General features: G+C 51.9%; 83 protein-coding genes and 4 riboswitches. Of the genes, 80 read left to right on the forward strand and 3 right to left on the reverse strand.

Features of this window, described 5'->3' with window-relative positions:
- Window positions 1-700: 700 nt before the first annotated feature.
- Window positions 701-1,231, reverse strand: coding sequence for a transposase (locus ACFVTB_RS25780; protein ID WP_387755926.1), 531 nt, complete (start codon window positions 1,229-1,231; stop codon window positions 701-703).
- A gap of 226 nt (window positions 1,232-1,457) precedes the next feature.
- On the opposite strand from ACFVTB_RS25780, the gene ACFVTB_RS25785 reads away from it, so the two are divergent.
- The 10 genes from ACFVTB_RS25785 (at window position 1,458) to rsmI (ending at window position 8,925) form a co-directional block, all read left to right on the forward strand.
- Window positions 1,458-1,649, forward strand: a complete 192-nt coding sequence (locus ACFVTB_RS25785; RefSeq protein WP_387755928.1) for a sigma factor G inhibitor Gin — start codon at window positions 1,458-1,460, stop codon at window positions 1,647-1,649.
- Window positions 1,650-1,740: 91 nt separating this feature from the next.
- The gene (locus tag ACFVTB_RS25790; protein WP_387755930.1) at window positions 1,741-3,252 is read left to right on the forward strand and encodes an aminotransferase class I/II-fold pyridoxal phosphate-dependent enzyme; all 1,512 of its coding nucleotides are present in this window, start codon (window positions 1,741-1,743) and stop codon (window positions 3,250-3,252) included.
- Window positions 3,253-3,399: 147 nt separating this feature from the next.
- Complete coding sequence (tmk, locus tag ACFVTB_RS25795) at window positions 3,400-4,050, forward strand: dTMP kinase (RefSeq protein WP_387755932.1); 651 nt, start codon at window positions 3,400-3,402, stop codon at window positions 4,048-4,050.
- 75 nt (window positions 4,051-4,125) lie between these two features.
- On the forward strand, window positions 4,126-4,455 hold the full coding sequence (locus ACFVTB_RS25800; RefSeq protein WP_387755934.1) for a cyclic-di-AMP receptor: 330 nt from the start codon (window positions 4,126-4,128) through the stop codon (window positions 4,453-4,455).
- Window positions 4,456-4,472: 17 nt separating this feature from the next.
- Window positions 4,473-4,916 carry a YaaR family protein gene (locus tag ACFVTB_RS25805; protein WP_387755936.1) on the forward strand — a complete coding sequence of 148 codons (444 nt, stop codon included), beginning with the start codon at window positions 4,473-4,475 and terminating at the stop codon, window positions 4,914-4,916.
- A gap of 33 nt (window positions 4,917-4,949) precedes the next feature.
- Entirely contained in the window at window positions 4,950-5,927 is a 978-nt protein-coding gene (gene holB / locus ACFVTB_RS25810; protein WP_387755938.1) for a DNA polymerase III subunit delta', read from the forward strand.
- 4 nt (window positions 5,928-5,931) lie between these two features.
- A complete protein-coding gene (locus ACFVTB_RS25815; RefSeq protein WP_387755940.1) occupies window positions 5,932-6,735 on the forward strand; it encodes a PSP1 domain-containing protein in 804 nt (267 codons plus the stop codon).
- Between the two features lie 72 nt (window positions 6,736-6,807).
- Complete coding sequence (locus ACFVTB_RS25820) at window positions 6,808-7,242, forward strand: initiation-control protein YabA (RefSeq protein ID WP_387755942.1); 435 nt, start codon at window positions 6,808-6,810, stop codon at window positions 7,240-7,242.
- Between the two features lie 118 nt (window positions 7,243-7,360).
- Window positions 7,361-8,011, forward strand: coding sequence for a tRNA1(Val) (adenine(37)-N6)-methyltransferase (locus tag ACFVTB_RS25825; protein WP_387756074.1), 651 nt, complete (start codon window positions 7,361-7,363; stop codon window positions 8,009-8,011).
- 14 nt (window positions 8,012-8,025) lie between these two features.
- Complete coding sequence (gene rsmI, locus ACFVTB_RS25830; RefSeq protein ID WP_387755944.1) at window positions 8,026-8,925, forward strand: 16S rRNA (cytidine(1402)-2'-O)-methyltransferase; 900 nt, start codon at window positions 8,026-8,028, stop codon at window positions 8,923-8,925.
- Between the two features lie 144 nt (window positions 8,926-9,069).
- On the opposite strand, the gene ACFVTB_RS25835 is transcribed toward rsmI, so the two are convergent.
- Complete coding sequence (locus tag ACFVTB_RS25835; RefSeq protein ID WP_028609554.1) at window positions 9,070-9,324, reverse strand: AbrB/MazE/SpoVT family DNA-binding domain-containing protein; 255 nt, start codon at window positions 9,322-9,324, stop codon at window positions 9,070-9,072.
- Between the two features lie 274 nt (window positions 9,325-9,598).
- Here ACFVTB_RS25835 and ACFVTB_RS25840 point away from each other — a divergent pair, with 274 nt between their 5' ends.
- From ACFVTB_RS25840 to ACFVTB_RS25980, 29 genes are all read left to right on the forward strand, one after another.
- Window positions 9,599-10,894 carry an HD domain-containing protein gene (locus ACFVTB_RS25840; RefSeq protein ID WP_387755946.1) on the forward strand — a complete coding sequence of 432 codons (1,296 nt, stop codon included), beginning with the start codon at window positions 9,599-9,601 and terminating at the stop codon, window positions 10,892-10,894.
- 64 nt (window positions 10,895-10,958) lie between these two features.
- Complete coding sequence (locus tag ACFVTB_RS25845) at window positions 10,959-11,732, forward strand: TatD family hydrolase (protein WP_387755947.1); 774 nt, start codon at window positions 10,959-10,961, stop codon at window positions 11,730-11,732.
- Window positions 11,733-11,916: 184 nt separating this feature from the next.
- Window positions 11,917-12,169: riboswitch (cyclic di-AMP (ydaO/yuaA leader) on the forward strand.
- 246 nt (window positions 12,170-12,415) lie between these two features.
- Window positions 12,416-13,564 (forward strand): resuscitation-promoting factor, encoded by a 1,149-nt coding sequence (locus ACFVTB_RS25850; RefSeq protein WP_387755949.1) that lies wholly within the window; start codon window positions 12,416-12,418, stop codon window positions 13,562-13,564.
- A 371-nt stretch (window positions 13,565-13,935) separates the two neighbouring features.
- Complete coding sequence (rnmV, locus tag ACFVTB_RS25855) at window positions 13,936-14,496, forward strand: ribonuclease M5 (protein WP_387755951.1); 561 nt, start codon at window positions 13,936-13,938, stop codon at window positions 14,494-14,496.
- Window positions 14,493-15,407, forward strand: coding sequence for a 16S rRNA (adenine(1518)-N(6)/adenine(1519)-N(6))-dimethyltransferase RsmA (rsmA, locus tag ACFVTB_RS25860; RefSeq protein ID WP_387755953.1), 915 nt, complete (start codon window positions 14,493-14,495; stop codon window positions 15,405-15,407). The genes rnmV and rsmA overlap by 4 nt, the downstream gene beginning before the upstream one ends.
- Window positions 15,408-15,576: 169 nt before the next feature.
- Window positions 15,577-16,464, forward strand: a complete 888-nt coding sequence (gene yabG / locus ACFVTB_RS25865) for a sporulation peptidase YabG (protein WP_387755955.1) — start codon at window positions 15,577-15,579, stop codon at window positions 16,462-16,464.
- 177 nt (window positions 16,465-16,641) lie between these two features.
- Window positions 16,642-16,917 carry a biofilm formation stimulator Veg gene (gene veg, locus ACFVTB_RS25870; protein ID WP_387755957.1) on the forward strand — a complete coding sequence of 92 codons (276 nt, stop codon included), beginning with the start codon at window positions 16,642-16,644 and terminating at the stop codon, window positions 16,915-16,917.
- 169 nt (window positions 16,918-17,086) lie between these two features.
- On the forward strand, window positions 17,087-17,275 hold the full coding sequence (locus ACFVTB_RS25875; RefSeq protein WP_387756076.1) for a small, acid-soluble spore protein, alpha/beta type: 189 nt from the start codon (window positions 17,087-17,089) through the stop codon (window positions 17,273-17,275).
- A gap of 130 nt (window positions 17,276-17,405) precedes the next feature.
- On the forward strand, window positions 17,406-18,260 hold the full coding sequence (gene ispE / locus ACFVTB_RS25880) for a 4-(cytidine 5'-diphospho)-2-C-methyl-D-erythritol kinase (RefSeq protein WP_387755959.1): 855 nt from the start codon (window positions 17,406-17,408) through the stop codon (window positions 18,258-18,260).
- Window positions 18,261-18,343: 83 nt separating this feature from the next.
- The gene (gene purR / locus ACFVTB_RS25885) at window positions 18,344-19,168 is read left to right on the forward strand and encodes a pur operon repressor (RefSeq protein ID WP_387755961.1); all 825 of its coding nucleotides are present in this window, start codon (window positions 18,344-18,346) and stop codon (window positions 19,166-19,168) included.
- A gap of 47 nt (window positions 19,169-19,215) precedes the next feature.
- Complete coding sequence (locus ACFVTB_RS25890) at window positions 19,216-19,614, forward strand: RidA family protein (RefSeq protein ID WP_387755963.1); 399 nt, start codon at window positions 19,216-19,218, stop codon at window positions 19,612-19,614.
- A gap of 129 nt (window positions 19,615-19,743) precedes the next feature.
- Window positions 19,744-20,031 carry a septation regulator SpoVG gene (gene spoVG / locus ACFVTB_RS25895; RefSeq protein ID WP_379181508.1) on the forward strand — a complete coding sequence of 96 codons (288 nt, stop codon included), beginning with the start codon at window positions 19,744-19,746 and terminating at the stop codon, window positions 20,029-20,031.
- 237 nt (window positions 20,032-20,268) lie between these two features.
- The gene (glmU, locus tag ACFVTB_RS25900; protein WP_387755965.1) at window positions 20,269-21,666 is read left to right on the forward strand and encodes a bifunctional UDP-N-acetylglucosamine diphosphorylase/glucosamine-1-phosphate N-acetyltransferase GlmU; all 1,398 of its coding nucleotides are present in this window, start codon (window positions 20,269-20,271) and stop codon (window positions 21,664-21,666) included.
- A 163-nt stretch (window positions 21,667-21,829) separates the two neighbouring features.
- Complete coding sequence (locus ACFVTB_RS25905; protein ID WP_387755967.1) at window positions 21,830-22,480, forward strand: 50S ribosomal protein L25; 651 nt, start codon at window positions 21,830-21,832, stop codon at window positions 22,478-22,480.
- A 162-nt stretch (window positions 22,481-22,642) separates the two neighbouring features.
- Window positions 22,643-23,203: an aminoacyl-tRNA hydrolase gene (pth, locus tag ACFVTB_RS25910; protein WP_387756078.1), complete on the forward strand. Its 561-nt coding sequence runs from the start codon at window positions 22,643-22,645 to the stop codon at window positions 23,201-23,203.
- A gap of 66 nt (window positions 23,204-23,269) precedes the next feature.
- Window positions 23,270-23,500, forward strand: a complete 231-nt coding sequence (gene fin, locus ACFVTB_RS25915) for an anti-sigma-F factor Fin (protein ID WP_387755969.1) — start codon at window positions 23,270-23,272, stop codon at window positions 23,498-23,500.
- Between the two features lie 230 nt (window positions 23,501-23,730).
- On the forward strand, window positions 23,731-27,258 hold the full coding sequence (gene mfd, locus ACFVTB_RS25920; protein ID WP_387755971.1) for a transcription-repair coupling factor: 3,528 nt from the start codon (window positions 23,731-23,733) through the stop codon (window positions 27,256-27,258).
- Window positions 27,259-27,344: 86 nt separating this feature from the next.
- Complete coding sequence (locus ACFVTB_RS25925; RefSeq protein ID WP_387755973.1) at window positions 27,345-28,427, forward strand: peptidylprolyl isomerase; 1,083 nt, start codon at window positions 27,345-27,347, stop codon at window positions 28,425-28,427.
- Between the two features lie 381 nt (window positions 28,428-28,808).
- The gene (gene urtA / locus ACFVTB_RS25930) at window positions 28,809-30,062 is read left to right on the forward strand and encodes an urea ABC transporter substrate-binding protein (protein WP_387755975.1); all 1,254 of its coding nucleotides are present in this window, start codon (window positions 28,809-28,811) and stop codon (window positions 30,060-30,062) included.
- Between the two features lie 189 nt (window positions 30,063-30,251).
- Complete coding sequence (urtB, locus tag ACFVTB_RS25935) at window positions 30,252-31,157, forward strand: urea ABC transporter permease subunit UrtB (RefSeq protein WP_387755977.1); 906 nt, start codon at window positions 30,252-30,254, stop codon at window positions 31,155-31,157.
- A gap of 21 nt (window positions 31,158-31,178) precedes the next feature.
- The gene (gene urtC / locus ACFVTB_RS25940; protein ID WP_387755979.1) at window positions 31,179-32,264 is read left to right on the forward strand and encodes an urea ABC transporter permease subunit UrtC; all 1,086 of its coding nucleotides are present in this window, start codon (window positions 31,179-31,181) and stop codon (window positions 32,262-32,264) included.
- Complete coding sequence (gene urtD, locus ACFVTB_RS25945) at window positions 32,236-33,012, forward strand: urea ABC transporter ATP-binding protein UrtD (RefSeq protein WP_387755981.1); 777 nt, start codon at window positions 32,236-32,238, stop codon at window positions 33,010-33,012. The genes urtC and urtD overlap by 29 nt, the downstream gene beginning before the upstream one ends.
- Window positions 32,990-33,685 carry an urea ABC transporter ATP-binding subunit UrtE gene (gene urtE, locus ACFVTB_RS25950; RefSeq protein ID WP_387755983.1) on the forward strand — a complete coding sequence of 232 codons (696 nt, stop codon included), beginning with the start codon at window positions 32,990-32,992 and terminating at the stop codon, window positions 33,683-33,685. Before urtD ends, urtE begins: the two co-directional genes overlap by 23 nt.
- A 249-nt stretch (window positions 33,686-33,934) precedes the next feature.
- Window positions 33,935-34,210 (forward strand): alpha/beta-type small acid-soluble spore protein, encoded by a 276-nt coding sequence (locus ACFVTB_RS25955; protein ID WP_387755985.1) that lies wholly within the window; start codon window positions 33,935-33,937, stop codon window positions 34,208-34,210.
- Between the two features lie 331 nt (window positions 34,211-34,541).
- Window positions 34,542-35,255: an SIMPL domain-containing protein gene (locus ACFVTB_RS25960; protein WP_387755987.1), complete on the forward strand. Its 714-nt coding sequence runs from the start codon at window positions 34,542-34,544 to the stop codon at window positions 35,253-35,255.
- A 259-nt stretch (window positions 35,256-35,514) separates the two neighbouring features.
- Window positions 35,515-36,387 carry an SPFH domain-containing protein gene (locus ACFVTB_RS25965; RefSeq protein WP_387755989.1) on the forward strand — a complete coding sequence of 291 codons (873 nt, stop codon included), beginning with the start codon at window positions 35,515-35,517 and terminating at the stop codon, window positions 36,385-36,387.
- Between the two features lie 12 nt (window positions 36,388-36,399).
- Window positions 36,400-36,573, forward strand: coding sequence for a type II toxin-antitoxin system antitoxin (locus ACFVTB_RS25970; protein ID WP_387755991.1), 174 nt, complete (start codon window positions 36,400-36,402; stop codon window positions 36,571-36,573).
- A 430-nt stretch (window positions 36,574-37,003) separates the two neighbouring features.
- Window positions 37,004-37,543 carry a stage V sporulation protein T gene (spoVT, locus tag ACFVTB_RS25975; protein ID WP_387755993.1) on the forward strand — a complete coding sequence of 180 codons (540 nt, stop codon included), beginning with the start codon at window positions 37,004-37,006 and terminating at the stop codon, window positions 37,541-37,543.
- 174 nt (window positions 37,544-37,717) lie between these two features.
- Window positions 37,718-39,001, forward strand: coding sequence for a PdaC/SigV domain-containing protein (locus tag ACFVTB_RS25980; RefSeq protein WP_387755995.1), 1,284 nt, complete (start codon window positions 37,718-37,720; stop codon window positions 38,999-39,001).
- 954 nt (window positions 39,002-39,955) lie between these two features.
- Here ACFVTB_RS25980 and ACFVTB_RS25985 read toward each other — a convergent pair.
- Window positions 39,956-40,822, reverse strand: a complete 867-nt coding sequence (locus ACFVTB_RS25985; protein WP_387755997.1) for an AraC family ligand binding domain-containing protein — start codon at window positions 40,820-40,822, stop codon at window positions 39,956-39,958.
- 204 nt (window positions 40,823-41,026) lie between these two features.
- On the opposite strand from ACFVTB_RS25985, the gene melA reads away from it, so the two are divergent.
- From melA to ACFVTB_RS26190, 41 genes are all read left to right on the forward strand, one after another.
- Window positions 41,027-42,325, forward strand: coding sequence for an alpha-glucosidase/alpha-galactosidase (melA, locus tag ACFVTB_RS25990; protein WP_387755999.1), 1,299 nt, complete (start codon window positions 41,027-41,029; stop codon window positions 42,323-42,325).
- Window positions 42,326-42,738: 413 nt separating this feature from the next.
- Window positions 42,739-44,217 (forward strand): bifunctional methyltransferase/pyrophosphohydrolase YabN, encoded by a 1,479-nt coding sequence (yabN, locus tag ACFVTB_RS25995; protein WP_387756001.1) that lies wholly within the window; start codon window positions 42,739-42,741, stop codon window positions 44,215-44,217.
- Between the two features lie 194 nt (window positions 44,218-44,411).
- The gene (locus tag ACFVTB_RS26000; protein WP_387756003.1) at window positions 44,412-44,684 is read left to right on the forward strand and encodes an HU family DNA-binding protein; all 273 of its coding nucleotides are present in this window, start codon (window positions 44,412-44,414) and stop codon (window positions 44,682-44,684) included.
- A 4-nt stretch (window positions 44,685-44,688) separates the two neighbouring features.
- Window positions 44,689-44,961 carry an RNA-binding S4 domain-containing protein gene (locus tag ACFVTB_RS26005; RefSeq protein ID WP_387756005.1) on the forward strand — a complete coding sequence of 91 codons (273 nt, stop codon included), beginning with the start codon at window positions 44,689-44,691 and terminating at the stop codon, window positions 44,959-44,961.
- A 219-nt stretch (window positions 44,962-45,180) separates the two neighbouring features.
- On the forward strand, window positions 45,181-45,957 hold the full coding sequence (locus ACFVTB_RS26010) for a YciC family protein (RefSeq protein WP_387756007.1): 777 nt from the start codon (window positions 45,181-45,183) through the stop codon (window positions 45,955-45,957).
- A 137-nt stretch (window positions 45,958-46,094) separates the two neighbouring features.
- Window positions 46,095-46,379, forward strand: coding sequence for a sporulation protein YabP (gene yabP, locus ACFVTB_RS26015; protein WP_387756009.1), 285 nt, complete (start codon window positions 46,095-46,097; stop codon window positions 46,377-46,379).
- Entirely contained in the window at window positions 46,376-47,008 is a 633-nt protein-coding gene (gene yabQ, locus ACFVTB_RS26020) for a spore cortex biosynthesis protein YabQ (RefSeq protein ID WP_387756011.1), read from the forward strand. The genes yabP and yabQ overlap by 4 nt, the downstream gene beginning before the upstream one ends.
- Window positions 47,009-47,067: 59 nt before the next feature.
- Complete coding sequence (locus ACFVTB_RS26025; RefSeq protein WP_387756013.1) at window positions 47,068-47,373, forward strand: FtsB family cell division protein; 306 nt, start codon at window positions 47,068-47,070, stop codon at window positions 47,371-47,373.
- A 105-nt stretch (window positions 47,374-47,478) separates the two neighbouring features.
- On the forward strand, window positions 47,479-47,979 hold the full coding sequence (locus ACFVTB_RS26030) for a S1 domain-containing RNA-binding protein (protein WP_387756015.1): 501 nt from the start codon (window positions 47,479-47,481) through the stop codon (window positions 47,977-47,979).
- A 611-nt stretch (window positions 47,980-48,590) separates the two neighbouring features.
- Window positions 48,591-51,020: a stage II sporulation protein E gene (spoIIE, locus tag ACFVTB_RS26035; protein WP_387756080.1), complete on the forward strand. Its 2,430-nt coding sequence runs from the start codon at window positions 48,591-48,593 to the stop codon at window positions 51,018-51,020.
- A gap of 284 nt (window positions 51,021-51,304) precedes the next feature.
- Entirely contained in the window at window positions 51,305-52,030 is a 726-nt protein-coding gene (locus ACFVTB_RS26040; protein WP_387756017.1) for a hypothetical protein, read from the forward strand.
- Window positions 52,014-52,928: a protein kinase domain-containing protein gene (locus ACFVTB_RS26045; RefSeq protein ID WP_387756019.1), complete on the forward strand. Its 915-nt coding sequence runs from the start codon at window positions 52,014-52,016 to the stop codon at window positions 52,926-52,928. Before ACFVTB_RS26040 ends, ACFVTB_RS26045 begins: the two co-directional genes overlap by 17 nt.
- Before the next feature lie 81 nt (window positions 52,929-53,009).
- Complete coding sequence (gene tilS / locus ACFVTB_RS26050) at window positions 53,010-54,440, forward strand: tRNA lysidine(34) synthetase TilS (protein WP_387756021.1); 1,431 nt, start codon at window positions 53,010-53,012, stop codon at window positions 54,438-54,440.
- Between the two features lie 52 nt (window positions 54,441-54,492).
- Window positions 54,493-55,032 (forward strand): hypoxanthine phosphoribosyltransferase, encoded by a 540-nt coding sequence (gene hpt, locus ACFVTB_RS26055; protein ID WP_387756023.1) that lies wholly within the window; start codon window positions 54,493-54,495, stop codon window positions 55,030-55,032.
- Between the two features lie 122 nt (window positions 55,033-55,154).
- The gene (ftsH, locus tag ACFVTB_RS26060; RefSeq protein WP_387756025.1) at window positions 55,155-57,161 is read left to right on the forward strand and encodes an ATP-dependent zinc metalloprotease FtsH; all 2,007 of its coding nucleotides are present in this window, start codon (window positions 55,155-55,157) and stop codon (window positions 57,159-57,161) included.
- Window positions 57,162-57,537: 376 nt separating this feature from the next.
- The gene (locus tag ACFVTB_RS26065) at window positions 57,538-58,548 is read left to right on the forward strand and encodes a BMP family lipoprotein (RefSeq protein WP_483875124.1); all 1,011 of its coding nucleotides are present in this window, start codon (window positions 57,538-57,540) and stop codon (window positions 58,546-58,548) included.
- Between the two features lie 149 nt (window positions 58,549-58,697).
- On the forward strand, window positions 58,698-60,269 hold the full coding sequence (locus ACFVTB_RS26070) for an ABC transporter ATP-binding protein (RefSeq protein WP_387756029.1): 1,572 nt from the start codon (window positions 58,698-58,700) through the stop codon (window positions 60,267-60,269).
- Window positions 60,241-61,329, forward strand: a complete 1,089-nt coding sequence (locus ACFVTB_RS26075; protein ID WP_387756031.1) for an ABC transporter permease — start codon at window positions 60,241-60,243, stop codon at window positions 61,327-61,329. Before ACFVTB_RS26070 ends, ACFVTB_RS26075 begins: the two co-directional genes overlap by 29 nt.
- Window positions 61,326-62,285 carry an ABC transporter permease gene (locus ACFVTB_RS26080; RefSeq protein ID WP_387756033.1) on the forward strand — a complete coding sequence of 320 codons (960 nt, stop codon included), beginning with the start codon at window positions 61,326-61,328 and terminating at the stop codon, window positions 62,283-62,285. Before ACFVTB_RS26075 ends, ACFVTB_RS26080 begins: the two co-directional genes overlap by 4 nt.
- 554 nt (window positions 62,286-62,839) lie before the next feature.
- Complete coding sequence (gene nadA / locus ACFVTB_RS26085; RefSeq protein WP_387756035.1) at window positions 62,840-63,778, forward strand: quinolinate synthase NadA; 939 nt, start codon at window positions 62,840-62,842, stop codon at window positions 63,776-63,778.
- 42 nt (window positions 63,779-63,820) lie between these two features.
- Window positions 63,821-65,437, forward strand: coding sequence for an L-aspartate oxidase (nadB, locus tag ACFVTB_RS26090; protein ID WP_387756037.1), 1,617 nt, complete (start codon window positions 63,821-63,823; stop codon window positions 65,435-65,437).
- Complete coding sequence (gene nadC / locus ACFVTB_RS26095) at window positions 65,430-66,317, forward strand: carboxylating nicotinate-nucleotide diphosphorylase (RefSeq protein WP_387756039.1); 888 nt, start codon at window positions 65,430-65,432, stop codon at window positions 66,315-66,317. The genes nadB and nadC overlap by 8 nt, the downstream gene beginning before the upstream one ends.
- The gene (locus ACFVTB_RS26100) at window positions 66,314-67,084 is read left to right on the forward strand and encodes a type III pantothenate kinase (RefSeq protein WP_387756041.1); all 771 of its coding nucleotides are present in this window, start codon (window positions 66,314-66,316) and stop codon (window positions 67,082-67,084) included. Before nadC ends, ACFVTB_RS26100 begins: the two co-directional genes overlap by 4 nt.
- A 6-nt stretch (window positions 67,085-67,090) precedes the next feature.
- The gene (hslO, locus tag ACFVTB_RS26105) at window positions 67,091-67,990 is read left to right on the forward strand and encodes an Hsp33 family molecular chaperone HslO (RefSeq protein ID WP_387756043.1); all 900 of its coding nucleotides are present in this window, start codon (window positions 67,091-67,093) and stop codon (window positions 67,988-67,990) included.
- A gap of 18 nt (window positions 67,991-68,008) precedes the next feature.
- The gene (locus ACFVTB_RS26110; RefSeq protein WP_387756045.1) at window positions 68,009-68,974 is read left to right on the forward strand and encodes a peptidylprolyl isomerase; all 966 of its coding nucleotides are present in this window, start codon (window positions 68,009-68,011) and stop codon (window positions 68,972-68,974) included.
- Between the two features lie 119 nt (window positions 68,975-69,093).
- A complete protein-coding gene (cysK, locus tag ACFVTB_RS26115; RefSeq protein WP_387756047.1) occupies window positions 69,094-70,032 on the forward strand; it encodes a cysteine synthase A in 939 nt (312 codons plus the stop codon).
- A gap of 200 nt (window positions 70,033-70,232) precedes the next feature.
- Entirely contained in the window at window positions 70,233-71,804 is a 1,572-nt protein-coding gene (locus ACFVTB_RS26120; protein ID WP_387756049.1) for an anthranilate synthase component I family protein, read from the forward strand.
- A gap of 113 nt (window positions 71,805-71,917) precedes the next feature.
- Window positions 71,918-72,499, forward strand: coding sequence for an aminodeoxychorismate/anthranilate synthase component II (pabA, locus tag ACFVTB_RS26125; RefSeq protein WP_387756051.1), 582 nt, complete (start codon window positions 71,918-71,920; stop codon window positions 72,497-72,499).
- Window positions 72,496-73,374 carry an aminotransferase class IV gene (locus tag ACFVTB_RS26130; RefSeq protein WP_387756053.1) on the forward strand — a complete coding sequence of 293 codons (879 nt, stop codon included), beginning with the start codon at window positions 72,496-72,498 and terminating at the stop codon, window positions 73,372-73,374. The genes pabA and ACFVTB_RS26130 overlap by 4 nt, the downstream gene beginning before the upstream one ends.
- 44 nt (window positions 73,375-73,418) lie before the next feature.
- Window positions 73,419-74,315 carry a dihydropteroate synthase gene (gene folP, locus ACFVTB_RS26135; RefSeq protein WP_387756055.1) on the forward strand — a complete coding sequence of 299 codons (897 nt, stop codon included), beginning with the start codon at window positions 73,419-73,421 and terminating at the stop codon, window positions 74,313-74,315.
- A 34-nt stretch (window positions 74,316-74,349) separates the two neighbouring features.
- On the forward strand, window positions 74,350-74,736 hold the full coding sequence (folB, locus tag ACFVTB_RS26140; protein ID WP_387756057.1) for a dihydroneopterin aldolase: 387 nt from the start codon (window positions 74,350-74,352) through the stop codon (window positions 74,734-74,736).
- Window positions 74,714-75,265: a 2-amino-4-hydroxy-6-hydroxymethyldihydropteridine diphosphokinase gene (gene folK, locus ACFVTB_RS26145; RefSeq protein ID WP_387756059.1), complete on the forward strand. Its 552-nt coding sequence runs from the start codon at window positions 74,714-74,716 to the stop codon at window positions 75,263-75,265. The genes folB and folK overlap by 23 nt, the downstream gene beginning before the upstream one ends.
- Window positions 75,217-75,429, forward strand: coding sequence for a helix-turn-helix domain-containing protein (locus ACFVTB_RS26150; protein ID WP_387756060.1), 213 nt, complete (start codon window positions 75,217-75,219; stop codon window positions 75,427-75,429). Before folK ends, ACFVTB_RS26150 begins: the two co-directional genes overlap by 49 nt.
- A gap of 25 nt (window positions 75,430-75,454) precedes the next feature.
- Window positions 75,455-76,483, forward strand: coding sequence for a tRNA dihydrouridine synthase DusB (gene dusB, locus ACFVTB_RS26155; protein WP_387756062.1), 1,029 nt, complete (start codon window positions 75,455-75,457; stop codon window positions 76,481-76,483).
- 383 nt (window positions 76,484-76,866) lie between these two features.
- Complete coding sequence (gene greA / locus ACFVTB_RS26160; protein ID WP_387756064.1) at window positions 76,867-77,343, forward strand: transcription elongation factor GreA; 477 nt, start codon at window positions 76,867-76,869, stop codon at window positions 77,341-77,343.
- A gap of 255 nt (window positions 77,344-77,598) precedes the next feature.
- The gene (gene lysS, locus ACFVTB_RS26165) at window positions 77,599-79,125 is read left to right on the forward strand and encodes a lysine--tRNA ligase (protein ID WP_387756066.1); all 1,527 of its coding nucleotides are present in this window, start codon (window positions 77,599-77,601) and stop codon (window positions 79,123-79,125) included.
- 169 nt (window positions 79,126-79,294) lie between these two features.
- Window positions 79,295-83,137: a glycosyltransferase family 39 protein gene (locus tag ACFVTB_RS26170; RefSeq protein WP_387756068.1), complete on the forward strand. Its 3,843-nt coding sequence runs from the start codon at window positions 79,295-79,297 to the stop codon at window positions 83,135-83,137.
- 50 nt (window positions 83,138-83,187) lie between these two features.
- A complete protein-coding gene (locus ACFVTB_RS26175) occupies window positions 83,188-84,195 on the forward strand; it encodes a glycosyltransferase family 2 protein (protein WP_387756082.1) in 1,008 nt (335 codons plus the stop codon).
- Complete coding sequence (locus ACFVTB_RS26180) at window positions 84,182-84,628, forward strand: GtrA family protein (protein WP_387756084.1); 447 nt, start codon at window positions 84,182-84,184, stop codon at window positions 84,626-84,628. The genes ACFVTB_RS26175 and ACFVTB_RS26180 overlap by 14 nt, the downstream gene beginning before the upstream one ends.
- Before the next feature lie 104 nt (window positions 84,629-84,732).
- Window positions 84,733-84,830: riboswitch (cyclic di-GMP riboswitch) on the forward strand.
- Between the two features lie 74 nt (window positions 84,831-84,904).
- Window positions 84,905-86,293, forward strand: a complete 1,389-nt coding sequence (locus ACFVTB_RS26185; RefSeq protein WP_387756070.1) for an LPXTG cell wall anchor domain-containing protein — start codon at window positions 84,905-84,907, stop codon at window positions 86,291-86,293.
- A 136-nt stretch (window positions 86,294-86,429) separates the two neighbouring features.
- Window positions 86,430-86,514: riboswitch (cyclic di-GMP riboswitch) on the forward strand.
- Between the two features lie 52 nt (window positions 86,515-86,566).
- A riboswitch (cyclic di-GMP riboswitch) is annotated at window positions 86,567-86,651 on the forward strand.
- Between the two features lie 13 nt (window positions 86,652-86,664).
- The gene (locus ACFVTB_RS26190; protein ID WP_387756072.1) at window positions 86,665-87,471 is read left to right on the forward strand and encodes a transglutaminase domain-containing protein; all 807 of its coding nucleotides are present in this window, start codon (window positions 86,665-86,667) and stop codon (window positions 87,469-87,471) included.
- Window positions 87,472-87,640: the final 169 nt, after the last annotated feature.

Raw genomic sequence — 87,640 nt, forward strand, 5'->3', positions numbered from 1 at the left:
CTTGGACCGCAGGGTCCTGGGAGAGTAGGACGTCGCCAAGCTACGAGAGACCTACCGCATTATTGCGGTAGGTTTTTTGTTGTGTTCGAAGAAGTGTGTTTGAATAGACGAAATAGCGGTCGATCTCGCGAGCAGAGGAGCTGATGCTTTCATTGAAGACACTCTTGAAAGCCGCGAGTAGTCTACTGCCAACAAGTAATGGGCTATCATAAGGTGAGAGTTGAATAGATTAAGTGAGAGTTGAATAGATTAAGGAAGCAGTAGGCATTGGGTGGTCACTAATACTGTTCAAGCAAGCAGATTCATTCTATCCGGATGGACATCGTCAATCATGGGAGGCTTGCCACAGCAATTGTGGTAGTCTTCTTTGCTATGAACGGAAAAGTTGGTGACCTATTTGCCATGAAGTAGAGCTGCACAATCGATTTATTTGATACGAGATTAACGGCCAAAACGGCCATTAGAGAGAAGAAAAGTGAGCGGATAGCGAAATAGCGGCCATTTTGGCCGTTGGAAGGTGCGTTAGAGTTGTGGAGAGGTCACAAAAGTAATATTTTAATGCTGCAACGGCCAAAACGGCCGTTAGAGAGAAGAAAAGTGAGCGAATATGCGAAATAGCGGCCATTTTGGCCGTTGGAAGGTGCGTTAGTGCTATGAAGAGGAAAAATAAAGCCCGCCAACTTTGGCGAGCTTGTACAATTCAACTATGGTAATAGGAGGCTTCATACTTTTGCAGCCGAAGCAGTCCTTCCTTCATCTGCTTGCGGAACGAGAAGGATAGCAGCAGCCGGGGAGCGAGCAGCCAGAAGTGCCAAAAAACGATGCTGATCATCATCGATTCTGTAACCCAAGGGTATAGTATGGCTTCCAAGCAAAGACCGATCCAAAACAGGTGGCGGTGAACGCGGCGGAACAGCCCCAGGCGAATATCGTTGGCCGGCTTGAAACCGAACCATGGCGGCTTGATCCCCCATACCCATTTGCGGTCCGCAGCTTCCTCTACCCGGATAAATGTAAGCAGCAAAATAAGGCTGTGTACCAGTTGAACGATCGCAAAGCCGATAAGCCAGCTAAACAATCCATCCATTCCGAACATCAACAGCAGGAAGCCAAGCAGAATCGCAACGGTCATTATATGACTGGACATCAGCTCTGGCCGAATCACTTTTCGTTTAACAAGCTTATATTGATATATGGTAGCCCCGTGTTGTTCCTGTAAAGACTGCTTCATGGCATAACTTCCCTTCGATTAAAACCGGTTCTCCTTATCTTTATCGGCACTTTCGCTTTTTTCGTCCATACTTTTTCCAAAAAACAGCGGCGGTTTCCAATCACCATTTGGGCGGATGCCGCATACGATATAGAAATATTTGAAATCAGCTATGAAACAAGTATAAACAGCTAGAATATATGGCATAATAATAGCTATATAGGAATGCAGGAAGGCGGGAGCAACAATGTCGGAAGATCGCCAATTACACTGTATTATATGCGGAGAGCAGAAGGCCGAGGGAGAAGGCATCCGCATTGTCACGGAATTTATTTGCGAAACATGCGAAACTGAGATGGTTCATACGGATGTACAGGATGCCAAATATCCTTTTTTCATTCATCAAATGAAGCAAATTTTTATCGAAAAAAACGCATGAGCGGGTCTGGAAACAGAAACCGCTCTTTTTTTGTACACAAAATCCGATACAATAGAAAAGAAGAGACGAAGAAAGGATATCGATCATTGATATGACGACCAACCAAGGGAAAGCCCCTTTGTTTGATGCTTTATATACGCTGGCCAAGCAGCAGCCAACCAGCTTTCATGTACCGGGACATCGTTACGGACAAGCACTTATAGATTATGAGCCTGAGGAGAAAGAAGTTTTAGAAGCCGTACATGCAATAGATACGACTGAGCTTTCCGTAACCGATGATCTCCATCATCCGGAGGCGGCAATAGCGGAGGCGCAGCGCCTTGCAGCGGTATGCTTTGGAGCTGACGAAACGTATTTTCTTGTTGGAGGAAGCACATCCGGCAATATTGCGCTTCTGCTTGCCGTATGCGAGCCGGGCGATACGATCATCGTCCAGCGCAACGTGCATAAATCGATTATTAACGGATTGACGCTTGCCGGGGCTAGAGCGGTATTCATTTCTCCACTGATTGATTCGGCCACTGGACTTGCTACCGGCCCGGAGGAGGCTGTTATCGATGACGCGCTTATGCGTTACCCGGAAGCGAAAGCAGTCTTTCTCTCCAACCCGAACTATTACGGGATGAGCCGGGACTTGCGGGAAATCGCGGAAATCGTTCACCGTCATGGCAAGCCGCTTCTAGTCGATGAGGCGCATGGCGCACATTTCGGTTTTCACAAGGATCTGCCCACTTCCGCGCTTCAGGCGGGAGCCGATGCGGTTGTACAATCAACGCATAAAACGTTAACGGCGCTGACAATGGGGGCTATGCTCCATGTGCAAGGAGACAGATTGCCGAGGGAAGCGCTGCGTTATTCAATCAGCGTCATTCAAAGCTCCAGCCCTTCCTTCCCGATCATGGCCTCGCTCGATATTTCCCGAGCAATGATCGAACGCCGCCGCGCCGATTGGTTCCAACCAGGCATTGATGCGGTTACTGCTTTTCGTCGCTGGGTGGCGGTGGACAGAGAGCATCGTTATCTTTTTGCTGTCAGTCTTGAAGAAGAATCTAACGCCTACGACCGGATCGATCCGTTGCGCGTCACTCTCGGGGATGCAAGCGGGATACTGTCGGGCTTCGAGCTTCAGCGTCTTCTCGAGGAACGGGGTTGCTATGCCGAGATGGCCGATCCTCGCTATGCTCTGCTTATTTTTGGCATACGCAGCCGGTCCGACGATGTGCGAAAACTAATTCAGGCCTGCGAGGACATAGAGAGACATATCGGCACTGCACTGGCCTCACTCTCGACATCGACAGATCGAGCTGAAAAGGTCGGCTATCCCTTCCGGAGCAGCGAGCAAGCGATAAGCCAACTGGTCGTCTTCGTCAGAGGCCGGTACAGCGGACAAGAGAAAAGCGTCATCGAGCTTGCGGATGCCGAAGGAAAGCTTGCGGCGGAAATGATCGTTCCGTATCCCCCCGGCATTCCGGTCGTTTATCCCGGCGAACGGTTAACCGCCAACATGATCGCCTACTTAACCGAATTGGCCAGACAAAATGCGAAGTTTCAAGGAGCATCCGATCCAACGATGAGAACGATCAGCGTGTACCGCCAATCTTAATCTGCAATCAACCTATTTTACGGCTTCGGAGGGCGGCATTCGCAGCTACTTATGTAAATCTTCATTGTACAAGGGTTAACGCTTTGATAATATAGAGGAAAGCCAAGTTTAGGTTTGAAATGGAAATCAGGTTAGGAGTTATCCGTATTGAATAAAGGTATTTTTATTACGATAGAAGGCGGAGAAGGTTCCGGCAAAACTACACTGATCGAACGGCTAGCGCATACGATGCAGGATAGAGGCAGAACGGTTCTGACAACCCGCGAGCCGGGTGGCATACCGATTGCGGAGAAAATCCGTTCCGTTATTTTGGATCGCGAGCATACTGAAATGGACGGGAGAACGGAAGCGCTGCTATACGCCGCTGCGAGAAGACAGCATTTGACGGAAAAGGTTATTCCGGCGCTGGATTCCGGTCAGATCGTCATCTGCGACCGATTCGTCGACAGCAGCCTCGCCTATCAGGGTCATGCCCGCGGTTTAGGGATGGACGCGGTATGGGAGATTAATCGTTTCGCGATTGAGGACCGGATGCCGCAGTTGACCATTTATATGGATATCGATCCGCAAGCTGGTCTTGATCGTATCAATCAAGCGGCGAATCGGGAAGTAAATCGTCTGGATCTGGAGTCGCTGGCTTTCCATGAGCGTGTACGCGAAGGATACGGGCTGCTGCTGGAACGATACCCGGAACGAATCGTAAAGGTTGATGCCGGGCGGGAAGCCGAAGAGGTTTTTCAAACGGTTCTTTCCTTAATGGATGACCGATTTAAAGGTTTTTTCGCATCTCGTGTTTAATTTCTATAATAGACGATCTTGTCGGTTCAAGCGGCGAAAGCCTATTCTATGAAAGTGAAACGGGAGGTTATTCGGATGAAGTTAGTTATTGCGATCATTCAGGATAAAGACAGCAACCGGTTGTCCAACGCATTGGTGAAGGAAGGCTTTCGCGCAACCAAGCTTGCCAGTACCGGAGGATTTCTGCGCGCCGGCAATACGACGTTCATGATCGGTATCGAGGATGAGCGGGTACATGAAGTGTTTCAAGTCATCAGCTCCAATTGCAAGGTAAGAGACCAGTTGGTTACACCGGTATCCCCGATCGGAGGCTCAACGGATTCCTATATTCCTTTTCCGGTCGAAGTACAGGTTGGCGGCGCCGCGGTATTCGTCGTTCCGGTTGAACGGTTCGAACATTTCTGATTGGGCGTGAGTGAGCGATGAAGATAGATCCGGGTTATCGTCCATTAGGACAGAACAGAGCCAGCAACGATATGGCAGCGCGGCCTGTACAGATGAAAAGCTTCGCGGACGCGATGATACAGCAGGATGCGCAGCGTACGCATGAGGAACTGCAGCAGAAGCTGCAGGACATTCACAATCAAGGCGATAAGCTCGCGAGAATGATGACCGTTCGCGAGCTTAAGCTGTATAGGCAAATGGTCAAGCGCTTTCTTGAAGATACGGTTCGGCGAGGCGTCGGAATAAAGGATATTCGCGGCTTTGATCGCAGAGGCCGGATCAAACGGTACAAGCTGCTTGATGAGCTTGATGAAGCGTTGATCGCCATGGCTGAGGAATTGCTGGAAACGGAGCAGGGCAGACTGGAACTGCTGGGCAAGCTTGGAGAAATACGCGGCATGCTTATCAACATGTTCTACTAAGGAGCCGCCGCATAGAAAGGTATTGAGTTTGGAATGAGTATGGAACAAGTGGCCGGACAGCCGAAGGCAAAGCAATTATTGCAGCATGCGCTGAGGAGCGGCAAAGTGTCGCATGCGTATTTGTTTGACGGACCGACCGGGACAGGCAGGCTGGCGCTAGCTAAAGAATTCGCTAAAGCGTTGTTTTGTACAGAAGGCGGAGACGATGCCTGCGACCAATGCCTAGAGTGCCGGAAATTCGATCATGGCAACCAGCCCGATCTAACGATGATCGCCCCCGACGGGCAATCGATTAAGATCGATCAAATACGCGGCTTGAAGAGTGAGCTTTCTTATCGCGGCAGCGCGGCCAAACGGAAAGTTTACATCGTGGAAAACGCGGAAAAGATGACGCTGCAAGCGGCAAACAGCTTGTTGAAGTTTTTGGAGGAGCCGGTATCGCCGATTGTTGCCATCCTCATTACCGATAATGGACAAGCCGTTCTGCCGACAATTCGTTCGCGGTCGCAGCGAGTACCCTTTCTGCCCTTCTCGCCGAATGAAATGATGCAGACGCTAACCGGTGAAGGATTTTCTCCGACGCTCGTCCGAGCAGCTGTTCAGCTCAGCTCCGGACTAGATGGCGCTAGAGATATTCTCCAGCAGAATCAGTTTGCAGAAATCAGAAACGTAGTGATACAATTAGGGAAGGAGAGTCTGACCCGATTCACCGCGGCAATGATCTCTGTCCAGCAACAGTTTTTCAAGACCGATATGGCGGACCAACCGCAGCTGTTGTTGTCTTTATGGGCAATATGGTATAAAGATATGATTCAGTTTCAAGCTGGAAGACAAGAAAGCATCGTTTATATAGATCAGTTAGATTGGATAAGCAAGCATGCATTCAGCCGCTCGATTGAAGGTTGGATCGCATGCATCGAACATACGCTCGAAGCAAGCAAGCGCATTCGCTCTAATGTAGCGCCGCAACTGGCGATAGAGCAATTATTGGTAAACTTACAGGAGGGCTAAATCCTTGTATAACGTCGTTGGCGTTCGCTTCAAGAAAGCGGGCAAGATCTATTACTTCGATCCAGCCCAGCACCCGGTGGACAAGGACCAGCATGTCATTGTCGAAACGGCACGGGGAATCGAATATGGCAAAGTGGTAGTAGGACAGAAAGAAGTCGGTGAATCGGATGTCGTCCTCCCGCTTAAGAAAGTCATTCGTATCGCGAGCGAAGTTGATGCCAAGGTTGTCGAGGAGAATCGAGCGGCGGCGAAGAATGCCTTTGCCACTTGCCTGGATAAGATTCGGGACCATCAGCTCAAAATGAAGCTTGTGGATGTCGAGTTTACGTTTGACCGCAATAAAATCATTTTTTACTTTACAGCCGAAGGACGCGTCGATTTCCGTGAGCTGGTGAAAGATTTGGCCAGCGTGTTTCGTACCCGGATCGAGCTTCGCCAGATTGGCGTAAGGGATGAGGCGAAGATGCTTGGCGGAATCGGCCCTTGCGGACGGGTACTATGCTGCTCGTCATGGCTAGGCGATTTCGAACCGGTCTCGATTAAGATGGCCAAAGACCAAAATCTATCTCTTAATCCGACTAAAATATCGGGACTCTGCGGCCGTCTCATGTGCTGCTTGAAATACGAGCATGACAATTACGAGCATATGCGGGAAGAGCTTCCTGCCATAGGCAAAGTCGTCGTCACTTCTATGGGTGAGGGCAAAGTAACGGGCATTAACGCTACCTCAAAATCGGTATATGTCCAGCTGTTTGAAGTTGGAGGCAAACCGAAGGAGCTTTCGCTCGACGAAGTAGTTGTGAAATAAACGGCTGACTTGCCGCATAAGAATCGGCCGGCGCAGCCTTGCGATAACTACGTAACGCTCTGGGGTGGAAACTTGGAGAAAAAAGAAATTTTCGAAAAAATGAATGAGCTTGATGTCCAAATGGGTGATTTCCACAAACAGCTTGGCCAATTGAAACAGCGGGTGAAAGAGCTGCTGGAAGAAAATAAGAAGCTGAGCTTGGAAAACAGCCAATTGCGCAAATTTTTGAAGCAGGAAGCGACCCATCAGCCTGCACTCGTGAGACAGCCGGCCAATTCAAGAGCTGCATCAGCCAGTCAACAGACAGCGGTCACTGCAGACACCGGTCAATCTCATTCCGGCGGAGAGGATTCGGCGGTTTACGAGACGTCACATCCTGCCATCGGACAGGGCTACGATAATTTGGCGAAGCTGTATCATGAAGGCTTTCATATTTGCAATGTCTATTACGGGCATTTGAGGACAGAAGGCGACTGCTTGTTTTGCTTATCCTTTCTAAATAAATAAAGATGCATGTGCATACCGTCCTTTCCTCAAGAAAAGGACGGTATCTTTATGTCAGAGGAGCAACGTGAACGTGAACGAATCTTTTCCGTTAGAACCAGATGAACGAATCGATGATTTAATGACCGATACAGGTCTCAAAATTATACAAAGCAGACAGGTTTTCAGCTTCTCGTTGGATGCTGTACTGCTGTCCAAGTTCGCGACAGTGCCTAAGCGAGGGCGTATCATCGATCTTTGTTCCGGCAACGGCGTTATTCCTCTGCTGCTGACGACGAGGACCGAGGCGGCGATCGACGCTGTCGAGATTCAGCCGAGGCTTGCCGATATGGCACGCCGAAGCGTCAGAATGAACGGACTTGAGGAGCGGATTCACATTATTGAATCGGATCTGCGTGTTTATATGAAGGAAGCGGGCAATGGTATTTATGATGCCGTAACCGTCAATCCTCCTTATATGGCCTCACAGGCGGGCGATGCCAACGAGAACGAACATTATGCAATCGCGAGGCATGAAATGATGTGCACACTGGACGATGTCGTCCATGCCAGCGCCCGACTCGTTCGTTCCGGCGGAAAAGTAGCGATGGTCCATCGTCCATCCCGTTTTATCGAAATTGTGGAGACGATGCGCAAATACCGGATGGAGCCGAAGCGGGTGCAATTTATTCATCCGAATGCGGACGGTGAAGCGAACATGGTCTTAATTGAAGCGATACGAGACGGCAAGCCTGAGCTAAGGGTGCTGCCGTCGATAACGGTTTACCCATAAAGGAGCGATAGCTTTTGAATATTCAGCAAAGCTTTAAAACGATGGCGGGAGATCGCGGAGAGGGAACGCTGTATTTAGTTGCAACGCCGATCGGCAATTTGGAGGATATGACGTTTCGGGCGATACGGACGTTAAAGGAAGTCCAACTGATAGCGGCGGAAGATACGAGGCAGACGCGAAAGCTGCTGACGCATTTCGAGATTTCGACGAGACTGGTCAGCTATCACGAGCATAATAAGCAGGCAAGCGGAAGCGAGCTTATCCGTTTGCTGCTGGACGGACAATCCGTTGCGCTTGTCAGCGACGCCGGTCTGCCGGCTATATCTGATCCAGGAGCCGAACTGGTAGCCGAAGCGGTCGAGAATGGTATTAAGGTCGTACCCATTCCCGGCGCTAACGCCGCCCTGTCGGCATTAATTATTTCCGGCCTGAAAACGGACAAGTTCACCTTCGCAGGGTTCCCTCCCCGGGAAAAGAAGCAATTGACCAAATGGCTGGAGCCGTTAAGCCGCCAGGAGGGTACTCTTATTTTCTACGAATCGCCGCATCGTTTGCGCCGTACGCTGGACGCGCTGCTTGCCGCTTTCGGCGACCGCCGCATGGCGATGATCAGGGAACTGACGAAGAAGCATGAGGAAGCAGCCAGGGGCTCGATCTCCGAATGTGCGGCATGGCTGGACGAAAATTCGCCTATTGGGGAATATTGCCTTATAATAGAGGGAATAGATGCGGCAGTGGAATCCGGCAGCGTCCAAGCGGAAGCGGGACAGTCGGAGCAATGGTGGGATAATCTTGATCTGGAAGCTCATGTCGCTCATTACGAGGAACAGTATGATCGCAAAGAAGCGATTAAACGGACTGCGCTCGACAGAGGTCTGCCGAAGCGTGAAGTCTATAACGAGGTAAATCGCTAGACGGTTCAAACAGTGAGCTAAAACGAGTATCGGCCGGGAGACAAAAAAAGACCTTCCTGGCCGGGTTCTAGCGCAGGAAGGCATCAAGGAGTATAAAAAGGTTAGAATTAACAAGTGAAGTAATTTTATTATAACCTATTTTTTTTATTTTGTCACAGGAGTCGGCATTTCTGAGAGACAAATATGACAAACAATTTTGCCTTTAAAATAGGAGACGTTTTCTGCGTTGCCACAGAAGATGCAAGCTGGCTCATATTTCTTCAACATGATGCGTTCGCCGTCCACATAAATTTCGAGAGCATCCTTTTCTCCGATGCCCAGCGTGCGGCGAAGTTCGATAGGAATGACGACACGGCCCAACTCATCGACTTTACGAACAATACCAGTGGATTTCATCATTTTTTTGTTTCCCCTCTCAAATAAGTGAGTTTCGTCACTATTCGACATATTTTTTCTATTTGTGTCTACTATAATACCAACCATTCCCAAAATAGTCAACAGCCTAAATCATGGCTGTTACTAACTTCAAGGAATTTGACTATATAGCAAGGTCATATTAATCTAACAATAGAATACAACAGCTTCGACATTTTGGAAACTAAATTACGACACTATTCGACATTTATTTGTGGTTATGTGTCGAAAATTTGAACAAAGGGGTTGAAATTAGCGAATGGCTCAGCCGATAACAGAGGAAAAAGTTTTTAAAGACCCTGTCCACAAGTATATCTATGTGCAGGATCAAACGATTTGGGATCTGATCAACACGAGTGAATTTCAAAGGCTGAGGCGGATTCGCCAATTGGGAACCTCTTATTTGACCTTCCATGGCGCGGAGCACAGCCGTTTTTCTCATTCCCTAGGCGTTTACGAAATTACAAGAAAGATTATTTCTCAATTTGAACGGAACGACTATCCGGGTTGGCCTCGGGAAGAGAGGCTGCTAGCTTTATGCGCGGCTCTACTTCACGACGTAGGACACGGGCCTTTCTCGCATTCATTGGAAGAGGTATTCGATACGCATCACGAGCAGTGGACGGTACGGATCTTGCTTGAAGATACGGAAGTGAACGCTGTCTTACGCCGCGTGTCAGATGACTTTCCAGAAAAGGTGGCTGCGGTTATCAGCAAGACGTATCCGAACCCGATCGTCGTCAGCTTAATCTCCAGTCAGATGGATGCCGACCGGATGGACTATTTGCTGCGTGACGCCTATTTTACTGGGGTCAATTACGGCAATTTCGATCTGGAGCGCATTTTGCGCGTTCTGCGGCCCGTTCAAGGGAAAATCGTCGTGAAGGAAAGCGGCATGCATGCGATCGAGCATTATTTGATGTCTCGCTATCAAATGTATTGGCAAATTTATTTTCACCCGGTTACCAGGAGTTCCGAGATCATCCTTCGCCAAATTTTCCGCAGAGCGAAGGAACTGTATGAGAGCGGCTATGCGTTTCAAATGATGCCGAGCTCGATCGCGCGGCTGTTGGATCAAACGATCGATGTAAAAGCATACTTAAAGCTGGACGAAGCTTACGCACAGGCTGCGTTTATTCAATGGGAGGACGAATCCGACGAGCTGCTCTCCGAGCTGTGTCGACGGTTTCTAAATCGCAGATTATACAAGTACATTACGGTCAGTGATCCTGCAGACACTTTAATAGAAGAAGCGCATCGCCAATTCGTTCAAATCGGCCTTAATCCGGACTATCATATGGAGATTGATTTTCCGTTTGATCAGCCCTACGATGTCTACCGGCCAGACTCGAAAAAAGGCGGTAAGGAAGAAAAAACGCCGATTTTGCTGCTGGAAGATGAGGAGAGGCTCATCGAGATCTCCGCTAAATCCGACATTGTTCGTTCTATAACGGGATTGCATCAGGGCGAGTACCATTTGTACTATCCAGAAGAGCCCCTGCTTGCGGCTGCCGACAGGCTAAGCCCGGAGGTTCGCGAATTGTTCAAACTATAGGGCTCGAAAGGTTTTTCCTTAGACGTAAGCATGCACACATATAATAGAAGGAGAACGTACAAACATGATTGGTTTATTCGACACACACACCCATTTGGACTCCACGAAATTCGACGATGATCGCACGGAAACCATCGAAAGAGCGCGTGCTGCCGGCGTCGAATTAATGGTGAATATCGGCTTTAATCGGGAGACAATTCCGACAACGATAGCGCTTGCAGAACAGTATGATTTTATCTATGCGGCAGTTGGTTGGCATCCGGTTGACAGCATAGAGATGAAGCCCGAGGATCTGGACTGGATCGAACGGCTCTGCTCGCATGAGAAGGTAGTGGCAATCGGTGAAATCGGACTGGATTATCACTGGGATACGTCGCCGAAAGAGGTTCAACATCACGTATTCCGCGAGCAAATCCGGTTGGCGAGGAAAGTTAACAAGCCGATCATCATTCACAATCGCGATGCTCACGAGGATGTTGTTAAAATTTTACAAGAAGAGCAAGCTTCCGAAGTCGGAGGGGTTATGCATTGCTTCTCCGGCAGCTGGGAAACGGCGAAAAAATGTCTCGATATGGGCTTCTATATTTCGTTCGGAGGGCCGGTCACGTTCAAAAATGCAAGGGTGCCTAAAGAGGTTTTGGAAAGGGTTCCAATTGACCGTTTATTAATCGAAACAGACTCCCCTTATTTGTCACCGCATCCATTTAGAGGGAAGAGGAATGAGTCCGCTTATGTATCCTATGTAGCCGACGCTGCAGCTGAAATAACAGGAAAAAGTAAGGAGGAAATAGCAATAATTACAATGGAAAACGGTAAAAAATGTTTTGGAATTGTTTAAAAGCAGCCAAAAAAGAGAGTATGGATGACCTTTCAAGCGAAAAAACTGTTTTTTATCGCTGAAATCGGTTCTCTTTTCCCTCATAATCCAGAAATTTAGCTTAAATCGTCTTTTATCGGTTCTTTACAACTTGCCGCTCGTGAAGGTATGATTCATTTCAGAGCTTTAATTTATTGTATTGGATTTCCAGTTCACGCTTAATTTCCGAATGGAAAACGGGGGAACCAAGCATCCGGTTTGCGGCCTCAATATGGCCCGAGCATCCCGGACGCTTTGATCAATGCGAAACGCAGCGGAGCCGATTACAGAATCCGTTAGTCGTATAGCTTGATGGGGTGAATTTGGCGGCGATTGCCATGAGCATTCGTTCCGTCGATAGGGCAACTCTCTTGCCCGAACCCGACAGCTAACCTCGTAAGCGAATATAGAGAGCGATCAATCTCGTGCATGTATCATTTCCTGATGTCTATTTGACTTTCCGGGAAGCCACGATCCAGATCCTCTGTCGACGGCTTCTTTTTGTTTACCTGAATTTCGGGTGACGGTCGGCTTAGGACGAATCGAGGGATAGCGCGAGTGATACTGGAGCGTGTGTAAGGCACGCCAATATACTCAAATAGTCGCGTCAAAAGATGTCATGCGTCACTCAAGGGCGGCGGGGCTATGTAAGGAGGACCGATGAAGTGGGCATTATCCAAGCTAAGGAAACCCATGGGAAGCGATCATCCAGCATCTCTTTCGCATTGCGATGGAAGCGTGAAAACTTGCGTTTGATTTTACTAAGTGCCATTATCTCAATCGCTATGACTTTCATGTTTTTGATGTTGTTGTACGGTACAGCTGAGAAAAGCGTATCGGTAGTTGTGAATGGACAAGAAACCGTTGTGAAAACAAAGGAATGGGTCCTGCAACATTTACTGGATGAACAAGCCATTACGATTGGCGAGTACGATGAGGTGTCGATCCCTCTTGGCTCGACGATTAAGGACGGAGACCGTATCGAGATTAATCAGGCGGTTCCGATCGTTGTAAAGGCCGACGGCAAGGTATCAACGGTGTACACGACGAAAAAGACGGTACAGGCGGCGATTGGTGAATTAGATATTCAACTTCGCAAGCAAGATCGGGTCACGCCTTCGCTGAATACGGCAGTGGCTGATTCGATGGCGGTAACAGTCACTCGCGTCGACAAGCAGGTATCGGAGAGCGAGCGGGCTATGCCGTTTGCGATCGTGAAGAAGAAAGACCCGAGTCTCGAAGAAGGCAAGGAAAAGCTGGTGCAAACCGGCAAAGAAGGCGTTGTCGTTGAACGAGTGGAGCGGCAGTATGAGAATGGCGTTCTCGTTTCTTCGAAGGTCGTCGGCAAAGTGGTGGAAGCGAAAGCGGTCAATCAGGTTGTCGCGATCGGCACGAAGAAAGAGGAGCCGAAGGTTCACACGCTCTCGAACAACAGCCCAAGCGTAACGACGCAAACAAAAGGCGGCGTAACGTTTAAAGCGAAGAAGGTCATTAAGAACGTAACGCTCACCGCGTATACGGCGGACGTGGAATCGACCGGCAAAGATGAGGATCACCCGGATTACGGGATTACCGCATCGGGCACGAAGGTGCGCGAAGGCAGAACGATTGCCGTCGATCCGAAGATCATTCCGATCGGTTGGTGGGTGTATATCGAAGGCATCGGCTTCCGCAGAGCGGAAGATACGGGCAGTGCCATTAAAGGCAATAAGATCGACGTATACTTCGACAACTCCAACATTGCCAATAAGTTCGGCAGAAAGAAAGGCTACACCGTATACGTACTTGGTCCGAACAAGCCTTCTTCGACGTAGTCGAAAAGCAGGCGAATACGGGTCAATGCGAGCTGCGGGCCGTTAAGGGCACTATAAGTGTTTGGCATGCAGAGGTGTGGACACCGATATTTCGTTCGCGTCATGCGATGCTAGATGAGGATCGCATGACGCTGTGCGTTGCGTCTGAGGCGTACGTACGCGTTTCAAAGCGAGCGAGGGCGTTCACAAGGTACCTTACTTTACGGCGCGCAGTCGTGCAAATATGCTATGATAAGAAGGGGCTATGCCTCTTCTTTTTGCTTTTATCGCCCTTCAATGTTATAAACGGCTGTTCGCGTAGGAAGGTTGCGCGTCGCCGAATGATATAGCGATGCAATTATTTACAGTTAGCAAGAAAGGAATGTTTATCCTTGATTAAGGAAATTATCGTGGTGGAAGGAAAGAGCGATACGGCGGCGATTAGGCGAGCCGTCGAAGCCGATACGATCGAGACGAGAGGGTCAGCAATCGGCGAGGACGTGCTGCATCGTATCGAGCTTGCTCAGCAGCGGCGGGGCGTCATTATTTTCACCGATCCCGATCACGCCGGCGAGCGGATTCGCAAGATCGTCGCAAGGCGAGTGCCGGGCTGTAAGCATGCTTTCCTTCCCCAGGAGAAAGCTACGCATAAAGGCGATATCGGCATCGAGAACGCCAGTCCTGATGCGATCCGCGAGGCGCTTGCCGATTTGCGGACGGAGTCGCTGGAAGGCGGAGAGAGCGATATTACTTGGGAAGACTTGATGGCGGCCGGATTGATCGTACATTCCGATGCGTCCGCAAGACGGCTTGCGATGGGCAAGCTGCTTGGCATCGGGTACGCCAACGGCAAAACGTTTTATAAGCGCTGCGCCAGCTTCCGCATCACGCGGGAGGAGTTCGCGGAGGCGCTCCGGGAAATGGAACAGAACGAGGAGGAAGGTCGCCAATGAGCGCGAATAACGGGCAAAACGCCGGCATGCCGGCTGCAGCGCTAGTCGCTACACCGAAACGAACGAAAGAAATCATCGCCAAATACGGATTTTCATTCAAGAAAAGTCTTGGACAAAATTTTCTGATCGATCAAAATATATTGCATAAAATTGTGGAGGCCGCTGGCCTTGACGAGACGAAGGGGGCGCTGGAGATCGGTCCGGGCATCGGCGCGCTGACCCAGCATCTAGCAGCTCAAGCCGCCAAAGTTACGGCGGTTGAAATCGACAATCGGCTTATTCCGATTCTGGGCGATCTGTTCGAAGGAGAGCCGCATGTCGAGGTTGTGCACGGAGACGTATTGAAGCTCGACTTGAAGCAGCTGTTTGCGGAAAAGTTTGCGGATGTTGCGAAGGTTAGCGTAGTCGCCAACCTTCCTTACTACGTGACGACCCCGATCTTGATGAAGCTGCTGGAGGAGAAGCTGCCGCTTGAGAACATCGTCGTCATGATTCAGAAGGAAGTAGCCGAACGAATGGCGGCTAAGCCGGGCGGCAAAGAATATGGCAGCTTAAGCGTAGCGGTCCAGTATTACTGCGTTCCCGAAATCGTATGCGCCGTTCCGCATACCGTCTTCATTCCACAGCCGAACGTCGATTCTGCGGTTATCAAGCTGGCGCTGCGGGATAAGCCGCCGGTCGACGTAACGGACGAGGACCATTATTTCCGCATTGTGCAGGCGAGCTTCGTTCAGCGCCGCAAGACGCTGTCGAACAACCTGACCGCCTTCGTCGGCAAGGAGAACCGTGAGCGGCTGTCAGAGCTGCTGAACGGCCTCGGCATCGATCCGGTCCGTCGCGGCGAGACGCTGTCCCTGGACGAATTTGCGGCCATTAGCCGAGCTTTCCTGACGGAAGGCTGGAGAGGCTAAAACAGAGGCCAAAAACAGAGGCTTCTTCAGGCATTCGCCTGAAGGGGCCTTTTGCTTTTTGTATCCGGTTTGAGCTCAGCTTGCTCAGAACCCCAGTAAGCCCAATAACAAAGACATTCGCACATTCCGGAGCCCGCACCCATACGATAGACGAAGAGGTGATTAACCCATGAAACAAGGGGACCTGGTCGTCCGCAAATCGTACGGCGGTGACGTGCTGTTCCGAGTTGAAGATATACGTTCCGAAAGAGCCCTGTTAAAAGGCACGGACTACCGTTTGCTTGCGGATGCGCCGATTCCCGATTTGTCGGTTGTCCGCGACCCCGAATCGACGAAGGCGACGCAGCAAGTAAGAGTGAAGGTTAACGATTCGCTGAGACGGATGCGCCAGCAGCGCGAGCAGCAGTCGGTTCAAATTCAAAGCGATGTCCGGCTGGCGTCGCAGCTTCAAAATCAGCCTTATTTCGAGATGCCCGGAAAAGTGCTTCATCTCGACGGCGACGGCAATTACTTGCGCAAAAGCATGCAGCTCTATCAGACGATGCAGGTTCCCGCACATGGCGTACACGCTCACGAGTCGCAAATGGCCGACTTGCTGTATGGCCTGCTGCCGCAAGTGAAGCCTGACATTGTCGTTATTACCGGTCACGACGGCGTGCTGAAGAAGCAAGATGATCTGCACAGCCTTAACAGCTATAAAAACTCGCAAAACTTCGTAAATGCCGTTCGTGTCGCGCGGCAATATGAGAAAAATCGGGACGGTCTAGTCGTCGTTGCAGGCGCGTGCCAGTCCCATTTCGAGGCGCTGCTGCAAAACGGGTCCAACTTCGCCAGTTCCCCAGGCCGAATTCTCATTCATGCCCTCGATCCTGTTTATATTGCGATAAAAGCCAGCTTCACATCCATTCGCGAGACGATCGACCTGTCAGACGTCATTCACGGGACGATAAGCGGCATTGACGGCGTCGGCGGCATCGAGACGATAGGTTGCTGCCGAATTGGGCTTCCAAGGCCGAAAGCGGTCAGCGCGGCCGGGTTTATTAAGAATATAGGGTAGAAACGATTGGATAACGGCTTAATATGCCCCTCATTCAACAAATTATTCATCAAAAACGAAAAAATGAGAGAAATCACCGTTGACAAAGAAATAACTTGACTGCTATAATATTTTGCCCTGTTTGACAACCTCCCTCTTTTTGGTTATAATGGACAAGGAAAGAGGTGGTAGTGAACAATGGAAAAAAATGCGCTATTGGAAATAAAACGAAGTTTGGAAGCTCATGTTGGCTCCAAAATCCGTCTTCGCGCGAATGGTGGACGTCGAAAGACCATCGAGCGGACCGGTACGTTGGAAGAAATCTACCCTTCTGTTTTCATTGTTAAACTGGATCAAGAGTCCCATGCCTTTAAGCGTGTCTCTTACAGTTATGCGGATATACTGACGGAGTCGGTGGAAGTGACCGTGTGCAATGATGAAGGTCAAGTCCGAATTACCCATCTTCAACCTTAGAATAATAGATGTACGTCACGTACGTTAAACGCGGTTAGAGCGCGAGCTTGCAGGCCGCGTTCTTTTTTTTGCCGCCTAACGGCGGGAATAAAGGCGGAGGCAGTCAGCCATACTAATGTCAGCACCGGATTGCTGCGCGTTTTGCGCCAATTCGCTCGAAGGAGGAAGGATCATGAGCCGTAGAAGATCTGTCATGTCCGAGCAATTGAAGTACGAGCTGGCCAAGGACCTCGGTTTTGCAGGCAAGGTGGATAAGGAAGGCTGGAGAGGCATTACGACCAAAGAGGCCGGAAACATGGTAAAGCGAGCGATTCAGCTTGCCGAGCAAGCGGCCGCGGCAAAGACAAATCGGCCGTAAACGGCCATTCTATAAGCATTTCACAAGCTAAGAGCGCAGCGGGCCGATTTAGCCCGAAGCCTCTTAGCTTTTCTTCTGTCCGTTTGTTATAATATTGCTTAAGCTAACGACAGGAACGGGAGAGCTTAGGATGAAAATTTATGAGAAGGCTCCGGCAAAAATCAACTTGCTGCTGGACGTAATCCGCAAGCGGGAAGACGGCTTCCACGAGGTCGAAATGATTATGACAATGGTCGATCTGGCAGACCGCCTAGAGATGGAGGAGCTGCCGCGCGATACAATCATCATTTCCAGCCAAGCGGGCTATATTCCGTTGGACGAGAAGAACTTGGCTTTTCAAGCGGCTAAGCTAATCAAAGAACGTTATCACGTGCGCAAGGGCGTATACATACATTTAGATAAAAAAATACCGGTAGCAGCCGGACTCGCCGGTGGCAGCAGCGATGCCGCCGCCGCGTTGCGCGGGCTGAACCGGCTGTGGGGGCTTAATATTCCACAGGACGAGCTGTGCAGGCTCGGAGCTGAGCTAGGCTCCGACGTGCCGTTCTGCGTGACTGGCGGCACAGCACTCGCCACTGGACGCGGCGAGCAGCTGACGCCAATCGCTAACCCGCCGCAATGCTGGGTCGTATTGGCCAAGCCTCCGATCAACGTCTCGACAGCCGACGTTTACGGAAAGCTGCGGGCGAACGAGCTGACAGCGCATCCTTCGGCCAGCGCGATGATCTCGGCGATTGAACGCGGCTCGTTCCACGATATTTGCGACGGACTGGGCAATGTGCTGGAGAATGTCACGCTCGATTTGTACCCGGAGGTAAGGCAGCTCAAAGAAAGCATGCAGCGTCTTGGCGCGGATGGCGTGCTGATGTCGGGAAGCGGGCCGACCGTTTTCGGACTCGTGACGAAGGAAGCTAAGCTGGCGAGAATCTACAATGGGCTAAGAGGATTTTGCAAGGAAGTGTATGTGGTAAGAATGCTCACATAATGCTTACGTTTTTCTTGATTAAATCCGTATAAAAATGTTATATTGACTTTATAATATTCGGATTTAAGTGGGGGGAGATGGCTTTGAAGAAGCTGAAACGAAGCGCAAGACTGGTAGAAATGACGCAATACCTGCTTAGTCGTCCTCACACGTTAATATCATTGACAGCATTTGCTGACCGATATCAGTCTGCGAAATCATCCATTAGTGAAGATCTGGCAATCATCAAGGAAGTGTTCGAGGAAGAGGGATTTGGCGAATTGAACACGCTTGCGGGAGCCGCAGGCGGCGTTAAATTTACGCCGAAGATGCATAAATCGACCGCTTTAACAATCATGACGAACATTTGCCGCCAGCTGGAGCAGCCAGAACGGGTTCTTCCGGGCGGTTATTTGTATATGACGGATATGCTGGGTCAGCCGGAGCTGCTCGCCGATGTTGGACGAATGTTCGCCACGGCCTTCGCCGGTGCCCAAATCGATGTCATTATGACAGTCGAAACGAAAGGGATTCCGCTTGCTTATGCAACGGCGGCTTGCCTCAATCTGCCTGTCGTTATCGTGCGGAGGGACAACAAAGTAACGGAGGGTTCGGCCGTTAGCATCAATTACGTATCGGGCTCGAACAAGCGGATTCAGACGATGTCGCTCGCAAGACGCGCGCTCAAGGAGCAATCCCGCGTCTTGATCATTGACGACTTCATGAAGGCAGGCGGCACGATTCAAGGCATGATGGATTTGCTTTACGAATTCAAAGCGACGGTCGCCGGGGTTGGCGTATTTGTTGAGTCGGGAGAAGTCGAGCTGGAGGAGCGTCTGCTGGAGGATTATGTATCGCTGGCGAAGCTGACGGCGGTCGACATGAAGACGAAGCAAGCGACAATTGTACCAGGCAATTATTTCAAATAGACCGATAGAAGAAACGGACCGAAGACATCGAAAGGTTGGGAATTCACGTGGCAGAGAACAAACGGATTGAAGTTGTTTCGACAGATAAGGCGCCGGCAGCAATCGGTCCTTATTCGCAAGCAATTAAATTGGGAAATTTGTTATTTACTTCCGGACAAATTCCACTGGATGCTTCTGGGCAGCTGGTAGAAGGCGGAATCGAGGAGCAAACGCATCAAGTATTCCGCAATTTGCAGGCGGTGCTGGCTGAAGCGGGAGCTTCATTCCAGGATGTTGTGAAGGCGACTGTATTCCTGAAAGATATGAATCAGTTTGCGACGATCAACGGCATCTATGCTTCCTACTTTGGCGACCATAAACCGGCTCGTTCGGCCGTTGAAGTGGCAAGGCTGCCGAAGGATGTCCTTGTCGAAATTGAGGTCATTGCATCGACAATTGTCGAATAGATTCGAAAAAAATATGTTTTAAAAAATTTTTTAAAAACAAGTATTTTTTTTCCAAAAAAATAGAAGGATTTTGCACGAAAACGTGGAATTATACACCAAGTCTCAGATAGGCAAAGGTGGTGAACACAAGTGCAAATTACCGATGTTAGACTCCGCCGTGTAAATTCGGAAGGTCGCATGAAGGCTATTGCTTCTATTACCATTGATAATGAATTCGTCGTTCACGATATTCGTGTAATCGACGGCAACAATGGAATGTTCGTGGCAATGCCAAGCAAGCGTACCCCTGATGGAGAATTCCGGGATATCGCCCATCCGATTTCTTCGACTACTCGCGAGAAGATCCAAGCAGCTGTTCTCGCTGAGTACGAGCGTGCAGCGACGGAAGAAGTTGTGGCAATCGAAGAAGGGGCGTAGCCTATCGCAATTGGAAACGTGAATCGTCCCGGACGGGGACGTTAGGTCGTTTCTGCCTGGGAGTCATAAGAGAAGAGAGCCATTAGGCTCTCTTTTCTTTTTGTCTGTAATGGGATATATTCAAAAGATAAGATTGAGAAGCCGCGGATAATGATTAAAGACTTTGATAGGGCGCATGAAGCATGATGTGTGGAGCGACTTGCGTTACTAACGGAGCGGCATGAGGAGGAATACCGGTTGAAAGTATTGGCGATTGTGCTTGCCGGCGGACAAGGCAAGCGGATGAAATCGAAGCGATATAAAGTGCTGCACGAGGTTGCGGGCAAACCGATGGTGGGTCATGTGCTGCGCACGGTACAGGAAGCGAACAGCGAGCGGACGGTTGTTATTGTCGGCCATGGCGCGGAAGCGGTAAAAACGTATTTGGGCGATCAAGCCGAATACGCACTGCAGGAACAGCAGCTCGGTACGGGGCATGCCGTTCAGCAGGCGGAGGCGCTGCTCGCCGGAGAAGAAGGCTCGACGATCGTTATTTGCGGCGACACGCCGCTTGTGCGCTCCGAGACGATTAACGCCGTGCTAGAGCTGCATCGCAGCAGCGGAGCGGCGGCAACGATCCTTACCGCATCCTTCGATGATCCGACCGGCTACGGCCGCGTCATTCGCGGGGAAGACGGCGCTGTCGTGCGCATCGTCGAGCAGAAGGATTGCTCGCCGGAGGAAGCGCGAGTACAAGAAATCAACACGGGAACTTATATTTTTGATAACCGCAAGCTGTTTGCGGCGCTGGCTAAAGTAACGAATGAGAATTCGCAAGGCGAATACTACTTAACCGACGTGGTAGGTATTTTCCGCAATGACGGCGAGACGGTGCAGGCGTATTGCACGTCCGATCTAGCGGAGGCGATCGGCGTGAATGACCGTGTGGCGCTTGCTGAGGCAGAGGCGCTTATGCGCGCTCGCATTAACCGCAAGCATTTGCTGGAAGGCGTAACGCTAATCGATGCGGCTTCGACCTATATCGAAGCGGACGTACGGATCGGGGCCGATACAGTCATTTATCCGGGAACGGTGCTTCGCGGTTCGACCGTCATTGGCGAGGATTGCGTCATTGGTCCTAACGCAGATATTCAGAATGCGGAGATCGGCAATGGCGTAACGATCAAATATTCGGTTATTGCAGAATCGGTTGTTGGCGACGATAGCTCGGTTGGTCCATACGCGAACCTGCGTCCTGGCTCCAAGCTTGGGGTAGGCTGCAAGATCGGCGACTTCGTCGAGCTCAAGAACGCTTCTCTGGACGACGGCAGCAAGGTGTCTCACCTCAGCTATGTCGGAGACGCGATCGTCGGCAAGGACGTCAACATCGGTTGCGGCGCTATTACAGTCAATTACGACGGTTTTAATAAATTCGTTACGGAAATCGGCGACAATGCGTTTGTTGGCAGCAACGTCAATTTGATTGCGCCGGTGAAGCTGGGCGACGGTGCATATGTAGTGGCGGGCTCGACTATTACGCATGACGTGCCTTCAGGCGATCTCGCTATTGCCCGTGAGCGGCAAGTGAACAAGCCGGGCTACGCTGATAAGATTCGAGCTAGAGCCAAGGCGAAGAAAGCGAACAACAAGAAATAATTCTAAAATGATAAGGCCACAATTGCGGCAGCAAGCCGGCAAAGGCGGTGCGGGAGATCCAGAGCGCTGCTTTTGCCGGCTTTCTTTCTCGTAAAACCTGTTTAATTATTGGCCGGGATGGGCAAAGTGAAAGGGAAATTGACTTTACTGGGAGGTTTCCGACATGTCCATAGCTTTGACGGCTGAACGCCGGGAGACGCGCACGAAAGGCGAGCTTCGCCTGCTTCGGGCGAGCGGGAAGGTGCCGGCGGTGGTATACGGCAAGCAATTGAGCGAACCGGCTCTCCTCGCTTTGGAAGAGAAGGAGCTGCTGCATTTGCTGCGCTCTCATCCGAATGCGGTGCTGGAGTTGAATACGCCTGAAACCGGCAAGCAGCCGGTGATGATTGCCGACGTGCAGCGAGAGCCGCTCTCGCGCCGGGTGCGGCATGTCGATCTGCTGCAGATCGATATGAACGAAGAGGTGCGCGCTCATGTTCGCATCGAAATCGTCGGCGAAGCGAACGGTGTGACGGTGGGCGGCATTTTGCAGTCGATTGTTCATGAGCTGGAGGTCGAGTGTCTGCCTGCTGCGATCCCCGAGCATATCGAGATCAATGTAGCTGATCTGGAAATGGGCGACAGCCTGCTCGTTCGGGACATTCGCCCGCCTGCTGGCATTACCATTACGACGGACCCGGAGTTAGTCGTCGTTACGGTGCTCGTTCCACAGAAAGATTTGACCGCAGAGGAAGCCGAAGCGCAGGAAGTAGAACTTCACGAGGCGCAATCGCGGTCGACGGAAGCTCATATGCATGAGATTGAAAAGGCCTGACGGGCCGTATAGCGAATGAATGCCGAGGAGGCTGTCCCTGCGACGGGCAGCCTCTTTCTTTTGCTCCTTCATGAGGATGGGTGCCAGTTGCCGCCGCCAGTGGTAATATGGTAAAAGAGAAGAATAAGACATGCCGGAAGAGCAGGAATGGGGACGAATACAATGAAGTGGATCGTAGGACTGGGCAATCCCGGGACCGCTTACCAAGGAACGAGGCACAATGTCGGCTTCATGGTGATCGATGAGCTGGCCAAACGCTGGAATATTCAAGTGACGCAAAATAAATGCCGTGCATTAATTGGTGAAGGTCATGTGCAAGGAGAAAAAGTATTTCTTATCAAGCCGATGACGTATATGAACTTGTCGGGAGAGTCGGTGCGCGCCTTTATGGATTATTTCAAGGCCGACCTAGCCGACGGAATGATCGTCTACGACGATATGGATACCGAGACCGGCCGTATCCGTCTGCGCTACCAGGGCAGCGCCGGCGGACATAACGGTATCAAATCGCTTATTCAACATCTGGACACGCAATCCTTTAACCGGATTCGGATGGGCGTATCCCGTCCGCTGCCAGGGCGCAATATCGCTGATTATGTGCTGGACAACTTCCCGAAGAGCGAGCAGGAGAAGCTTCGGGAGATGATTGAGCAGGCTTGTGATGCGTTTGAATTTTCGATCAAGAACTCGTTTGACAAAACGATGGCAAAGTTTAATGGGTAAAACCGCCTAAGCAGCGACAAACCCGGGCATACTGAAGGGTATAACTACTCTTCAGGAGGCATACATATGGCTGTAAACTATATTTGCAGGCACTGCCGCACCGAAATGGGGTCCATTCATAGGGACGGCATCACGGAGCAGCAGCTCGGTTTCCATTTCTTGACCCCCGAAGAACGCAGCGATATAATAGCGTATAACCCAAACGGCGACGTGACCGTGAAAGTTATATGCGATTATTGCCGCGAAGCGTTGGAGGCCAATCCGGAGCTGCTGCTGGTTGCAAATCCGCTGCAGTGACGATTCCTCGCGCCCAAATGCGCGGGGTGTAAAAGCGCTTGCCTATGCTGCGGCATGGCAGAGCCTTAGCAAACGGCTGAGGCTTATTTTTGGTGGAAGACTTGGTTGTAGTGAGAACATGCTGACCCGCCTCAGGCGGCGTCAGCCGTTTATGTTTGCCGAATACCGCTATTGTTGTGCAAAGGCGGTATTCGGCTGTTTACGTATGTAGAAACGAGGTGCCTTTTCGATTGAAAGCATTAGTACAGGCTTTTGCTGCGGACCCCGACGTTCAGTCTATTATCGCCGGCGTTCGCAAAGGAATGCGAGAGCAGATGGTATCCGGTCTTGCCGGCTCCTCCAGACAGGTGCTCGTTGCCGCTGTAAAGACGGATTTGGATCGCCCGCTGCTCGTTGTCACGCATAACATGTACGCCGCGCAAAAAATTGCCGAGGATTTGCAGGAATGTCTTTCCCCGGATGAAGTATTGCTCTATCCCGCGAATGAGCTGGTAGCTGCCGAAGCCGCAATCTCGAGTCCCGAGACGCTGGCGCAGCGAATGGATGTGCTGATCAAGCTGTCCGAAGGCTTTCGCGGGATCGTTGTCGTGCCGTTTTCCGGCGTCCGCCGATATTTGCCTGTCAGCGGCGTAATGGCGGAAGCGAAAATTGAAGTCGCTGTTGGCGACGTTATTCCTTTGGATACGTTCTTGCGGCAGATGACTGCATTAGGTTATGTGCGGGCAGACCGCGTTGAATCAAAGGGCGAGATGAGCGTTCGCGGCGGTATCGTCGATTTTTATCCGCTGACGTCTTCGGTTGCATACCGGATCGAATGGTTCGGCGACGATGTCGACTCGATTCGCACCTTCGACCCGGCCGATCAGCGCTCGCTGGACAATTTGCAGCAATTTACTGTGACGCCGTGCCAAGAGCTGCTCGCGGACGAACGCCGCTTTAAAGCGGCTGCCGACCATGCGGCTTCGCTGCTCGAACAGCAGCTGGACAAGATGACCGACCGAATTGCCAAGGAACGGCTGCGTTCGGAGATCGGCGGCGAAATTGAAAAGCTGCGGGAACATGTATATTTTACTGAAATCTATAAATATATATCGCTGCTTTACCCGGAAAGACAAACGATTCTCGATTATTTGCCGCAGGATACGCTGCTTATTCTCGACGAGCCAACCCGTTTGATTGAAACGGCCCGTCAATTGGAGCGGGACGAAGCGGAATGGGCGACGCATCTGCTGTCGAACGGCAAGTCGCTGCCGGGCTTCGTGCTCGCGCGGGCGTCGGAGGAGATTCTACACCACCGGCCGTTCCCGACGCTGTTTCTCAGCCTGTTCCTACGTCAAATTCCGCACTCGCAGCCGCAAAACATATTGAATATGTCGAGCCGTGCGATGCAGAACTTCCATGGCCAAATGAACGTGCTGAAAGCGGAAATGGACCGTTGGAAAAAAACCGGCGCCACCATTATGATGCTTGCGGGCAACGCCGAACGAATGGATCGGATGCGGCGCGTGCTGCAAGACTACCATATCGAGCCGCCGCAGCTGCTGGAAGGCAACCTGCAGTCGGGCTTCGAGCTGCCGTCTTCACATCTGGTCGTTATTACCGAGGGCGAAATGTTCTCGCAAAAACAGCGCAAGGCGCGCCGTATCGACAAGAAGATGGACAACGCCGAGCGGATCAAGAGCTACACCGAGCTCAAGGTCGGCGACTATGTCGTCCATCAAAACCACGGCATCGGCAAATACGTCGGCATCGGCACGCTGGAGATTGCCGGTATTCATAAGGACTACCTGCATATTTTGTATGCGGGCGGCGATAAGCTGTCCGTGCCGATCGAGCAGGTCGATCTGATTCAGAAATACGTCGGCTCGGAAGAGAAGGAACCGAAGGTCAACAAGCTTGGCGGCAGCGAATGGACGAGAGCGAAGAACAAGGTGCGCTCCTCCGTTCAGGACATTGCCGACGATCTCATCAAGCTGTATGCGGAGAGGCAATCGGCTCCGGGCTTCGCGTTCGGCAAAGACACCGCTTATCAGAACGAGTTCGAGGCTATGTTCCCTTACGATGAGACGCGCGATCAGCTTCGCGCCATTGAAGAGATTAAGAAGGATATGGAGAAGACGCAGCCGATGGATCGTCTGCTGTGCGGAGACGTCGGCTACGGCAAGACGGAGGTAGCGATTCGCGCCGCCTTCAAATCGGCGATCGAAGGCAAGCAGGTGGCCATACTCGTGCCAACGACCATTCTCGCGCAGCAGCATTATGAGACGTTCCGCGAGCGTTTCTCCGGTTATCCGTTTAACATTCAAGTGTTGAGCCGCTTCCGTTCGCGCAAGGAGCAGAACGAGACGATGAAAGGACTCAAGGCCGGTTCGGTCGATGTTGTTATCGGCACGCACCGTCTTTTGTCGCAGGATGTTATTTTCAAAGATCTGGGTCTGCTTATCGTCGACGAGGAGCAGCGGTTCGGCGTGTCTCACAAAGAAAAGCTGAAACGGCTGAAGACCAATGTCGACGTTCTGACGCTGACGGCGACGCCGATTCCGAGAACGCTGCATATGTCGATGCTGGGCGTGCGGGATTTGTCTGTTATTGAGACACCGCCGGAAAATCGTTTCCCTGTACAGACGTATGTCGTTGAATACAATACCTCGCTTATTCGCGAAGCAATCGAGCGTGAGATTGCGCGCGGCGGGCAAGTCTACTACTTGTACAATCGAGTACAGGGCATTTATCAAATGGCCGAGTTAATCAATTCGCTTGTTCCAGACGCCAAGGTTGCGGTCGGACACGGGCAGATGTCGGAGCAGGAGCTGGAGAAGACGATCCTCGATTTCCTGGACGGCGAATCCGATGTGCTCGTCAGCACGAGTATTATCGAGACGGGCGTCGATATCCCGAACGTTAATACGCTCATTGTGCATGATGCCGATAAGATGGGTCTGTCTCAGTTGTATCAGCTGAGAGGTCGGGTCGGGCGATCCAATCGAATCGCTTACGCGTACTTCACCTACCAACGGGACAAGGTGCTTACCGAAGTGGCGGAGAAGCGTCTGCAATCGATCAAAGAGTTTACCGAGCTGGGCTCGGGCTTCAAAATCGCTATGCGCGACTTGGCGATCCGCGGCGCCGGCAACCTGCTTGGTCCGGAGCAGCACGGCTTTATCGCTTCGGTCGGTTTCGATCTGTATTCGCAAATGCTGGCTGACGAAATCAGCAAGCGCAAAGCGGAAATGGAAGGGGTAGTCGTGAAAGAGGAGCGGGCGGTTACGACGCTGATCGACGTAAGTATCGACGCCTATCTGCCGTCAGATTATATTTACGACAGTATCCAGAAGATCGAAATCTACAAGAAGGTGGCTTCCGTCCGCTCGTTCGAGGAAACCGACGACCTGGCTGAGGAGCTAATCGACCGGTTCGGCAATTTGCCGCAGGCTGTCGATAATTTGCTGTCGGTGGCGCGTCTAAAAGTGCACGGTACGATGTACGGCATTGAACAGATCAGCCAAAAGGGCGACGATATAACAGTCCGTTTCGCCGAACAGGAAAAGAAAAAGATTGTTTCCAAGCAGGTCGACCGGCTGTGCCTGCAGTTTGAGAACCGGTTCCGCCAAGGCAGTCATCAGGATGCAAATCCTACGCTGCTGTTACGCGGAAAAGGGTTGGAAATGGATCAGAAGCTGCAGCTGCTGGAACGGTTTCTTAAGCTATTTCAAGAAGCGCGAGTTCCGGAGGAAGCGCTGCAGGATGCGGCCCCGTAAAGCGGCCGAAGGATAGAAAATTCGCATTGCAGACCTGATTTCTGCTACAATAATGAAAAACTTCGTATTTTGAAAGGGGATTCTACATGTTGCACGGTACACGCAGATCGGCATGGCGCAGAAGCGCGCTGCTTATTGTTGCGGCAGTGCTCGTCATGACGGTTTTGGCGGCTTGCGGCAGCAAGAAGGAAGAAGGCTCGGGAACAACATTCGCGGGAGCGGGCACGGGAACGGCGGTTGCTACGTATAAAGAAGGCAGCGTTACAGAGCCAGAATTCAACAAATATTTGGGCGTATTCAATATTTTGCAGCCCGGCTATGAGCAAATCATAGAAATTCCGCAATTCAAAGAGCAATTGCTGCAGCAATTTGTGGCTTACAAAATTTTGTCCGAACGCGCATCTGAAGCTACGTTGAAGAAAGCTTCGGAAGAAGCGGACAAGCAGATGGAGCAATTCCAGACGACAATCAAGTCGAATGAAGAATTGAAAAAGACGCTGGAAGATAAGAAAATTACCGAAAATGATATCAAAGCATACATTACGCTTATGCTCGTTGTTGTAGAGCACATGAACTCCGAAGTGAAGGATGAAGAGGTCAAAGCGGAATACGAGAAAAATCCGGGCTTGTACAACAAAGCATCGGTTCGCCATATTCTCGTAGCGACGACGGACAGAGCGTCCGGCAAGGAGCTGCGTACGGCGGAAGAAGCTCTGAAGCTCGCGAAAGAAGTGAAAGCGAAGCTGGAGGCGAATGGGGACTGGAATGCTCTTGCTAAACAGTATTCCGATGACCCGGGCTCCAAAGAAAACGGCGGTTTGTACGAGGATGCCGATGTCAACCAATGGGCGGAAGCCTTTAAAAATGCCGCTTTGACGCAGGAAGTCGGCAAAATCGGCGAGCCGGTCGAGACGGAATTCGGTTACCACGTCATTAAAGTCGAGAAGCGCGACGTAACGCCGTTCGAGAAACTTGACGAGACGGCGAAAGAAGCTGTGAAAAGCGCTGTGGCTTACGAGCACATGAACAAGTTCATGACGGAAGAAATGCCGAAGCTGGATGTGAAGCTTACGCTTCCAGAGCCATCTAAAGCGCCTGAAGAGTCCGCTAAGCCGGACGAGAGTGCAAAACCGGATGGCGAAGCTTCGCCTAAACCGGAAACTAAATAATAAACTTGCTTGAATGGCAAAGCCGTTCTTTCGTGCCCTATGGGTCGGAGGAACGGCTTTTTTATTTTGTTGTGGGTTACAGTCATATAGCGGAACACCTGGCTGGAGGCATGAATATTTATGTAATGTTTATGTTATGTAATTGGTGAATACCGAGACAAAATGATTCAAAATCAGTCAAAAGACAGTCTTATTTGTGAGATAAAATTACCCCAAATTAGCCATTCTGTAAGACAAATGTCCTCTTTTCAAATTTTGGTGTTATATATATTGACATACAATCCGACCACAAACTATAATGAGGATGCGAACAATGGAAACCTAATCCATGTAAATGTTCGGCAATAGATATAAAAAATAGAGGAACTGGGGAGTGGAGAGATGAAAAAGAAATGGTTTTATCAGATGGGACTTCTTTTAATTGCATTAAGCCTGGTACTGGCGGGCTGCAGCGGCAATAAGAAAGAGGAACCGGCTTCCACAACATCCGGCGGCACGGGCGCCGCATCCGAAGGGGAAATTAAAGTTGGGGTCTTGCATTCATTAAGCGGAACGATGGCAATCAGCGAGGTCTCGGTGCGTGACGCCGAGATTATGGCAATCGAAGAGATTAACGCCGCAGGCGGCGTTCTTGGCAAAAAGATTGTGCCAATCGAGGAAGACGGCGCGTCCGATTGGCCGACGTTCGCAGAGAAAGCTCGTAAGCTTATTTCAGAAGATAAAGTAGCAACTGTATTCGGCGGATGGACTTCTTCCAGCCGCAAGGCGATGAAGCCGGTGTTCGAGGAATTGAACGGACTGCTCTGGTATCCGGTTCAATACGAAGGTCTCGAAGCTTCTCCGAATATCTTCTATACCGGGGCGACGACGAATCAGCAGATCGTTCCTGCCGTCGATTGGCTGCTTGAAAACCGGGGCAAGAAGTTTTACCTGCTCGGCTCCGACTACGTGTTCCCTCGCACAGCGAACCTGATCATTAAAGAGCAGCTGAAAGCTAAAGGCGGTGAATTGGTAGGCGAAGAGTACACAGCGCTCGGACATACCGATTACAGCACGATCATCAGCAAGATTAAGGCGGCAAAACCGGACGTCGTATTCAATACGCTGAACGGCGACAGCAACGTTGCCTTCTTCAAACAGTTGAAGGATGCAGGCATTACGGCGACTGACCTGACGACGCTGTCCGTTTCCGTAGCAGAGGAAGAGATTCGCGGCATCGGCGTCGACGTGCTGCAAGGCCACTTGGCTGCATGGAACTACTATCAAACGACGGATACGCCAGCCAACAAAACGTTCGTCGAGAATTATAAAAAGAAATACGGCGACGACCGCGTAACGGCCGACCCGATCGAAGCAGGCTATACTGCGGTGTACCTGTGGAAGGCAGCTGTTGAGAAGGCAGGCACGACGGATGTCGAGAAGGTGAAGGAAGCAGCTAAGGATCTTGAGTGGGACGCGCCGGAAGGCAAGGTCAAAATCGACGGCGAGACGCAGCACATTTACAAAACGGTTCGAATCGGCGAAGTGCAGTCGGACGGCCAATTCAAGGAATTATGGAATTCGGGCGATGCGGTCAAACCGGATCCATACTTGAAAGGCTACGACTGGGCGGCAGCCATTAAGCCGACTGAGTAACTTGAAGTTGGCGAGAAGCCAAAATTCACGAGGGTGACAATAGGGTTGCGGCAATAGCGGCTGCAAAGGGGAGTATTCGGCGAGGGCGTTTGGCGTAACGGATGCTCCCCTTTGCTTAGAGCCGTATCGCCTCCGCCACGGCTTGCTCTCGGCGGTTCCGCCGCCATTACTTGAAGGAGTTGAAGGCATATGGAAGTGCTTATACTGCAGCTGTTCAATGGAATCAGCGTCAGCTCCATTTTGCTGTTGATCGCGCTCGGGCTTGCCATTACGTTCGGGCTGATGAAGGTCATCAATATGGCGCACGGCGAGCTCATTATGATCGGCGCGTACTCCACCTATTTGACGCAAAATATTTTCAAAAATGTGTTGCCGGATTCTTTGTTTGACTGGTACTTTGTGCTGGCGATACCGGTCAGCTTTCTGATTGCGTTTCTATTTGGGCTAATCATGGAAATGAGCCTGATACGATTCCTGTACGGCAGACCGTTGGATAGCTTGCTGGCAACCTGGGGCGTTGGGCTTGTGCTTCAGCAGCTGGCTCGGTCGATATTCGGAGCGCCTAACGTGGCGGTGAAAAGCCCTTCTTGGCTGGAAGGCGGCATTCGCATTATGGAAGGGACCGTCTTTCCTTATAAGCGGTTGTTTATTCTCGGGTTGGTTTGTCTTTGCCTGCTGGCTATGTATTTCTACATTTACCGCAGCCTTGAAGGAAGAAGGATGCGGGCCGTTATGCAAAACCGCGATATGGCCGCCTGTCTCGGCGTATCGACGAGACGCGTCGATGCAATGACCTTTGCCATCGGTTCTGGCATTGCCGGCATCGCCGGATGCGCGCTTACCTTGCTCGGACCTATTGGTCCGTCACTTGGCACTTATTATATTGTGGACGCGTTCATGGTCGTCGTGCTTGGCGGAGTCGGCAAGCTGGTCGGCACGGTGCTGGGTGCTTTCGGCATCGGCGTCTTTAATACCATTTTCGAATATTGGACGAATGCCTCGCTGGGTAAAGTGCTCGTATTCCTCTGCATCGTTGCCTTCCTGCAATGGCGGCCGAGCGGATTCGTAGCGATGCGGTCGCGTTCGCTTGATTAATAGGGGAAGGGTGAAGGATCGATGGTGAAGACGCAGAAATGGACTCCCCAAAAGCTGTGGATTTTAATCGGTTACGCGGCGGCGGCCGGGGCGATGTTCTCCGCTCCGTTATTTTTGAGCGATTTTCGCTTGAACCTGCTGGCCAAGTTTCTCGCTTTTGCGATTGTTGCCCTCGGGCTCGATTTGATTTGGGGCTATACAGGTATTCTCAGCTTAGGCCACGGTATCTTTTTCGGACTAGGCGCGTACGCGATGGCGATGTATTTAAAGCTGGAGGCGAGCGGCGGCAAGCTTCCCGATTTTATGGGGTGGAGCGGACTGACGGAGCTGCCGCTGTTCTGGAAGCCGTTCGAGAGTTTTGGCTTCGCGGTGCTAATGGGGATTCTGCTCCCAGCACTGCTGGCGCTTGTACTCGGCTACTTTACGTTTAAGAACCGGATTCGCGGTGTATACTTCACGATTTTGACGCAGGCGCTTGTTATCATTACGACGACGCTGCTTATCGGCCAACAGGCTTACACAGGCGGCACGAACGGCGTCACCGGCTACAGCAAAATCCTTGGACAATCGATCGCTTCCTCCGATACGAAGCGGATGCTGTACTGGGTGACGGCGATCGTATTGATTGGTGTGTTCATCTTGTGCCGCTATATCGTGAAGAGCCGGTTCGGCAAGGTGCTCCGCGCCATTCGGGACGGAGAAAATCGGGTGCGGTTTATCGGCTATAACCCGGCTGTCTATCAAATGCTCATTTTTACGATTTCGGCTGGTATTGCAGGTATTGCAGGCATGCTGTTCGTACTTCACGTCGGCATTATTTCTCCGTCGATGATGGGGATTGTCCCTTCCATCGAAATGGTGCTGTGGGTGGCGATTGGAGGCCGCGGCACGCTGATTGGGGCGGCGCTCGGAGCCGTCCTTATGAACTGGGCGAAAAGCGAGTTCAGCACGACGTATCCGGAAGGCTGGACATATTTTCTCGGAGCGGTATTTGTCATCGTCGTCGTGTTCCTGCCGAACGGGCTGACCGGTCTGCTCGGCAAAATCAAGCTAGGCAAAAAGAGGAGGGAACGGAAGCATGAAGGAGTCGAGTATCCTGCAGTGTGAAGACGTGACGGTGGAATTTGACGGGTTCAAGGCGATACAGGGGATGAGTCTGGCGCTCAGTAAAGGCGAGCTGCGCTTCCTGATCGGGCCGAACGGCGCGGGCAAAACGACGATGCTGGATGTTATTTGCGGCAAGGTTCGTCCGTCGAAGGGGCGTGTGACGTTCAATAAAAACGTCGATATTACGCGCAAAAAAGAGCATCAGATCGCCGAGCTCGGCATTGGCCGCAAATTTCAGGCTCCTTCGATTTTCCCGTCCATGACGGTCTCGGAAAATTTGGAGATCGCAATGCGTCAACGGCGCGGCGTGTTCTCCGTCCTTTTTGCCGGGATGAAAGCGGAGGAGCGGGAGCGTATCGGGCATCAGCTGACGATGATCGGCCTGCAAGACAAAGCCGATTGGCGGGCGGGCGGCTTGTCGCATGGCGAGAAGCAGTGGCTGGAGATCGGCATGATGCTGCTGCAGGAGCCGGAGGTACTGCTGCTCGACGAGCCTGTCGCCGGTATGACGGACAAAGAGACTGACAAAACAGGCGAGCTGCTGGTGGAGATTGCAAGGCAGCGCTCGATCGTCGTCGTCGAGCACGATATGGAATTTGTCCGTAATTTTGCGAGCAAAGTAACGGTTATGCATGAAGGCAAGCTGCTGAAGGAAGGCTCCATGGAAGAAGTGCAGCGTGATGACCGGGTGGCGGAAGTGTACTTGGGAAAAAGGCGGGATGCGGATGTTAGCCGTTCAACAGCTTGAGGCGGGGTATGGAGAAAGCGTCATTTTGCGGGAAGTGACGTTGAAAGTGAAGCCGGGGCAGGTGGTATGCCTGCTTGGACGCAACGGTGTCGGGAAGACGACGCTGATGAAGAGCATCATGGGCGTGTTGAAGGCTCGTCGTGGCGCGGTGTCTTATAAAGGGACCGATCTGACGAAGCAGGCGCCGGGGCGGCGGGCCAAGAGCGGTATCGGCTATGTGCCGCAGGGCCGGGAAATATTCGGACAGTTGACGGTATACGAAAACTTGCTGCTTGGCTTGGAGGCATCTCGTGAGAAGGAGCGGACGGTGCCTGAAGAGGCGATTGCGAAGTTTCCGGTACTGAAAACGATGTACGGACGGCGCGGCGGCGACCTCAGCGGCGGGCAGCAGCAGCAGCTGGCTTTTGCCAGAGCGCTTGCTTCAAGACCGGAGGTACTGCTGCTCGACGAGCCTTGCGAGGGCATTCAGCCATCCATCGTGGACGATATTCGCGACGTCATTCGCTCAATCAAAGTGGACGGACAAACAGCTATTTTGCTGGTTGAGCAAAGCTTGGAGTTTGTGAAGAGCGTCGGCGATTACTTTTACGTGCTGGATAAGGGGGCAGTTGTCTGGGAAGGGGGGCTGGAGTCGCTTAGCGACGATGTCATTAAGAAGTATTTGACGGTTTAATAAGGCTTCGCGCGGATATGTGAAGTAGTTCAACTGATGTTGGCGATGGGATTGAAGGGATTTTGAATCGTTTGGCATGGTTGGAGCGGGATTGGGAGCGGGAGAGATATAATAGAGAAGACGGAGGGATCGGCGATAGCCGGTCTCTTTTTATGTTTTGACGAGGTTATAAAGGATGTTCCGTCTGGAGACGGTAAGGAGGAGCATGGCCTGGCTGAACGGGATCATGCAAGGGAAGGCGGTGATAGCATGGCGAGAAGAAATCGCAAGCTGCTCGTGCCGGAAGCTAGACAAGCGATGCAGCAATTTAAAGGCGAAGTGATGCAAAGGGAGGGCTACCATGTCGACCCTCAGCATCCGGACGACGTGAAATACGAAGTGGCTCAGGAGCTAGGAATTCCGCTTCAACCGGGCGATAACGGCCAGTTGAAAACGGAGGACGCCGGCCATATTGGAGGGAAAATCGGCGGCTCGATGGTTCGCGAGATGATTCGGCTGGCACAGGAGAAGCTATCGAAAAATTAACGATGCTGCCCTAGTGGTATCAAGTGCAGCTTTAACGACTGGCGTCATGGAGGAAACTTCATGCTGTGGGGCAACTGCTGCGTGAATGAGGAACGGTCTCTTCGAGGGCGAGAGCGAGCGAACTGGCAGCTCTTGCGCTTGTTTGAAGAGGCCGTTTTTCTTTGCTGGCGGGTGGTTTGCGCGGCGCGTGCAGCTGCCAATTTGTGGTGTGGTAAGTCGTCGCAAGGTGGTGGTCAACTACATAGACCGTTTTCTCCATCTCGTCGCGTCCTGATGCGCGATGCCTTAGTCCCAGTTAACGAGAAGTGCGTTAACGTATGAGTGAGGCGTTTTGACCATACAAATAGGAGAAGGAGTTGGCTGGGAGAGGGGCGACAAAGACGTGAATGATGGGAATGTAACGGCACGGCATGCGATGGTGGATACGGTCGGAGAAGGAAAGGTGAGCGCGGCGCCGGATCAGGCGGTGCTGGTAGTAGGGACAGAGACGCAAGGGAAGCGGCTTAGTGAAGCGCAGCAGCAAAATGCAACAGCGATTGCAGGAGTGATTCAATCACTGTTGCAGCTAGGCGTACCTAGGGAGCGCATTCAAACGGTCGTTTACCGGATAGAGACCGAATACGACTATCCGGACGGCGTGCAAACGTTTCGCGGTTATAAGGTGATTCATCTGCTGCAGGTTACGTCGGATCGGCCGGATCAGGCGGGACAGCTGGCGGATGCCGCAGTTGATAACGGGGCGAACGTTGTGCAGGAGGTTCGCTTTGCTTTGTCCCATGAGGCACAAGTTCGCTATGAGGCGGCAGCACTGACTGCAGCGGCGGCGGACGCTCGCCGCAACGCGCAGACGCTGGCGGGAGCCCTCGGTTTCTCATCCTCGGTCGAGCCAGTCCACATCCATGAACTCGGCGGTTCGGGAGAAGCGCCGAGGCTTTTTCAAGCGGTATCGGCCTCAGTAAGCGACTCAACGCCGATAGAGCCTGGATTGCTTACGGTAACGGCAGGAGTCCGGGTGTGGTTTCGGATTTATCCGTCATCTGGATAGCGGTAAGAACGTCATGTGATGCCGCATGCGATACGAAGTACTATGCGAATTTGAAGTGCCGGTTCGCAGTGGCTGATGTCTCCATTGTCTTCGTGTTGGATATTCTTTTTTAGCTTACGGCCAGATAGAGGTTTTGATTATCAAAGGTGCAGCGTCTTTTGGGGAAAGGGCGCTTCGCCTTTTTTTGTTGAAACGGTTTACTAATACTGTAAAAAGTGATATCATAATTATATCAAAACAATATAAGGGGTGCAGGTCTATGACAGAGAAACAGGCTTGGCGAATGAATGGTTTTCTAGCACTGCTTGTAGCGGTCGCATCTATTGCGGGCGGTATTGCTTTTATTGTTGCCGGAGCGTCCGGTACGGTGGAGAATGTAACGTTTATCATACTTGGAGTGCTGCTCTGTCTGCTGTTTCTTGTGGCATTGTCGTCGCTCACTATCGTGCAGCCCAACGAAGCGAAAGTGGTGACTTTCTTCGGCACCTATTCCGGAACTGTCTCGGCTAGCGGCATGTGGATGGTGCTGCCGTTTACGAAGAAAGAAAAATTATCGCTCAAGGTTCGCAATTTCAATAGCCAGACACTGAAAGTTAACGATGCCGAGGGCAATCCAATCGAGATTGGCGCAGTCGTTGTGTTCAAGGTGACGGACACGGCAAGAGCCAGCTTCGATGTCGATAATTACGAGAAATTCGTCGCGATTCAGAGCGAGACGGCTGTTCGGCACATCGCTGCACAGTATTCTTACGACACGTTTACCGATGAGCAGAAATTGTCGCTAAGGGGCAATGCGGAAGAGGTTGCTCAAGAGTTGATGAACGAGCTGCAAGTACGTTTGACTGTGGCGGGCGTTCAAGTGATCGAAACGAGATTGACGCATCTGGCCTACGCGCCGGAAATTGCAAGCGCCATGCTGCAGCGCCAGCAGGCCATTGCGATTGTATCTGCCCGTCAGCATATTGTAGAAGGCGCCGTAGGCATGGTGGAGTCGGCGATCAGACAATTGGTTGCGCATGGTATCGAATTGGATGACGAGCGCCGGGCCGCAATGGTTAACAATTTAATGGTTTCCATCGTATCGGATCGCGCTGCGACTCCAGTTATTAATACGGGAACGCTGTACTCGTAGAGGATTCGGCTTATGGGTAAAGAAAAGAAAGCTTTTGCGCTGCGACTCGATCCTGAACTTCACCGTGCGTTGGAGCAATGGGCAAATGATGAATTTCGAAGCGTTAACGGGCATATTGAATATTTGCTGAAAGAAGCGTTGGGAAAAGCCGGCAGATTGCCGAAACCGACGCCCAAGGATTCGTAATCCGTTTTAGCCGCCAAGCCTTTTTCAATAAGGTATTGACGGCTTTTTACGTTAATTCGGACGTATTAGGAGATGTATGGGCAGCTGCAATCGGTTGTGTGCATAAGAAAATGGGAGCCGATGAATACTATGGTCAGATTCACAACGAATTCGTTATCGAGCTTGCTCGAACCGATAACAGCCGGACTATCCGGTCTATCCGGGCCCCGTTGCGGAACACATAAACGATTGCGACAAAACCAAGCTGTTCATCGCCGGAACGTATCCGTTAGTTGTATTATTTCCAGAATAGACGAGCGTCAGCATCATCTTTATACAACGCTTCTTGTGCCGATTAACCGCGTTTGCGCCAGGCAGGCGCGTTGGGTTCATGGGCAGGCGGCTTGTATCCAGTCGACTTAAAATCCTCTAGGAAAGTGGGGCAACAAGAATGAAAGCAACTGGAATTGTACGTCGAATCGATGATCTCGGGCGTGTGGTGATACCGAAGGAAATACGCCGCACGCTGCGTATCCGCGAGGGAGACCCTCTTGAAATATTCGTTGACCGCGACGGCGAAGTTATTTTGAAAAAATATTCTCCGATCGGCGAGTTGGGCGATTTCGCCAAAGAGTATGCCGAGTCCTTATTCGAAAGTACGAACCATGTGACGCTGATTACGGACCGCGATAACGTCATTGCGGTAGCAGGCGCTTCCAAGAAGGAGCTGCTGGATAAACAAATCGGCTCGCTGCTTGAGAATTGCATGGAGAACCGCAAAACGGCCGAAGGAGCGGGAGGTACTTACGAAATCGTCAAGGACGTACATGATACTTACTCCGCGTATGTGGCTGCTCCTATCGTTGCGGGCGGCGATCCGATTGGCACGGTCGTGCTGCTCAGCAAAGACGAATCCGTTAAAATGTCGCAGATGGAAACGAAAATGGCAGAAACTGCAGCCGGTTTTCTTGCCAAGCAAATGGAGCAGTAACGTCGAAAGTGAACAAGGAAAGCCTCGGTATGCGCCTATACCGGGGCTTTATTATTTGAAAGATGTGGAGGAAGTAAATTCCTTTTTAACTATATTGTAACGATTTCGCAGGCCGGTCCGTCTATAGTGATGAAAAAGCCATTTTTAATTGCTATCCTATGGAGGTTTCCGACTATGCAATCAACGTTTAAAACATTAGCGCTTTCGATCGCAGGCAGTTGCTTGCTCGCCATATCCTCGCCGGTTATTTCCGCAGCGGGAACCGCTCCTTCGCTAGTAGCTTCTGCGATGGAATCGACGGTGCTTTCTGCGTCTGGCCCAGCGGTATCTTATTCTCATGCCTCCGTTTCTGCAGTGCCAACATCCTCATTGCTTTCTGCGGTCCGCTTTGAAACCCCCTATTCAACAGTAATTGGATCTGCCACGAGTTCCGCTGTGCAGCTTTCGAGCAACGCCAGCAAATCAAATTCGGCGGTCACGGTATCTTCTCGTTCGGTAATCGAAAAAGAAGGACAGTATGGCATTAGCGTTAAGATTCCTGTTATTGCAGGAATGGAAGATTCGGCTTATGAGAAGCGGTTGAACGAAGAGATAGCACTGCAAGTGAAGCAGGAAATCGAAGTACTGAAGGAACAAGCGGCCGAGGAGGTCAAGTATGCTAAAGAGAGCGGCTATGAGCCTCATTTGTATGAGCTTAAGGTGGACTATGATCTAAAATCGGATGGCAGTAAGGCGAATGGAAGCGAGCTGAGTTTTGTCGTTCGGACTTATACGTACACCGGCGGAAATCATGGACTCTATCGTGTCGATACCTATAATGTCTATAACGGTGAGCATGCATCGGACATTACACTTGAGACAGTACTTGGCGCAGACTACAAGGAACAAGTTGAACGTGTGGTAAAGGCGGAAATGAAAGCCGATCCGGAACGGTTTTACGAAGGTATCGAAAAAGAGCTGAATGTAACAAGCGATCATCCGTTCTATATTAAGAACGGCAAACTGGTCCTCGTCTTCCAGCAGTATGAGATTGCTCCGTACTCAGCGGGAATTATCGAAATAACCGTTCCAGCTACGGGAATTGTTGAGCCAACTCCACCTGTTCAAGTGCATATCGGTCAGCAAGGCAAGGGTACGGGTACAGCCGTCGATGGCTACTATTTATTGACTGGCCATGGCGATCGTCTTGTTCCGCTTCGCGTGACTATGGAGAAAGCCGGTTATTCCGTCCATTGGTACCAGAAGGAAAACCAAGCAGAAGTAAGCCGTCTCGCTGATTTCACGGTCGTGAAGCCAGGGGTGGACGCTTATTTCCTCAATAAAAAAGATCCCATTTCAATTGGTATCGCGCCGGTTGTCATTGCCGGTCATCTGTACGTACCATCCGAATTTTTCAGCGAGGTGATGAACCTCCCAGTCAAGGTGGAAAAGGATACCGGCATGTTGATTATCGGCTAGGCAGACGCTCATGGCTGGGTTTGTAAGACTCGAAAGAGCCTTACGGAGGTGAAAAGAGCGTGCCCGCGTGTCTGTAAGAGTCGAAAGAGCCTTACGGAGTCGAAAAGAGTGTGTTCGATCGTCTGTAAGAGTCGAAAGAGCCTTACAGAGGAGAAAAGAGCGTGTCCGAGCTTTTGTAAGAGTCGAAAGAGCCTTACAGAGGAGAAAAGAGCGTGTTTGAGTGTCTGTAAGAGTCGAAAGAGCCTTACAGAGGATAAAAGAGCGTGTTTGAGTGTCTGTAAGTCTCGAAAGAGCCTTACAGAGGGGAAAGTGTGGACCCACGTGACTGTAAGACTCCACAGAGTCTAAAGAGGGCGTGTCCGCGTGTTTGTAAGTTCCAGAAGAGCCTTGCAAAAGTGAATGGTGTCAGTTCACGCATCCGTAAGCCGGAAAACCGTTTTACAGAGGCCAAAAGTGCGAGTTCGATCGTCTGTAAGCCGGAAAACCGTCTTACAGGGGCCAAAAGTGTGAGTTCGATCGTCTGTAAGCCGGAAAACCGTCTTACAAGGGCCAAAAGTGTGAGTTCGAGCCTCTGTAAGCCGGAAAACCGTCTTACAGGGGCCAAAAGCGTGAGTTCGATCATCCGTAAGCCGGAAAACCGTCTTACAGAGGCCAAAAGTGCGAGTTCGATCGTCTGTAAGCCGGAAAACCGTCCTACAGGGGCCAAAAGTGTGAGTTCGATCGTCTGTAAGCCGGAAAACCATCTTACAGAGGCCAAAAGCGTGAGTTCGAGCATCCGTAAGCCGTAAACCGTCTTACAGGAGCGAAATATCGCCAAGGCACCATGCGCCGGGATCGTCATGACGATGCAAGAGCAAATAGCGGCGATAGCACTAGCGATGCTAACAGAATTAAAAGCCAATCTTGTCCGTTAGATAGGAACAAGATTGGCTTTTGCCATTAAAGGCACCTCACCTAACGCTCGCTCAACTGATTGCGGTAGGAGCGCGGACCGATACCGACCGTTCTTTTGAACATTTTGCTGAACAGGAATGGGTCGGGGTAGCCGACCGAGCGGGCGACGTCGCTAACGGACAGCTCGGGATTGGCGAGCAGCGATGCGGCGCGGTTCATGCGGAATTGCAACAGAAACGTCTGCAGCGACAGCTCGAATTGCTGCTTGAACAGCCCTGACAAATAAGTGGCGTCGAGTCCAACGTGGGCAGCGATTTGCTGGACCGATACTTTTTGGCTGTAACTGTTCTCGATGAACGCAATGGCTTCGCGAATATAGGCTTCCTTGGAGGCCGACCGTTTGGGTCCTGCAGCAACTGCCGCCGCGTCCTCCTCTGTGCATTCGATCAATTCGGCGAAATAGCGGTACAGCAGGCTTTGCTGCATCAAATCGCCGCTCTTTTGCCGGTATGCTTCTGTCAGCTTGCGGTGAGAGCCGTCGAACCAGCTTTTTACGCTCTTTCGCTCCTGACCACTCGCCTTAAAAATAGGCTGTGAAATACTAAGTCCCGCCCGCTGCAAGAAGGTTCGCGCAAGCATGCCATCGAAGCCGATCCAGCTATACACCCACGGGTCGGATTCGTCCGCCTCATAATGAACGAGCGTGCTGGGGGTGATAAGGAAGCCTTGGCCCGCCGACAGCTGATAAGTCGCACCGCCGGTGGTGAACGTTCCTTTGCCGCTTATGATGTAATGGATCAAATACGTATCCCGCAAGCCTGGCCCCCAGCTGTGCAGCGGCTCGCAGCGCTGTTTGCCGAAGAAACGGAGACGAAGTTCCATTTGCGGCTGCGGATCGTCGTGCTGATAAAATTCGGTATGGCTCATCGTTCGCAACTCCCTCCTAAGCAGACAAACTTGTATGTATAATTATAACAGGTTTATCTTTCGAAAAACGCATGAAAACGATATATGAAATGGAATTATGACAGGTTTATCGGGAGTTAATCCATGTTCGTCCGGCAGCCTCAGCGCTTATAGTTAAGAGGAATCAAGCAATCATTGAAACCGGTGAAGGGGGATTACACCACCATGTCTAAAATAACGTTCCTTGGTGCAGGCAGCACCATTTTTGCAAAAAACGTGCTCGGAGACGTCATGTTGACCGAGGCGCTGCAAGGGTTCGAGCTGGCTTTGTTCGATATCGATCACAACCGATTGCGCGAATCGGAGCAGCTTTTGCTCAATATTAAGCGTTCGAGCGGCAGCAGCTGTGTCGTCAAAACGTATACCGATCGCAAAGAAGCGCTTCGCGGCGCCAAATATGTCGTCAATGCCATTCAGGTTGGCGGCTACGATCCTTGTACAATTACCGACTTTGAAATTCCGAAAAAATATGCGCTGCGCCAAACGATCGCAGACACAGTTGGCATCGGCGGCATTTTCCGCAACTTGCGGACTATTCCGGTCGTTATGGACTTTGCTAGAGACATACAGGAAGTATGCCCGGATGCACTGTTCATGAACTACACAAATCCAATGGCCGTTCTGACGAACGTTTTGTCGACTTACGGCGGGTTGAACACCGTTGGCTTGTGTCACAGCGTACAAGGCTGCGTTTCCGATCTGTTCCGCGATCTCGGCATGGACTCGCAAGGCGTAAAATCCCGTATCGCCGGTATTAACCATATGGCTTGGCTGCTCGAAGTGACGAAGGACGGAGTCGATCTGTATCCAGAAATCAAGCGCCGTGCAGCTGAGAAGCAAAAAGAAAAGCATCATGACATGGTGCGTTACGAATTGATGCTCAAGTTCGGCTACTATGTAACGGAGTCGTCGGAGCATAACGCCGAATATCATCCGTACTTCATCAAACGGAATTATCCTGAACTGATCGGACGCTACAACATTCCGCTCGACGAGTATCCGCGCCGCTGCATCGAGCAGATTAAAAACTGGGAAGATCAGCGCGACGCGATGCTGGCCGATTCCCAGATCATCCATACCCGCAGCCACGAATACGCTTCTCATATTATGGAAGCGATAGAGACCGACAAGCCGTACAAAATCGGCGGCAACGTAATGAACAAAGGCCTTATCACGAACCTGCCGAGAGAAGCTTGCGTCGAGGTTCCGTGTCTGGTCGACCGCTCCGGCATCTCCCCGACCGTTGTCGGAGACTTGCCGCCGCAACTGGCAGCGCTTAACCGTACCAATATCAACACGCAGTTGCTGACGATCGAAGCGGCAATGACGGGCAAAAAAGAGCATATTTACCACGCTGCCATGCTCGATCCGCACACGTCGGCTGAGTTGTCGCTGGACGATATCGTTTCGCTTTGCGACGACTTGATCGAAGCGCATGGAAGCTGGCTTCCGACGTTTAAATAAATAATTTCGTTGCGAGATATACCGCAACCAACCGGCGCAAAGAAGCTTCCAACCCTATCGAAAGAGGGGCGGTAGCTTCTTTTTTTCGGATCAAACTTTAAATCAGAGCTTGACGGAAAAGGAGAGAGCAACGAAGGGGCGGAGGAATCCTGGAGAAACGATAGTCGATGGGAATAACCCTCTGACCCACAGCGCCTTCCCTCACTTCAAGTCAAGCACTGATTTCGTTTTTATGCCCTTTTTCCATTTTTTACAGACAGTCTAAAAGCGGCAAGCAAAAACGAAATGATATTTTTAAGCCAGTCTTTCGTCCCTTTCGTGCTCTTTTTCAAAGGTGGATTTCGAATTTTCCGCAGCCGGTGGTATACTAGCGTATAGCGGCTTTACGCCAAACGGCAAGGAGGAGTATGAAAGTGACACATTCGATTACCGTCGTGGGCCTTGGTTCCGGCGATCCGGATCAATTAACGCTTGGCGTCTGGCGTAGATTGCAGGAGGCGAAGCGCCTTTATGTGCGCACCGAGCATCACCCGGTCATGGCGCTGCTGCACGAGCGGGAAATTCCGTTCCAATCGTTCGACAGCCTGTACGAGCAGTACGACTCGTTCCCGGATGTGTACGACGCAATTGCGGATACGCTCATTCGTGAAGCGGGAGTATCGGACATGCCGCTTCTATACGGCGTGCCTGGTCACCCGAGCGTTGCTGAGCGTACGGTGCAGCTGTTACGCGAGCGCTGTCCAGAAGCGGGTGTTGAACTGGAAGTGATCGGCGGCGAGAGCTTTATCGATCAGGCGTTCTTGCGACTCGGCATCGACCCAATCGATGGCTTCGCTCTGCTGGATGCAGCCGAGTTGCAGCCTTATATGCTGCAGCCGCGCGTACATACATTGATCGGACAAGTGTACGATGCGTTCACCGCCTCCGACGTCAAATTGGCGCTGATGGAGCGTTACCCCGACGATTTCGAGGTGTACGTCTGCCATGCTCTTGGCGTAACGGGCGAGGAGCAGATCACGAAAGTGCCGTTGTACGAACTGGATCGCGCAGAAGGCTACGGCAACCTGTCGCTGATCTGGGTGCCTCGCTCGACCGACGATGTGGTGCTGAACCGGTCCTTCGACCGGCTGCATGAGATCGTCGCGATACTTCGCAGCCCGGAAGGCTGTCCGTGGGATCGCGAGCAAACGCATCAGTCGATCCGCAAAAACTTTATCGAAGAATTATATGAGGCGCTGGAAGCGATCGATCAGGACGATCCAGACGGCATGCGCGAGGAATTTGGCGACGTCATCCTTCAAGTGATGCTGCATAGCCAAATGGAAGAAGAGACGGGCGCGTTCTCCGTCTACGACGTGATCGAGACGTTGAACGAGAAGCTGCTGTTCCGTCATCCCCATGTGTTCGGCGACAAAGGCGCGAATAACGCCGATGAAGCGCTGGGCAACTGGGAGCAAATGAAGGCGGAGGAGAAAAAGCGCAATGGTACGGATCAGGTCCGCAAATCTCAGCTGGACGGCATTCCGAAAGATTTGCCTGCGCTGATGAAGGCTTACGCGATCCAGAAGAAAGCGGCGAAGGTCGGTTTCGATTGGGATGAGCTCGGCCCTGTGTTGGAGAAAGTAGAGGAAGAGTTGAGCGAGCTGAAACAAGCGATCGCGGAGAAGGATGCCGATGAACAGGCAGCCGAATTTGGCGATCTACTGTTCGCAGCCGTTAATATTTCGAGGTTTATCAAGGCCGATCCGGAAGAGGCTCTCTCCCGGACAAACGATAAATTCAAGAAGCGATTCTCTTATATTGAAGAACAGCTTCGTATAAACGGCAAAACTTTTGACCAGACTGATTTAACAGAAATGGATCGTTGGTGGGAGGAAGCGAAGCGACAGTAACGCCATTTTTTCGCCATAAAACGCATTTTTCCGCTACGATTCGTTAAAATTTTATTTTCGCAGCAGGATTTCTCGCAGCCGAGCAGAATATGTAATCTTCGTATAGTGGTTTACAGTAAATTTTCCCAAGAACGGAAGCGTCTATGAAACGCTCCGACGATGTTGGGCAATTGAATTTAGGAGGATAATTACAAATGAACAAAACAGATCTGATTAACAACATTGCAACAAAAAGCGGTTTGACTAAACGCGACGTTGAAGCGGTATTGAACGGCTTCCTTGGCGAAGTAACAGACGCTCTTGCAAGCGGCGATAAAGTACAATTGATCGGCTTCGGTACTTTCGAAACTCGCAAACGTTCCGGCCGCGTAGGTCGCAACCCGCAAACGGGTAAAGAAATTACGATCCCAGAATCGAAAGTTCCTGCATTCAAAGCAGGCAACAAGCTGAAAGACGCGATTAAGTAATTTCATGCGGTTAGATAAATTTTTGAAAGTATCCCGGCTGATCAAACGCCGCACGGTGGCGAAGGACGTGTCCGAGCAAGGGCGCGTCTGGATCAACGGCCGCGAAGCGAAAGCTAGCAGTGCTGTTAAAGTCGGGGACGAGCTCACGATCCAATACGGGCAAAAGAACGTCACCGTTCGTGTCGAACGGATTGCCGAGACCACCCGCAAGGATGAAGCCGGTGAGCTCTATACGCTGGTTAGGGAAGAACAGCGCCAGCGCGAAGAAGAATGGTAGAATAGATCACAGGAAGCCGCCTCGCAAACGATGGTTTGCCGGCGGTTTTTTTCGTTCAAAAGATCGAGAATATATGGTAAATTTGGTTCAAAACCAGAAACCGTAGAGTCAGTACGCAGCACGACGGCGGCGATCGCACACCATCCGCTTGGCTTCTAGCATTGAACAGCAAAGACTGTACTATCATTTCGGTTATTTCATTACACAAGGAGATAGTCTATGAAAATCATATCCGATTTGCCCGAGCTTCGCTTATCCGGGTGGGGCGTGCTGGGGAAGGCGTTCCGGCTGTTCGCGGGCAACGCGCTGCCCTTTTTATTAATGGCCGCCATTGTCGCGCTGCCGGTAGAGTTGCTCAAAAACTATTGGCTTTACACAACAGAGCGTGAGGGGACCTTCCTGACAGACAGCTCGACTGCCTTGTTTCTCTGTGTGCTGACGCCTATCGTAACGTTCTATTTGATCCACAAAATGAGAGACGGAAAAGCGAGCGTATGGTGCTCATTCGGATGGGGGCTACGCAGATGGCCTCGTATCGTACTCTACGGTTTCTTACAGTCCGTTATTACGTCCGCCGGCTTCCTTTTGCTTATTGTACCGGGATTATTTATGTTTGTTAGATTAATGCTGCTGCCGATCGTTGTGTCGGTTGAGAACACCTCCGTGGCTAATCCGCTGGAAACGAGCCGCAATATGGCGGTTGGCCAGTTTTGGCGTTATATCGGGTATGCAGTGGCTATATTGCTCTCAATTGGATTATTAACCTATGGGTTATACGATGTGGCATATCACTTTTTGAATGAGCATTGGATCATTATGGCTTTCGTTGATGCAGCAGCTGATTGGCTGATGTTGTTTTATACGGTGCTGCTAGTCGTCATTTATTTGAATGACCGCAAGGATCATGTAGTAGACGCTAGGCGTGAAGAACGGAAGATCGTGTATGTCAGCAACGAGAACAGGCTGGATCAGACACGGCAGCACAGCGTGGAATAAAAATCAGTGCTTGTCAAGCACTGATTACGGTTTTGAGCCGATAAAGTAGAAAGATTTGCGTTCTAAAGTTCGTCCATCCGCCATAGGCTTATCGTAAGCATAGCGATGCTTTCGAAGCGGACGGAGGGACGAGTCTAATGAATGATCCGATCAAAGGGCAGAAGCGGCAGGAAGTGAAGATGCTGAACCGCAAGCTGCTGGAAATTACCGGCGTATTAAATGTAGAAAGCTTCGACAGCGAAGAGTTTCTGCTGGATACGGAACTGGGCTTTCTCGCAATTAAAGGCCAAAATTTGCATATTAAGCATCTCACCTTGGAGCAAGGGCTAATCGCCATCGAAGGCTACGTCCATTCACTCGCCTATTTGGACGGTAATGCCGGGGGCAAAACCAAAGGATTGTTCGGGAAGCTGTTCAAGTGACGTTAAGCATGCAATGGCTGACCATGGGGATGATGCTGCTGTCCGGCATCGGCATGGGCGTCGTATTCGACGGTTACCGCGTCGTCTCAAACGAGCTTCGGTTTCCGAAGTGGTGGCTGCCCGTGCTGGATATGGTATATTGGCTGGCCTCTGCGCTTATTATCTTCCGGGTCCTGTACGCGAGCAACAACGGCGAGGTTCGCGCGTATGTTTTTCTGGGCTTGGTTATCGGGGTTGCCAGTTATTACTGGCTATTCAGCAAAGCGGTTATCGCGATCGTCAAATGGTTGATCATTGCCATCCGCGCCTGCGTTCGATTTCTGCTGAAATGTATCGACATGCTGATCATAAAACCGGTACTTCTGCTCTATAAATTGGTCAGAGTAATTATTGGATTTGGTTCCGCACTCACTATTTTCCTATTAAAAGTTGTGATACAATTAATACGTCCGTTCTGGCTGCTTCTTGCATTTGTAACGCGCCCGCTTGTCAAACCGCTTGTGCGGCGGCTTGGGCCATATGTGGAGCGAATGCAGCTTGCGGAACGAGGGCGTCATTTGTTGAAAACAGCCATTAAAGGTTGGACAGGCTTGAAACGATGGTTCACTTTCAACAGAAAGCAACCGTAGAGGAAACGAACGAATAGACGGCGAGGCCGTCTCATATAAATAGAAGGGGGTATAAGACGATGAGTTCAGCGGCAGCAAGCAAATCAAGCGCAGGCACCAAGCGCCGAATCCGGATATGGGGAATGTGCCTTGTTCTGTTTCTCTGCTGGGCGGCTTATACCTTTTTCGGACAAATGGAACAGCAAGGCAAGCTGGAAATTCGATTAACCGCCGTACAGCAACAGCTGGAAGAAACGACGAAAACGGCCAAAGGGCTGCAGCTGCAGATCGATCAATTGAACGATCCGGAATATATCGAACAGCTGGCTACGAAGGAGCAAGGGATGGTCAAGAAGGGCGAACGGTCGATTCAAGTCATTAAATAGACGCTGGAATAGGGTGAACGTCTGTTGACCTTCCTTTAACGGTTCGGTTATAATCACGGTAGTGAGGCTATTTAGCAAATATTTTAGGGAGGAACATTTTATTTTATGGCAATTGAAGTGGGCGCCAAGTTAGAGGGCAAAGTGACAGGCATTACGCATTTCGGGGCATTCGTCGACTTGTCGGGAGGTGTCACAGGGCTCGTTCACATCTCGGAAATTGCCGATAACTACGTCAAAGACGTGAAGGATCACCTGAAAATTGATGACATCGTCAAAGTAAAAGTGATCAACGTGGATAAAGACGGAAAAATCGGACTTTCTATCAAACAGGCAGTAGATCGGCCAGAGGGCCAACTGCCGCCGCAACGCGAGCCGCGTCAAGGCGGAGGAGGCGGAGAACGCTTCAACCGTGGCGGAGGCGGAGGCGGGGGGCAAGATCGTGGCGGACGTCCCTTCAATAAGCAATCGTCTGGCAGGCCGGCGTTCGGCAAACCGTCATTCGAGGATAAAGTGTCGCGCTTCTTGAAAGACAGCGAAGAACGCATCTCCTCTCTGAAGAAGAATACCGAAGGCAAACGCGGTGGACGCGGTGCCAAGCGGGTTTAATTTCCATCTCTAATATAAAAGCAGAACCTAACGGTTCTGCTTTTTTTGATGCCATTATGCTTCGAACGCACATCTTCCTTCGATACCGGTTTCGATCGGCGGCGGATTCGCCGTCATGCCTTGTCGCATCTTCGCCTTGCAAGCTGAATGTCATTCGCTCTGGAAGACCGATTTTACGCCGAGGCAGCCGTTTTTATACCCTCCTGTTGGTGCGCAGCGTCGAATTCATCCCCTAAACCGCATTGTCGCAAAAAAAGTTTTCTCTGTTCCTCCTTCATTCCCGACAGCAGGCGTGTTTCTTTCGTCAATCGTTTCGTCGTTCCGGCGACGGTTTTTGTTGAACGGCGATACGGGCGCATAGTCCCGGAAAGGCTTATCTCCCTTGTTGGGCCAAGGCTTTGCGCGTTCGCGGGGGCCTCTTCGCTGGCGGCCCATTTTGTCGGAAAAAACTTATGACCCGGTCTACGATAAATGACAAACTTTTATATGGACAACCTCCTATAATGGGTGAACACAATATTATCGGAATGGTGGTGTCGTGAAAGGTGGAGAAGAACGTTGTAGTATTCCCTGGAGTGGGGGGCAAGAACGAGGGAAAGGCGAGAGCGGCAATGCGCAAGGTGAAGGAGTGGACGGCGTCCCGCAGGACGCTGCAGCTCGTGCTGGCGAAAAAGTGGACGTTCCTGCTGGTTGCGGTTGGTTTTTTGCTCGGACGAGCCGTCATTCTCGAAACGTTGATGCCTTTTGCGGCTGCATACTTCGCGGTCATCTATTTTCTTCGCCGGGACACGTACGCTTGGGTAGCTGTCTCGCTTGTTGCCGGCAGCTGGTTTGCGGTTACGCCTGCGCCAATGTGGATTGCTATGGAAATCGCCGCACTGTTTTTGCTGTTCAAAGGATTGGAAGCGTATGAGAAGGCTGAGCTTTCAACGGCGCCGATACTTGTTTTCGCCGCGACGCTTGTCGTGCAGCTCTTTTCATTGTTCACGCAGGATGCGGTATCGTGGTACAACTTTATGATGGCTGTCGTGGAGGCCGCGCTCGGCTTCGTGTTGACGCTTGTTTTTATTCAAGCGATTCCGGTCTTTACGATGTCTAAAAAAACGGCTTCGCTCAAAAACGAAGAGATCATCTGCCTGATGATTATGTTGGCATCAGTTATGACGGGAACTGTTGGATGGGCAGTCTACGATATGACGGCGGTTAACGTGCTCTCTCGCTACATGCTGGTGCTGTTCGCATTAGCCGGCGGCGCACCGCTCGGCGCTTCGGTGGGCGTCATTGCCGGACTTATCCTGAGCTTGGCCGATTTGTCGGCAATCGTGCAAATGAGTCTGCTCGCTTTCGCCGGCTTGCTCGCCGGTCTGCTGCGCGACGGAGGGAAGCTTGGTGCGGCGTTCGGTATGCTGCTCGGCACGTCCATTCTGGCGATCTATGTAGGCAGCCAGCAGGATGTCATGGCTTCGACCTGGGAATCGGTTGCTGCTGCAACGCTGCTGCTGCTCACGCCTCGCGAGATGATCCGCACGATCGCCAGATATGTGCCGGGCACGAACGAGCATGCCAAATCGCAGCATGATTATGCGAAGCGTGTTCGGGAGGCGACGGCGCAGCGTGTGGCTCAATACTCGGAGGTGTTTCGCCAGCTATCGAGCAGCTTCGGCCAGTTCAGCGGCGCTGCGGTTGCTTTGAAGCATGAAGAAGAACTTGGGAATATGATGACTGCGGTTGCGGAGCGCAGCTGCGTGAATTGCCACCGACAAACCGCTTGTTGGGAAAATAAATATTATCAGACGCACACCATGATGGCCGATATGCTGAAAAAGGTGGAGGAAGGACGGGTTCCGGCCTCGAAATCGATGCCGCGCGCTTGGGTTTCCCACTGCTTGAAAACATCCGAGGTGCTGAATGTGATGGAGCAGCAGTACGAGCTATATCGAAATAATATGCATTGGAAAAAGCAAATATTCGACTCCCGTCAGCTTGTAGCCGATCAATTGTCGGGTGTTTCTCAGGTGATGGAGGATTTGGCGAGTGAAATTAAGCGGGAGGGCCAGACGCTGCATTTGCAGGAGGAACAAATACGGGAAGCGCTGGAAGGGATGGGGCTGTCGATACAGGAAATCGAAATAATCAATCTGGAGGAGGGAAATGTAGAGATCGAGCTGTATCATCATTTTCATAAAGGATATAACGAATGCCGGAAAATTATAGCGCCGCTGCTCTCTGATATATTGGGCGAGCATATTGCCGTGAAGTCGGAGCGGCCGCCGGAAAAAGGCGGGGAGCCAACGCTGGTCGTTTTCGGTTCGGCCAAGGAATACGAGATCGAGACCGGTATTGCCGGGGTAGCCAAGGGAGGCGACCTGCTGTCGGGAGACAGCTTTACGATGACGGAGCTCGGCAACGGCAAGTTCGCCGTCGCTATCAGCGACGGCATGGGGAACGGCGAGCGAGCGCGACAGGAGAGCAGCGCCGCTTTAACGATTTTGCAGCAACTGCTGCAGTCGGGGATGGATGAGAAGCTGGCCGTTAAATCGGTCAATTCGATCTTGCTGCTCCGTTCCTCGGACGAGGTGTTCGCCACGATTGATCTGGCGATTATCGATTTGTACACGGCGAGAACGATGTTCATGAAGATCGGATCTACTCCGAGCTTTATTAAGCGGGGCAATGAGGTGCTTCATGTCACAGCCAACAATTTGCCGATCGGCATCCTTCAAGAGATCGACGTCGATCTAATCTCCATGCAGCTTCAGCCCGGGGATACGCTCATTTTGATGAGCGACGGCATTTACGACGCGCCGGGGCACGCCGTCAATAAGGAGATGTGGATGAAACGGATTATCCACGATATGAAGAGCGATGATCCGCAAGAGATGGCTGATATGCTGCTGGAGCTGGTCGTGCGTCATCATAAGGGTGAAATTATCGACGATATGACCGTGCTTGTTGCGCGTGTCGATAAGCATATGCCTGAGTGGGCATCTTTCCGCTGGCCCGGACTATCCAGGTTGGAGCGTCCGCGCACCGTAAGCTAGCCGGGAGGAAGAGAAGGGATGATCCTGACTGGGTTGTCGTTGTCGTGTCGTGTAGTCGTGTTGTCGTGGAGTCTGCTAGAGGGGCTGCTGCCCCTCTTTTTTTATGCCGACTGCATAGAAAGGGCAAAACGTCCGAATATATTGATAGAGCGGTTTAACCGCCTGTTTGGCTTGAAATAAGCCTTGAGTTCTATTAAAAATCTCATATTCTCTTGGTCTCGTTCGTTTAACCCTTCTAACATCCGGCAAAACTAATAGAGATACGGTTAGGAGGGACAGCGAATATGAAGCAAATTTTATTGATTACGGACGGTTGTTCGAATGTAGGCCTAAGTCCGGTTGTGGCGGCCGCCCATGCAAAAGCTGAAGGCATCGCGCTCAATGTAGTCGGCATACTCGATTATGGCGATGTAGGAGAGCTGGGGGCGGCGGAGATTGAGGAAATCGCCCGCGCCGGCGGCGGATTAAGCAGGCTGGTCAATATGCGGCAGCTGTCGCAGACGGTGCAGATGATGACGCGCAAGACGGCGGTGCAGACGATCCAGCTGGCCGTTCAGAAAGAGCTAAAGCAGGTGCTTGGCAATGGCTCAATCGAGGCGCTGCCGCCAGAGAAACGAAGTGAGGTCGTTCGCGTGATCGACGAGCTGGGGGAGACCTCGAAGCTGCAGGTAGCTTTGCTAATCGACGCCAGCGCCAGCATGAAGCCGAAGCTGCGCTCGGTGGAAGAGGCGATTCATGATTTGATGCTAAGTCTTCAAGCCAGACAGGGCGTTAGCGAAATTGCGGTATTCCACTTTCCGAGCTCGAAGTATGGAGACGATTGCATGATGGATCTCGATTGGACCGCTAATCTGACCGGCGCGCAGTCGATTTTTCCAAAGCTGCAAATGAGCGGAACAACCCCGACGGGGCCGGCAATTATGCAGGTCGTTGATTTTTACCGGCGAGGGGATTATGGTAGGAAGAACAAGGATGAAACGGATGGGATGATGAGTGACTACGTCGTTTAAAATGGGCCTCCGCCGCGGCATGACGGTAACGGGAAAATGGAAACAGAATCGTTACCGGGTGGAGCGGCTGCTAGGGGAGGGCGCGAACGGTAAGGTTTATCTCGTGCAGAAGGACCGCGCTTGGTATGCGATGAAGATTGGCGCCGACGCGGTCGACCTGCAGTCCGAGATTAACGTGCTTCAAGCGCTGGCCAAACAAGGGAAGCGGGGCGTGGAGCCGTTTCTTTACGATGTGGACGATTTGCAAGGACCAGACGGACGGGAGTATCCTTTCTATATAATGCGTTACGTCAGAGGAACGACATTGTCGGGCTATTTGAATGAGAACGGTCCGGAGTGGTTTCCTCTGCTCGGTCTGAATCTGCTGGGCAAGCTGGCTGAGCTGCATGGTAAAGGGTGGGTATTCGGCGATTTGAAGGTCGAGAATGTACTCGTTGCGGATTACGGTTACGTGGAGCTTGTCGATTATGGCGGCGTGACCGCAGCGGGCAAGAGCATTCGCCAGTTTACCGAAATTTATGATCGGGGCTATTGGAACGCAGGTACCCGGTCGGCGGATGCGAAGTACGATCTGTTCTCATTCGGCGTCTTATGCTTGCAGTTGCTTGAGCCCAAGAAGCTTCAACTGCTTACGGCAGGTCTGCCGCAGAACCGCTCGTCCGAAGAGCTGCTGCAGGTAGCGGCAAGCAGCCCGCAGCTTGCGCCGGTATCAGGCTGGCTGCGGCAGGCGTTCAGCGGCCAGTTCGGCGACGCGGCCGAAGGGGCTGAAGCTTGGCGGCTGCTGATGCATCGCCGGGAGACGAGGCGATCGGGCGGCGATACGCCGGTTTGGCTGAAAGGGCTGGCCGCTGTATCGGCAGTAATGCTTGGCGTCTCGATATACTGGCTGCTCCGTTAAGCGGACGGCTTTTGCGGCTATCGGCACAGAGACGTCATGTTCGGAAGAAAAACGAATGAACCTAAGGAGATACCTATTGTTATGGAGACGGGAGACAGGCTGCTTTTTGAAATGGCGAGAGCCGCGAAGCAGGATGAGCTTTGGAAGCGGGGGGACAGAATAGTGGTCGCTGTATCGGGCGGGCCCGATTCGATGGCGCTGCTGCATTTGTTCTCCCGTCTGGCAGGAGAAGAGGAACTGACGATTCTTGCTGCGCACGTGAATCATGGCTTTCGCAAAGAGGAGTCGGCCTTGGAAGCAGAAATGGTTCGAACGTATACGGCGGAGCTTGGCATACCGTTCGAGATGACGGTCTTGGACATGCCGGCTTATATTGAGGAAACCGGAATGAACCCTTCAGCCGCCTCGAGAGAGCGCCGTTACGCTTTTCTCCACGAGGCGGCCGAGCGCTTCGGAGCGGACTCGATTGCGTTGGCCCATCACGCCGACGATCAGGCCGAGACGATCATGATGAGGCTGCTGAGAGGAACGGGACTCACGGGGCTGGCGGGCATGCAGACGAGGCGGCGGGAAAAAAACGTGGAACTTATTCGCCCTCTGCTTCGTATGAACAAGTCAGACATTACGGGTTATTGCGAGCGACACGGGGTTCCTTTCTGTATCGACAGCAGCAATAACGAAAGATATTACTTCCGGAATGTCATACGGCTGGACGTGCTTCCTTACTTGAGCGAATTCAATCCTCAATTGTCCCGTTCGCTGCGCAGGCTTGCGGAAGTGGCGGGAGAAGAGGACGACTGGATGGAGCGGCAAGCGGAGGCGCAGTTTGCGGAGCTTGTAGCGTCTTCCCCCGGCGAATGCAAGGTCGACACCGCTTCTTTGACCGCTCTGCACGTCGCTTTACAAAGGAGATTGATTAAACTAATATTAAATTATCTTTCTAATGAAGAGGATATCGCTTCTTTCGAGATGATCGAGACGATTCGTCTAGCCGCCTCGCCGGAATCGCCCAGCACCTGGAAGCAGGATATCGGCTTTGGTCTTCGCTGCATTCGCGAATATGATGAAATGCGCTGGACATGCGTACAACCGAAGGGCAGCGATGAGCAGGTGACAGAAGGCGGTCTGATCGTAATTCCGGAGAGTTCGCGCTTCGAAACCGTTGCGGCAGGCGACTGCCGGCTGACGTTCGAGCGACGGAACAACGGAGACGTTCAGCGGCCGAAAGGACGGGACGAGGCGTTGTTCGACGCATCGCAGCTCGTATTTCCATTGCGTGTACGGGGCAGAGAGCCCGGCGATCGAATTTCCGTATTAGGACTAAACGGTTCGAAAAAAGTGCAAGATATGTTCGTTGACGTTAAGCTCGCTCCATCTCGGCGAGACGACTATCCGCTTGTATTCGACGCGGAAGGGCGGCTGCTATGGATTCCGGGCATTCGAAGATCCGACCATGCGCTTGCCGACCCGGAAACGAAGGACTTCCTGTTCATTCGATTGGAAAACGAATAAGAAGCACTGTTATACTCATAATTATAAGTATTGGTGTAGGGGGATTTTCATTTTGCTTAACGACATTCAGGAAGTGCTTTTCGATGAAGAACAGATCAGGTCCAAAGTAAAGGAACTGGGCGAGACGCTCAGCACCGACTTTGAAGGGCGGAATCCGCTTGTTATTTGCGTCCTGAAAGGCGCCTTTATTTTTATGTCGGACCTTGTTAAGGCGATGCCGATTCCGCTTGAGATCGATTTTATGGCGGTTTCCAGCTATGGCCAATCGACCAAGTCATCCGGCGTTGTCAAAATTATTAAGGACCTTGACGCCAGCGTCGAAGGACGTGACGTTCTCATCGTTGAAGATATTATCGACAGCGGTTTGACGCTCAGCTACCTGATTGATGTCCTGGAGCGCCGCAACGCGAAATCGGTAACGGTCGCAACCTTGTTCGACAAACCGGCAAGACGCTCGGTCGACTTGGAAGCCGATTACACCGGATTTACGCTTCCGGATGCCTTTGTGGTGGGCTATGGACTTGATTATGCGGAGAAATACCGCAATCTGCCGTTCATTGGCGTGCTGAAGCCGGAAGTTTATCAGAAATAACCGATAAAACGTTGCCGAAATAAAGCATTAACCGGCATGCCTCCCCTTCGTCTTAAGCTCTATTGAGATGGAAAGTCATGCTATGGTAAAATATTAGGAGCGTCTTGAGAGGAGGTAGGGGGATGAATCGGATCTTCCGTAATACTGCATTTTATTTGATCATCTTTTTGGTGACTGTCGGGATTATTCAGTTTATCAGCAATTCAAATACTTCTACCGTTGAAATTCGTTACGATGAGCTCCGTACGGCGATCAGCCAGGATAACATTCAGGAACTCACCGTAAAATATGACGGTTATACTTATTTAGTTACTGGTAAATATAAAGCAGCGCCGGCGGGGGCGAAAAGCGAAGAGCTTGCGTTCACAACGAGAGTCGGCCTTGATGTGGGCGAGCAATTAATTGCGGCCCAGGATCAACTCAAGTTTCACTTGAATTTTAAGCCGATGGATCAGCCGAGCATGTGGCTGACGCTGTTGACGTCCATTATTCCGTTTATCATTATTTTTGTCCTGTTCTTCTTCTTGATGAATCAAGCGCAGGGCGGCGGCGGCAAAGTGATGAACTTTGGCAAAAGCCGTGCACGCTTGTACAACGAAGAGAAGAAACGGATCACGTTCGAGGACGTGGCGGGCGCCGACGAAGAGAAGCAAGAGCTTGTCGAGGTCGTCGACTTCCTGAAGGATCCTCGCAAATTCAATCTTGTCGGAGCGCGCATTCCGAAAGGCGTGTTGCTTAACGGCCCTCCAGGTACCGGTAAAACGTTGCTGGCTCGCGCAGTAGCGGGCGAAGCAGGCGTTCCGTTCTTCAGCATTTCCGGTTCGGACTTTGTCGAGATGTTCGTCGGTGTCGGCGCATCCCGCGTCCGCGACTTGTTCGAGAACGCGAAGAAGAACGCTCCATGTATCATTTTCATTGACGAGATCGACGCGGTCGGCCGTCAGCGCGGCGCCGGACTCGGCGGCGGGCATGACGAGCGCGAGCAAACGCTCAACCAGTTGCTCGTCGAAATGGACGGCTTTGGCGAAAATGAAGGCATCATTATCATTGCCGCAACGAACCGTCCGGACATTCTGGACCCGGCCTTGCTTCGACCGGGCCGCTTCGACCGTCAGATTACGGTCGACCGTCCAGATGTGAAAGGCCGCGAAGCGGTACTGAAAGTACACGCTCGCAACAAGCCGCTTGATAAAGACGTGAAGCTTGACGTTATCGCCAAGCGCACGACCGGCTTTACCGGCGCCGATCTGGAGAATCTGCTCAACGAAGCAGCGCTTCTGGCGGCTCGCCGCAATAAGAAAGATATCGCGATGCAAGAGGTCGATGAAGCGATCGACCGCGTTATCGTCGGTACCCAGAAGAAGAGTCGCGTCATCAGCGATCGTGAGAAGCGCATCGTCGCTTATCACGAAGCGGGTCACACCATTATCGGCTACTTCCTGGAGCATGCTGATACGGTGCATAAGGTAACGATCATCCCGCGCGGACGCGCAGGCGGTTATGTGATTATGCTTCCGAAGGAAGATCGCATGCTTGTAACGAAGCAAGAGCTGCTCGACAAAGTAACCGGCTTGCTCGGCGGCCGTGTCGCCGAAGAATTGTTTATCGGCGAGATCGGCACCGGCGCTTACAGCGACTTTAAACAAGCGACGGGTATCGTCCGCAGCATGATTATGGAATACGGCATGAGCGAGAAGCTCGGTCCGATGCAGTTCGGCACGTCGCAAGGCCAAGTGTTCCTTGGACGCGACATTGGCCACGAGCAGAACTACTCCGATTCGATCGCTTATGAGATCGATCAGGAGATGCAGCGTTACATCAACGAAAGCTACGAGCGCGCGAAGAAGCTCCTGACGGAGAAGAGCAAGGAAGTGCATATTATTGCACAGACGCTGCTTAGCGAAGAAACGCTTGAGCTTGAGCAAATCAAACGTCTGATCGAGACCGGCTCGCTGGACGGTGAACCGTCTGAGGGCGGCCAATCCGAATCGACCGTGTCGGAACCGATTATTGATACAATCGGCGGCGTTACGGTACGCATCGGTAAGCATGATGCTGGCGATATCGAGCCACCGGCGCTCGATGAGAAAAAATCTGAGGACGATGACGGATCGAATAAACCATCCTAATCTCCCGAATATAGAACAGTCCTGCAAGGATATCTTGCAGGACTGTTTTTTGTTTTTGACGGACTGTATCGTGAGGCTTGGTATGAGCCGGATCTTAAGCGAATGGGATTTTGAAAACGCTTTAATTATTAGTTTTGTGTTAGACAAACTTACTCTAATCGCTGAATCCTATAGTATATGTATCATTAACATAACATATTCTTTTGAAATCAGAACTATTCAATGATTTTATGTTATATATACTAACATAAAATCATTGATGTTTTGAATATTCAGATTATAATAGAGAGAAGAGATTGGCAGCCGAGCGTTTCCTGCATGCTTCTTGATCCGGCCCGGCCAGAACGACCAATTATTCAGTAGGGGAGAATGGTTGATGAGAAAATGGGGTTTGGTTCTTTCGGTCTTAGTTGCTGCTGCGCTTGTCCTGTCCGCGTGCGGAGAAGGCAGCAAGAAAGGAGCAGGCGCAGATTTTAAAATCGGTCTGGTGACAGATGTAGGCGGCATTGACGACAAGTCTTTCAATCAAAGCGCGTGGGACGGCTTGGAGCGGGTCAAGAAGGATACGGGAGCGGCCACAAAGTTTTTGGAGAGCAAGGGTGAAGCTGATATGGAGCCGAACCTCAACAACTTCGTCAAAGAGGGCTACAGCTTGACCTGGGGCATCGGATTTTTGTTTCAGGACGCGATGACGAAAGTGGCCAAGCAAAATCCGGACGCGAAGCTGGCGCTGATCGATAACGAAATCGATTTGCCTAATGTCAGTTCCGTTATGTTTGCCGAGAACGAAGGCGCCTTTCTGGTTGGCGTTGTTGCCGGCCTGATGACCAAGTCCGGCAAAATCGGCTTCGTCGGCGGCATGGATATTCCGGTCATTCATCGCTTCGACGCAGGCTTCGAGGCGGGGATTAAAGCGGTCAACCCGAATGCCGAGATTCTCAAAAACTACGTCGGCGAGTTCATGCGGCCCGACCTTGGCAAGCAAGCCGCTGCAACGCTCTATGACAATGGCGCGGATATTGTTTTCCAAGCGGCAGGCAATTCCGGCACGGGCGTGTTCAACGAGGCGAGAGAGCGCAAAGACGCCGGTAAGGATGTATGGGTAATAGGCGTTGATAAAGATCAATCGATCGACTTTGGCGACGACATTACACTGACTTCGATGATGAAGGGTGTAGAGCAAGCCGTATACAAAGTGTCCAAAGACTTTATGGACGGCAATTTCGAAGGCGGCAAGGTTGTAACGCTCGGCTTGAAGGACGATGGCGTCGGTCTTCCGCAGGAAAATAAAAACGTGCCGGAGGATGTTCTGAAGAAAGTCGATGAATACAAACAGAAAATCATTAAAGGCGAGATCGTGGTTCCGACTGCTCCGGCAGGAAAATAAAAATCCGAACGGCGGAAACGTCTGGCAAGACCGGCTGATGCCGGTCTTGTTCTTCGTTAAGGGCATCTATCGGCAGAATGCAGGGAGCTTGATGGACGGGATAGTTACCCTTGACGTGCTTAAATACTGATCAAAGGGACGGTGACGGCATGAACCGGATTGAAACGGCGGTGGAGCTTAAGGCGATTACGAAGCGGTTTCCGGGGCTGATCGCAAACGATGCCATCGATTTTGTGCTGAAAAAAGGGGAGATTCACGCGCTGCTGGGAGAAAACGGGGCGGGCAAATCGACGCTCATGAATATTTTATTCGGCTTGTACCAGCCGGATGAAGGAGAGATTTGGATTAACGGTAAGAAGGTCGTCATTGAAGGAGCCCGTTATGCGATTGAGCTTGGCATCGGCATGGTTCATCAGCATTTCAAGCTGGTTCAGCCGTTTACCGTTGCAGAAAATATTGTGCTAGGCTCCGAGCCTCGCAAAGGAATGTTTATCGACTATCGATCGACCAATGAAAGAGTTCGAAGCATTTCAGAGCAATACGGTTTGAAGGTCGACCCGGAGGTTCGGGTCAAAGATATTACAGTCGGGATGCAGCAAAGGGTGGAAATATTGAAGACGCTGTATCGGGGAGCGGAAATTCTTATCTTCGACGAGCCGACGGCTGTACTGACGGTGCAAGAAATTGAGGAGCTGATGGTCATCCTCCGCAGCTTGGCGGACGAAGGCAAGTCGATCATCCTCATTACTCATAAATTGAAGGAAGTATTGACGCTTGCTGATACGGTGACCGTCATCCGCCGAGGAAAAGTGGTCCGTACGCTTCCCGCCGAGGGCGCTGACGAGCGCGTGCTGGCGGAGCTCATGGTCGGCAGGGACGTCCATTTCGAGGCGAGAAAGGGGGAGCGCCCGCCGGGTGGTGTGGTGCTCTCCGTAAACGGCCTGCGGATGAAGGACGACCGCGGCAAGCCAGTCTTGGATGGGGTTAGCCTCGAGATTCGAACAGGCGAGGTGCTTGGCATTGCAGGTGTGGATGGCAACGGCCAAAGCGAGCTGGTACAGGCTATTACGGGAATGCTTCCTGTGAGCGGCGGTTCGGTCAAGCTGAATGGACAGGACATCACCAACAAGACTCCTCGCCAAATCTCGGCGGCGGGCGTCAGCCACATTCCAGAGGATCGGCATAAACACGGTTTAGTGCTCGATTTTACGCTTAGCGAGAATATGATTCTCGGCCAGTATTACGAGCCGCAGTTCGGCAAATACGGTCTCATCGATTTTAAAGCGAGGGATGCGGTTGCCAGCCGTCTTGCGGAGGAGTTTGACGTGCGCGGTTCTGGAATCGAGGCGAAGGCCCGCTCGTTATCGGGCGGCAACCAGCAGAAAGCGATTATTGCCCGGGAGATATCTCGCAACCCGGATCTGCTTATCGCGGTTCAGCCGACGCGCGGTTTGGATATTGGCGCCATTGAATTTGTTCACAGCCGTCTCATGGAAGCGAGAAACGAAGGCAAAGCCATTTTACTCATCTCATTTGAACTCGATGAGCTGTATGCGCTGTCCGACCGCATCGCGGTCTTGTTCGAAGGTCGGATGACGGGCGAAGTAGACGCGAATGTGCGAGACGACCAGAAGCTCGGCTATATGATGACTTGCAGCCACGAACTCCCCGAAGGAAAGGGGGAAGAACGGAATGGGGTTTCTGCGCAAAGCGTTCAATAAGCCGTCGCTGCTCGTTCCTGCCGTATCTATTGTGCTCGGCTTAATATGCGGCGCTATTGCGATGCTGGCGGGCGGCTACGATCCGCTCCTTGCCTATATGTCGCTCGTGAAGAAGGTGTTCGGAAGCGCCTATAACATCGGCGAGACGATTCGCGCGATAACGCCGCTCCTTTTTACCGGCGCGGCGATCGCTTTCGCCTTTCGCACCGGTCTGTTCAACATCGGAGCGGAAGGGCAGTTTATTATGGGCATGACCGGGGCAACGATTGTCGGTGTGACGCTGCAGCTTCCTTGGTTCATTCATTTGCCGCTGGCTGTAATGGCAGGAGGGCTGTTCGGCGGGTTATGGGCTGCGATCGCCGGTTATTTGAAAGCGAATCGGGGCGTCAACGAAGTCATTTCCTCGATTATGCTCAACTGGATTGCGCTCTTCCTGTCTAATTTCATTGTAGCTAAGTTTCTCGTTCTGAAGGGCGAGCAGAAATCCCGGCCGATTCATGAATCAGCCAGCGCTAAGATTAAGTTCTTATCGGAAGCGATGGATCACGCACGCGTTCATTGGGGAATCGTCATCGCGATTATCGTCATTGTCGTCTTTTATTTCTTGCTGTGGCGGTCAAAGCGGGGCTATGAGCTGCGCGCGGTTGGCCATAATCCGAACGCCGCTCTGTACGCGGGTATCAATGTGAAGAAGACGATCGTGAAGTCGATGTTCATCAGCGGCATTTTCGCCGGGCTCGGCGGGGCATTCGAGACGCTTGGCGTCTTTGGCAATCAATTGGTTTCTGCGGGCATGCCGGGCTACGGCTTCGACGGCATCGCAGTGGCGCTGATCGGCGGCAATACGCCGGTCGGGGTGCTGCTGGGAGCGATGCTGTTAGGAGGCTTAAATTACGGCGCGGCGGGCATGAGCTTTGGTGCCGATGTGCCGACGGAGGTTGTCCGCATTGTCATCGGCTCCATCATCTTTTTTGTCGCATCGCACGGACTGGTGATCTTCTTCTTAAAGCCACTCCTGAAAAGGCGGGCAGACAAGCGCGAAGGAGGCGGCACGGTATGAACGCTCTTGAAATTATAGGACAGCTTCTGAATATTACACTCGTTTTCTCGACCGCACTTATCTTCACGGCGCTCGGCGGCGTGTTCTCGGAGCGTTCTGGCGTTATTAATATCGGGCTGGAGGGCTTGATGGTATCGGGCGCTTTTGCGGCCGCCGTCGTAACCGAGTATGCCATCCAAGGCGGTCTTGGCAAATCGGCGCCGTGGCTCGGGCTAGTTGCGGCGATGGTATTCGGTCTCCTGTTCTCGCTGCTGCATGCCGTTTCGACCATTACTTTCAAGGCTGACCAGACGGTAGTCGGCGTTGTTATTAACATTTTAGCGCTCGGCCTTGCCGTCTACTTGACGAAAAACCTGTTCTCCTCCGGTCAAACGCCGACGCTGAAATATGTGTTCAAAAAATGGGAGATTCCCTATTTATCCGACATTCCGCTGCTGGGCAAGGGACTATTCACCGCTTATCCGACGACGTATCTCGTTATCATTGCGGTTGCAATCAGCTATGTCGTGCTGTATAAAACACCATTCGGTTTGCGCCTTCGGGCAGTAGGCGAGCATCCGAGCTCGGCTGATACGGTCGGCATTAACGTGACAAAATATCGCTATATCGGCGTGATGCTCAGCGGCATTCTGGCTGGCCTTGGCGGAGCGACCATGACGCTGACGACGACGAGCAGCTTTGCGCACAATACGATATCGGGCCAAGGGTTTATTGCGATCGCCGCCGTTATTTTCGGCAAATGGAATCCGCTTGGGGTAGCAGGAGCAGCCATTTTCTTCGGCTTTGCACAGGCGCTGCGCAATTTCGCCCAGCTGTTTGATTGGGCGTCGCAAATTCCAAATGAGTTTTTCTACATGCTGCCCTATGTTCTCACACTGCTTGTGCTGGCGGGTGCGGTCGGCCGTTCCTCCGCTCCTGCGGCGCTGGGCGAGCCTTACGATCCTGCCAAACGGTAACGGTAGGCGTAGGCCGCCGCCAGCTTAGGCAGAGACATTACAATCATAGGAGCTGTGATCTCGCGAAAGAGGAGCGAAACATCGATTGCTATCCTCTCAAGAGGAACTCGCCCGACAACGGGTGAGTCTTCTTGAGAGGATGGCTTTTATTTTGGAAGAAGCATTCAAGACGATAATCAGTATTAGACAGAAAAAGAGAGAACATCGAAGGGGCAAAGGAATTGCAGAGAGATTCTTGAGAACGATCACAGTCGCCTTTAAGGCCTGTTTGCTGCTGCAAATCTGACCCAGTTTATACGCATAACGTCATATAAAGAAGGCTGGCCTAGCAAATGACGAAAAAAATGCGAAATGGTGACGGAAGTTTGACAATTCACGCATTGACAGCGCCTTCTGCCTGGAGTAAATTAAACCTTAACAAATGAATTCTAATAATTGTTCTAATCTTACGGCGCTAATCTCGACAATGTTTGTGCTTCATTTCACAAAGTCGGGATCAAGCCTTACTTCGGAATGGGCTGTGGCCCAATCCCTCATAAGAGGAGAGGATCTACGTGGAAGCACTGGCACTGGAACGCAAGGCGGAACAAAACCGTGAGTTGCGCGAACGGCTAATGCAATTGAAGAAAGAACGCAACGCTATTATTTTGGCTCATTATTATCAACGCGATGAAATACAGGAGGTAGCGGATTTCCGCGGCGACTCTTTCTTGCTTGCGCAGAAAGCGGCGCAAACGGACGCCGAGGTTATCGTTTTTTGCGGCGTTCATTTTATGGGCGAGAGCGCGAAAATTCTTGCGCCGAACAAAACAGTTATCATTCCCGACGAACGGGCCGGCTGCCCGATGGCGGACATGGTCAACGTAGACGGCTTGCGCAAGCTGAAAGCGCAGCATCCGAACGCTACTGTCGTTACTTATATTAACTCTTCAGCAGAAATTAAAGCGGAGACCGATATTTGCTGTACGTCGGCTAACGCGCTTAATGTTGTCAATTCGGTCGAAGGCGACGAAGTGATCTGGGTGCCGGACAAAAACCTGGGCCACTATGTGCAGCAGAATACCGACAAGAAGATGATTATTTGGGAAGGCTACTGCAACACTCACGATATGTTGACAGTGAAAGACGTTGAAGAGATGAAGGCGAAGTACCCGAATGCGCAGTTTGTCGTCCATCCGGAATGCCGTCCGGAAGTCGTAGCGCTTGGCGATTTTGTCGGCAGTACAACGGCTATTATTAAATATTGCAAAGAATCCGACTGCCAGGAATTTATCGTCGGTACGGAAGACGGAACCGGCTATCAGCTTCGTCTCGACAGCCCGAACAAGTCGTTCCATTTTGCGTCGAAATATTTGGTTTGCCCGAACATGAAAGTCAACAACTTGAAGAAGCTGGTCAAAGCTCTGGAGACGATGCAGCCACAAATCTATGTGCCGCCTCATGTTGCCGATCAAGCCCGCAAGTCTTTGGAGCGTATGTTACTCGTTAAATAGGAGGAGCATGCGCTACTCCTATGCCTGGAGGCGCCATCTACTATGATTCCCAGATATTTAGTCGATCTTACACTGGACGATCTTCCGGTAGTCGAAAAAGACGTAATTATAATTGGGGCCGGCATTGCCGGTCTTTTTACCGCTTTGCGCTCGAGCGAGAGCGGCAGTTCCGTATTGATGATCACGAAAAAGTCGTTGTTGGATAGCAATACCCGCTACGCGCAGGGCGGCATTGCCGCCGTATTTTCCGAGGACGATTCGCCTGAGTACCATCGTCAGGACACACTGATTGCCGGGGCGGGACTATGCTCCGACGAAGCGGTCAGCGTTCTTGTGCACGAGGGTCCGCAAGGCGTCGACCATCTCATTCATATGGGTACTGTCTTTGACGTGGAGAACGGCGAATATGCACTGACGAAGGAAGGCGCCCACAGCCAGCGGCGAATCCTGCATGCGAATGGCGACGCGACCGGCTACGAAATTGTGCGCGCGCTGTCGGAGAAGGCGGTAGCCGATCCGAATATCGAGGTATGGGACGAGCATTTCGCCATCGATCTGGTGACGCAGGACGGCGTCTGCTGCGGGGCGATTGTTCAGAAGCCCGACGGCGGACGTTTATTCGTCCGAGGCAAGGCGACGGTGCTTTGCTCCGGCGGAGCCGGACAGCTGTACCGTTATACGACCAATCCTGATGTTGCGACCGGTGACGGCATTGCAATGGCTTATCGCGCAGGCGCCTATATTCAGGACGTTGAATTTATTCAATTTCACCCGACCTCCCTTTGTTACCCGGGCGCTCCTCGCTTCCTCATATCGGAAGCGGTACGCGGAGAAGGGGCTGTGCTGCGCAATACGAATGGCGAGCGTTTCATGGAACGATATCATCCGCAGCTTGAGCTGGCGCCCCGCGACGTTGTAGCGCGCGCGATCGTGAGCGAGATGGAGGAGACGAAGTCGACCTATGTCTATCTCGATGTGACGCATGAATCACCAGACATGATCAAGCATCGTTTTCCGAATATATACGAGTTTTGTCTGCAATATGGACTCGACCTGACGACGGATTGGATTCCGGTCGCTCCGGCTGCCCATTATATGATGGGCGGAGTCAAAACTGATTTGAACGGGGAAACCAACATAAGCAGGCTGTTTGCTTGCGGAGAGGCTTCCTCGACCGGCGTGCATGGCGCGAACCGGCTGGCGAGCAATTCCTTGTCCGAAGCGATCGTCTTCGGCAAGCGGATCGTAGACGCGATCAATTTGCTGCCGCCGCTTGATGTGGAGCCTGTCATCCATCTGGATGAGCATCCTGCCGGACCACCGATGCAGGCTGTAGTTGAGAAAAGGCTGAAGCTGCAAAAGGTGATGGTCCGCTACGTCGGCTTGCGGCGCGATGCAAAAGGGCTCGAGAAAGGATTGGAGGAGCTGCGCAGACAACTGCCGATCTTCCAGTCGGAGCTGACGAAGCGCGAGGAGTTCGAGTTTGCGAACTTGCTCACCTGCGCGCTGCTGACGACCGAGGCGGCGCTGCGCCGTGAAGAAAGCCGGGGCGCTCACGCCCGCGAGGATTTCCCTGCGCGCAATGACGAGGTTTGGCAAAAGCATACCGTCCTGCATCGTTTGCATGGGATAACAGAGGAGCGAATCGTCTATGTTTGAAACGGCGTTTAACGGATATAATGAAGCTTTGCGAAGTCAAATCCGCCACTGGCTGACGGAGGACATCGGCAATGGCGATATTACAACAGCTTCGACGATCCCTGCCGGATCGCAGTCGAAAGCGGTTATTCACGTCAAAGAAAGCGGCGTAGTAGCCGGCTTGCCGGTAGCTCAGCTCGTCTTTGAAGTGGTCGATCCGTCGCTGCGCTTCGAAGCTAAGGTGAAGGACGGCTACCGCGTTGAGAAAGGAACGGTCATCGCCGTTGTGGAGGGCGGCACGCACAGCTTGCTGACGGGCGAGCGGCTTGCTCTTAACCTGATGCAGCGGATGTCCGGCATCGCGACAAAGACAAGCGCTTTTGTCGAAGCGCTGGCAGGACTGCCGGTCCGTCTCGTTGATACGCGCAAGACGACGCCTGGCCATCGCCAGTTGGAGAAATATGCGGTTCGTGTAGGAGGCGGAGCGAACCATCGCTTCGGTTTATATGACGCCGTCATGATAAAAGATAATCATATTAAAGGCGCGGGCGGCATTACCGCTGCCGTGCAGGCGGCCCGCGCCCATATTCCGCATACGATGAAAATCGAAGTAGAGACCGAATCTTTCGACCAAATCGAAGAAGCTCTAGCCTGCGGAGCGGACATTATTATGCTCGACAATATGTCTGCACCGCAAATGACGGAGGCGGTTGCTCGCATTAAGGCGCATTCGCCGCATGTGATTGTGGAAGCATCGGGCAATGTGCGTCTCGATACCGTTCGCGGCATCGCTGAATGCGGCGTGGACGTTATCTCGGTCGGCGGCTTGACCTATTCGTTCCAATCGCTGGACATCAGCCTGGATTTGAATGAAAAGAAAGGAGGAACGACAACGGCATGATTTTGGTCATCGATGTAGGCAATACGAATATCGTGCTTGGCGTATACAAGGGCAAAGAGCTGCAGTACCATTGGCGATTGAGCACGAACCGTTCGGCGACGGTGGATGAGTACGGCATGAACATTCACAATCTGTTTCATTACGCGAATATCCGGTTTGAGCAAATCGAAGGCGTTATCATCTCTTCGGTCGTTCCTCCGCTGACGCCGACACTGGAGCAGCTTTGCCGCAAATATTTGCGCAAAACTCCGCTTATGGTTGGCCCTGGCATTAAGACCGGCTTGAACATCCGTTACGAGAATCCGCGCGAGGTGGGCGCCGACCGCATCGTCAATGCTGTTGCAGGTATCGAGAAGTATGGTTCCCCGCTTATTATCGTTGATTTCGGAACGGCAACGACGTTCGATTATATTGACGCCGGAAGCAATTACTTGGGCGGAGCCATCGTGCCGGGCATCGGCATTTCTACCGAAGCGCTTTACCAGCGGGCGGCGAAGCTGCCGCGGATCGAGCTGGTGAAGCCGAAGAGCGTGATCGGGCGCAATCCCGTCACTTCTATGCAAGCCGGCATCATTTACGGCTATGCTGGTCAGGTGGACGGAATCGTCAAGCGGATTCGCAGTGAATTTAACGTGAGCCCGCGCGTAATCGCAACAGGCGGTTTGGCGGAGTTAATCAGCTCAGAATCGGAAACGATAGAGACAGTCGATTCCCTCCTTACACTGGAAGGTCTTCGAATTATATATGAACGCAATCAGGAGGTTTAGATCGAAATGGAGCAATTAAAGGATGTGCTCGTTCGAGGCACGGCCTGGGGCGGCAAAATCCGCGTCTTCGCGGTTCGTACGACTGAGCTTGTACGCGAGCTTCAGCGTCGGCATAATACGCTGCCGACTGCTACGGCAGCGCTTGGACGGACAGCTACCGCCGGTGCGATTATGGGTGCGATGCTGAAGGGCGAAGAGAAGCTGACCGTACAGGTGAAGGGCAATGGCCCGATTGGACAAATCGTAGTAGACGCTAATGCGAACGGAGAAGTGCGCGGTTATGTCGACAACCCGGAAGTACTGCTTCCAAGCAATGCCGAAGGGAAAATCGATGTCGCTGGCGGCGTCGGGCGCGAAGGCTATTTACATATTATTAAAGACCTTGGCCTGAAAGACCCGTACCGCGGCAGTGTTCCGCTTATTTCGGGCGAGCTGGGTGAAGATTTCACCTATTATTTTGCACTGTCCGAGCAAACGCCTTCGGCTGTCGGCCTTGGCGTGCTGGTCGACGCGGACGGAACCGTCATTCATGCCGGGGGCTTCATTGTGCAATTGCTGCCGGGCCTGACGGATGCGGAAATTACGAGGCTGGAACAAGCGGTAGGCTCAATGCCGCATGTGACGTCCCTGCTGGATCAAGGGGAGTCGCCGGAAGGTATTTTGCGCCGGGTGGTCGGCGACGACTTGACCATTCACGATCAAATGGACATCCGATTTCAATGCAAGTGCTCGCGCGATCGCGTGTTGCAAACGCTCGTCAGCTTAGGCGAATCGGAACTGCAACAACTGATTGAAGACGACGGGGAAGCGGAAATCGTGTGCCATTTTTGCAACGAAGCGTATACATTCGACCGAGCACAACTGGAGCAATTGCTCGAACAAGCGAGACCGAAGCCGATCCAATAAAACGGGGGCAGTAGGGCTATGAATAGATTTGGCGTATTAAAAACGGTTATCGTCTTGCAGGCGGTATGCATGATCGTGCTTAGCGTCGTAGTGATCGTTAAGCTGTATCCGTTTGGCGGAGGTCCGGACGGGCGTAATTCTGATTCGGGAGCAGCCGCTCATACGGAAGGCGACGGAGAAGACGAAGATGGCGCAAGCGTTGCGGCTATTGTCGGGGGAATCCCGATCTTGACCAGTGAATTGGAAGGACTGCTTCGCGAGCAGTACGGCGATGCGGTGCTGCGGACGATGATGGTGCACAAGGCAATCGACCTGGAGGCGGAAAACCGCCGGCTCGAGGTGCCGACCGAGGAACAGGGGCGGGAGCTTGCTGCGATGATCGAGGGCTACGAGAGTGAAGAAGCGTTTTATCATGTCATGAAAGAACAGCTTGGCATGAGCAAGGAACAGGTCCTGGAGGACTTGAGATACCGACTGCTGCTGGAGAAGATCGCCGTTCTGTCCGTCGATGTGTCCGATTCCGACGTTGAAATCTATATTGTCGAGCATCCCGAGCTGTTCGCTTCCCAGCTGCAGCTGGGGCTGCAATGGATCGTGACGGATACGTCCCGTGAGTCCGAAATCGTGCTGGAGATGCTGGAGAGCGGGGAAGACTTTGCCGCCGTCGCCAAAACGTATTCGACGGACGACTTTACTTCTGATGCGGGCGGAGAGCTTGGTCTCATTGATTCTGACGATCCTTTCTATAATGAAGAAATGCTGGATACCGCGAGCAGGCTGCAGCCGGGAGAAATGGCCGGACCGATTCGAGTGGACGGCGGTTATGCCGTCATTCGGCTCAAGGAGCGGCAGAAAACGGCCGGTTTAACCGGCATCCATCTGCATGATGAGGCCCGCAAACAGCTGGCGCTGTCACGCGCAAAGCCTATGCGGCAAATTGAAGATGAATTGCTTGCTAAATATGATGCCGTCAAGAAGGGCTAGCCCCCTGAATTGACGCGCATCTTTTTTTATTTAGGGTTATTGACAACCACTACCAGCATTGTTAATATGGAATTAGCAAATACCAACTTAATTAGTCGGAATAAGGAGGATTTTATACTATGGCTAGAATTGTACAAAACGTAACGGAACTGATCGGGGATACGCCGCTTGTTCGTCTGAATCGTCTCGTGCCGGAAGACAGCGCGGAAATTTACGTAAAGCTGGAGTACCAAAACCCGGGCGCCAGCGTGAAAGACCGCATTGCGATTAGCATGATCGAAGTGGCGGAGCAAGAAGGACGCTTGAAACCGGGCGACACGATCGTCGAGCCTACAAGCGGCAACACCGGTATCGGCCTTGCGTTGGTAGCGGCAGCTAAAGGATACAAAGCCATTCTCGTTATGCCGGAGACGATGAGCATTGAGCGCCGCAACCTGCTTCGCGCTTACGGTGCGGAACTCGTTCTGACGCCGGGCTCGGAAGGCATGAACGGCGCTGTACGCAAAGCGGAAGAATTGGCGAAAGAAAATCCAAGCTACTTTATCCCGCAACAATTCAAAAACCAAGCCAATGTTAAAGTCCACCGCGAAACGACCGGTCCAGAAATCGTAGAAGCGATTAATTCCCTCGACGGCAAGCTGGACGCATTCATTTCCGGCATCGGAACCGGAGGCACGATCAGCGGCGCAGGCGAAGTACTGAAGAAGAACTTCCCGGACATTAAAGTCTATGCCGTAGAACCGGCTGCATCGCCATTGTTGTCTGGCGGTCAACCTGGACCTCATAAAATCCAAGGTATCGGCGCCAATTTCGTGCCGGATATTTTGAACCGCGAAATTTATGACGGCGTTATTACCGTCGAGAACGAGGAAGCGTTCGAATACGCTCGCCGTTCCGCGAAAGAAGAAGGCATTCTGGTGGGCATCTCCTCCGGCGCTGCCATCTTCGCTGCTCTGAAAGTAGCGAAAGAGCTGGGCAAAGGCAAGCGCGTCGTTGCGGTTGTGCCTTCGAACGGTGAACGTTACCTGTCCACACCGCTGTTTAACTTCGAGAACTAATTTATCATCCTATCGAACAGCCTTTCGTTCCGCCGTCTTGGCGGAGCGAGAGGCTGTTCTTGCCTGTTCGGAGTGGACAGTATCACAGACGCTTTAGCAACATTGGCAACATTGGCATTACGGGGCCGTCCATCTTTTCTTTTGCCTCTTAGTTTTGTATACTTAGCAAATCATAAGCTGAGCGGACAGGAGGCACACCGGTGATTATTACGAGCATCGATCAATGGCATGACTGGCATGTCGAACCTACCTACACAACACTGCCGCTCTTGAAGCGATTGCCGCTTGAGCATAACGGCATCGCGTCGTGGGAAGCGGCATGGAAGGAGGCGTCGTCGTACGCCTTTGTGTTGGAGAGCGGCAAGGACGGCCGTTATACGTATCTTGGCCTGCATCCCGAGGGTATGATTCGCGGAAAGGACCGGACGGCCGAGATGACGGTATTCGGGGCTGATGGAGAAGTCGTCTCGCAAGAGCGCGCCGAAGGCAAGCCGCTCGAATTGGTGCGCCGATGGATGGAGTCGTATAAGGGACCGCGCATTGAAGAAGGGCCGAAATGGACGGGCGGCTGTGTCGGGTTCTGGAGCTACGATATCATCCGTTCGATCGAAAGGCTGCCGGAGATTGCCGCCGACGATTTGGGCGTACCGGATTATTTGTTTCTTCGAATGAATGAGCTATGGATTGTCGATCACCTGGAACAGGCGATTTATTGCGCGGTCCATACGCCGATTAGGCGTGACGGGATCGATGGCGGACTGCAGCCGCTGTACGAGGAGGCGTGCCGTCGTGCGGAATCGATGGCTGCCTTCTGGCAGGAGCGTTTTGCGGGCGGCCGTACAGCGGATGCAACCGCTGTACGGAGGGCGCGCGAGGCGATGACCCAAGACGACAGCTTGCATATCGATGTAGAGCAGGTTCCAGGAATTCAGTTTCCATTCTCCAAACCGGACTATATGGAGGCTGTGCGCCGAATCCAGCGTTACATTGAACAGGGGGACGTGTTCCAGGTCAATTTGTCGCTGCGCCAATCGCGGCGGGTTGCGATCTCTCCTGAGGAGCTGTACGAATGGCTGCGTGTCATCAATCCATCGCCTTATATGGGCTTTCTGCGCTGCCCCGACTTCCAGCTCGTTTCTGCATCGCCTGAGCTGCTTGTGGAGCAGCAGAACGGCAGGCTCGCGGCGCGTCCGATTGCCGGCACCAGAAGGCGCGGCAGAACGGAGGAAGAGGACTTGCTGATGGAGCAGGAGCTGCTTTCCAGCGAGAAGGAGAAGGCCGAGCATATTATGCTTGTCGATTTGGAGCGCAATGACCTGGGCCGAATCGCAGCGTATGGCTCCGTTCATGTCGAAGAGCTGATGGTCGTCGAACGCTATTCGCATGTCATGCACATGGTGTCGCAGGTGGAAGGAACGCTTGCCCCAGGCAAGGATGCCTTTGACGTCATCGCCGCGAAGTTCCCTGGAGGAACGATTACCGGCGCTCCGAAGATCCGTACGATGGAAATTATCGAGGAGCTGGAGCCGACCCGGCGGGGGCCGTATACCGGCTCGCTAGGATGGATTGACTATACCGGCGATATGGAATTTAATATTATTATAAGAACGATGACGGTAAAAGACGGACTCGTCCATATTCAAGCGGGCGCGGGCATCGTAATCGACTCCGTGCCGGAGAGAGAATATTACGAATCTCTTAATAAAGCGAAGGCGTTATGGAAGGCGATTCAGTACAGCGAACGTCAAGCCGCCCAAGTAAGAACCGAATAGGCTGCTGTGAACTGGAGTCTGGAGTAGCAGTCCAGTTATAGAGGGACCGGCGCACGCCGATCGCCTTCGCGTAAGAAGCAATGAACAACGATTACAAAGGGGGAGCGAGACCGATGATTCTAGTCATTGATAATTATGATTCGTTTACGTACAATTTGGTGCAATATTTGGGCAAGCTTGGCGAGGAGGTTGTCGTCAAGCGGAACGATGAGATCGATTTGGCCGGTATTGAGGCGCTTCGTCCGGACCATATCCTCATTTCGCCGGGGCCGTGCTCTCCGAATGAAGCGGGCATCAGCTTGTCTGTTATCGACCATTTCAAAGGCGTAATCCCGATTTTCGGCGTCTGCCTCGGCCATCAGGCGATCGGTCAAGCTTTCGGCGGCAATGTTGTTCGGGCGGAGAGACTGATGCATGGCAAAACGTCCGACATTCTTCATGACGGCAAAACCGTGTTCGAAGGCATCCCGTCTCCCTATACAGCTACGCGCTACCACTCTTTAATCGTGAAGCGCGAGACGCTGCCGGACTGTCTGGAAATTAGCGCGGAAACGGCGGAAGGCGAAATTATGGGCTTGCGCCATAAGGAATACCCGATCGAAGGCGTTCAGTTCCATCCCGAATCGATTATTACGGAGCACGGTCTGACGCTGCTTCGCAATTTCTTGAAGCTACGGGCAGGCGCGGCGCGATGATAATCGGGATTAACGGTTCCCAAACGGAAGCCGGAAAAGCCGTGATCTCGGTATACGATCACGGCTTTTTGTACGGCATGGGGCTGTTCGAGACGTTTCGCACTTACGACGGCGAGCCTTATTTGCTGGATCGGCATCTAGACCGGCTGGCCGAAGGCTGCGCTCAGCTCGGTATTCGCTACGAGCCCGACGAACGGGCACTACGGGCGCAGTTCGCTGAGCTGCTTACGGCGAACGGTCTGGATGACGGCTACGTTCGTTTAACTGTTTCTGCGGGCGAAGGCGAATTGGGTCTGCCGACCGGCGAATATGAGCGCCCGAACGAGCTCGTACTAGTCAAAGCGCTTCCTCTCTACCAAGAGGAGCTTTACGAGAATGGCAAGCAGCTGCGATTGCTAAAGACGGCGCGCAATACGCCGGAGGGCGACGTACGGTTAAAATCGCTGCATTATATGAATAATATAATAGCGAAGCGGGAACTGCTTGCATCCGGCGCGCCTGCAGGGGCTGAAGGACTGATGCGGACGGCTGGCGGACGGCTGGCCGAGGGAATCGTCAGCAACCTGTTCTTCGTAAGCGAGGGTGTCATAAAGACGCCTTCGATCGACACCGGCATTTTACCGGGCATCACGAGAGCGCGTGTGCTGGAGCTCGCCCAGGAAGCGGGCTATCGGACGGAAGAGGGCCATTATAGCTGGGAAGAGCTATTGGCAGCCGATGAGGTCTGGATGACGACCTCGGTGCAGGAGCTGGTGCCGATTACGACGCTAGCTGACGAGAACGGCGTTGTCCGAACCGTTGGCAACGGGAAGATCGGGGAGAAGACGGTCCGGCTGCTGCAAGCTTATCGCGAGGATACGAATAGAAAGCGATAGCCGGGAAGAGCGGCAGCCTAGCATAGAACGGAGTGTAAACGCGGATGAAGGATACGAGACAAGACTTTACGGCAGCAGCGTTGAGCGGCGTCAAGCCGTCGTTCTGGAGCCGTTCTTACCGGTTGGGAAGCGGCGATAACGAAACGGCGCTTGAGCTCGGGCAACGGACGCTCATCATGGGTATTCTGAATGCCACGCCGGACTCGTTCTCGGACGGGGGCAAGCATAACGAAGCGGAGGCGGCAGCGGCGCACGCCGTTAAGCTGGCTGAGGAGGGCGCCGATCTGATCGATATCGGGGCGGAATCAACGAGGCCGGGCTTCGAGCCGATCAGCGCCGAGGAGGAGCTTCAGCGGCTGCTGCCCGTCATTCGGGCGGTCAGGGAAGCTTTGCCGAATATGCCGATCTCGATTGATACGTACAAAGCGGAGACGGCGCGCCGGGCGCTCGAAGCGGGTGCGCACATCCTGAACGATATATGGGGGCTGCGGCAAGACCCGCTGATGGCGGCGGTCGCCGCCGAATACGGCTGCCCGGTCATTATTACGCATAACCGGCCGGACAGGGATTACAACGATCTAGTACCTGACGTATTGGCCGATCTGCGCTTAAGCATCGAAATCGCCAAACAAGCCGGGGTGGCGGATGAGCAGATTTGGCTTGATCCGGGGATTGGATTTGCTAAAAATTACGAGGAAAACATCGCGATGATGGCGCATCTGGCCGATATCAATGCAATGGGCTATCCGGTTCTGCTTGGCACGTCGAGGAAGCGGTTCATTCGGCAGACGCTCGATTTGCCGGTGGAGGAGCTGGAGGAAGGAACGGCGGCGACAACGGCGCTCGGCATTGTTCAGGGCTGCCAAATCGTCAGAGTGCACAACGTTCGAGCGAACAAACGCACCGCTGTGATGACGGATGCGATCGTTTATCGGCGTTGACAGATAGAATGGTAGGGGGAAGGAAGAACGACAGATGGATACCATGACGTTAAAGGGAATGCGGTTTTTCGGCTATCATGGCGTATTCCCGGAAGAGAATAGGCTGGGTCAAAACTTTTATGTCGATCTGGAGCTGAAGCTTGATCTGGAGCGGGCGGCTTCTGACGACGATCTGAATTATACGATCAATTATGCGGAGCTCCATGCGTTGACGAAAACGATCGTCGAGGGCCCACCCTACAAATTGATTGAAGCTTTAGCCGGTGGCATTGCAACGACGATAGCGGAAGCTTATACTATGATAAATGAAGTGACGGTTCGGGTGACAAAGCCGAATCCGCCGTTCGAGATCCACTTTGACGGCGTGACGGTCGAACTGCGCAGAAAGCGGGACGCCAATGGACGCATTATCCCCGCTTGACCGCCGTTCAGTCGCCTACATTGCGCTCGGCTCGAATATGGGTGACCGTGAAGAGCTGCTCCGGCAAGCTGTCGAACGGTTGAATGAGCGGCCGGGAATTGAGGTGCTGCGGCTGTCTGGGTTGTATGAGACGGATCCGGTCGGTTATACGGACCAGCCCGCCTTTTTAAATATGGTTATCGCCGTGCAAACCTCGCTTAGCCCCCTTGAGCTGCTTCGCCTGCAATTAGAGGTGGAGCAGATTCTCGGACGCGTTCGAGATATTCGCTGGGGGCCGCGTACGATAGATTTGGATCTGCTGCTTTACGAAGACATCAGCATGGATGACGAAGAGCTTACGCTGCCTCACCCCCGCATGATGGAAAGAGCTTTCGTGCTTGTGCCGCTGAACGATGTGCTGGCGCAAGACGATGTGCGGGGAGAGCAGGTAAGTGAAGCCGCCAAGGCGGCGCTTCGGGACGGAAAGGAAGGCATCACGTTATGGAAAACCATCAATTGGCTCAAAGAGTTCGGGCATTCCGGAAACTGAAGGGCTACACCCAGCAGGAGCTGGCGAAAGTTATGGGAATCTCGGTGGCCGTGCTCGGTTCGCTGGAGCGGGGTACCCGAAAAGCGGATGCCAAGCTGCTGACCAGCATTGCAGATACGCTGGGCGTTTCCTACGAGGAATTGACAGAAGTCAGCTCCTCCTAGCAGCAAAAAGGAGGGATCAAGCGACATGCTGAAAATCGGAGACATCGAGATGAAGAACAACGTCGTGCTGGCCCCGATGGCAGGCGTGTGTAATCCGGCGTTCCGGCTCATAGCCAAAGAGTTTGGAACCGGCTTGGTATGCGCTGAGATGGTCAGCGACAAAGCCATTCTGCACGGCAACAAACGCACGATGGAAATGCTGTTTGTTGACGATCGGGAGAAGCCGCTCAGTCTGCAAATTGTTGGAGGAGACAGGGAATCGCTGGTTGAGGCGGCAAAAGTGGTCGATCAGCAGACGAATGCCGATATTATCGATATTAATATGGGCTGCCCGGTACCGAAAGTGACAAAATGCGACGCAGGGGCGCGTTGGCTGCTGGACCCGAACAAAATTTACGAGATGGTGTCTGCCGTAACGGAAGCCGTCAGCAAGCCGGTAACCGTTAAAATGCGGATCGGCTGGGACGACGAGCATATATATGCAGTGGAGAACGCGCAGGCAGTCGAAAGTGCCGGCGGCAAAGCGGTCAGCGTGCATGGACGTACGCGCGAGCAGCAATACACGGGCAAGGCGAATTGGGATATTATTCGCGACGTCAAGCAGGCGGTTTCCATTCCCGTTATCGGCAACGGCGACGTATTCTCGCCGGAAGATGCGCGCAGACTGCTGGACCATACCGGCTGCGACGGGGTCATGATCGGGCGCGGAGCGCTCGGCAACCCTTGGATGCTGTACCGGACGATTCAATATTTAGCGAAAGGCGAGCTGTTGCCCGATCCGCTGCCTCGCGAGAAGATGGAGGTTGCGCTTCTTCACCTGGACCGCCTGACGGCGTTGAAAGGCGAAGCGGCGGCTGTTCGCGAAATGCGCAAGCATTTGGCCTGGTATTTGAAGGGCCTGCCGGGAGCAGCGCGCGTGAAGGACGTTATAATGGAAGAAACGGGTCGCGACAGCGTCGTTGAAGTTTTGGAACGATACATCTCATCCCTTGATATGGAAGCGGTAGAAGCGGCCGCTGCAGCCAAGGCTGCGGGAACCCAAGCCGTACACTAATCTGGGATGAACGATGCAACTTGAAGCTATTGTCGGCCCTTCGCATTATCGCAAATCGAGCGAGTCGATTCGACAACGTTCGAGCGTGGCGGACCGATTCCATTAGCCAGTCTTCGACAAACCGCATTTTACGGGGGAGACGGAGACTGGCATCGATGTGTTTTGCAAAGATGAAGCGGTTTCACCAACCAATTGCCTTAGATTGACATTCGAAGGACGTTGAAATATAATCTTGCAATATACATCAACGACACAGTCGTACCTGCCATCCGCGGCTTGTCTCGCAAGGGCGAAGGCATGACGATTGGAGCGCGTAATATATTAAGTAACAGTGAATTCATACGGCGTATGAAAATTTGTCACACGACAGGAGAATCGGAAAGATGAGCGATAAGGAAATCATTCTGACTCAGGACGGATTGAAGAAACTTGAAGATGAATTGGAAAACTTAAAGTCGGTTAAACGTCGTGAAGTAGCAGAGCGTATTAAAATAGCTATCGGTTATGGAGATATTAGCGAGAACTCGGAATACGAGGACGCGAAGAACGAGCAAGCCTTCATCGAAGGCCGTATCATTACGTTGGAAAAAATGCTGCGCAACGCGCGGATTATCAATAGCGACGAAATCGACACCGATACGGTAAGTATTGGATCGACGGTAACGGTTGAAGATTTGGAATTTGGCGATACAATGGAATATGCAATCGTCGGTACCGCGGAAGCGGATCCGCTGCAGAACAAAATATCGAATGAAAGCCCGGTAGGAAAAGCGATTTTAGGCAAAAAAAGAGGAACGGTCGTGGACGTAAGCGTACCTGCCGGCATCATTCAATATAAAATCGTCGATATTAAAAAATAAAGCTTGCAAGGCTACTTCAAGCGCGAACGTTTAACGGCTTTCCAGATGAAAGCGGACGGATCGTTTGCAGAGCAATTTAGAAGCGTTGTATAAGGGAAAAGCTTATAAGTTCTCGTGTTTTCGAAAAGCTTCCTTAAAGGAAGCTTTTTGAGCTTATAAGCATGTTATAATAGACTCATCATTCAACGCGGCACGGGCTGTCCGCCTTGCGGGGCATCGGCCGTTCACGCTTGACGTTGCAGAAGTAAAGAGGAGATGAACGAAGTGAATCAAGAGAACAACGGGGTGCTTCAAGAACAGGAACTGAGCGAGCTGCTGCAAATTCGCAGAGACAAATTGGACGAGCTTCGCGGACTTGGCGTTGATCCGTTCGGCAGCAAATTCGAGCGTACGCACACGGCCAAAGAAATCGTGGAAGCAAGCGAAGGATTGAGCAAGGAAGAGCTGGAGGAGAAGGCGATCTCGGTTCGCATTGCCGGCCGGATTATGCAGAAGCGCGGTATGGGTAAGGCATCCTTCGCGCATATTCAAGACCTCAGCGGAAAAATTCAAATCTACGTGCGCAAGGACTCGGTAGAGGAGAATAAATACGCAGCCTTCGATCTGCTCGACATCGGCGATATTGTCGGCGTCAGCGGCACGGTGTTCAAGACGAATACAGGCGAGGTATCGGTCAAGGCGAAGGAAGTGGAAGTGTTGACGAAGTCGCTGCTCCCGCTGCCGGATAAGTATCACGGCCTGAAGGATGTGGAGCTTCGCTACCGCCAGCGTTATGTCGATCTGATCGTTAGCCCTGACGTGCAGCAAACGTTTATTGCCCGTTCCCGCATCATTCAATCGATGCGCCGTTACCTTGATTCGCACGGCTACTTGGAAGTGGAGACGCCAACGCTCCATTCGATCGCTGGCGGCGCCGCGGCGCGCCCGTTCATTACGCATCATAATGCGCTCGATATGCAGCTGTATATGCGTATCGCCATCGAGCTGCACTTGAAACGGCTCATTGTCGGCGGATTGGAGAAGGTATATGAGATCGGCCGCGTTTACCGTAACGAAGGCATCTCAACCCGCCACAATCCGGAATTTACGATGATCGAGCTGTACGAGGCTTATGCCGACTATAAAGACATCATGGCGCTGACCGAGAACCTGATTGCGCATATCGCGCAGGAAGTGCTTGGCACAACGAAGATTACGTATCAAGGTCAAGAGGTTGACCTGACGCCGCAATGGCGCCGCGTCTCGATGGTCGAGCTCGTTAAAGAAGCGACCGGCGTTGATTTCAGCGCGCAAATGACGGACGAAGAAGCGCATGCTCTGGCGAAGGAGCATAAAGTGCCGGTTGAACCGCACATGACGTTCGGTCATATTCTGAACGCGTTCTTCGAGCAGTTCTGTGAGCATACGCTCATTCAGCCAACGTTCGTAACCGGGCATCCGGTAGCCATCTCGCCGCTGGCGAAGAAAAATCCGGAGGACCCGCGGTTTACCGACCGTTTCGAGCTATTCATCGTCGCTCGCGAGCATGCCAATGCTTTCACCGAGCTGAACGATCCGATCGACCAGCGTCAGCGCTTCGAAGCGCAGATGTTAGAGAAGGAACAAGGCAACGACGAAGCGCATGATATGGATGACGATTTCATCCGCGCGCTCGAGTACGGCATGCCGCCTACAGGCGGTCTCGGGATCGGCGTCGACCGTCTCGTTATGCTCTTGACCGATGCGCCTTCCATCCGCGACGTCCTGCTGTTCCCTCATATGCGTGAACGCGCAGGCGAATAACAGCAACGAGAGCAGCCGCTCGGGAACGGATCCCGAGCGGTTTTTTTCGTTTCGTTCATTGACCGCCGCCCGCTTTTCATTTAAAGTTGAGATGTATTTTTAGGAAAAAATAGGCTAAAAATGCTGTCGATCGATCATAAAAACAATTATTGAGGTGAGAGTTCGCTTTATGCGGAAATTTGGACTGATACAATTGCTAATCGCGCTGACCGTTTTGTGGATAGCCCTACCTACTTATTCCGTTCTCGCTGCCGACAATCAGCAGAACTTGCTCCAGAACGCAGGATTCGAGCAGGTCGATTCGGGATCTCCGGCGTCATGGACGCAGGATGTGTGGGTGCATGACAGCGGCGTGACCCGGTTTGGCGTCGACAGCTCGGACACCCATTCGGGCGGTCAGGCGGCTCTCATCGAGAATGTACAACCCAATCACTCGAAATGGGTCCAGAATATCGCGGTTAAGCCCAACGCTTATTACCGGGTTTCCGGTTGGATTAAAGTAACCGGGACCGATCCGAACGCGATCGGGGCTAATCTGTTTGTTATGGGCGTCGGTGAAGAGTTCCCGCATTATCTCGATACGGGCGGACAATGGCAGCCGGTCGAATTTTACGGAAAAACCGGTGCCGGGCAGAAGGAAATCGGCATCGGACTTGCGCTCGGCGGCTACAGCAGCCTGAATAAGGGACGAGCTCTGTTCGACGATATCTCGGTCGAGCAGGTTAAATCTTTGCCGAAAGGCGCGACAGCGATTCCGTTTGCGCCAGCCGGCGGGAATGAAGCCGCCGGAGGGGAGAATAAGCCGGAAATTCCTGCCGTATCAGCTTTTCCGGAACTGGCGATATCGGCTGCATTCGGTGCTTTTTTTCTGTTTTTATATAAAGGTCTGCTCCGGCAGCGGCATCCGCTTGAGCGGTCCGACTCCAACCGGTCGAACTCGTTAGGGGGCTGGCTGATTATCGCATTCGGCTTCCGTATTCTCGTGGCCGGCGTTTATCCGGGATATATTTCGGATTTGAACACGTTTATTTACTGGGGCAACGACGCCTTCCATAACGGCATTTCCCAGTTCTATAGGGAAGGGGCTTTTGCCGACTACCCGCCTGGCTACATCTATGTCCTCTACCTGCTAGGGATGCTGCAGTCTATGTTTGGCATGGATTCCATGTCGAGCGGAACGATTTTTCTATTTAAGCTCCCCGCGATGGTGGCTGATTTGGCCGCTTGCGTGCTCATTTACCAAACCGCGTGGAAAAGAATTGGAGGCCGGCCGGCCTTCGGTCTCGCGCTGCTGTATATGTTCAATCCTGCCGTATGGGTCGATTCGGCTGCATGGGGACAGGTCGATTCTATCTTCACGCTGTTTTTGCTGCTCGCGATCATCTCGGTTGTCGACAATCGTCTGGAAAGAGGGGCCGTTTGGTTCGCCATTGCCGTGCTGGTCAAGCCGCAGGCCTTGATTTTCACTCCTGTTATCTTGCTGGCGATTTGGCATAAAAAAGAGTGGAAGCGCTCGGCGATCAGCGCTGGTTACGGACTTGCCGTCTTTTTCGCGCTCGCCTTGCCGTTCTTCTGGAGCAACGGGGGATTGGGGGGCTTAATCAATCTGTACAAAACAACGCTGGCCTCTTATCCGTACGCGACGCTGAATGCTTTTAACCTGTATTCGCTGACGGGAGGCAACTGGAAGCCGCTTGACGCTACGTGGCTGTCGGTTCCTTATAAGGTTTTCGGCAATCTTGCGATTGTCCTGGCCGTTGCACTGGCGGCATGGTTTTCCTTGAAAGGCAAGGATAAAAAGGATTTGTCGAAATCATTCTTTATCGGCGTTGTGCTCATTATGATCGTGTTCCTTTTCGCCACCAAAATGCACGAAAGGTACATGTATCCAGCGCTGCTGCTCAGCGTTTTCGCTTATGTTTATACGAAAGACAGACGACTGCTTCACGTGTTGTTCGGATTCAGCGTCACATTATTCGTCAATATCAGCTATGTGCTGGCTTTTAGCCCGTACACGACCGGCGTGCCGGCCGACGGCATCGTTCTTCTCTTTTCGATCTGCAACCTAGGCTTGCTTATTTATATGTTGTATGTCGGCTATGATGTATATATTAGAGGCCGCGTACTGCCGCTTGAGCCGATTACGCCGGAAGGGCTTAAACAGCGGGACGAGCAGCTGCTCGAAGAGGTTAAATCTTCCGGGGACCGTCACGATGAGAAGACGAATTACGATAGGGCCAGAACGCGCCTTGGCAAGAAGGACTGGATTTGGATGGCGGCGATTACCGTCGTCTACGCGGCCTTTGCGCTTTTCAACCTGGGTACGATCAAGTCGCTCGACACCGGATGGAAGCCGCAGGCTGCAGGCCATAGCTTCTATGTCGATTTTGGCGAGAATGTACAGCTTGCACAGATGAATAGCTTTGGAGGATACGGTTCCGGTAAATACAAGCTGGAATTCGCTTACGTGCCAACGGCCTGGAGCGCGCCGATTGACCTGGAGCAGAAGGGCGGCGACGATCTGAAGTGGGCGATGCATCCGCTTAACGTCGAGACGCGCTATGTGAAATTAACCGCGGTTGAAATGGGCTTCTCGATGCAGGAGATTGCTTTCTTCGCGAAAGGAAGCGAGACGCCGCTTGCCATCCGGGAAGTGATCGACGAAGGAACTGGCAGCGGTCCGTCGCCGAGCCGTTTGTTCGATGAGCAATCATCCGTATCTTTTAAAGAAAATTATATAAACAGCAGCTACTTCGATGAAATCTATCACGCGAGAACCGCGCTTGAGCATATCGAAGGGGTGAGGGCTTACGAGAACACGCATCCGCCTCTCGGCAAGCTCATTATCGCCCTTGGCATCAAGCTGTTCGGTTTAAGTCCCTTCGGCTGGCGCTTAATGGGGACTCTGTTCGGTATCGCTATGGTTCCGATCCTCTACTTGTTCGCTTTGCGTTTGTTCCGTAAAACGGCTTATGCGGCGGCGGCTTCGATATTGCTGGCAGCCGAGTTTATGCATTTTACGCAGACAAGAATCGCGACCATCGACGTATACGGCGTCTTTTTCATTATTTTGATGTTCTACTTCATGCACAAGTACGTGTCGATGGACTTCTACCGAACGCCGTTGCGCAAATTGCTTGTTCCATTGTTCTGGGCAGGTCTGCTTTTCGGCATAGGGGTTGCTTCCAAGTGGATTGTAATCTACGGCGGAGCCGGACTGGCCGTTATGCTGTTCTGGTCATTGGCCGAACGATACAGACAATATGCGGCGGCGAAAAGAGCGCTGAAAGGCGATCTCAAGGATAAGGAAACTTTTGCGGCGTACCGTGAAGCGATTCAGTCTTTCCCGCGGAAAACGATCGCGATACTGGTCAGCTGCATCGGTTTCTACGTTATAGTTCCGTTGCTCATTTACAGCTTATCCTACATTCCGGTGCTTTCCGTTCCAGGCGATCAGTTTACGGCTACCCGGCTTGTTGAATATCAAAAGAATATGTATAACTACCACAGCAATCTAGTGTCGACACATCCGTATTCTTCCCAGTGGTGGGAATGGCCGTTTATGAAACGACCGGTTTGGTATTACAGCGGCGAGGACGTGTCGAGTCCGGATCACGTATCGACCATCTCTGCGTTCGGAAATCCGATCATTTGGTGGTTTGGATTGTTCGCGCTGCTGCTATCGGTTTATTTGAGCCTCAAACGAAAAGATAAATATATGTATGTCGTTTGGATCGCTTATTTTTCGCAATACTTGCCATGGATGCTGGTGCCGCGGCTGACGTTCATTTACCACTACTTTGCGATGGTACCGTTTATGATTTTGTCTATCGTTTACTTGTTTAAGCTATACGAGGAAAAATATCCGCAACGGCGTTGGCTGCGATACGGGTTTACAGGGGCTGCTGTGCTTCTTTTCCTCATTTACTATCCAGTGCTGTCGGGCTTCGAAGTGTCGAAAGCGTATGCGGAAGGTCTTCGTTTGTTCCAGTCCTGGGTGTTTTATAGATAGTCTCGCTTAGTGAATTGAATAAAATCGCAATTTAACATTAAAAAGGAGGGATTGGCTTGAAGGCGAAATACAGTATCGTCGTACCGATGTTCAATGAGCAGGAAGTGATCGAGCATACGTATCGGAAGCTGAAGGAAGTAATGGACGGCTATGGAGAGCCTTACGAGCTGGTTTTCGTCAACGACGGCAGCATAGACCGGACGGTAGCGATCGTAGGCGAAATTAGCCGAGACGACCGAAATGTCAGGCTGATTAATTTTTCCCGCAACTTCGGGCATCAGGTCGCGATTACGGCCGGCATGGATTACGCGCAGGGCGATGCGGTTGTGATTATCGACGCCGACCTTCAGGACCCTCCAGAAGTCATTCTGCAAATGATCGAAAAGTGGAAAGAAGGCTATGAAGTTGTCTATGGCAAACGGATTAAGCGTAAGGGCGAAACGGTCTTCAAAAAGCTGACGGCTATGATGTTTTACCGGCTGATGACGAGCATGACCAACTTCGATATCCCGACCGATACCGGTGATTTCCGTCTTATCGACCGCAAGGTTTGCGACGTGCTTCGCGGCTTGAAGGAGAAAAATCGTTTTGTGCGCGGTCTGGTCAGCTGGGTTGGCTTCCGTCAAACGAGCGTGGAGTATGTGCGGGAGGAGCGATTTGCGGGAGAGACGAAGTATCCGCTGAAAAAAATGATCCATTTTGCGATCGACGGCATTACGTCGTTCTCGCATAAACCGTTGAAAATCGCAACTTATATTGGGTTTACGCTATCGATCTCCAGCTTCATTTATTTGCTAATCGTGTTGTATCAGAAGCTGTTCACCAATGCGACGATTACAGGCTGGGCGTCGACGGTTGGCATCAATCTCTTTTTCAACGGGATTATCCTCATCCTCCTCGGCATGATCGGCGAATATATCGGAAGAATTTATGATGAGTCGAAGGGGCGGCCGCTCTACATCGTAAGGGAAGAGCTTGGTTTCGAGAAGGACGGACAGGCTGGAGACAGAGAAACGCCTGAGTCAGGCGGAAGGGAACGTGAGTATGTCCGCCACTAGCGGCGAGGAGCGGCGCAGATGGCCTGCATTTAAGCAATTCATCTTATTTAATCTGGTAGGGCTTGTGAATACGGCAGTTGATTTTGCTATTTTCGGACTATTGGTTTGGGCAGGACTGCACGCGGCGGCAAGTCAGGTCGTTTCTTATGCGGCCGGCATGGCTAACAGCTATTGGATGAATTCACGGTTTACGTTCAAATCGTCCGCTGGCGCGTCTGCCGATGGGCCAATTGGCGGAGGGCGACTGCTGCGGTTCGTGCTGCTGAACTTGGCTGTGTTAGGCGTATCGGTAAGCTTGCTCTATTTAGCGGTGGAGAGACTGACGTGGAATCCGTTTATTGCAAAAATTGTCGTCACATGTCTAACCGTTTTGTTGAATTTTGTCGGCAGCAAACGCTGGGTTTTTCGTCCTCAAAAGCAAGTCGAAAATTGAATAAAAAAGCGTTGACTTCTATTTGCTACTAATTGTAGAATAGGTTTTGCAAACCGGATGAAATTGGTATTATTACTCGGTTTTGCAATTATTCCATACATATAACATGCAAATAGCAAACCATTCGAAAGGATGGGACGCAAAGTCTGGAGTCTAAGGCATGACGCGAAAGCGTGCTTGCGATGATCGTCCGACTGCCATGAATATGACCATATTCAGGGCAGTCTTTTTTATTGCCTGGAATGTGGAATTATTTACTGGGGGAGTGTTGAAGACATGAAATTCAAGGCATTGATTGCGAGTCTCCTCGTAGTGATGCTGACGTTCGGCGGATACAGTGTCGTATTTGCAACGTGGGGCGGAGGCGGTTCTACACCAGATCCATGCTCGGGCGATTATGTTGATGCGAGTTGGATCGGGAAAGGCGAAACGAGAAAGTTAAAGGTTACGGAATGGTCCTTTTTCCCGAAATCGTATGATCTTGCTACCCTGAAGTTCTCCAATGACAAGAAGACGGTCAATTGGCAGACGGAAGGGGATCGGTATGAGGTTACTTGTCTTTATGTATCAAGCGATCTTATCGGCCTATCCGGTGTGAAGTATCCTACTAACGGCAGTACAAGCGGCACCGACTTGAAAGCTCCAAAAGCATTCGGATTTACGCAAACAATTGAATATGTAGCTGTCTACTATAAGAAAAAGCCAGCAACGCCGACAAATCCTCCGACTCTTCCGCCGACAGCTGAACCGACAGCGGTGCCTACACCAACGCCTACGGTAAAGCCAACAACGGAACCGACAACGGAACCAACGACGGAGCCAACAACAGCGCCGACAACGGAACCAACGACGGAGCCAACAACAGCGCCGACAACGGAACCAACAACGGCCCCGACGACGGAGCCAACAACAGCACCGACAACGGAACCAACGACGGAGCCAACAACAGCGCCGACAACGGAACCAACGACGGAGCCAACAACGGCCCCGACGACGGAGCCAACAACAGCGCCGACAACGGAACCAACGACGGAGCCAACAACAGCGCCGACAACGGAACCAACGACGGAGCCAACAACAGCGCCGACAACGGAGCCAACAACAGCGCCGACAACGGAGCCAACAACAGCGCCGACAACGGAGCCAACAACAGCGCCGACAACGGCACCGACAACAGAACCAACAACGGCGCCAACGCCAACGCCTCAGCCGTCTACGGAGCCAACGGATAGCCCAACGCCAACGCCGAATGTTCCGCAACCAACGGATGAGCCAAGCAGCGGTCCTTCTACACCGGGTGGTTCGACATCGACGCCAACACCATCACCAACTGCAACACCATCATCGACACCAACATCCACACCTGGTGGAACGCCAACAACTGCTCCTACAGAGCAACCGTCTAATGAACCGCTTGAAGTTGTAATCGACGACGAGCAAGGTCCTCTTGGCGGGGTTGATACAACGACTGATGTTACGGAAACAGATGCCGCGGGAGCAGAACCAACATCTGCTGTTGGCAGCGAAGTAACTGTAACCGAAGAAGTACCACTTGGCGCTCTCCCTAAAACAGGCGAGTCCAGCTCGCTACCATATTATTTGGCAGGCGGTTTGGTTGCTCTGCTTGGAGGATTTATCCTAACGAGAAATAGACGGAGAGTTTAATCACTTCTTTATATGTAGAAATATGTAGAGAGAGGATTAGTCGAAACTAGGCTAACCTCTCTATTTTTTTGCGTAATCTAGCAAATTATAGTTGAAAATATAATAGAATATGGTAGTCTATTAACTATAGAGCTAATCACGATAACGGCAAACCTATCGAAAGATAGGGACGCAAAGCTAAAGGGCCTTCCTCGAGAAAGAGATGGCAGCCAGCTACCGAATGAACGGGCTTTTTTTGTTTTTTGAGGCTGACAGTCATTCGAATAAAACTTTACACGATAACGGCAAACCTGTCGAAAGGCAGGGACGCAAAGCTAAAGGGCCTTCCTCGAGAAGAGATGGCAGCCTGGCTACCGAAGGGAGTTTTATCCATGCGTAAGCTTGTCCTTATGCTGACGGCTGTATTACTGATAGCGACATCGGTTCATGTATCGGCGGCGACAGCCAACGCGGGAACGCAATGGTTGGACATGTCGAACTTGGGCAGCGGCGTCGTTGGCGTAAATTATGGCGTAAAGTCGGATGTAAAAACAAAGGTCATGATTGCTAAAGGCAATGATAAATATACGTATAATTTAAATAGCAAAGAGCAAGCCGAGTTATTTCCGTTGCAATTAGGCAATGGCGAGTACACAGTATCGGTGCTTGAGAATACTAGCGGCAACAAATATAAAGTAGTAGGACAAGAAAAGGTGAGCCTGAATCTTGCCGATAGCAAAATCGTATACTTGAATTCGATTCAAAACGTCAATTGGAACGACTCGAAAAAAGCGGTCCAAAAAGCGAAGGAACTAACGGCCAACAAAAAAACCGATAGAGAAAAAGTAAAAGCGATCTACGAATATATTATTACGAATGTCGCCTACGATAACGATCTTGCAGCTAAAGCGCCAACTGATTACTTGCCGAACATTGATAAAACACTAACTAGCAAAAAAGATATTTGCTACGGTTATGCCGCTCTTTTTGCCGCAATGACCCGCAGCTTAGATATTCCGACAAAGCTCGTCATGGGCACGACCTCTTATGTTAAGGAATATCATGCATGGAACGAAGTTTTCTTGGATGGCAAATGGGTAATCGTCGATACAACGGTGGATGCCGGATTGAAGAATGGCAACAAGAAGTATGAGTTCGAGAAAGAAGCTGCTAAATATAACGTAGCTAAAGTCTACTAATACTATTGTTATCATTCATTAAAAAGCAGATTTCGCTTAGGGGCGAATCTGCTTTTTTCTATCGTTTTTTTGCCTTTAAAAAAAGTTTAAAAAAAGACTTGCAATCCTATAGGCGACCGTGATATATTATTAAAGTCGCCGCTGAGCAATACGGCGCACACAACGAAAA

The sequence above is a fragment of the Paenibacillus sp. NPDC058071 genome (genome assembly GCF_042885235.1).
Classification (GTDB): Bacteria; Bacillota; Bacilli; order Paenibacillales; family Paenibacillaceae; genus Pristimantibacillus.

Bases quoted from the DNA above. Each gene is read 5' to 3' on its own strand.
- ACFVTB_RS26150 (WP_387756060.1), top strand. From the start codon at position 75,217: ATGGAAAACCATCAATTGGCTCAAAGAGTTCGGGCATTCCGGAAACTG.
- ACFVTB_RS25800 (WP_387755934.1), top strand. From the start codon at position 4,126: ATGAAGTTAGTTATTGCGATCATTCAGGATAAAGACAGCAACCGGTTG.
- ACFVTB_RS25965 (WP_387755989.1), top strand. From the start codon at position 35,515: ATGACAGAGAAACAGGCTTGGCGAATGAATGGTTTTCTAGCACTGCTT.
- greA (WP_387756064.1), top strand. From the start codon at position 76,867: ATGAGCGATAAGGAAATCATTCTGACTCAGGACGGATTGAAGAAACTT.
- dusB (WP_387756062.1), top strand. From the start codon at position 75,455: ATGCTGAAAATCGGAGACATCGAGATGAAGAACAACGTCGTGCTGGCC.
- ACFVTB_RS26000 (WP_387756003.1), top strand. From the start codon at position 44,412: ATGAACAAAACAGATCTGATTAACAACATTGCAACAAAAAGCGGTTTG.
- ACFVTB_RS25955 (WP_387755985.1), top strand. From the start codon at position 33,935: ATGGCGAGAAGAAATCGCAAGCTGCTCGTGCCGGAAGCTAGACAAGCG.
- spoIIE (WP_387756080.1), top strand. From the start codon at position 48,591: ATGCGCAAGGTGAAGGAGTGGACGGCGTCCCGCAGGACGCTGCAGCTC.
- folB (WP_387756057.1), top strand. From the start codon at position 74,350: ATGGATACCATGACGTTAAAGGGAATGCGGTTTTTCGGCTATCATGGC.
- ispE (WP_387755959.1), top strand. From the start codon at position 17,406: ATGAAAATTTATGAGAAGGCTCCGGCAAAAATCAACTTGCTGCTGGAC.
- melA (WP_387755999.1), top strand. From the start codon at position 41,027: ATGTCTAAAATAACGTTCCTTGGTGCAGGCAGCACCATTTTTGCAAAA.
- urtB (WP_387755977.1), top strand. From the start codon at position 30,252: ATGGAAGTGCTTATACTGCAGCTGTTCAATGGAATCAGCGTCAGCTCC.
- ftsH (WP_387756025.1), top strand. From the start codon at position 55,155: ATGAATCGGATCTTCCGTAATACTGCATTTTATTTGATCATCTTTTTG.
- spoVT (WP_387755993.1), top strand. From the start codon at position 37,004: ATGAAAGCAACTGGAATTGTACGTCGAATCGATGATCTCGGGCGTGTG.
- ACFVTB_RS25985 (WP_387755997.1), bottom strand. From the start codon at position 40,822: ATGAGCCATACCGAATTTTATCAGCACGACGATCCGCAGCCGCAAATG.
- tilS (WP_387756021.1), top strand. From the start codon at position 53,010: ATGGAGACGGGAGACAGGCTGCTTTTTGAAATGGCGAGAGCCGCGAAG.
- ACFVTB_RS26170 (WP_387756068.1), top strand. From the start codon at position 79,295: ATGCGGAAATTTGGACTGATACAATTGCTAATCGCGCTGACCGTTTTG.
- fin (WP_387755969.1), top strand. From the start codon at position 23,270: ATGGCTGTAAACTATATTTGCAGGCACTGCCGCACCGAAATGGGGTCC.
- ACFVTB_RS26075 (WP_387756031.1), top strand. From the start codon at position 60,241: ATGGGGTTTCTGCGCAAAGCGTTCAATAAGCCGTCGCTGCTCGTTCCT.
- ACFVTB_RS26110 (WP_387756045.1), top strand. From the start codon at position 68,009: ATGAATAGATTTGGCGTATTAAAAACGGTTATCGTCTTGCAGGCGGTA.
- ACFVTB_RS25805 (WP_387755936.1), top strand. From the start codon at position 4,473: ATGAAGATAGATCCGGGTTATCGTCCATTAGGACAGAACAGAGCCAGC.
- yabP (WP_387756009.1), top strand. From the start codon at position 46,095: ATGAATGATCCGATCAAAGGGCAGAAGCGGCAGGAAGTGAAGATGCTG.
- hslO (WP_387756043.1), top strand. From the start codon at position 67,091: ATGGAGCAATTAAAGGATGTGCTCGTTCGAGGCACGGCCTGGGGCGGC.
- ACFVTB_RS26065 (WP_483875124.1), top strand. From the start codon at position 57,538: ATGAGAAAATGGGGTTTGGTTCTTTCGGTCTTAGTTGCTGCTGCGCTT.
- ACFVTB_RS25970 (WP_387755991.1), top strand. From the start codon at position 36,400: ATGGGTAAAGAAAAGAAAGCTTTTGCGCTGCGACTCGATCCTGAACTT.
- nadB (WP_387756037.1), top strand. From the start codon at position 63,821: ATGATTCCCAGATATTTAGTCGATCTTACACTGGACGATCTTCCGGTA.
- ACFVTB_RS25845 (WP_387755947.1), top strand. From the start codon at position 10,959: ATGATTGGTTTATTCGACACACACACCCATTTGGACTCCACGAAATTC.
- ACFVTB_RS25790 (WP_387755930.1), top strand. From the start codon at position 1,741: ATGACGACCAACCAAGGGAAAGCCCCTTTGTTTGATGCTTTATATACG.
- folK (WP_387756059.1), top strand. From the start codon at position 74,714: ATGGACGCATTATCCCCGCTTGACCGCCGTTCAGTCGCCTACATTGCG.
- ACFVTB_RS25780 (WP_387755926.1), bottom strand. From the start codon at position 1,231: ATGAAGCAGTCTTTACAGGAACAACACGGGGCTACCATATATCAATAT.
- urtD (WP_387755981.1), top strand. From the start codon at position 32,236: ATGAAGGAGTCGAGTATCCTGCAGTGTGAAGACGTGACGGTGGAATTT.
- yabG (WP_387755955.1), top strand. From the start codon at position 15,577: ATGAAACAAGGGGACCTGGTCGTCCGCAAATCGTACGGCGGTGACGTG.
- ACFVTB_RS26130 (WP_387756053.1), top strand. From the start codon at position 72,496: ATGATAATCGGGATTAACGGTTCCCAAACGGAAGCCGGAAAAGCCGTG.
- ACFVTB_RS26025 (WP_387756013.1), top strand. From the start codon at position 47,068: ATGAGTTCAGCGGCAGCAAGCAAATCAAGCGCAGGCACCAAGCGCCGA.
- urtC (WP_387755979.1), top strand. From the start codon at position 31,179: ATGGTGAAGACGCAGAAATGGACTCCCCAAAAGCTGTGGATTTTAATC.
- lysS (WP_387756066.1), top strand. From the start codon at position 77,599: ATGAACGAAGTGAATCAAGAGAACAACGGGGTGCTTCAAGAACAGGAA.
- pabA (WP_387756051.1), top strand. From the start codon at position 71,918: ATGATTCTAGTCATTGATAATTATGATTCGTTTACGTACAATTTGGTG.
- ACFVTB_RS26180 (WP_387756084.1), top strand. From the start codon at position 84,182: ATGTCCGCCACTAGCGGCGAGGAGCGGCGCAGATGGCCTGCATTTAAG.
- pth (WP_387756078.1), top strand. From the start codon at position 22,643: ATGAAGTGGATCGTAGGACTGGGCAATCCCGGGACCGCTTACCAAGGA.
- ACFVTB_RS25980 (WP_387755995.1), top strand. From the start codon at position 37,718: ATGCAATCAACGTTTAAAACATTAGCGCTTTCGATCGCAGGCAGTTGC.
- ACFVTB_RS25835 (WP_028609554.1), bottom strand. From the start codon at position 9,324: ATGATGAAATCCACTGGTATTGTTCGTAAAGTCGATGAGTTGGGCCGT.
- ACFVTB_RS25925 (WP_387755973.1), top strand. From the start codon at position 27,345: ATGTTGCACGGTACACGCAGATCGGCATGGCGCAGAAGCGCGCTGCTT.
- rsmA (WP_387755953.1), top strand. From the start codon at position 14,493: ATGAGCGCGAATAACGGGCAAAACGCCGGCATGCCGGCTGCAGCGCTA.
- ACFVTB_RS25905 (WP_387755967.1), top strand. From the start codon at position 21,830: ATGTCCATAGCTTTGACGGCTGAACGCCGGGAGACGCGCACGAAAGGC.
- ACFVTB_RS26040 (WP_387756017.1), top strand. From the start codon at position 51,305: ATGAAGCAAATTTTATTGATTACGGACGGTTGTTCGAATGTAGGCCTA.
- urtE (WP_387755983.1), top strand. From the start codon at position 32,990: ATGTTAGCCGTTCAACAGCTTGAGGCGGGGTATGGAGAAAGCGTCATT.
- holB (WP_387755938.1), top strand. From the start codon at position 4,950: ATGAGTATGGAACAAGTGGCCGGACAGCCGAAGGCAAAGCAATTATTG.
- ACFVTB_RS26030 (WP_387756015.1), top strand. From the start codon at position 47,479: ATGGCAATTGAAGTGGGCGCCAAGTTAGAGGGCAAAGTGACAGGCATT.
- ACFVTB_RS26005 (WP_387756005.1), top strand. From the start codon at position 44,689: ATGCGGTTAGATAAATTTTTGAAAGTATCCCGGCTGATCAAACGCCGC.
- nadC (WP_387756039.1), top strand. From the start codon at position 65,430: ATGTTTGAAACGGCGTTTAACGGATATAATGAAGCTTTGCGAAGTCAA.
- ACFVTB_RS26185 (WP_387756070.1), top strand. From the start codon at position 84,905: ATGAAATTCAAGGCATTGATTGCGAGTCTCCTCGTAGTGATGCTGACG.
- ACFVTB_RS26190 (WP_387756072.1), top strand. From the start codon at position 86,665: ATGCGTAAGCTTGTCCTTATGCTGACGGCTGTATTACTGATAGCGACA.
- veg (WP_387755957.1), top strand. From the start codon at position 16,642: ATGGAAAAAAATGCGCTATTGGAAATAAAACGAAGTTTGGAAGCTCAT.
- urtA (WP_387755975.1), top strand. From the start codon at position 28,809: ATGAAAAAGAAATGGTTTTATCAGATGGGACTTCTTTTAATTGCATTA.
- ACFVTB_RS25825 (WP_387756074.1), top strand. From the start codon at position 7,361: ATGACCGATACAGGTCTCAAAATTATACAAAGCAGACAGGTTTTCAGC.
- ACFVTB_RS25785 (WP_387755928.1), top strand. From the start codon at position 1,458: ATGTCGGAAGATCGCCAATTACACTGTATTATATGCGGAGAGCAGAAG.
- cysK (WP_387756047.1), top strand. From the start codon at position 69,094: ATGGCTAGAATTGTACAAAACGTAACGGAACTGATCGGGGATACGCCG.
- ACFVTB_RS26070 (WP_387756029.1), top strand. From the start codon at position 58,698: ATGAACCGGATTGAAACGGCGGTGGAGCTTAAGGCGATTACGAAGCGG.
- ACFVTB_RS26100 (WP_387756041.1), top strand. From the start codon at position 66,314: ATGATTTTGGTCATCGATGTAGGCAATACGAATATCGTGCTTGGCGTA.
- ACFVTB_RS25840 (WP_387755946.1), top strand. From the start codon at position 9,599: ATGGCTCAGCCGATAACAGAGGAAAAAGTTTTTAAAGACCCTGTCCAC.
- folP (WP_387756055.1), top strand. From the start codon at position 73,419: ATGAAGGATACGAGACAAGACTTTACGGCAGCAGCGTTGAGCGGCGTC.
- ACFVTB_RS26080 (WP_387756033.1), top strand. From the start codon at position 61,326: ATGAACGCTCTTGAAATTATAGGACAGCTTCTGAATATTACACTCGTT.
- ACFVTB_RS26010 (WP_387756007.1), top strand. From the start codon at position 45,181: ATGAAAATCATATCCGATTTGCCCGAGCTTCGCTTATCCGGGTGGGGC.